This window comes from Rhodoferax sp. LB1P47, from assembly GCF_056521445.1.
In genome coordinates, this window is record NZ_JBWMAU010000013.1 from 1 (window position 1) to 113,392 (window position 113,392).

The 113,392-nt window shown below is 63.3% G+C and carries 106 protein-coding genes (1 of these 106 cut by a window edge); 51 read left to right on the plus strand and 55 right to left on the minus strand.

Features of this window, described 5'->3' with window-relative positions; translation table 11 throughout:
- Positions 1–251: 251 nt before the first annotated feature.
- Positions 252–1,094 carry a PA4780 family RIO1-like protein kinase gene (locus tag AC0969_RS14420; RefSeq protein ID WP_479624841.1) on the minus strand — a complete coding sequence of 281 codons (843 nt, stop codon included), beginning with the start codon at positions 1,092–1,094 and terminating at the stop codon, positions 252–254.
- A gap of 114 nt (positions 1,095–1,208) precedes the next feature.
- Between AC0969_RS14420 and AC0969_RS14425 the strand changes: the two genes are divergently transcribed.
- On the plus strand, positions 1,209–2,273 hold the full coding sequence (locus tag AC0969_RS14425; RefSeq protein WP_479624842.1) for a serine endopeptidase: 1,065 nt from the start codon (positions 1,209–1,211) through the stop codon (positions 2,271–2,273).
- A gap of 123 nt (positions 2,274–2,396) precedes the next feature.
- Entirely contained in the window at positions 2,397–3,617 is a 1,221-nt protein-coding gene (locus AC0969_RS14430; RefSeq protein ID WP_479624843.1) for an MFS transporter, read from the plus strand.
- 86 nt (positions 3,618–3,703) lie between these two features.
- On the opposite strand, the gene tgt is transcribed toward AC0969_RS14430, so the two are convergent.
- Positions 3,704–4,876: a tRNA guanosine(34) transglycosylase Tgt gene (gene tgt / locus AC0969_RS14435; protein WP_479624844.1), complete on the minus strand. Its 1,173-nt coding sequence runs from the start codon at positions 4,874–4,876 to the stop codon at positions 3,704–3,706.
- A complete protein-coding gene (gene queA / locus AC0969_RS14440; protein ID WP_479624845.1) occupies positions 4,863–5,936 on the minus strand; it encodes a tRNA preQ1(34) S-adenosylmethionine ribosyltransferase-isomerase QueA in 1,074 nt (357 codons plus the stop codon). The genes tgt and queA overlap by 14 nt, the downstream gene beginning before the upstream one ends.
- Positions 5,937–6,160: 224 nt before the next feature.
- Here queA and AC0969_RS14445 point away from each other — a divergent pair, with 224 nt between their 5' ends.
- The 6 genes from AC0969_RS14445 to AC0969_RS14470 are packed head-to-tail and all read left to right on the plus strand — an operon-like array spanning position 6,161 to position 13,131.
- Complete coding sequence (locus AC0969_RS14445) at positions 6,161–9,118, plus strand: EAL domain-containing protein (RefSeq protein ID WP_479624846.1); 2,958 nt, start codon at positions 6,161–6,163, stop codon at positions 9,116–9,118.
- Between the two features lie 3 nt (positions 9,119–9,121).
- Positions 9,122–9,445 carry a hypothetical protein gene (locus AC0969_RS14450; protein ID WP_479624847.1) on the plus strand — a complete coding sequence of 108 codons (324 nt, stop codon included), beginning with the start codon at positions 9,122–9,124 and terminating at the stop codon, positions 9,443–9,445.
- The gene (locus AC0969_RS14455) at positions 9,442–10,284 is read left to right on the plus strand and encodes an HDOD domain-containing protein (RefSeq protein WP_479624848.1); all 843 of its coding nucleotides are present in this window, start codon (positions 9,442–9,444) and stop codon (positions 10,282–10,284) included. Before AC0969_RS14450 ends, AC0969_RS14455 begins: the two co-directional genes overlap by 4 nt.
- 10 nt (positions 10,285–10,294) lie before the next feature.
- The gene (locus tag AC0969_RS14460) at positions 10,295–11,224 is read left to right on the plus strand and encodes an ATP-binding protein (protein ID WP_479624849.1); all 930 of its coding nucleotides are present in this window, start codon (positions 10,295–10,297) and stop codon (positions 11,222–11,224) included.
- 3 nt (positions 11,225–11,227) lie between these two features.
- Positions 11,228–12,571 (plus strand): response regulator c-di-GMP phosphodiesterase, NosR family, encoded by a 1,344-nt coding sequence (nosR, locus tag AC0969_RS14465; protein ID WP_479624850.1) that lies wholly within the window; start codon positions 11,228–11,230, stop codon positions 12,569–12,571.
- Positions 12,571–13,131, plus strand: a complete 561-nt coding sequence (locus tag AC0969_RS14470) for a response regulator (protein WP_479624851.1) — start codon at positions 12,571–12,573, stop codon at positions 13,129–13,131. The genes nosR and AC0969_RS14470 overlap by 1 nt, the downstream gene beginning before the upstream one ends.
- A gap of 16 nt (positions 13,132–13,147) precedes the next feature.
- Here the strand turns inward: AC0969_RS14470 and AC0969_RS14475 are convergent, their stop codons facing one another.
- On the minus strand, positions 13,148–14,383 hold the full coding sequence (locus tag AC0969_RS14475) for an HD-GYP domain-containing protein (RefSeq protein WP_479624852.1): 1,236 nt from the start codon (positions 14,381–14,383) through the stop codon (positions 13,148–13,150).
- 151 nt (positions 14,384–14,534) lie between these two features.
- On the opposite strand from AC0969_RS14475, the gene recG reads away from it, so the two are divergent.
- Positions 14,535–16,625, plus strand: coding sequence for an ATP-dependent DNA helicase RecG (recG, locus tag AC0969_RS14480; RefSeq protein WP_479624853.1), 2,091 nt, complete (start codon positions 14,535–14,537; stop codon positions 16,623–16,625).
- A 45-nt stretch (positions 16,626–16,670) separates the two neighbouring features.
- Here the strand turns inward: recG and AC0969_RS14485 are convergent, their stop codons facing one another.
- A complete protein-coding gene (locus AC0969_RS14485) occupies positions 16,671–17,702 on the minus strand; it encodes an alpha/beta hydrolase family protein (RefSeq protein WP_479624854.1) in 1,032 nt (343 codons plus the stop codon).
- 113 nt (positions 17,703–17,815) lie between these two features.
- Between AC0969_RS14485 and AC0969_RS14490 the strand changes: the two genes are divergently transcribed.
- Complete coding sequence (locus AC0969_RS14490; RefSeq protein ID WP_479624855.1) at positions 17,816–18,844, plus strand: helix-turn-helix domain-containing protein; 1,029 nt, start codon at positions 17,816–17,818, stop codon at positions 18,842–18,844.
- Here AC0969_RS14490 and AC0969_RS14495 read toward each other — a convergent pair.
- Positions 18,810–19,412 carry a TetR/AcrR family transcriptional regulator gene (locus tag AC0969_RS14495; protein WP_479624856.1) on the minus strand — a complete coding sequence of 201 codons (603 nt, stop codon included), beginning with the start codon at positions 19,410–19,412 and terminating at the stop codon, positions 18,810–18,812. The two genes, AC0969_RS14490 and AC0969_RS14495, sit on opposite strands and share 35 nt — an antisense overlap.
- A gap of 93 nt (positions 19,413–19,505) precedes the next feature.
- Between AC0969_RS14495 and AC0969_RS14500 the strand changes: the two genes are divergently transcribed.
- Both AC0969_RS14500 and AC0969_RS14505 read left to right on the plus strand, forming a co-directional pair.
- On the plus strand, positions 19,506–20,018 hold the full coding sequence (locus AC0969_RS14500; RefSeq protein WP_479624857.1) for an HPP family protein: 513 nt from the start codon (positions 19,506–19,508) through the stop codon (positions 20,016–20,018).
- Between the two features lie 211 nt (positions 20,019–20,229).
- A complete protein-coding gene (locus AC0969_RS14505) occupies positions 20,230–22,176 on the plus strand; it encodes a phosphatase PAP2 family protein (RefSeq protein ID WP_479624858.1) in 1,947 nt (648 codons plus the stop codon).
- A 20-nt stretch (positions 22,177–22,196) separates the two neighbouring features.
- Here the strand turns inward: AC0969_RS14505 and AC0969_RS14510 are convergent, their stop codons facing one another.
- Positions 22,197–23,420 (minus strand): HD-GYP domain-containing protein, encoded by a 1,224-nt coding sequence (locus AC0969_RS14510; protein ID WP_479624859.1) that lies wholly within the window; start codon positions 23,418–23,420, stop codon positions 22,197–22,199.
- Between the two features lie 210 nt (positions 23,421–23,630).
- Between AC0969_RS14510 and AC0969_RS14515 the strand changes: the two genes are divergently transcribed.
- The 6 genes from AC0969_RS14515 to AC0969_RS14540 all read left to right on the plus strand — a co-directional run bounded on the left by AC0969_RS14515 (position 23,631) and on the right by AC0969_RS14540 (position 28,805).
- Complete coding sequence (locus tag AC0969_RS14515; RefSeq protein WP_479624860.1) at positions 23,631–23,804, plus strand: NF038104 family lipoprotein; 174 nt, start codon at positions 23,631–23,633, stop codon at positions 23,802–23,804.
- 55 nt (positions 23,805–23,859) lie between these two features.
- Positions 23,860–24,813, plus strand: a complete 954-nt coding sequence (locus AC0969_RS14520) for a hydrogen peroxide-inducible genes activator (RefSeq protein ID WP_479624861.1) — start codon at positions 23,860–23,862, stop codon at positions 24,811–24,813.
- 16 nt (positions 24,814–24,829) lie between these two features.
- A complete protein-coding gene (locus AC0969_RS14525; protein ID WP_479624862.1) occupies positions 24,830–25,732 on the plus strand; it encodes a Dyp-type peroxidase in 903 nt (300 codons plus the stop codon).
- 65 nt (positions 25,733–25,797) lie between these two features.
- A complete protein-coding gene (locus AC0969_RS14530) occupies positions 25,798–26,718 on the plus strand; it encodes a 4-hydroxybenzoate octaprenyltransferase (protein ID WP_479624863.1) in 921 nt (306 codons plus the stop codon).
- 37 nt (positions 26,719–26,755) lie between these two features.
- A complete protein-coding gene (locus AC0969_RS14535) occupies positions 26,756–27,853 on the plus strand; it encodes a HindVP family restriction endonuclease (protein WP_479624864.1) in 1,098 nt (365 codons plus the stop codon).
- Positions 27,834–28,805 carry a DNA cytosine methyltransferase gene (locus tag AC0969_RS14540; RefSeq protein WP_479624865.1) on the plus strand — a complete coding sequence of 324 codons (972 nt, stop codon included), beginning with the start codon at positions 27,834–27,836 and terminating at the stop codon, positions 28,803–28,805. The genes AC0969_RS14535 and AC0969_RS14540 overlap by 20 nt, the downstream gene beginning before the upstream one ends.
- A 52-nt stretch (positions 28,806–28,857) precedes the next feature.
- Here the strand turns inward: AC0969_RS14540 and AC0969_RS14545 are convergent, their stop codons facing one another.
- Positions 28,858–29,199, minus strand: coding sequence for a TfoX/Sxy family protein (locus AC0969_RS14545; RefSeq protein WP_479624866.1), 342 nt, complete (start codon positions 29,197–29,199; stop codon positions 28,858–28,860).
- A gap of 161 nt (positions 29,200–29,360) precedes the next feature.
- Here AC0969_RS14545 and AC0969_RS14550 point away from each other — a divergent pair, with 161 nt between their 5' ends.
- Together AC0969_RS14550 and AC0969_RS14555 are read left to right on the plus strand one after the other, a co-directional pair.
- A complete protein-coding gene (locus AC0969_RS14550) occupies positions 29,361–31,562 on the plus strand; it encodes a PhoX family protein (protein ID WP_479624867.1) in 2,202 nt (733 codons plus the stop codon).
- A gap of 118 nt (positions 31,563–31,680) precedes the next feature.
- The gene (locus tag AC0969_RS14555; protein WP_479624868.1) at positions 31,681–32,820 is read left to right on the plus strand and encodes an esterase-like activity of phytase family protein; all 1,140 of its coding nucleotides are present in this window, start codon (positions 31,681–31,683) and stop codon (positions 32,818–32,820) included.
- Between the two features lie 94 nt (positions 32,821–32,914).
- On the opposite strand, the gene AC0969_RS14560 is transcribed toward AC0969_RS14555, so the two are convergent.
- Entirely contained in the window at positions 32,915–33,220 is a 306-nt protein-coding gene (locus AC0969_RS14560) for a BON domain-containing protein (RefSeq protein ID WP_479624869.1), read from the minus strand.
- A 355-nt stretch (positions 33,221–33,575) separates the two neighbouring features.
- On the opposite strand from AC0969_RS14560, the gene fdhA reads away from it, so the two are divergent.
- Positions 33,576–34,769 carry a formaldehyde dehydrogenase, glutathione-independent gene (gene fdhA, locus AC0969_RS14565; protein WP_479624870.1) on the plus strand — a complete coding sequence of 398 codons (1,194 nt, stop codon included), beginning with the start codon at positions 33,576–33,578 and terminating at the stop codon, positions 34,767–34,769.
- Between the two features lie 66 nt (positions 34,770–34,835).
- Here the strand turns inward: fdhA and proC are convergent, their stop codons facing one another.
- Positions 34,836–35,750, minus strand: coding sequence for a pyrroline-5-carboxylate reductase (gene proC / locus AC0969_RS14570; protein ID WP_479624871.1), 915 nt, complete (start codon positions 35,748–35,750; stop codon positions 34,836–34,838).
- A gap of 30 nt (positions 35,751–35,780) precedes the next feature.
- On the minus strand, positions 35,781–36,185 hold the full coding sequence (locus AC0969_RS14575) for an FKBP-type peptidyl-prolyl cis-trans isomerase (protein ID WP_479624958.1): 405 nt from the start codon (positions 36,183–36,185) through the stop codon (positions 35,781–35,783).
- Between the two features lie 198 nt (positions 36,186–36,383).
- Between AC0969_RS14575 and gorA the strand changes: the two genes are divergently transcribed.
- The 3 genes from gorA to AC0969_RS14590 are packed head-to-tail and all read left to right on the plus strand — an operon-like array spanning position 36,384 to position 40,505.
- Positions 36,384–37,778, plus strand: a complete 1,395-nt coding sequence (gorA, locus tag AC0969_RS14580) for a glutathione-disulfide reductase (RefSeq protein WP_479624872.1) — start codon at positions 36,384–36,386, stop codon at positions 37,776–37,778.
- Between the two features lie 4 nt (positions 37,779–37,782).
- Positions 37,783–39,276, plus strand: a complete 1,494-nt coding sequence (locus AC0969_RS14585) for an AMP nucleosidase (RefSeq protein ID WP_479624873.1) — start codon at positions 37,783–37,785, stop codon at positions 39,274–39,276.
- 17 nt (positions 39,277–39,293) lie between these two features.
- On the plus strand, positions 39,294–40,505 hold the full coding sequence (locus AC0969_RS14590) for a GGDEF domain-containing protein (protein ID WP_479624874.1): 1,212 nt from the start codon (positions 39,294–39,296) through the stop codon (positions 40,503–40,505).
- A gap of 5 nt (positions 40,506–40,510) precedes the next feature.
- Here the strand turns inward: AC0969_RS14590 and AC0969_RS14595 are convergent, their stop codons facing one another.
- Positions 40,511–41,269, minus strand: coding sequence for an NBR1-Ig-like domain-containing protein (locus tag AC0969_RS14595; RefSeq protein WP_479624875.1), 759 nt, complete (start codon positions 41,267–41,269; stop codon positions 40,511–40,513).
- 175 nt (positions 41,270–41,444) lie between these two features.
- Between AC0969_RS14595 and AC0969_RS14600 the strand changes: the two genes are divergently transcribed.
- Together AC0969_RS14600 and AC0969_RS14605 are read left to right on the plus strand one after the other, a co-directional pair.
- Entirely contained in the window at positions 41,445–43,757 is a 2,313-nt protein-coding gene (locus tag AC0969_RS14600) for a hypothetical protein (protein WP_479624876.1), read from the plus strand.
- A gap of 58 nt (positions 43,758–43,815) precedes the next feature.
- Positions 43,816–44,964 carry a hypothetical protein gene (locus tag AC0969_RS14605; protein WP_479624877.1) on the plus strand — a complete coding sequence of 383 codons (1,149 nt, stop codon included), beginning with the start codon at positions 43,816–43,818 and terminating at the stop codon, positions 44,962–44,964.
- A gap of 18 nt (positions 44,965–44,982) precedes the next feature.
- On the opposite strand, the gene AC0969_RS14610 is transcribed toward AC0969_RS14605, so the two are convergent.
- From AC0969_RS14610 to purT, 3 genes are all read right to left on the minus strand, one after another.
- Complete coding sequence (locus AC0969_RS14610) at positions 44,983–45,591, minus strand: chalcone isomerase family protein (RefSeq protein WP_479624878.1); 609 nt, start codon at positions 45,589–45,591, stop codon at positions 44,983–44,985.
- Positions 45,592–45,717: 126 nt separating this feature from the next.
- Complete coding sequence (locus AC0969_RS14615; RefSeq protein ID WP_479624879.1) at positions 45,718–46,794, minus strand: mechanosensitive ion channel family protein; 1,077 nt, start codon at positions 46,792–46,794, stop codon at positions 45,718–45,720.
- A 143-nt stretch (positions 46,795–46,937) separates the two neighbouring features.
- Positions 46,938–48,140 carry a formate-dependent phosphoribosylglycinamide formyltransferase gene (gene purT, locus AC0969_RS14620; RefSeq protein ID WP_479624880.1) on the minus strand — a complete coding sequence of 401 codons (1,203 nt, stop codon included), beginning with the start codon at positions 48,138–48,140 and terminating at the stop codon, positions 46,938–46,940.
- Positions 48,141–48,310: 170 nt separating this feature from the next.
- Between purT and AC0969_RS14625 the strand changes: the two genes are divergently transcribed.
- The gene (locus tag AC0969_RS14625; protein ID WP_479624881.1) at positions 48,311–49,417 is read left to right on the plus strand and encodes an ABC transporter substrate-binding protein; all 1,107 of its coding nucleotides are present in this window, start codon (positions 48,311–48,313) and stop codon (positions 49,415–49,417) included.
- Positions 49,418–49,488: 71 nt separating this feature from the next.
- Here AC0969_RS14625 and AC0969_RS14630 read toward each other — a convergent pair whose 3' ends face one another.
- From AC0969_RS14630 to AC0969_RS14640, 3 genes are all read right to left on the minus strand, one after another.
- A complete protein-coding gene (locus AC0969_RS14630; RefSeq protein ID WP_479624882.1) occupies positions 49,489–50,838 on the minus strand; it encodes an MATE family efflux transporter in 1,350 nt (449 codons plus the stop codon).
- A gap of 223 nt (positions 50,839–51,061) precedes the next feature.
- Entirely contained in the window at positions 51,062–51,763 is a 702-nt protein-coding gene (locus AC0969_RS14635) for a PEP-CTERM sorting domain-containing protein (RefSeq protein WP_479624883.1), read from the minus strand.
- Positions 51,764–51,940: 177 nt separating this feature from the next.
- Positions 51,941–53,551 (minus strand): GMC family oxidoreductase, encoded by a 1,611-nt coding sequence (locus AC0969_RS14640; protein ID WP_479624884.1) that lies wholly within the window; start codon positions 53,549–53,551, stop codon positions 51,941–51,943.
- 113 nt (positions 53,552–53,664) lie between these two features.
- On the opposite strand from AC0969_RS14640, the gene AC0969_RS14645 reads away from it, so the two are divergent.
- The 3 genes from AC0969_RS14645 (at position 53,665) to AC0969_RS14655 (ending at position 55,502) form a co-directional block, all read left to right on the plus strand.
- Positions 53,665–54,513, plus strand: coding sequence for a 3-hydroxybutyryl-CoA dehydrogenase (locus AC0969_RS14645; protein ID WP_479624959.1), 849 nt, complete (start codon positions 53,665–53,667; stop codon positions 54,511–54,513).
- 76 nt (positions 54,514–54,589) lie between these two features.
- Positions 54,590–55,045: a MarR family winged helix-turn-helix transcriptional regulator gene (locus AC0969_RS14650; RefSeq protein ID WP_479624885.1), complete on the plus strand. Its 456-nt coding sequence runs from the start codon at positions 54,590–54,592 to the stop codon at positions 55,043–55,045.
- Between the two features lie 28 nt (positions 55,046–55,073).
- On the plus strand, positions 55,074–55,502 hold the full coding sequence (locus AC0969_RS14655) for an organic hydroperoxide resistance protein (protein ID WP_479624886.1): 429 nt from the start codon (positions 55,074–55,076) through the stop codon (positions 55,500–55,502).
- Positions 55,503–55,561: 59 nt separating this feature from the next.
- On the opposite strand, the gene AC0969_RS14660 is transcribed toward AC0969_RS14655, so the two are convergent.
- The 14 genes from AC0969_RS14660 to AC0969_RS14725 all read right to left on the minus strand — a co-directional run bounded on the left by AC0969_RS14660 (position 55,562) and on the right by AC0969_RS14725 (position 68,249).
- On the minus strand, positions 55,562–56,410 hold the full coding sequence (locus tag AC0969_RS14660; protein ID WP_479624887.1) for a transposase domain-containing protein: 849 nt from the start codon (positions 56,408–56,410) through the stop codon (positions 55,562–55,564).
- 95 nt (positions 56,411–56,505) lie between these two features.
- Positions 56,506–57,327: a phosphonate ABC transporter, permease protein PhnE gene (gene phnE, locus AC0969_RS14665; protein ID WP_479624888.1), complete on the minus strand. Its 822-nt coding sequence runs from the start codon at positions 57,325–57,327 to the stop codon at positions 56,506–56,508.
- Positions 57,324–58,151, minus strand: coding sequence for a PhnE/PtxC family ABC transporter permease (locus AC0969_RS14670; protein ID WP_479624889.1), 828 nt, complete (start codon positions 58,149–58,151; stop codon positions 57,324–57,326). Before AC0969_RS14670 ends, phnE begins: the two co-directional genes overlap by 4 nt.
- The gene (locus tag AC0969_RS14675) at positions 58,142–58,969 is read right to left on the minus strand and encodes a phosphonate ABC transporter ATP-binding protein (RefSeq protein ID WP_479624890.1); all 828 of its coding nucleotides are present in this window, start codon (positions 58,967–58,969) and stop codon (positions 58,142–58,144) included. Before AC0969_RS14675 ends, AC0969_RS14670 begins: the two co-directional genes overlap by 10 nt.
- A gap of 62 nt (positions 58,970–59,031) precedes the next feature.
- Positions 59,032–59,886, minus strand: a complete 855-nt coding sequence (locus tag AC0969_RS14680) for a putative selenate ABC transporter substrate-binding protein (RefSeq protein ID WP_479624891.1) — start codon at positions 59,884–59,886, stop codon at positions 59,032–59,034.
- A gap of 63 nt (positions 59,887–59,949) precedes the next feature.
- On the minus strand, positions 59,950–60,315 hold the full coding sequence (locus AC0969_RS14685) for a ribbon-helix-helix domain-containing protein (protein WP_479624892.1): 366 nt from the start codon (positions 60,313–60,315) through the stop codon (positions 59,950–59,952).
- A 63-nt stretch (positions 60,316–60,378) separates the two neighbouring features.
- Entirely contained in the window at positions 60,379–60,960 is a 582-nt protein-coding gene (locus AC0969_RS14690; RefSeq protein WP_479624893.1) for a DJ-1/PfpI family protein, read from the minus strand.
- Positions 60,961–61,015: 55 nt separating this feature from the next.
- Entirely contained in the window at positions 61,016–62,236 is a 1,221-nt protein-coding gene (locus AC0969_RS14695) for a cytochrome P450 (RefSeq protein WP_479624894.1), read from the minus strand.
- The gene (gene bioD / locus AC0969_RS14700) at positions 62,233–62,931 is read right to left on the minus strand and encodes a dethiobiotin synthase (protein ID WP_479624895.1); all 699 of its coding nucleotides are present in this window, start codon (positions 62,929–62,931) and stop codon (positions 62,233–62,235) included. The genes AC0969_RS14695 and bioD overlap by 4 nt, the downstream gene beginning before the upstream one ends.
- Positions 62,918–64,153, minus strand: coding sequence for an 8-amino-7-oxononanoate synthase (gene bioF / locus AC0969_RS14705; RefSeq protein ID WP_479624896.1), 1,236 nt, complete (start codon positions 64,151–64,153; stop codon positions 62,918–62,920). The genes bioD and bioF overlap by 14 nt, the downstream gene beginning before the upstream one ends.
- Entirely contained in the window at positions 64,119–65,483 is a 1,365-nt protein-coding gene (bioA, locus tag AC0969_RS14710; protein ID WP_479624897.1) for an adenosylmethionine--8-amino-7-oxononanoate transaminase, read from the minus strand. The genes bioF and bioA overlap by 35 nt, the downstream gene beginning before the upstream one ends.
- Positions 65,480–66,634, minus strand: coding sequence for a PDDEXK nuclease domain-containing protein (locus tag AC0969_RS14715; RefSeq protein WP_479624898.1), 1,155 nt, complete (start codon positions 66,632–66,634; stop codon positions 65,480–65,482). The genes bioA and AC0969_RS14715 overlap by 4 nt, the downstream gene beginning before the upstream one ends.
- Before the next feature lie 28 nt (positions 66,635–66,662).
- Entirely contained in the window at positions 66,663–67,556 is an 894-nt protein-coding gene (locus AC0969_RS14720) for a phosphoribosylaminoimidazolesuccinocarboxamide synthase (RefSeq protein WP_479624899.1), read from the minus strand.
- Between the two features lie 57 nt (positions 67,557–67,613).
- Entirely contained in the window at positions 67,614–68,249 is a 636-nt protein-coding gene (locus tag AC0969_RS14725; RefSeq protein ID WP_479624900.1) for a LysE family translocator, read from the minus strand.
- 78 nt (positions 68,250–68,327) lie between these two features.
- On the opposite strand from AC0969_RS14725, the gene AC0969_RS14730 reads away from it, so the two are divergent.
- Positions 68,328–69,284 carry a helix-turn-helix transcriptional regulator gene (locus AC0969_RS14730; protein ID WP_479624901.1) on the plus strand — a complete coding sequence of 319 codons (957 nt, stop codon included), beginning with the start codon at positions 68,328–68,330 and terminating at the stop codon, positions 69,282–69,284.
- 115 nt (positions 69,285–69,399) lie between these two features.
- Here AC0969_RS14730 and metW read toward each other — a convergent pair whose 3' ends face one another.
- From metW to AC0969_RS14745, 3 genes are all read right to left on the minus strand, one after another.
- A complete protein-coding gene (gene metW, locus AC0969_RS14735) occupies positions 69,400–69,984 on the minus strand; it encodes a methionine biosynthesis protein MetW (RefSeq protein WP_479624902.1) in 585 nt (194 codons plus the stop codon).
- Entirely contained in the window at positions 69,981–71,102 is a 1,122-nt protein-coding gene (metX, locus tag AC0969_RS14740; RefSeq protein ID WP_479624903.1) for a homoserine O-succinyltransferase MetX, read from the minus strand. The genes metW and metX overlap by 4 nt, the downstream gene beginning before the upstream one ends.
- Before the next feature lie 167 nt (positions 71,103–71,269).
- The gene (locus tag AC0969_RS14745) at positions 71,270–71,884 is read right to left on the minus strand and encodes a glutathione S-transferase N-terminal domain-containing protein (RefSeq protein WP_479624904.1); all 615 of its coding nucleotides are present in this window, start codon (positions 71,882–71,884) and stop codon (positions 71,270–71,272) included.
- Between the two features lie 110 nt (positions 71,885–71,994).
- On the opposite strand from AC0969_RS14745, the gene purB reads away from it, so the two are divergent.
- Positions 71,995–73,398 carry an adenylosuccinate lyase gene (gene purB, locus AC0969_RS14750; protein WP_479624905.1) on the plus strand — a complete coding sequence of 468 codons (1,404 nt, stop codon included), beginning with the start codon at positions 71,995–71,997 and terminating at the stop codon, positions 73,396–73,398.
- Positions 73,399–73,613: 215 nt separating this feature from the next.
- On the plus strand, positions 73,614–74,174 hold the full coding sequence (locus tag AC0969_RS14755) for a YaeQ family protein (protein WP_479624906.1): 561 nt from the start codon (positions 73,614–73,616) through the stop codon (positions 74,172–74,174).
- A gap of 61 nt (positions 74,175–74,235) precedes the next feature.
- On the opposite strand, the gene AC0969_RS14760 is transcribed toward AC0969_RS14755, so the two are convergent.
- Complete coding sequence (locus AC0969_RS14760) at positions 74,236–74,661, minus strand: DUF3717 domain-containing protein (RefSeq protein WP_479624907.1); 426 nt, start codon at positions 74,659–74,661, stop codon at positions 74,236–74,238.
- A gap of 280 nt (positions 74,662–74,941) precedes the next feature.
- Here AC0969_RS14760 and AC0969_RS14765 point away from each other — a divergent pair, with 280 nt between their 5' ends.
- Positions 74,942–75,637 (plus strand): TerC family protein, encoded by a 696-nt coding sequence (locus AC0969_RS14765; protein ID WP_479624908.1) that lies wholly within the window; start codon positions 74,942–74,944, stop codon positions 75,635–75,637.
- Positions 75,638–75,654: 17 nt separating this feature from the next.
- A complete protein-coding gene (locus AC0969_RS14770) occupies positions 75,655–75,987 on the plus strand; it encodes a phage holin family protein (RefSeq protein WP_479624909.1) in 333 nt (110 codons plus the stop codon).
- Here the strand turns inward: AC0969_RS14770 and AC0969_RS14775 are convergent.
- Positions 75,976–77,538, minus strand: a complete 1,563-nt coding sequence (locus AC0969_RS14775; protein WP_479624910.1) for a M48 family metalloprotease — start codon at positions 77,536–77,538, stop codon at positions 75,976–75,978. The two genes, AC0969_RS14770 and AC0969_RS14775, sit on opposite strands and share 12 nt — an antisense overlap.
- Before the next feature lie 67 nt (positions 77,539–77,605).
- On the opposite strand from AC0969_RS14775, the gene moaC reads away from it, so the two are divergent.
- Both moaC and AC0969_RS14785 read left to right on the plus strand, forming a co-directional pair.
- Positions 77,606–78,085, plus strand: a complete 480-nt coding sequence (moaC, locus tag AC0969_RS14780; protein WP_479624960.1) for a cyclic pyranopterin monophosphate synthase MoaC — start codon at positions 77,606–77,608, stop codon at positions 78,083–78,085.
- Between the two features lie 92 nt (positions 78,086–78,177).
- Positions 78,178–79,263, plus strand: a complete 1,086-nt coding sequence (locus AC0969_RS14785) for an adenylate/guanylate cyclase domain-containing protein (RefSeq protein WP_479624911.1) — start codon at positions 78,178–78,180, stop codon at positions 79,261–79,263.
- Positions 79,264–79,283: 20 nt separating this feature from the next.
- Here AC0969_RS14785 and AC0969_RS14790 read toward each other — a convergent pair whose 3' ends face one another.
- The 10 genes from AC0969_RS14790 to sucC all read right to left on the minus strand — a co-directional run bounded on the left by AC0969_RS14790 (position 79,284) and on the right by sucC (position 91,061).
- A complete protein-coding gene (locus tag AC0969_RS14790; RefSeq protein WP_479624912.1) occupies positions 79,284–80,762 on the minus strand; it encodes a PglL family O-oligosaccharyltransferase in 1,479 nt (492 codons plus the stop codon).
- 11 nt (positions 80,763–80,773) lie between these two features.
- On the minus strand, positions 80,774–82,513 hold the full coding sequence (locus AC0969_RS14795; RefSeq protein WP_479624913.1) for a PglL family O-oligosaccharyltransferase: 1,740 nt from the start codon (positions 82,511–82,513) through the stop codon (positions 80,774–80,776).
- Between the two features lie 85 nt (positions 82,514–82,598).
- A complete protein-coding gene (locus tag AC0969_RS14800) occupies positions 82,599–83,027 on the minus strand; it encodes a pilin (RefSeq protein WP_479624914.1) in 429 nt (142 codons plus the stop codon).
- A 194-nt stretch (positions 83,028–83,221) separates the two neighbouring features.
- On the minus strand, positions 83,222–84,013 hold the full coding sequence (locus tag AC0969_RS14805) for a 3',5'-cyclic-nucleotide phosphodiesterase (protein WP_479624915.1): 792 nt from the start codon (positions 84,011–84,013) through the stop codon (positions 83,222–83,224).
- An 11-nt stretch (positions 84,014–84,024) separates the two neighbouring features.
- A complete protein-coding gene (locus tag AC0969_RS14810) occupies positions 84,025–86,265 on the minus strand; it encodes a CHASE2 domain-containing protein (protein WP_479624916.1) in 2,241 nt (746 codons plus the stop codon).
- A 30-nt stretch (positions 86,266–86,295) separates the two neighbouring features.
- Positions 86,296–86,991 carry an FHA domain-containing protein gene (locus tag AC0969_RS14815; protein ID WP_479624917.1) on the minus strand — a complete coding sequence of 232 codons (696 nt, stop codon included), beginning with the start codon at positions 86,989–86,991 and terminating at the stop codon, positions 86,296–86,298.
- 49 nt (positions 86,992–87,040) lie between these two features.
- Positions 87,041–87,826 carry a Stp1/IreP family PP2C-type Ser/Thr phosphatase gene (locus tag AC0969_RS14820; RefSeq protein ID WP_479624961.1) on the minus strand — a complete coding sequence of 262 codons (786 nt, stop codon included), beginning with the start codon at positions 87,824–87,826 and terminating at the stop codon, positions 87,041–87,043.
- A 246-nt stretch (positions 87,827–88,072) separates the two neighbouring features.
- Positions 88,073–88,774: a TerC family protein gene (locus AC0969_RS14825; RefSeq protein ID WP_479624918.1), complete on the minus strand. Its 702-nt coding sequence runs from the start codon at positions 88,772–88,774 to the stop codon at positions 88,073–88,075.
- A gap of 211 nt (positions 88,775–88,985) precedes the next feature.
- Positions 88,986–89,882, minus strand: coding sequence for a succinate--CoA ligase subunit alpha (gene sucD, locus AC0969_RS14830; protein ID WP_315245276.1), 897 nt, complete (start codon positions 89,880–89,882; stop codon positions 88,986–88,988).
- A gap of 3 nt (positions 89,883–89,885) precedes the next feature.
- Positions 89,886–91,061, minus strand: coding sequence for an ADP-forming succinate--CoA ligase subunit beta (gene sucC / locus AC0969_RS14835; protein WP_479624919.1), 1,176 nt, complete (start codon positions 91,059–91,061; stop codon positions 89,886–89,888).
- A 149-nt stretch (positions 91,062–91,210) separates the two neighbouring features.
- Between sucC and argC the strand changes: the two genes are divergently transcribed.
- Entirely contained in the window at positions 91,211–92,122 is a 912-nt protein-coding gene (argC, locus tag AC0969_RS14840; protein ID WP_479624920.1) for an N-acetyl-gamma-glutamyl-phosphate reductase, read from the plus strand.
- Between the two features lie 75 nt (positions 92,123–92,197).
- Here the strand turns inward: argC and AC0969_RS14845 are convergent, their stop codons facing one another.
- Positions 92,198–93,208 (minus strand): LacI family DNA-binding transcriptional regulator, encoded by a 1,011-nt coding sequence (locus AC0969_RS14845; RefSeq protein ID WP_479624921.1) that lies wholly within the window; start codon positions 93,206–93,208, stop codon positions 92,198–92,200.
- 183 nt (positions 93,209–93,391) lie between these two features.
- Between AC0969_RS14845 and AC0969_RS14850 the strand changes: the two genes are divergently transcribed.
- From AC0969_RS14850 to AC0969_RS14870, 5 genes are all read left to right on the plus strand, one after another.
- The gene (locus AC0969_RS14850) at positions 93,392–94,486 is read left to right on the plus strand and encodes an alcohol dehydrogenase catalytic domain-containing protein (RefSeq protein ID WP_479624922.1); all 1,095 of its coding nucleotides are present in this window, start codon (positions 93,392–93,394) and stop codon (positions 94,484–94,486) included.
- A 2-nt stretch (positions 94,487–94,488) separates the two neighbouring features.
- The gene (locus AC0969_RS14855; protein WP_479624923.1) at positions 94,489–96,138 is read left to right on the plus strand and encodes an FGGY-family carbohydrate kinase; all 1,650 of its coding nucleotides are present in this window, start codon (positions 94,489–94,491) and stop codon (positions 96,136–96,138) included.
- Positions 96,139–96,246: 108 nt separating this feature from the next.
- On the plus strand, positions 96,247–97,320 hold the full coding sequence (locus AC0969_RS14860; RefSeq protein ID WP_479624924.1) for an ABC transporter substrate-binding protein: 1,074 nt from the start codon (positions 96,247–96,249) through the stop codon (positions 97,318–97,320).
- A gap of 18 nt (positions 97,321–97,338) precedes the next feature.
- A complete protein-coding gene (locus tag AC0969_RS14865) occupies positions 97,339–98,163 on the plus strand; it encodes an ATP-binding cassette domain-containing protein (RefSeq protein ID WP_479624925.1) in 825 nt (274 codons plus the stop codon).
- Positions 98,164–98,172: 9 nt separating this feature from the next.
- Positions 98,173–99,426, plus strand: a complete 1,254-nt coding sequence (locus tag AC0969_RS14870; RefSeq protein ID WP_479624926.1) for a sugar ABC transporter permease — start codon at positions 98,173–98,175, stop codon at positions 99,424–99,426.
- 3 nt (positions 99,427–99,429) lie between these two features.
- Here AC0969_RS14870 and recX read toward each other — a convergent pair whose 3' ends face one another.
- Together recX and recA are read right to left on the minus strand one after the other, a co-directional pair.
- Positions 99,430–99,906, minus strand: coding sequence for a recombination regulator RecX (gene recX, locus AC0969_RS14875; RefSeq protein WP_479624927.1), 477 nt, complete (start codon positions 99,904–99,906; stop codon positions 99,430–99,432).
- A 54-nt stretch (positions 99,907–99,960) separates the two neighbouring features.
- Positions 99,961–101,076, minus strand: a complete 1,116-nt coding sequence (gene recA, locus AC0969_RS14880) for a recombinase RecA (protein WP_479624928.1) — start codon at positions 101,074–101,076, stop codon at positions 99,961–99,963.
- A 134-nt stretch (positions 101,077–101,210) separates the two neighbouring features.
- Here recA and AC0969_RS14885 point away from each other — a divergent pair, with 134 nt between their 5' ends.
- Together AC0969_RS14885 and AC0969_RS14890 are read left to right on the plus strand one after the other, a co-directional pair.
- A complete protein-coding gene (locus AC0969_RS14885) occupies positions 101,211–101,684 on the plus strand; it encodes a MarR family winged helix-turn-helix transcriptional regulator (RefSeq protein ID WP_479624929.1) in 474 nt (157 codons plus the stop codon).
- 24 nt (positions 101,685–101,708) lie between these two features.
- Entirely contained in the window at positions 101,709–102,383 is a 675-nt protein-coding gene (locus AC0969_RS14890) for a response regulator (RefSeq protein WP_479624930.1), read from the plus strand.
- A gap of 57 nt (positions 102,384–102,440) precedes the next feature.
- Here the strand turns inward: AC0969_RS14890 and AC0969_RS14895 are convergent, their stop codons facing one another.
- Complete coding sequence (locus tag AC0969_RS14895; protein WP_479624931.1) at positions 102,441–103,094, minus strand: pyridoxamine 5'-phosphate oxidase family protein; 654 nt, start codon at positions 103,092–103,094, stop codon at positions 102,441–102,443.
- A 93-nt stretch (positions 103,095–103,187) separates the two neighbouring features.
- On the opposite strand from AC0969_RS14895, the gene pdxR reads away from it, so the two are divergent.
- Positions 103,188–104,660 (plus strand): MocR-like pyridoxine biosynthesis transcription factor PdxR, encoded by a 1,473-nt coding sequence (gene pdxR / locus AC0969_RS14900; protein WP_479624932.1) that lies wholly within the window; start codon positions 103,188–103,190, stop codon positions 104,658–104,660.
- Here pdxR and AC0969_RS14905 read toward each other — a convergent pair.
- Positions 104,657–105,088 carry an RbsD/FucU family protein gene (locus AC0969_RS14905; protein ID WP_479624933.1) on the minus strand — a complete coding sequence of 144 codons (432 nt, stop codon included), beginning with the start codon at positions 105,086–105,088 and terminating at the stop codon, positions 104,657–104,659. The two genes, pdxR and AC0969_RS14905, sit on opposite strands and share 4 nt — an antisense overlap.
- A 204-nt stretch (positions 105,089–105,292) precedes the next feature.
- On the opposite strand from AC0969_RS14905, the gene AC0969_RS14910 reads away from it, so the two are divergent.
- Positions 105,293–106,726, plus strand: a complete 1,434-nt coding sequence (locus AC0969_RS14910) for a methyl-accepting chemotaxis protein (RefSeq protein WP_479624934.1) — start codon at positions 105,293–105,295, stop codon at positions 106,724–106,726.
- Positions 106,727–106,778: 52 nt separating this feature from the next.
- Here the strand turns inward: AC0969_RS14910 and trxA are convergent, their stop codons facing one another.
- Complete coding sequence (gene trxA, locus AC0969_RS14915; protein ID WP_479624935.1) at positions 106,779–107,738, minus strand: thioredoxin; 960 nt, start codon at positions 107,736–107,738, stop codon at positions 106,779–106,781.
- Between the two features lie 57 nt (positions 107,739–107,795).
- Between trxA and purE the strand changes: the two genes are divergently transcribed.
- The 4 genes from purE to AC0969_RS14935 all read left to right on the plus strand — a co-directional run bounded on the left by purE (position 107,796) and on the right by AC0969_RS14935 (position 111,496).
- Positions 107,796–108,293, plus strand: a complete 498-nt coding sequence (gene purE / locus AC0969_RS14920; protein WP_479624936.1) for a 5-(carboxyamino)imidazole ribonucleotide mutase — start codon at positions 107,796–107,798, stop codon at positions 108,291–108,293.
- On the plus strand, positions 108,290–109,447 hold the full coding sequence (locus AC0969_RS14925; RefSeq protein ID WP_479624937.1) for a 5-(carboxyamino)imidazole ribonucleotide synthase: 1,158 nt from the start codon (positions 108,290–108,292) through the stop codon (positions 109,445–109,447). The genes purE and AC0969_RS14925 overlap by 4 nt, the downstream gene beginning before the upstream one ends.
- The gene (locus AC0969_RS14930) at positions 109,447–110,469 is read left to right on the plus strand and encodes an L-threonylcarbamoyladenylate synthase (protein ID WP_479624938.1); all 1,023 of its coding nucleotides are present in this window, start codon (positions 109,447–109,449) and stop codon (positions 110,467–110,469) included. Before AC0969_RS14925 ends, AC0969_RS14930 begins: the two co-directional genes overlap by 1 nt.
- A 76-nt stretch (positions 110,470–110,545) precedes the next feature.
- On the plus strand, positions 110,546–111,496 hold the full coding sequence (locus tag AC0969_RS14935; RefSeq protein ID WP_479624939.1) for an SGNH/GDSL hydrolase family protein: 951 nt from the start codon (positions 110,546–110,548) through the stop codon (positions 111,494–111,496).
- A gap of 72 nt (positions 111,497–111,568) precedes the next feature.
- Here AC0969_RS14935 and AC0969_RS14940 read toward each other — a convergent pair whose 3' ends face one another.
- Both AC0969_RS14940 and AC0969_RS14945 read right to left on the minus strand, forming a co-directional pair.
- Positions 111,569–112,237 carry an OmpW/AlkL family protein gene (locus AC0969_RS14940; protein WP_479624940.1) on the minus strand — a complete coding sequence of 223 codons (669 nt, stop codon included), beginning with the start codon at positions 112,235–112,237 and terminating at the stop codon, positions 111,569–111,571.
- A 35-nt stretch (positions 112,238–112,272) separates the two neighbouring features.
- A protein-coding gene (locus AC0969_RS14945) for an SGNH/GDSL hydrolase family protein (RefSeq protein WP_479624941.1) crosses the window boundary here: on the minus strand, positions 112,273–113,392 show its 3' portion. 74 nt of this gene lie beyond the right edge of the window; 1,120 of the gene's 1,194 nt are visible here — the last part of the coding sequence; its start codon lies off the right edge, out of view; it ends in the stop codon at positions 112,273–112,275.

Here is a 113,392-nt window from a genome sequence, read left to right on the forward strand (position 1 = left end):
CTGACAGTCCCAGTGCTTGGCAAAATAACGCTTCTTGCATTTGTGTTTCTCCTTTGGGATTGGATGTCAACACAATTTTCTAGCCCGTGGTGCGCCACCCGAAACGGAAGAGAGCCAAAAATAATGCCGCCAGCGCACATTTCACCTGCGCTGATAGCTATCAAAACCATAGTAACCACCGCATGGCCCAAACCCCCTCTCCACAAGCCTCCCAGCATGCCCCGCAAGCATGTAGGTGTGGCCATTTTGGGTTAACCAGCCATCCGCAGCCTACGCGCCGCATCTTCCGCCTTCGCATCGTCAATTTCACGCATCACGCTGCCCATGTCCACCGCGCCGTGCTGCGGCTGGTAGTGGCCGGTGAGCACTACGTCGGTAGACAGCAGGCCGCGCACGTACAGCTCCCACATCTCGGGGCCGTAATGGGTTTGCAGCAGCTCGGGGGCGAACTGGCCGAAGAAATCGCGCAGGTTCACCACATCGCGCAGCAGCATGCGTTGGGCGTGGTTGTTGCCCGCAGCGTCTACCGCCTGGGGCAGGTCGATGATGACCGGGCCGTCGGCGGCCAGCAGGATGTTGAACTCCGACAAATCGCCGTGCACCGTGCCCGCGCAGAGCATGCGCACCACCTCGGCCAGCAGCGCGCGATGGTGGGCGCGGGCATCTTCGGGGCTGAAGGCCACGTCGTTCAGGCGCGGGGCGGCGTCGCCGTGGGCATCGGTCACCAGTTCCATCAGCAGCACGCCTTCAAAAAAGTTGAACGGCTTGGGCACGCGCACCCCGGCATCGGCCAGTTTGTACAGCGCATCTACCTCGGCGCTTTGCCAAGCGGCTTCTTGGGATTCACGGCCAAATTTGCTGCCTTTGGCCATCGCGCGGGCCTGGCGGCTGTTTTTGACCTTGCGGTTTTCGGTGTAGTCCACCGCCTGGCGGAAGCTGCGGTTGGTGGCTTCTTTGTAAATTTTGGCGCACAGGGTGTGGTCGCCGCTGCGCACCACGTAGACCATGGCCTCTTTGCCGCTCATGAGCTGGCGGACCACGGTGTCGATCAGGCCTTCTTCGACCAAGGCTTGCAGTCTGGGGGGAGCTTTCATGGGGCTATTTTGCACGGGGGGCTAGGCCTAAACTGGCGGGCTTCTAACTTGCATGGACTTGGGCTGCTCGGCACCCCAGTCCATGCAAGTTGTTTCACGCCAATAAGGACAGTTATGAGCAAAGCATTGCGTTTGTCGGAAAAGTGGTTTCAACGCGGCCTGTGGCTGGTCGCGGTCGTTTTTGCCGGGTTTCTGATCGGCCTGGGCGGCAGCGTGGTGGGCGACTTGCCGCAGGTGGAGCATGCGCTGGATCTGGAGGATTTCATCGACAAACCTGCTGCCGTGCAGGCCCGTGCCACCATCACCCGGGGCCAAAAAACCGAGCAAGCGGCCGATACCGCACTAGAGCAAGCCCAGCTGAAATACCAGACGGCCCGCACCACCAGCCGTGCTGCCAGCGAAACCTTTGACAACTGGCTGGCCACCCGTGGAGCCACGGGCCGCTCTGACCAAGACCCTGAGCTGATCGCCCGCACCCAGGCGCTGGACGCGCTGAAAACCGCTGAGCGCAAAGCCCACAGCGGGATCGAGCAGCAAGAGCAAGTCGCCCTGGATGCCCGCCAGTCGGTGCAGGCTGCGCAATCGCAGCTAAACACATTGGAGCGCGCCGCAGATAACGGTCTACAACAGGCGCTGCGCGCACAAGAACTGCGCGTGTTCGGCTACCGGCTGGCGCTGACCCTGCCGCTATTGGCCATTGCCGGTTGGCTGTTTGCCAAGCAGCGCAAAAGCATTTACTGGCCGTTTGTCTGGGGCTTCATTTACTTTGCACTGTTCGCCTTCTTTGTCGAACTAGTTCCCTATTTGCCGAGTTATGGCGGCTACGTGCGCTATGTGGTGGGTATCGTGCTGACAGTGCTGGTGGGTCGGCAGGCCATTCTGGGCCTTAGCCGCTACCTGGAAAAGCAAAAGCTGGCCGAGTCCTTGCCCGATGCCCAGCGCCGTGAAGAACTCAGCTATGACGTGGCCTTGGCCCGCCTGGCCAAGAGCGTGTGCCCCGGTTGTGAGCGCTCGGTAGATTTGAAAAACGAGCACATCGACTTCTGCCCCCACTGCGGCATTGGCCTGTTCGACCACTGCGTGCCCTGCCATACCCGCAAGAGCGCCTTTGCCAAGTTCTGCCATGCCTGCGGAACATCGGCAACACCGTTGCCACCGGTTAAGGTGGTTTCGCCGTAGTGTTAGGCGCATTTGGGTGAACTTAAGGGGCATTGCGTCACGGATGTACATAGTTTGGCGCATGCATTTAAGATGCGGGAAAACCTGAATTCCCCCGTTTCTGTGCCCAAAATACCACCCACCATGAGCCTGCTCACCCACTTGCGTGCGCGCATTCCCCTGTTTGCCCTGACCGTGGGCGCATTCGGTATCGGCTCCACCGAATTTGTCATCATGGGCCTGCTGCCCGAGGTGGCGGCCGATTTACAGGTATCCATTCCCTCGGCCGGCATGCTGGTCACCGGTTATGCGATGGGCGTGGTGGTGGGTGCGCCGCTGATGGCCGCCGCCCTGTCACGCGCTCCGCGCAAGGGCAGTTTGCTGGGCTTGATGGCCATCTTCATGCTGGGCAATTTGCTGTGCGCTGTGGCCTCCAACTTCGGCTTGATGATGGCGGCCCGCGTATTCACCGCGTTTGCCCACGCCGCCTTCTTCGGCATGGGGGCGGTGGTGGCGGCCGACCTTGTGCCGCGCGACCAGCGGGCCAAAGCGATGGCGCTAATGTTTGCAGGCCTGACGCTGGCCAACGTGCTGGGCGTACCCGGCGGCACGGCCTTGGGGCAGGTGCTGGGTTGGCGCTACACCTTTGCCGTGGTGGCCGCGATTGGCATGGTGGCGCTGGTGGGCATTGCCGCCGTTCTGCCACGCATGCCCGCCTTGCCCAGCCCTGGTCTGGCGCAAGAGTTCCGGGTATTGCGCGACCCGCGTGTGCTGCTGGGCATGGCCATGAGCGCGCTGTCGGCGGCCAGCCTGTTCTCGGTGTTTACCTACATTCGCCCCATCCTGGGTAATGTGACGATGGTGGCAGATGGCGGCGTAAGCGCATTTTTGCTGCTGTTTGGTGTGGGTTTGACAATTGGTAACATCGTCGGCGGCCAGTTGGCCAACCGGCGGCCGTTGCGTCTGATCAGCATTGTTTTCTTCTTGGTGGTGCTGGTGATGGCCGCCTTCACCTTCACCAGCCGCAGCTATTGGCCCGCCATGCTGACTCTGCCAGTGTGGGGTGCGCTGGTGTTTGCGGTAGTGCCGCCTTTGCAGATGCGGGTGATTGACGCGGCGCACAACGCCCCCAATCTGGCCTCCACCCTGAACCAGGGCGGCTTCAATATCGGCTGCGCCAGCGGTGCCTACCTGGGCGGCTTGGCTATCCAGTTGGGCCTGCCGTACAGCCAGCTACCCTGGGTGGGCGCAGCGCTGGCATTGGCCGGGTTTGGCCTGAGCTTTGTAGCCCGTGCCCAAGACCGCAAGCATGGCCGCACGCAGATGGCGCAGGAGAAGCAGGATGCGGCGGTGTTTGCACACTGATTTCCAAACAAAAATGGCACCTAGCGTAGGTGCCGTAAGCGGTAGGCGCTCTCAAAAAGAGAGCGTCTACACGGAAGCCTTCGGTATCAGACCCCGCGCGCCCTGTCTGCCTTGAACTGCACCCGGAACGCGCCAAACGTGCCCGCGTCCAGCGCCGCGCGCACCTCCGACATCAGGTTCAAAAAGTAGTGCAGGTTGTGGATGCTGGCCAGCATGGGGCCGAGCATTTCGGCGCAGCGGTCCAGGTGGTGCAGGTAGGCGCGGCTAAAACCCTCGCGGCCGCCATCGGCGTAGGCTACGCCGCTGGTGCCGGCGCAGGCGTGGCAGGTGCAGGTGACATCCAGTGGTTGTTCGTCGGTTTTATGGCGGGCGTTGCGGATTTTTAGGTCGCCAAAGCGGGTAAATAGCGTGCCGTTGCGTGCATTGCGGGTGGGCATCACGCAGTCGAACATGTCTACGCCTTCAGCCACACCCTGCACCAGGTCTTCCGGCGTGCCCACGCCCATCAGGTAGCGTGGTTTGTGGGCGGGCAGGCGGTGCGGGGTGTGCGCCATGATGCGCAGCATTTCGTCCTTGGGCTCGCCCACGCTGACACCCCCCACGGCGTAGCCGGGAAAGTCCATTTCGACCAGCTGGTCCAGCGACTCTTGGCGCAGGTTCTCGAACATGCCGCCTTGCACGATGCCGAACAGGGCGTTGGGGTTCTCTAGGTTGGTGAATTCAGCTTGGCAGCGTTTGGCCCAGCGCAGGCTGAGCTCCATCGACACACGGGCTTCCCGCTCGGTGGTGATGTGGCCCTTGGTGTCGTAGGGCGTGCATTCGTCAAACTGCATCACGATGTCGCTGTTCAGCACTGTCTGGATTTGCATGCTGATCTCGGGCGTAAGAAACAGTTTGTCGCCGTTGACGGGCGATGAGAACTTCACGCCTTCTTCGCTGATCTTGCGCATCTCGCCCAGGCTCCACACCTGGAAGCCGCCGCTGTCGGTGAGGATGGGCTTGTTCCACTTTTCAAACTGGTGTAGGCCGCCAAACTGCGCCATCACGTCCAGCCCGGGGCGCATCCACAGGTGGAAGGTGTTGCCCAGGATGATTTGCGCGCCCATTTCCTCCAGGCTGCGTGGCATCACGCCCTTGACTGTGCCGTAGGTGCCCACGGGCATGAAGATCGGCGTTTGCACCACGCCGTGGTTCAGCGTGAGCGTGCCTCGGCGGGCGTGGCTGGCGGGGTCGGTGGCTAGAAGGTCAAATTGCAACATGGTCGGGGCTCATTTTTTGGAGCAGCATGGCGTCACCATAGCTGAAAAATCGGTACTGCTGCTTGATAGCGTGCTGGTACAAGGCCATGATTTTCCCGTATCCGGCAAACGCGCTCACCAGCATCATCAGGGTGGACTTGGGCAGGTGGAAGTTGGTCACCAGCATATCGATGTGCTGGAACGCAAAACCTGGCGTGATGAAGATGCGGGTGTCGCCCGTGGCCAGGCCCGATTGGGCCCAGGATTCCAGCGTGCGCACGGTGGTGGTGCCCACCGCCACCACCCGGCCGCCACGCGCCTTGCAAGCCGCAATCGCCTGCTGGGTGGCCAGTGGAACCTCGTACCACTCGCTGTGCATTTGGTGCTCGGCCAGGTTTTCGGTTTTGACGGGCTGGAAGGTGCCCGCCCCCACGTGCAGCGTCACGCTGGCGCGCTGCACGCCCTGTGCTTCCAGTTGGGCCAGCAGGGCTTCGTCAAAGTGCAGGGCGGCGGTGGGCGCGGCGATGGCACCTGGGGCACGGGCGAACACGGTTTGGTAGCGCACCGCGTCTTCTTCCGAATCGGTATGCGTGATGTAGGGCGGCAGCGGGATGTGGCCGTGGCGTTCCATCAGGGTGTAGGGGTCGTCGCCCGCGTCGTTGCTCAGCACGAAGCGGAACAGCGTGCCTTGGGCATCGGGCCAGCGGCCCAGCAGGGTGGCGCAGAAGCCACGTTCTCCGTCTTTGCCCACCAGGTGGATGGTGGTGCCCGGCTCGGGCTTTTTGCTGACCCGCATGTGGGCCACCACCTGGTTGCCGGTGAGCACCCGCTCGACCAGCAGCTCGACCTTGCCACCGCTAGGTTTTTCGCCGAACAGGCGGGCTTTGAGCACCTTGGTGTCGTTAAAAACCAGCAAGTCACCCGCTTTGAGCAGGCTGGGCAGAGTGTAAAAAATGCGGTCTTGGGTTTGGGCCCCGGTGCCGTCTAGCAGGCGTGCGCCGGTGCGCTGGGGGGCGGGGTGCTGGGCAATCAGTTCGGGCGGGAGGACGAAGTCGAAATCGCTGAGTGTGTAGGGACGCATGGAACTTTAGGGCAGTGGAGGCCCAAACCAAAGGTTTCAAAAGGGTGGTGAAATGCTGTTGATTGTCCCATGCTGGGCAAAAAATCTCTGGCCAGTTCAATCCAGAGACCGCATGCACATATGTTTGCAACAACTGCGGTAAATATTAAAAATACTAAATATACTATTTTTAGTGATAATACTGATAAATATGTTTAAAAGTACGTAGTAGGAAACAACTACAAATGGACACTAAATTGCTAGAACCGCACGTACAGCAGGCGAGTGGTGTTGTCGCGTTCGCAACATGGGAGTTAGGCACCTATCAACTTTTGATAGAGCATGTCCAAGCCGCTATTTTTGTCAGACAGAAAGGCCGTTTTGTCTATGTAAATGCCAAGCTCGTACAGCTTTTTGGCTACACGCAAGAAGAGATGCTGGACGGGATGAATCCTCTCGAGCTCGTTGCACCAGAGCGCCGAGCTGAAGTTCATGCATATGGCAATAGCCGATCTAAAGATGGTCTTGGTGAAGTCTGGGATGTTGACTGCATCCGAAAAGACGGCAGCCGTTTTGCGGCACAGGCACGCGGGGTTCGGGTGCAGCTGCCGAATGGACTGGGTAGTTTGGTGTCCGTGCACGATGTGAGCGACATCAAGCGCCACACGCGGATCGCCCAGTCGCGGGCGCAATTGCTCAGCAACGCCGAAGAAATTGCCCGCATTGGTTCGGCCGAAATTGACCTGGCGACCGGTGCCATGACCCTGTCATACGGCATGACCAACATTTTTGGAGAGGCCCCCATCGACAAGGTGGTAACCCGGGAATGGCTGTTGTCGCGCGTCCCCGAGGCGGACCGGCCCTATGTGCAGGCCATCAGCGAGGGGGTTTCCCCCGGCGAAATTTGTGAATTTCAGCACCGCATCGTGCATGCCGATGGCAGTTTGCGCACCGTGCTGCACCGGGGCTTGGCCGAGGCCGATGCCCAGGGGTGCGCAGTGCGGTCGGTAACGATTTTGCAAGACATCACCGTGCAACGCGCTGCCGAGCAACGCCTGGATACGCTGACCAATACCGATGAAATCACGGGCTTGCACAACCGCAATGCGCTGAGTGAACGCGTGGATACGGCCCTGCGTGATGCCTATCGCGCAGCGGCCCAGGTGGCGGTGCTGGGTATCCAGATTGACCAGCTGAATTTGGTCAGCGAGTCATTGGGCAATGTGGGGGGCAATCTGTTGCTGGAGGCGGTCGCCGCGCGCTTGCAAGAATGCGTGGGGGCCAATGACATGCTGGCGCACTTCGGCAATGGTGAGTTCACTGTGCTAATGGAGCGCGAGGGCACGGTGGATGAACTGCTGGCGCAAGGGCTGGCGGGGGTCTTGATGGAGGCGCTGGCCGTACCTTTGATGGTCGGTGACAACGAAATCAAGGTGACCTGCGGTATCGGGATTGCGCTGTTCCCCCAGCATGGCCGGGAGCCTGAAGACCTGCTGAACCATGTCCACGCCGCCACCGGCCACGCGAACGCCTTGGGTAAAAACCAGATTTGCATCTTCAGCGTGGACATGCAATCGAAAGCGGTGGCACGGCTGGCCCTGGAGTCCGACTTGCGCCGTGCGGTGGAGCGCCAGGAGTTTGAGCTGTATTACCAACCCAAACTGGATCTGGTGACGGGTGCGGTGGTGGGGGCCGAGGCTTTGCTGCAATGGCATACCCCCGGCCAACTCCCGGGGGTACGCACGGCATTCCTGGACGTGGCGGAAGAGACGGGTCTGATCGTACCGATTGGTGAATGGGTGTTGCGGACCTTGTGCGAGCAGTCACTGGCCTGGCAGCGCCTGGGGCTGGCACCGGGCCGGGTGGCGATGAACCTCTCCGCCCGGCAACTGCTGCAGCCCGATATCGTCCAGCGTATACAGACCATACTGGCCGAGACGGGCTTGGAGGCGCGTTATCTGGGCTTGGAAATCACCGAGGCGGTGTTGCTGGGGGAGCGCGCGCATGTGACGCGGGTGTTAGGTGCATTGAAGGCGCTGGGGATTGAAATTTCCCTGGAAGACTTCGGCACCGGCTACTCCAATCTGAGTTATCTGCGCACCCTGCCGATTGATGTGGTCAAGGTTGACCGTAGCTTCGTGCACGATGTCACGGCGGCATCCAAAGACGTTTCCATTACCCGGGCGATCATCACGATGGCCCACAGTTTGCAGATGAAGGTGTTGGCCGAAGGCGTGGAAACAGAAGGCCAGTTGGCACTGCTGATCGCCAACCATTGCGACCAGATGCAGGGGCACTACTTCAGCACCTCTATCTCGGCGGATGCCATGACCGACGTGCTGCGGGCGGGGCGGCAATTGCCCGAGCATCTGTTGCTGCGGCGCACGCACCAGCGCACCCTGCTGTTGGTGGACGATGAAGACAACATCGTGGCGTCTCTCAAGCGCTTGTTGCGCCGCGATGGCTACAACGTGGTAACCGCCAACAGCGGTGCCCAGGGCTTGCAACGGCTGGCCGAACATGCGGTGGATGTGATTGTGTCGGACCAGCGCATGCCCGGTATGACCGGCGTGGAGTTTTTGCGCCAGGCCAAAGAGCTCTACCCGGAAACCGTGCGCATGGTGTTGTCGGGATATACCGAGCTGCAGTCCATCACGGATGCCATCAACGAAGGTGCCATCTATAAATTCCTGACCAAACCTTGGGACGATGAGCGCCTGCGAGGGCATATTGCCGAGGCCTTCTCGCACAAGGAAATGGCCGACGAAAACATCCGCCTGGGCAGTGCCGTGATTGTGGCCAACCAGGAGCTGAGTGCGGTCAACGAACGCTTGCAGACGCTGCTGGCCGAGCAGCGGGAACAGATCAACCGGGAGTCCAATAGCCTGGTGGTGGTGCGCGAGGTACTGGACCTGATCCCTACGGCCATCGTCGGTGTGGACCTGGCGGGCATGGTGGCCTTTGTCAATGCCGATGCGGAAGCCTTGTTTGGCAGTGCGGCCATGCTGCTGGGGCGAGATGCCCATGAAGTGCTGCCCCCGGATCTGTTGGCGATATGGCGTTTTGCCGATGGGGTGCATGAGGACCGTGATGTGTGTGGACACACTTACCGCGTGGTCTGCCGCGCCATTGGCGAAGCCCTGCACTCTCGGGGCAAGCTGCTGGTGTTGATACCGATGGATGCCACCCGGCCTCCCGTGTAAGCCATGCAAAAAATCACGATGGCCATTGGCGACGTAACGGCGGCTGCCGTGCTGGCGGAACCGGTGCTGGACTCGCACCACCAGGTGCTGCTTTCTGCCGGGACGCAGCTGACCCCCAGCCGGTTGGACAGTTTGCGCCAAAGGGGTATTGCCAGCGTAGTCATTGTGGACATCCGAGACCCGGACGCACCACAGGCGGACACTGTGGCGCTGAATGCGCGCCGAGATGCGCGCTTGCAATACCTCTTCAGGCAGGCCCGGCGCAGCGGCCAGGACAACCCTTTGTTCCAGTTGGTGGCGCGGTACCGCCAAGGAGAACTTCCGTGAACACCTTGTCTACCCAAGAGATTTTGCGCAGCGCGCAGGATCTTCCGGTCTTGCCGGCCCTTGTGATGGAGCTAATCCAGTGCATGGGGGACCCACACGCCCACATGGAGCAGCTGGCCACCAAGATTGCACACGACCCGGCACTGGCCGCCAAAACACTGCGCTTGGCAAATTCGTCCTTTTACGGCTTGTCGCGCGAGGTCACCTCCATTTTCGAGGCCACCACGATTCTGGGCTTGCGCTCCGTGCGCAGCATTGCGACGGCCGCTGGGCTGGTCGGTGGCTTTGTAGCACCGCAGGATGCCGGCTTCAACTTTGAAGCCTTTTGGCGGCACGCCATTGGCACCGCCTTGTGCGCCCGGTCTTTGGCGCAGGCGGTACAGTTGGATGAAGATACGGCTTTTACCTCGGGGTTGCTGCACGATCTGGGGCGCTTGGTACTGGCCACGCACTACAGCCCGCACTACGCGGCAGCCATGGCCTACCAGCGAGAACATGACTGCCTGAACCTGGAGGCCGAGCAGTTTGTTCTGGGAACCGACCATACAGTGGTGGGTGGGCTGGTTGCCGAGCACTGGAATTTCCCGCCCACCATCGTGGCCGCCATCACCGGCCACCACAGTCCACCCGATACGCCGGAGAAAAGCCTGACCGATGTGGTCCACGTAGCCAACAACATTGTGCATGCCATGGATTTGTCACACCAGCATGGCGACATGGTGCCGCCCCTGTGCATGGCGGCCTGGTCCCGTCTGGGGCTGAGCGAGAGTGTTTACACCCAGGTGTTTCGCGCAACGGAGGCGCAATATGAGTCCGTATGCCACATCCTTTTAACGTAGGAGACACGTCTTGAATACCCCCTCTTTAGCTGCCCCGCTCGATGCGGGCGAGAGTTTCACCGGCGACCAGGTGAAAGAACTGATGCGTGCCAATGAAGAACTGACGCAGCTCAACGCCAAGTTATCCGACGCGCAAGACAAGCTGATGCAGTCGGAAAAATTGGCCTCCATCGGCCAGCTGGCAGCGGGCGTGGCGCATGAAATCAACAACCCCATCGGTTTCATCTTCTCCAACTTCGGTACGCTAGAGCGCTACCTGGACGATCTGTTCCAGATGCTCTCCGCCTACGAAAAGGCCGAACCCGCGCTGGCCGGAACGCCGGTGGGGGCCCAGCTGAAAGCTTTGCGCGAAAAGGTGGAGCTGGATTTCTTGAAAGAAGACATTCCATCGCTGATGACCGAATCCAAGGACGGCATTACCCGGGTGCGCAACATCGTGCAAAACCTGAAGGATTTCTCCCGGGTCGACACCTCGCAGGAATGGATGCTGGCCGACCTGCACCACGGTATTTCGTCCACCTTGAACATCGTCAACAACGAGATCAAATACAAAGCCGATGTGGTCAAGCTGTATGGCGAAATTCCCGACATTGAATGCCTGCCCTCCGAACTCAACCAGGTCTTTATGAACCTGCTGATCAACGCCGCCCATGCGATCCATGCCGAGCGGGGCACGATCACCATCCGCACCGGGGCCGAAGCCGATACGGTTTGGGTGGAGGTGGAGGACAACGGCGGCGGCATCGCCAAAGAGAATCTGGGCCGCATTTTTGACCCGTTTTTCACCACCAAAGCGGTGGGTAAAGGCACTGGCCTGGGCTTGTCCCTGTCGTATGGCATCGTCAAAAAGCATTTTGGACACATTGACGTTTTTAGCGAAGTAGGGGTTGGCACCCGCTTTCGGGTCACCCTGCCGGTACACCACCCCCAAAAGGACTGAACCGTGGCATCTCTGATGGACGTAGACGTAGACGCCGATGCCCTTCCCGCCGGGGCGGCCGCACCTGCGCCGGTGTGGCGGATTCTGTGTGTCGATGACGAACCCAATATCGTGGCGGCTTTACGCCGCTTGTTTCGCGGCACCGGCTACAGCGTCACCACTGCCACCAGCGGGGCCGAGGCGCTAGAGCTGCTGTCGCAAGCCCCCGTAGACCTGGTGTTCTCGGACATGCGCATGCCTGGTATGGATGGCACGCAGTTGCTGGAGCAGATCCGCCTGCGCTGGCCCGATACCGTGCGGGTGCTGCTCACCGGATATGCCGACATCAAATCCACGATTGCGGCCATCAACAGCGGCGAGGTGTACCGCTACATCACCAAACCCTGGGACGACTCTGAGATTCTCGGCACCGCCCGGCAGGTTTTCGAGCGCCAGACGCTGGAGCGCGAGAAGCTCCGGCTGGAAGCCCTGCTCCAGGTCAAAAATACGGAGCTCTCCGAGCTGAATGCCAGCCTGGAGGAAAAGGTGCTGGCACGTACCAGCGAGCTGTCGCTGCTGACGCAAAAGCTGAAGAAGAACTACCTGACCTCCATCAAGGTCTTCTCCCACATGATGGAATGGCGTGGCGGCAACCTGTCTGGCCACGCGCGGCGGGTCACCGATCTCACGCGCCGCACCGGCCGTGCCATGGGTTTGAACGAGACCGACCAGCAAGATCTGTTCATTGCCAGCCTGATGCACGACATGGGCCAGATCAGTTTGCCCGACCACATCCTGGCGCTGCCGGTGGGGCGGCTGACCGACGACCAACTCGCGCTGTACCGCAAGCACCCGGTGCTGGGCGAGCAGGCCTTGATGCCGCTGGACGACATGCACGGTGTCGCCACCCTGGTCCGTGCGCACCACGAGCGCCACGATGGGAATGGCTATCCCGATGGGCTGGTGGGGGATGCCATTCCCGTGGGGGCGCGCATTCTGGCGGTGGTGGACACCTATGACGACTTGCAGCACGGGCATCTGAGTTCGGGCAACCTGGCTGCAGCCGATGCGCGGGCCATGCTGGCGCGCGGTCGTGGCACGCAATTTCACCCCGAGGTGGTGGATGTTTTTTTACAGGTATTGCTGCAAGCCTCTGCCGGTGTGGACGAGCCTCCGGTAATGGTCGTCACCAAAGACCTCCGGCCCGGCATGGTGCTGGGAGGCGATCTGGTCTCCGCCGATGGGGTCGTCCTTCTGGTCGCCGACCATATGCTGTCGTCTGATGTGATCCGGCGGTTACTGCTGCGCGAGGGCCGGGAGGGTGTTGCGATGAAGTTACCGATTAAAAAATCCTCTTGGAGAGCATGATGCAACGGATATTGCTGGTGGATGACGAAGGGCATGTTTTGTCGGCCCTCAAACGCGTGCTGCGGTCCGGCTTCGGCACTACCTTGGCGGTAGAGACCACGGTAGACCCTGAGCTGGCGCTGTCCCGGCTCAAAGAAGTGCCGTTTGACGTGGTGGTGTCCGACTACCGTATGCCCTTGATCTCCGGAACCGAGTTCCTGGGCCTGGTGCGTTACATCCAGCCACAGGCGGTTCGGATGATCCTCAGCGCGAACTCTGATTTCGACACCTTGGTGCGGGCGGTGAATGACGCAGAAGTTTTTCGCTACATTCTCAAACCCTGGACTGAAAAAGACTTTATCGAGCAGATCCGCCAGGCGCTAGACCGTGCAGCCCATATGCGGTACGAGTGCGAACTGGCCGATGTGGGGCGGCACCAGTTTGGCAATTTGAGTGCTGCGGAAGTCGAGCTCCGTCGCCTGGAATCGATCGAACCTGGTATCACCCATGTGGACTGGGGCCCGAACGGTGAAGTGCTGCCGCCGCCAGAGGCTGGCCATCGCTTCCCCACACTGCTATGAAGAGGCCGCAGGCCGATTAGGCGGTCTGCACCATCCCCGACCACAGCTCGTTTAAGTCCTTGAAGCGCCACGCCTCGGGGTCTTCGCGGCCTACGATTTTTTCTTTGCAGTTCTGAGCCGACAGGTCCACCATTTCGGGCGGGATGCGCATGTCTGACTTGGTGGAGAAGAACGCTTTTACGAGGGGTTTAAGCAGCGAACTGGGGCTTTGCTCCATCACCACGCCCAGACGGCCCGAGGCCAGCCGGACCAGCGAGCCCGTGGGGTAGATGCCCAGGCTTTTGACGAAAGCCTGAAAGACTTGCGGGTCCAGATGGCCGTTGGTCCACTCGGCCATTTTTTTGATTGACTCTGCCGGGTCCCAGCCTTTTTTGTAGGGGCGGTTGGAAGTGATGGCATCGTACACATCGCAGACCGCGCCCATTTTGGCAAACAGGCTGATACTGTCGCCTTGCAGGCCGTGGGGATACCCCGATCCATCGGTTTTTTCGTGGTGGTGCAGTACCACGTCAAGGACCACATCGTTCACCGCCTGGCTCTCTACCAGCATGCTGTGGCCCAGAGTGGGGTGGGATTTGATGATGGCGAACTCGGCGTCGGTCAGCTTGCCGGGTTTGTTCAGCACCTCCATCGGCATCATGGCTTTGCCCAGGTCGTGCAGCAGGCCGGCCAGACCCATCGTGCGGGTTTGTGCTTCGTCCAGCTTGAGCTGGCGCGACAGCGCGATCATCAGCGCGCACACTGCCACCGAATGCATATAGGTGTAATCGTCGGCGCTTTTGAGGCGCACCAGGCTGATCAGCGCGCCGGGGTTGCGGATCACCGAGTCGGTGACCTCGTTGACCAGGTTCTGGGCCAGCTCGGCATCGACGGTGTTGCCCATGCGCACCTCTTGGAACATCGCCATCACCGCTTGTTTGGATTTGGCGCATATTTGTGCGGCCCGGGCGTATTCGGCCGCTGTCGAGGTGGGCGTGGTGTCGCGTGTGGGGGCTTCGGCTTGCAAAATCTCTTGCACCACGGTCTGGACGGTCAGTTCCTGCATCACCGTTTCGCTGCCAGAGGGGGTATCCAGCCCTTGGCTGGTGTCAATCCACACCTCCTGGATGGTGCTGGCCAGCACGCGGTCGATGTCTGCGGGGTCGGTCAGTACGAAGCGGTTACGCCAAAAAGGGTGTTCCATCCAGGGCCCGACAAATTTGTCGATGTGCATCCCCAGGGTAAGTTGTTGAACGTGGATTCGTTTGAGCATAGGACGCGGCGAACGGGGAGAAAGGGAGCAATGGCGGGTATCGGGAGAGCCACATAATGATACGTTTACTTTACGCAGGCCCGGCGAGGTTTACCCGGTGCGGGCCTGACCGGCCGGCCCGGCTCGGCCCAACAGGGCAAAATTCGCCCCCATGCCCGCCCCTCTTCCGAAGCTAAACCCCGCGCAAAAAGCCCTGCTCAAAATGGGTCTCCGGCGCGATATCGACCTGGCCCTGCACCTGCCCCTGCGCTACGAGGACGAAACCCGTATCAGCCGCCTGGCCGACGCACGCGAGGGCGACACCGTGCAGATCGAGGCCACCGTCACCCACAGCGAAGTCAGCCTGCAATCGCGCCGCCAGTTGCTGGTGACGGTGGATGACGGCTCAGACACCTGCACCCTGCGCTTCTTCAGCTTCTACCCCTCACACCAAAAAACCCTGGCCGTGGGCGCGCGCTTGCGGGTGCGTGGTGAGGTCAAAGGCGGCTTCCTCGGCAAGCAGATGCTGCACCCGGTGTTTAAGCTGGCCGGGGGCGAGTTGCCCACCGCGCTCACCCCGGTCTACCCCAGCGTGGCGGGTTTGCCACAGGCGTATTTGCGCCGTGCCGTGCTGGGTGGCCTGAAGCGCGCCAATTTGTCCGAAACCCTGCCGCCGGGCTGCCCGGAGTACAACCCTGCATATTTAAGCCAAACAGGCCTCCAGCGCAATTACTACCTGCATGAAGTGCTATCATTTTTGCATCATCCTGCGCCCAACGTGTCGCTGGCCGCGCTGGAAGACCGCAGCCACCCCGCCTGGCAGCGCCTGAAGGCCGAGGAGCTGCTGGCCCAGCAGCTCTCGCAGCTCCAGGCCAAGCGTGCCCGCGACCTGCTGCAAGCCCCACCGCTGGCCGCGCGCAATGGGGGATTGCTGGACGGCCTGCGGGCCGCGCTGCCCTTTGCCCTCACCGCCGCCCAGCAGCGCGTGGGGGTCGAGATTGCCGCCGACCTGGCCCTGCCCATCCCCATGAACCGCCTGCTCCAAGGCGACGTGGGCTCGGGCAAAACCGTGGTCGCCGCGCTGGCCGCCTGCACCGCGATGGACGCAGGCTGGCAGTGCGCACTGATGGCCCCCACCGAAATCCTGGCCGACCAGCATTTCCGCAAGCTCGTCGCCTGGCTGGAGCCGCTGCTCAGCCCCCAGGGCAAATGCGTCGCCTGGCTTACCGGCAGCCAAAAGACCAAGCAGCGCCGTGAGATGCTGGAAAAAATCGCCAGTGGCGAGGCCGCCCTGGTGGTGGGCACCCACGCCGTCATCCAGGACAAAGTGGTCTTCAAAAACCTGGCCCTGGCCCTGATCGACGAGCAGCACCGCTTTGGCGTGGCCCAGCGCCTGGCCCTGCGCAGCAAGCTGGTGGATGGCGCACTGGAGCCGCACCTGCTGATGATGACCGCCACCCCCATCCCGCGCACCCTGGCCATGAGCTACTACGCCGACCTGGACGTATCCACCATCGACGAGCTGCCCCCGGGCCGCACGCCCATCGTCACCAAGGTGATCAACGATGCGCGCCGCGACGAGGTGATAGAGCGCATCCGCGCCCAGATCGCCCAGGGTCGCCAGATCTACTGGGTCTGCCCGCTGATCGAAGAAAGCGAGGCGTTAGACCTGCGCAACGCCACCGAAACCCATGCCGCGCTGAGCGAAGCCCTGTCCGGCGTGCTCATCGGCCTGCTGCACTCCCGCATGCCGGTGGCCGAGAAAAAGGCCGTGATGGCCTTGTTCACCGAAGGCCACATGGGCCTGCTGGTCAGCACCACCGTGATCGAGGTGGGGGTGGACGTACCCAATGCCTCGTTGATGGTCATCGAGCACGCCGAGCGCTTTGGCCTGAGCCAGCTGCACCAGCTGCGCGGCAGGGTAGGGCGGGGCGCGGCGGCCTCGGCCTGCGTGCTGCTGTATTCCACCGGCGAGGCGCCGCGCCTGGGCCAGATCGCCCGCGCCCGGCTCCAGGCGATGGCCGAGACCAACGACGGCTTCGAGATCGCCCGCCGCGACTTGGAAATACGCGGCCCCGGTGAATTTTTAGGTGCCCGCCAGTCGGGTGCGCCACTGTTGCGCTTTGCCGACCTGGAAACCGATGGCGACCTGCTGGAATGGGCCCGCGCCCTGGCCCCGCAGATGCTGGACCAGTACCCCGCGCTGGCCGAGCAGCACGTGCTGCGCTGGCTGGGCGGCAAGGCGGAATACTTGAAAGCTTAATGACAAATAAGCCTCTAGCGCATATTCCACCAGCGCAGACAGCTATTATTTTTGAAGCATCTCAAACCCCGCCCGCACCCTGCGCACCAGCTCCTGGTGGATGTCCATTCGGCTGCGGCCACCGCCGTCATCGCAGACCGGGTCATCGCCTTCGCTGGCAAGCAGAGCTGCGCCTCCCGGCTTGCACACGCCCAGAAAGCTGAAGTGCACGGCACCGGGCACGGTGGCGTAGTGGGCTGCGGGGATGCGTGCGGCCAGCGGCGCGGCGGCCACGGCCAGGGGAATGTGGCCGGGCTGGCCCAGGTTGATGATCTGCACCGCAGCGCGGATACGGCGCAAGCTGTCCGCCGTAAACGCCTGGGCCAGGCCCGGATCGACGGCCACCAAGGCCTGGATGCGCGGGTCGCGGTGGTCTTGGCCGAAGCGCACGGCATTCAGCCGTCGCAAGTCCACCCCGCCACGGGCAAACCAAGGGCACTCGGCCACCACCGTGTGCGGCGGCACGGGGATGTCGCAGTAACGGGCGTAGTCCGCCAGGTTCACCCGGGCCCCTGCCAACGCCAGCGCGGTGTAGCCCCCGAGCGAAAAGCCCAGCACGCCCACCCGGTCTGGCTGGATGTGCGCTTGCCACGCCGGGTGGGCCAGCAGCGCGGTCAGCACCGCCGACACATCCGCAGGCCGCTGCCAAATTTGCACCGCCGCCGCTGCGCTGAGGTCGCCCGCCGTGCTGCCGGGATGGTTGACTGCTGCCACGATAAAGCCGCTCAGGGCCAGTTGCGATGCCATCCAGCCCAGGCCAGCCGCATGGCCACCCATGCCGTGCGACACCAGCACCAGGGGGTAGCGCCCAGCGGCCACGGGCGCATCCTGCCGCGCTGCGCTGCCAAAGAAGAGCCGGTTCTCGGCCACCGACACGACGTTGCCGCCCGCTGGGGCCGGGTACCACAGCAGCACGTCTAGTGCGCGATCGCGGTGCGGCGCAGGCAGGCGGAGTTGCTGGAATCCGGGGCTGGTCTGCGCCAGCGCGGGCAGCAGCAGCAGGGCCAGAAAAAGTGAGAGCAGGGTGCGTAACAACATGGCGGCTCCGTGGGGTGAAAAACACATCACCGAGAATGCGGTTCCGCCTGGGTTTTTGCGTCCCTTTTCCTGATCCAGGCCGTTCTTAAACACGATCCAGCTCCTTCCAAACCATGTTTTTTGTCCCTCTGCCCTTTGTTGTCGGGATTTTGCTGGTGCTGCTGCTGGCACAAATGACCTGGCGCCACGGCACGGTGGTGCTGGCGAACCGGCCTTTTCGCATCCTGCTGGGTGGCTACGCGCTGCTGTCGGTGCTGGTGGGCTTGCGCTGGGGCTACCAGGTCAAGCTGTTGCTGCCGCTACAGGCTAGTCTGGCTGTGGGATTGGCGGCCTGGTCGTGGTGCTGTTTTAGCGCGCTGGCCAGCGATGGTGCCGCCCGGCGCTGGCGCGGATGGCATGCGCTGCCCGGGCTGGCCGTGCTGCTGCTGTTTGCCTTCTGGCCTGACGGGGTGGATGGGGTGGTGGTGGCCAGTTTTCTGGCCTACGGCATGGCCTTGTTGCGGCTGGCGCGGCGCGGGCCGGATGCGCTGGGTTTGGCCCGGCTGGACGAGGCGCTAGCGGCCCACCGTGCGCTGTGGATGACGGCTGTGCTTCTGCTGCTGTCGGTGGTGTTGGAGGTCTTCATTGTGTGGGACATCCACCGCACGGGCGGCAGCTACGCGCCGATGGTGGTGGGCGGCTTCCACCTGGTGATGATGCTGCTGGCGGGCTACGCAGCGGTGATGGCGGGCGACAGCGTGCCCGATGCTGGTTTGCAAACGCCGCCCAGCCCCGAGCCCGCAGCGGAAAAATGCCCCTCCGATCTGGCCGAAGACCAGCGCACCGTGGCGGCGCTGCATGCGCTGGTGCAGGCGCAAAAGCTCTACCTGGAGCCCGACCTGAGCCTGATCCGCCTGGCCCGCAAAAGCGGCATTCCGGCGCGGCACATTTCAGCGGCCATCAACCGGGTAGAGGGCAAAAACGTGTCGCAGTACGTGAACGACTTGCGCATCCAACACGCCTGCGCCTTGCTGCGCCAGACCGACCAGACCGTGACAGAAGCCATGCTGGCCAGCGGCTTCCAGACCAAGTCCAACTTCCAGCGGGAGTTTCGCCGCGTCACCGGCACTACGCCGGTGCTGTGGCGACAGCAGGCGGGCTAAGAGCGTGTTGTAAGCGCGGCTCCAGCAATTCCCGAACAAAGTGCCAGCCGGTCTCCACGCAGCCCGGGTCGCCGAACATGTTGGCGTTGACGATCATGCCCTCCAGCACCAGCAGCAGATGGTCGGCCAGCAAGCTTGCATCTTCAACCCCGCCCGCACCCAATATGTCTGCCAAAACACGGCGCATATTGGCCTTGTGCAGCATCGAAATGCGGCGGATTTCGGTGCCGGGTTCCGGGTATTCCTCGGACGCCTTGATGAACATGCAGCCGTGAAACGCCCCGCCACGAAACCATTCGCCGTGCCAAACAAACACCGCCTGCACCTGGGCCAGGCAGTCCGCCGGGTCCGCATCCGCCACGGCCTGCGCCACAGACGCACAAAACAGCGCGTCACGCTGCTCCAGCACGCTCGCTACCAGCGCGTCTTTGGTGGGGAAGTATTTGTAGAGCGTCATCTTTGACACCCCGGCTTCTTGGGCGATGCGGTCCACCCCCACCGCCTGGTAGCCGTGCGCCGCGAACAAGGCCAGCGCGGTGTCTAAAACGTCCTCTTTCTTCGACTTCATCGCCATTCCTAGGTTGTTGCACACAAGACTATACCGATCTGTACAATTGCCGAGTGTACAGATCGGTACAGTGGCGTTAACGAAAGGAAAATCATGCAGCACATCCTGGACAAAATTCGCGGCGACGCCAAGCCGCCACCCCGCGCCCACCCCATGAAGGTGCTGATTGGCTTTATCGGCGGCACGCTGGGCATCGGCCTGCTGGCACTATTGACGCAGGCGCAGGGCGTGCCGCTGCTGATGGCTCCGTTTGGCGCCACCTGCGTGCTGGTGTTTGCCGCGCCCGACACGCCCCTGGCGCAGCCGCGCAACGTGGTGGGGGGGCACTTTTTGTCCAGCCTGGTCGGCCTGGTATTCCTGAAATACATCGGCTCCGGGCCGCTGGAGATGGGGTTGGCCGTGGGTGTGGCCATTGCACTCATGCAGCTCACGCGCACCCTGCATGCCCCGGCGGGAGCCGACCCGCTGGTGGTGCTGGCGGGCAGCCAGCTGGGCTGGGGGTTCTTGCTGACCCCGGTGCTGGCGGGTTCGGTGCTGCTGGTGCTGATGGCGCTGCTGGTCAACAACCTGGGGCCCCACAAGCGCTGGCCGCGCTACTGGGTGTGAGCACGATGTTTACATGCCAAATAGGCCTTTAGCGCATATTTAATAAGCGCTAGTAGCTATTGTTTTTGAAGTAAAAAAACCCGGCGCGGCAGATTGCCGCTGCGGGCTTGTAACCTGCGCGACAGACTTGGCCGCTGCGTCACATGTCAGTCATACGACAACCCTAACTTCGGGGGCTGGCATGTGGCCGCAACGATTTTCACTCTCATCTATGCAGACTCCCTTCCGCTTTATCCCCCGCAGCCTGTGCCTCGCCATATCGGCCGGATTTTTAATGGCCGGTTGCGGTGATGGCGATACGCCGTGGGTTACCCCGGCTGCGCCCACCGGGCTGGGCAGCGTGGACACAGCCGCAGTGGCGGATGAGGCCACGGTGCTGCCGTTTGTAGATAACGTCGCCACCAACCAGCGTGGCGATGCCCGTTACGCCACCCTGGCCACCAACGCCGGGGTGCGGGTGGCAGGCGGGTTTCTGGATGTTTGGACCCCCAGCAGCCTGATTGTGGATGCCGGTGCGACCGCCGCCGCCAACGGCAGCTTTCCGGCGGTGGTGGCCTCCACCTGGTCTGGCATTCCCGGCGACAGCACCGACGGCACGGTGCGCAACGCCACCGTCCACACCGCCAATATCCAGTACGTGGTGGCGGCCACCACCAACCGCACGGCAGCGCAGGCTGAGCGCGCCTATCTGGACGACCGGCGCGGCAAAGCCTATAGCGTCAGCGACGGCATGGGCCCGCTCACCACCGCCTGGCGCACCGCTGCGCAGCAAACCACCAGCATCAACAGCGTCGCCGCAGACGCGACCACCGTGTTGTACAACGACACGGGCAACAACGTGGGTGTCACCGGCACGGCGAATACGCAAAATTTTGGTGCGGTGGTGGACATCGTCTCCAACATCGGCGAAAACGGCTCTACCGAACCCGCCAAGCGCTTCTACAAATATGCCCGCCCCTGGCGCTGGAGCAGCAGCGTGGTGATAGCCCCCTCGCTGGTGCCCGCCAAAAGCAGCACCCCGGCCACGGACGGCGGCTTCATCAGCGGCCACACTGCGGAAAGTGTGCGCAACTCCATTGCGATGGGCTATGTGGTGCCCGAGCGTTTTCAGGAACTATTGACGCGCGGCGGCGAGCTGGGCGAGAGCCGCATTTTGGCGGGCATGCATTCGCCGATGGATGTGATCGGCGGGCGGGTCCACGGCCAGGCCGTGGCCACTGCCAGTCTGGCCACCGGCATCAACAGCAGCAAGCGGGTGGCTGCGGCCGCCCTGTCGCGCAGCACCTTGATGGCCGCCGTGGGCGCAACCGATGCCGCCGCGCTCTACACTTTTGCCCATTCGCAAACCACCAGCCTGGACCGCTTTGCCGACCACGCCACCAACAAGGCCAACTACCGCCGCACCCTGACCTACGGCTTCACGCAGATCGCCGACACCACCAAGGCCGCCACCGTGCCCAAGGGGGCCGAGGTGCTGCTGGAAACCCGCCTGCCCTACCTCAGCGCCGCGCAGCGCCGCGTGGTGCTCAAGACCACCGCCATCGCCTCCGGCTACCCGGTGCTGGACGATGCCGAAGGCTGGGGCCGTCTGAATTTGTTTGATGCCGCCGACGGCTACGGCCTGTTTGCGGGCGACGTGGTGGTGGTGATGGATGCCAGCCTGGGCGGCTTCAACGCCGCTGACAGCTGGCGCAACGCCATCGGTGGCGCAGGCCTGCTGACCAAGCGCGGCAGCGGCCAGCTCAGCCTGACCGGTAGCAACAGCTACAGCGGCGGCACGCTGCTGGAAGCGGGCACGCTGGTGGGCACCTCGGCCACCGCCTTTGGCAGCGGCGATGTATTCCAAAGCGGCGGTACGCTGCGCATCGACACCCCCAGCAAGCTGAGCCTGGCAGCCCGCTACACCCAAACCGGCGGCACGCTGCAATTGGTGATGGCGGGTGCCAGCCTGGGCCAACTGGCGGTTGCCAGTGATGTGACCCTGGCCGGCGTGCTGAAGGTCAGCCTGCCCAGCAGCTACAAGCCTGCCGTGGGCACGCTGCTCAACGTGCTGACCGCTGGCAACCTGCATGGCCGCTTCACCAGCGTCACGCTAGACGGCTACACCGTCACGCCGATCTACACCAGCACCGGCGTGCAGCTGCGCATCGACGCCTGAAGGGTTGGGGGGCTTGCCCTTCAGCCCGGCAGCCCGGACCACAGCTGGTTCAGGTCGGTAAAGCGCCAATACGCCGGGTCTTCGCGCCCGGCGATTTTGTCGGTGCAGTCTGGTGCCGACAGGTCGATCAGCACCGGCGGAATGCGCAGGTCGGTCTTGGTGGAGAAAAATGCCTTCACCACCGGCTTGAGCAGTGCGCTGCCGTTTTGTTCGACCACCACGGCGATGCGCCCGCTGCCCAGCCGTAGCAGCGAGCCCGTGGGGTAGATACCCAGGCTTTTGACAAAGGCGTGGAACACCTGGGTGTCGAGGTGGCCGTTGGTCCACTCGGCCATTTTTTTCAACGACTCGGCCGGGTCCCAGCCCTTTTTGTAGGGCCGGTCGGAGGTGATGGCGTCGTACACATCGCAGACCGCGCCCATCTTGGCCAGCAGGCTGATGCCGTCGCCAGACTGGCGGTGGGGGTAGCCCGAACCGTCGGATTTCTCGTGGTGGTGCAGCACGATGTCCAGCACCGCCGGGTCGTCTGTCAGGCATTCCACCAGCAGGCGGTGGCCTTGCAGCGGGTGGGCCTGGACAATGGCGAACTCGGCATCGGTGAGCTTGCCGGGCTTGTTTAGCACCTCCACCGGCACCAGCGCCTTGCCCAGATCGTGCAGCAGCCCACCTAGCCCGGCGGAGCGGGTTTGGGCCGCATCCAGCTTGAGCTGCAAGGCCAGGCTCACCATCAGCGCGCACACCGCCACCGAATGCATGTAGGTGTAGTCGTCGGCCGTTTTGATGCGCACCATGCTGACCAGGGCGCTGGGGTTGCGCATCACCGAATCGCTGATTTCCTGCACCAGCTGCTCGGCCAGCTCGGTCTGTACGGCCTGGCCCAGCCGCGCCTCTTGGAACATGCTGGCCACCGCCTGTTTGGCCTTGGTGCAGATCAGGGTGGCGCGGGCGTATTCGGCGGCGGTAGCTGTGGGAGCGGTGTCGCGCACCGGTGTGGGGGCGGCTGCCGGTGTAATGGCGGGTGCGGCTTCGGGGGCCGCCTCGGGGGTGGCGGCTGGCGCGGTGTCCAGCCCCTTGCCGGTGTCGATCCACACCTCTTGCACGCTGCTGGCCCGCACCCGCGCGATGTCTTGCGGGTCGGTCAGCACAAAGTGGTTGCGCCAGAACGGGTGCTCCATCCACGGCGCACAGAACCCGTCGATGTGCATCCCGAGGGTCAGGTGTTCAACGGGAATACGTTTCAGCATGGTGGTGCGGTGGGTATGGCAGAAACCCAGTATCGCGCAGGATGCCGCTGGGTGGGGCGGGCATGTTACACCTTGATATTTAAGGGTAAAAAGTGCTTCTAGCGCTTATTCTTATTGCGCTAATAGCTATTGTTTTTGATTGTTTTGGGGCTGTGGCCGTTACAGATGTGACAAAAGTTAAGATCAGCCGCTTTAACCAGGAGCACAGCGATGCGGAGATTTTTAAACGCAATGGGGCTGCTGGCGGTGGCCGGCATAGCCAGCGGTTGCGCCGTGATTGCGGTGGCCGATGCGGTGGTGACCACGGCCGCCGTGGTGGTGAAAACCGGCGTCAAGGTGACCGGGGCCGTCATTGGCGCGGTGATTCCTGACGGCGACGAGTAGAAAGACTGACCGATAGCGCTTACGCCCCGGTACAGCAGGAGGAGAATACCCATCCATGACCCTCACTGAACTCAAATACATCGTGGCCGTGGCCCGCGAGCGGCATTTTGGCAAGGCCGCTGAAGCCTGTTTTGTGTCGCAGCCCACGCTGTCGGTGGCGATCAAAAAGCTCGAAGAAGAGCTGGACTGCAAGCTCTTCGAGCGCAGCGCCAACGAAGTCTCCATCACCCCCCTGGGCGAAGAAATCGTCCGCCAGGCGCAAAGCGTGCTGGAGCAGGCCGCCAACATCAAAGAAATTGCCCAGCGAGGCAAAGACCCGCTGGGCGGCGCGCTGCGCCTGGGCATCATCTACACCATCGCTCCGTATCTGCTGCCCGACCTGGTGCGCCAGGTGATCCAGCGCACCCCGCAGATGCCGCTGATGCTGCAAGAGAACTTCACCGTCAAGCTGCTGGAAATGCTGCGCATGGGCGAGATCGACTGCGCCATCATGGCCGAACCCTTCCCCGACACCGGGCTGGCCGTGGCCGCCCTGTACGACGAGCCCTTCATGGTCGCCGTGCCCACCAACCACCCGTTGGCGGCGCAGCAAAGCGTCACCTCCGAGCAGCTCAAGGCCGAGACCCTGCTGCTGCTGGGCAATGGCCACTGCTTCCGCGACCACGTGCTGGAGGTCTGCCCCGAATTCGCCCGTTTCTCTAGCGGAGCCGAGGGCATCCGCAAGAGCTTTGAGGGCTCGTCGCTGGAAACCATCAAGCACATGGTGGCCGCCGGCATGGGCATCACCCTGGTGCCGCGCCTGAGCGTGCCCAAATCCGCCCTGGCCGCCAAGCCCAAACGCGCACGCGATGACGACCCGTTTGTGCGCTACCTGCCGTTCGATGGCGAGCCGCCCATGCGCCGCGTGGTGCTGGCCTGGCGGCGCAGTTTTACCCGCTACGAGGCGATAGCCGCCCTGCGCAACGCCATCTACGCCTGCGAACTGCCAGGTGTGAAGCGTCTTTCTTGAACCAGTGGAGTATTTTGTGAAGCTTGCGCAACCCGGTATTTTGGAATCCGTACCCGCCCACGGGCGTTACCTGTTTTTATCGCCTACCGCCGGGGCCACCCCCGCCGCCCTGGGCACGGCCTTGCAGCAACTGGCCGCGTTGGTCGATGGCCAGGAGGTCGTCGTCGGCATCGGCCCCACGCTGGCGCACACCCTGGGGGCCGACGTGCCCGGCCTGCGCCCCATGCCCGACTTCTCTGGCCACGGCGTGCAGGTGCCCAGCACCCCGGTGGCCCTGTGGTGCTGGGTGCGCGGTGCGGCCCAGGGCGAAGTGGTGCTGCACGCCCGCCGGGTTGAGAAAGCCCTGGCCCCGGCCTTCCACCTCGACCGCGTGCTCGACGGCTTTCGCCACGGCGATGCGGAATCCAACGACCGCGACCTGACCGGCTTTGAAGACGGCACCGAAAACCCCGAAGGCGAGGCCGCCGAGGCCGCCGCCCTGGTGCACGACGCGCCGCACGGCATGGCGGGCTCCAGTTTCGTCGCCCTCCAGCAGTGGGTCCACAACCTGGATGCCTTCGACGCGCTGGGCACCGAGGGCCAAGACAACGCGATGGGCCGCCGCATGCGCGACAACCAAGAGCTGGACGACGCCCCCGCCTCCGCCCACGTGAAACGCACCGCCCAAGAAAGCTTCAGCCCCGAAGCCTTTGTGCTGCGCCGCTCCATGCCCTGGGCCGTGGGCCACCAGTGCGGCCTGTTCTTCGTGGCGTTTGGGGCCAGCCTGTACGCCTTTGAAGCCCAGATGCGCCGCATGGCCGGGCAAGAAGACGGCATTGTCGATGCCACGTTTACCTACTCCAAACCCGTGACCGGGGCCTACCTGTGGTGTCCGCCGGTGCGCGGCGGCCAGCTGGACCTGCGCCAGTTGGGCCTGTAAACCATTTGCTATAAAAATAGTAGCTTCTAGCGCTTATGAAATAAGCGCTAGAAGCACATTTGACTATGAAATATCCCCATCTCTACCTGCAACTCATCCGCTGGGACCGCCCCGCCGGTTGGCTGCTCTTGCTCTGGCCCACGCTCAGTGCGCTGTGGATCGCCTCCGGCGGCTTCCCCGGCTGGCACCTGCTGGGGGTGTTCACCCTGGGCACCATCCTGATGCGCAGCGCAGGCTGCTGCCTGAACGACGTGGCCGACCGCGAATTCGACAAACACGTCAAGCGCACGGCCCAGCGCCCGGTGACCAGCGGCGCGTTGTCGGTGGGGGCTGCGCTGCGCTTTGGGGCACTGCTGGCCGTGGCCGCGTTTGCGCTGGTGCTGACCACCAACGCAGTCACCGTGGCATGGTCCTTCGCCGCGCTGGCCGTGGCCGTGCTCTACCCGTACGCCAAGCGCTATGTCGCCATGCCGCAGGCGGTGCTGGGCGTGGCCTTCAGCTTCGGTATCCCGATGGCCTTTGCCGCCGTGCAGGGCGGCCCGCCGTGGCAGCTGTTGTCTGCCGCCGGTTGGGCCGATTTTTCGCTGGCGAAACTGGCGGCCAGCGTGCCCGCCGTGGCCTGGGTGCTGCTGCTGGGCAACCTGTTCTGGGTGCTGGCCTACGACACCGAATACGCCATGGTGGACCGCGACGACGACCTCAAAATCGGCATGAAAACCTCGGCCATCACCCTGGGCCGATGCGATGTGATCGGGGTCATGGCCTTCTATGCCATTTTTATGCTGATTTGGGTTCTGGCGCTTATGCCCTATGCGCTAGGCGCTATTTTTTACATAGCAATCGGCGTGGCCGCCCTGCAAGCCCTGTGGCACTGGACGCTGATCCGCCAGCGGGGCCGCGACGGCTGCTTCAAAGCCTTTCGCTTGAACCACTGGGTGGGATGTGCGGTGTTTGTGGGGGTGGCGGGGAGCTACGCCTTGGGCTGAGCTTTGGGTCTGTGCAAACACTGTATAAAATAGCAGCATGTCCCAGCCCATCAGTCCGTCCCTTTTCGGCATTACCCGTAGCAACCGGAACTTTTCCGACCCGTATTACTGGGGTAAGAACCAATTCAATTCGGCTTTCCCGGTGGCGCTGGCCTGCTACATGCGGTCCCGGCAGCTGCCGCTGGTGTATGTGCAGTTCAAAGACACGGGCAAAACCGAAGTTGGTGAGCTGGATGTGGAAAAGCTGTTTGGCAGCAGCTTGCCGAACGAGCAGCTCCACTTCGCGTTCGAGGCGCGGTTTGACCATTTCCGCTCTTTCGTCCACGACGAGCTGCCCGCGATCGACTTGGTGGTCGGGTCGGGCGACCCGGTGCGTCAGATCCGCCCCATCGAGGTCAAGCTCACTACGCTGCCCGACAACACCACCGAATCTTTGAGCGAAGATAAATACGGTGCCGAGCTGGTGATCCGCTCGGCCACCGTGCGCTACATGGCTTTGTCGATGGCGCTTGCGGTTGACCCGTACCGCAGCCGGGTCCGCGAGATTTTCGAGCCCGTCTTTGCCCGTGTCCGCAACTGGGACTCCAAGGCCGAAATGGTGCAAATCACCGCCCGGGCTGTCGCTGCGCTGGAGCTGTTTTTGACCGAGTTCAAACACCTGCAATCGCCCTTGCTGATGCAGCCGATCTGGAAAACCGTGGGGAAGTCCCCGGTGCTGGCCGAGAACTGCCTGGACATCTTTGTGTGGAGCGATTTTGGGCTCACGCACCTGTTCTTGGATTCGGCCCGCAAGCCGCGCGACACCACGTCAATATCGCGCTACGCCCGTGCGGCTCTGCGCCTGGCGCGCTTTTTGTACGAGCGCTCCAAGTCCGACAAGGTGTACCAGGCCCCGATCTTTGACGGCATGACCTTCGATAACCAGAATGACAAAGAATTCGCTATTTCCGGCACCCGTTCGCGCGAGCTGATGGCCTGCGCCCGGCTGGTCAAACCCGCCATTGCACGCGACGAAATCCAGAACATCATCTTGGGTGGTGGACAAAAATTCTTGAGCCCTGAGCGGCGGTTTGATGCCATCTTGTACTTTTCTACCGACTTGTTTGGAGACCCCCATGAACCTGCGCACGGTTGATTTTTTTGCCGGTGGCGGCGGTCTCAGCTTGGGGCTACAGCAGGCGGGTTTCGACGTGGTGTGCGCGGTAGAAAACTGGCAGCCCGCACTGGCGGTATACCGCGCCAACTTTCCCGACCACGATGCTGTCGAGCTGGACCTGTCCAATGAGCTGGCCACCTTGCAGCTGCTAGACAACTACCGCCCCGAGATCGTGGTGGGTGGCCCGCCGTGCCAGGATTTTTCTAGCGCGGGCAAGCGCGACGAAGGCGGCGGGCGGGCATCGTTGACGATCCACTACGCCAATGTCATTTCTAGCTACCGACCGCAGTTTTTCATCATGGAGAACGTGGCCCGTGCCGCCAGCTCCAAAGCCTTCAAAGTGGCACTGGACGTGTTCAAGCGCGCCGATTATGGCCTGACCATCCAGCTCTTGAACGCCGCCCATTGCGGCGCACCGCAGTCCCGTAAGCGCTTGATCGTGATCGGACAGTTAGGCGGAAAAGATGGCTTTTTGGACGACGCGTTGCAAGCAGGCCTGAGCGAAAAACCGGTCACCATGCGCCAGTATTTTTGCAACCGCTTGCCGTTTGAGCATTACTACCGCCATCCGCGCTCTTACGCACGCCGGGGCGTTTTCAGTATTGACGAGCCCAGCCCCACAATCCGGGGCGTGAACCGTCCCATCCCCAAAGGTTACCCCGGCCATGCTGGCGACCCGGTGCCGGTAACCGACGGACTGCGTTCGTTGACCACGGCAGAGCGGGCGCTGATCCAGACCTTTCCGGCCAGCTTCCAGTTGCCCGGCACCAAGTCGGATGTGGAGCAGGTGATTGGCAATGCCGTGCCGGTCAAGCTCGCCGAATACGTCGGTGTGCGGCTAGCGGCGTATATCCAGGCTTTGCATGAAGAGGGGGCTCTGACTGGCAGTGGGCAGTTATTTGAGCCTCGTAAGTTGCTGCGTGCTGCGTAGGCAGTTTTTGTATCAAATCGGCATCTAGCGCTTATTTAGTAAGTCAAAGTAGCTATCTATTTGATAGTTTTGACTTGGATTTCGGCTTCGGCTCGGGCAGTGCCCCCGCCGTGGCCTGCACCAACTGGCACAACCACACCGCATCTTCCCACTGGTCGGCGGTGATTTGCCAGTGGGGCTGGGCACCGGGGAAGGGCAGGCCCTCCACCGGCTGGGGCAGCAGGGCGCGGCCTGCTTCGGTGGGTTTTAAAAACAAGTGGTTGTCGCACACCAGGCCCACTGGCTTGCCCGCCAGGTAGAGGCAGTATTCGCCAAACATGCGACGCACCGATGCGCGGCCGGTGGCATGTAGCTGGTCGAGCAAAAATTCTGCGGTGCTGGGGTGGGTGGACATGGGGCGATTGTGCCTATGCGCCACAGTTTGGCCCCGTTTTTTGCAGCACATCTGTGCGCTAAAAAGGCCGGCTGTGCCATATGCGTGTCACACAGGCTTTCTAGCATCGGGGGTTTTCCGGTAGACCGATAAACCAACACCCCCCACAGAAAGCTTCCACGATGACCGCCGACAGCCACCACGAAGACAGCAATACCAGCAACAACCCCAGCATCTCCAGCCTGATCGACACCCGCCTGAGCCGCCGAGGCCTGCTGCGCATGGGCGTGGGCACGGCGGGTGCGGCCGTGATGGGCAGCTTTGGCCTGACCGCCTGCGGTGGTGGCGACGACGAGGAAGCCGCCGTCAATTACGCGATGGGCTTCACCGCCGTAGACAAGAGCCTGGCCGACGTGGCCACCGTGCCTGCGGGCTACACCGCCAGCGTGATCTACGCGCTAGGCGACCCGCTCACCGCCACCGGCACCGCCTATAAAAACGACGGCACCGACACCGACTTCGACAACCGCGCCGGTGACCACCACGACGGCATGGAGTTCTTCGGCCTGAACGCTGCCGGTACCGCCCGCGATGCGAATGGCTCCAGCCGTGGCCTGCTGGCCATGAACCACGAGGCACTGTCGCAGCAGTTTCTGCACGCCGCCGGTGCCAGCGCCAACCCGCGCCCGGCCAGCGAGTCGGACAAAGAAATCCCCGCCCACGGCGTGTCTATCGTCGAAGTGGCCAAGAACGCTGCGGGCGCATTTGTGACCAACCAGGCATCCACCTACAACCGCCGCATCACGCCGCTGACCGAAGTCACCCTGTCCGGCCCGGTCAAAGGCAACGCGCTGGTCAAAACCCTGTTCTCGACCACCGGCCTGCTGGCACGCGGCACCATCAACAACTGCGGCACCGGCTACACGCCGTGGGGCAGCTTTTTGACCGGCGAAGAAAACTGGGCTGGTTATTTCACCCGCGTGACCGCTGACGACACCGCCCGGGGCGGCGCTACCGCCAAGAGCGTGGTGTCCCTCAAACGCTATGGTCGCGCCGCCGGTGCCGCCAGCCGCCACGGCTGGGAAACCAGCGGCACGGCCGACAAGTACAAGCGCTGGGATATCAGCCAGACCGTCGCCAGCGACGGCAGCGGCGACTACCGCAACGAGCTGAACACCTTTGGCTACATCGTCGAAATCGATCCCTACCTGAAAACCGCCGCCATCCGCAAGCGCACCGGCCTGGGCCGCTTTGCCCACGAAAGCGCCGCCTTTGGCAAGCGCACCGCTGGCAAGCCGCTGGCCGTCTACATGGGCGACGACTCGCAGGGCGAGTACATGTACAAGTTTGTCTCCACCGCCGTCTGGGCCGAGGCCGATGCCAACCCCACCGACCGTATTGCCACCGGCGATAAATACCTCGACAGCGGCAAGCTGTATGTGGCCAAGTTTGCCGCTGACGGCTCGGGCACCTGGATCGAGCTGGCCATCACCAACTCGGCAATTGCGGGTTACGCCACCTACGCCTTTGCCGACCAGGCCGATGTGCTGGTCAACGCCCGCCTGGCCGCCGACGCGGTGGGTGCCACCAAGATGGACCGCCCCGAGTGGTGCGCCGTGCATCCCGTCACCGGCGAGGTCTACTACACGCTGACCAACAACAGCAACCGCAAACTGGAACCCACCGGCAGCCAGTTTGGCCTGGACGCGGCCAACCCCCGTTCGTACATTGATAGCAAGGCCGGGGTCGCCGGTTCCGCTGGCAACATCAACGGCCACATCATCCGCATGGTCGAAGCCGGTGCCGAGTCCACCGCCACCAGCTTCACCTGGGACGTATATTTGTTCGGTGCCGAAGCCGGTGCCAACACCACGATGGTCAACCTGTCGTCGCTGACCTCCACGCAAGACTTCTCCAGCCCCGACGGCCTGTGGTTCAGCCACAAAACCGGCTTCTGCTACATCCAGACCGACGACGGCAGCTACACCGATGTCACCAACTGCATGATGCTCATCGGCAAGCCCGGCTTCGTCGGTGACGGCACCACCGCCACGCTGAACTACACCAAGGCCGACGGCATCACCCCCGTGGCCATCACCACCCGCGTGGGGGCCAAGCCCACGGTGGACACGCTGCGCCGCTTTTTGGTCGGCCCGGTGGACTGCGAGATCACCGGTTGCAGCGAAACGCCAGACGGCAAAACCCTGTTCGTCAATATCCAGCACCCCGGTGAAACCATCACCAAGGCCAACATCGCCGACCCCACCAAGTACCTGAGCCATTGGCCCGCCAATGCCGGATACGGAGCCGGTGGCGCCAACGCCCGCCCACGCTCGGCCACCATCGTCATCACCAAGAACGACGGCGGCATCGTCGGTACGTAAACCCTTTGGGATCTGAAACCCCTTCACCCACCCCGGTGAAGGGGTTTGGGCAAGCGCACCGTGCAGGCAATGCGCGCGGTGCGGTTGCCCAAACCCTCCACTCTCCAGGCACCCCACCATGCTGTATTACAAGCCCCGTTTCGTGTTGTCTGTGTTATTTGCCGCCGCTGTGGCCACTTTGGCGGGCTGCGGGGATGGCGATGGGGGCGAGCCGTCCGTCGCCTCGGTGCGCCTGATCGGTGAGCAAATCATCTCTAACAGCCTGCAAGTTGGTGGCACCTTGGTGGGTGGCCTGTCCGGTATTGACTTCGATGCCGCCAGCAACACCTGGTATCTGGTCAGCGACGACCGCTCCGACAACAACCCCGCCCGCTACTACACCGCCAGCCTGGCCTACACCCAAACCGGCTTCACCAGCGTGCAGGTGAACACCACCGTCAGCCTGAAGCAGGCCAACGGCAGCACCTATCCCAACCGCACCACCGGCGGCCTGGTGGTAGACCCCGAATCCCTGCGGCTAGACCCGCTGAACAACACCCTGTGGTGGACCAGCGAAGGCGACCGCGCCCTGGGGCTGGACCCGTTTGTGGCCCAGATGGGCCGCGACGGCACGCTGCTGGCCACCCTGCCACTGCCCAGCCTGTTCAAGATGAACGCCACGCAGGAAAAAGGTTCGCGCAACAACGGCACTTTTGAAGGCCTGGGCTTCGCGCCCGACGGCCAGTCACTGTGGACGGCGATGGAAGCCCCGGTGTACGAGGACGGCGCACTGCCTACGCCCACCACCCCGGCGGTCACGCGCTTCACCCGCTTCGACCGCGCGGGCAAGGTGCTGGGCCAGTACGCCTATGCGCTGGATGCCATCCCCGCCGCCCCTGCCACCGGCAAAAACGCCGACAACGGCGTTCCCGAAATCCTGCCCCTCAACAGCCACCAGCTGCTGGTGCTGGAGCGTGCCGGGGTGCAACAGGCCGACAGCACCTACAAAAACTATGTGCGCCTGTACATCGTGGATACCGACGGTGCTAGCAACATCGACGGCGTTGCCGCCCTGGTCGGTGCTACCTACACCCCGCTCAAAAAGCGCCTGGTGCAAGACCTGAACACCCTGGGCCTGAGCAAGGTAGACAACATCGAAGGCATGGCCTGGGGCCCTCTGCTGGCCAACGGCAACCGCAGCCTGGTGCTGGTGTCCGACAACAACTTCAACGCCGCCAGCCAGATCACCCAGTTCGTCGCCCTGGAAGTGCTGCCCTGAAAAAAAAGGCCCCTGGCGCAGCAAGCGGCAGGGGCCTAAAAACCCGGGCCACAGGGGTGGCCGGGACACAGGGAGACGAAATGGGGGGAACCGTTTATTCGCTGTCGGTCGAGAAGGTGCGCACGTCGCTGTAGGCATTGGCTACACCGGGCACGGTGCTGGCTACATAGCGGGCCTTGTCTTCGTCGCGCTGGGCGTGCATCCAGCCGTGCAGGGTGATGGAGCCGTTATGGGCGGTCACCGTCACGTCCTGGACATCGCTGCCGAGTTTGCTGCTCAGCGTGGTTTGCACTGCGCTGGCCAGGTCTGCGTCGCTGGTGGCAGCGTGGGCGGGCAGGAAGGCACCGGCGGTCAGGACGAGCAGGGCGGTGGCGGCAATACGGTTGAAAGAGCGTGTCATGGTGAGATCCTTTGGGTTGTTACACCAACATGGGTGCAAAGTGTTGCGGTGAGGTGATCTTCCCAAGCCGGGCCTGCGCCTGTGTGTCGGCCGCAGGCTGCGCGTGTGACAGATGCAATCCAGGGTGAAACCACTGCTACTTTTTAGATAGCTGCTAACGCAGGTTCTATATGCGCCATAGGGCTAAAAGGCTTGTAAATGCCCGCGCAAACAACCCTCCGTGCTTACCCGCCCCCGGCTTCTAAATACCGAACCGTGTCGCAATTGAGCCAGTGGCGACGGGGCGGCGTTTCAAGATGCAGGGCGGCTGGCCTCGGGTGGGGCTGGCACGTTAACCATCCAGGAGACAAAACCCATGTCAAGCAACCGAGGTGTCGTGTACATCGGCCAAGGCCAGGTCGAGGTGCAGTCCATTCCTTTTCCAAAATTAGTCAACCCGCTGGGCCAAGCGGCGGAGCACGGCGTGATCTTGCGTGTGCTGACCACCAACATCTGCGGCTCCGACCAGCACATGGTGCGCGGCCGCACCACCGCCATGTCGGGCCTGGTGCTGGGCCACGAGATCACCGGCGAGGTGCTGGAGGTGGGCCGCGATGTGGAAACCCTCAAAAAAGGCGACATCGTGTCCGTGCCCTTCAACGTGGCCTGTGGCCGCTGCCGCACCTGCAAAGAGCAGCACACCGGTGTCTGCCTGAGCGTGAACCCGTCGCGGGCGGGCGGTGCTTACGGCTATGTGGACATGGGTGGCTGGATCGGCGGCCAGGCCGAATTCGTGATGGTGCCGTATGCCGACTTCAACCTGCTGAAGTTCCCCGACCGGGATCGGGCGATGGCCAAAATCCGCGACCTGACCTGCCTGTCCGACATCCTGCCCACCGGCTACCACGGCGCAGTCACCGCCGGTGTGGGGCCGGGCAGCACGGTGTACGTGGCCGGTGCCGGGCCGGTCGGCTTGGCAGCGGCGGCATCGGCCCGCCTGCTGGGCGCGGCGGTGGTGATCGTGGGCGACGTGAATCCGGTGCGGCTGGCGCATGCGCGCAAGGTGGGCTTTGAGACGGTGGACCTGTCGCAAGACGTGACGCTGGCCGACCAGATCGCCGCCATTCTGGGTACCCCCGAGGTAGACAGCGCCATCGACGCGGTAGGCTTTGAAGCCCGGGGCCACGGCCACGCGGGTTCCCAAGGCGAAGCCCCCGCCACGGTGCTGAATTCGCTGATGGAAATCACCCGCGCAGCAGGCAAGATCGGCATCCCCGGCCTGTACGTGACGGACGATCCGGGCGGTGTGGACAGTGCCGCCAAGAGCGGCGCGCTCAGCCTGCGCTTCGGCCTGGGCTGGGCCAAGTCGCACAGCTTTCACACCGGCCAGACCCCGGTGATGAAGTACAACCGCGCCCTGATGCAAGCCATTTTGTGGGACCGCATCCACATCGCCGACATCGTGGGCGTGCAAGTTATCAGCCTGGACCAAGCCCCCAGCGGCTACGCCGAGTTCGACGCCGGGGTGCCGAAGAAGTTTGTGATTGACCCGCACGGGCAGTTGGCTTGATCCCTAGCCCCCACCAACGATGTGTATATACGCTAGCCCTGCAAGTCCGCAAGCCTGGGGGTGTTCCTAATCCCCGAACTCGTCGCCCAGCTCGCGGGCGCGGTGCTTGGCGGTGTGGATGGCGCGCATGATGATGTTTTTAATGCCGTCCTGCTCCATCGAGGTGATGGCCGCAAAGGTGGTGCCGCCTTTGGAGGTGACACGCTGGCGCAGGATTTCGGGCGGTTCTTTGGACGCGCGGGCCAGGGCCGATGCGCCGACAAAGGTGCCCACCGCCAGCTTGTGTGATTGCTCGCGGCTCAGGCCCATGTCGGCACCGGCCTGGGTCATGGCTTCGATGAACAAAAACACATAGGCGGGCCCCGAGCCAGACAAGGCGGTGACGGCATCCAGTTGCACTTCTTCGTCCACCCACAGGGTTTCGCCGGTGGCGGCGAGCACTTTTTCGATCAGCTTGCGGTCGGGCTCCGACACGGCGGGCCGGGCGTACAGCGCGGTCATGCCCTTGCCGATCAGCGCGGGGGTGTTGGGCATGGAGCGCACGATGCGCTCGGTGCCCAGCCAGTGGGCCATGCTGTCGCTGCGGATGCCGGCCGCTACGCTCAGGTGCAGGGCGTTTTTGGTGTGGAAGCGGGTTTGCAGGGCCGCGTCTTTGAACATTTGCGGCTTCACGGCCCACACCACGGTGCGCGCATGGTCCAGCGCCGGGCCGGGCATTTCATGGGCGGTAATCGCAAAGTCGGCCAGCAGCTTGGCGCGGGCTTCGGCCCAGGGCTCAATCACCACGATGTGGTTGGCGGGCACGCCTTTTTTGACCAGCCCGCCAATGATGGCGCTGGCCATGTTGCCGCCGCCAATGAAGGCAATGTGGTCGTGCGCGGCGGTGTGGCCCCGGCTGCCAAAGTTGGACAGGCCGCCCGATTGGGAAGAGGGGAAATTGGATGTGCCAAAGTTGGAGGGGGCGGATGGGTTCGGTGCCATGGAAAGTCCAGAAATGCGTGGAGAGGGGGCTTATTTACCGTTGATACCAAGCAACTCAACCTCGAACTGCAAGGTGGCGTTGGCCGGAATCACGCCGCCTGCGCCGCGCTCGCCGTAGGCAATGGCCGGTGGGCAGGTGAGCTTGGCTTTGCCGCCGACCTTCATGCGCTGCACGCCTTCGGTCCAGCACTTGATCACGCCGTTCAGGGGAAATTCGATGGGTTCGCCGCGCTTGTAGGAGCTGTCGAACTCTTTGCCGTCAAGGAAGGTGCCACGGTAGTGCACTTTGACCTTGTCGCTGGCTTTGGGGCTGTCGCCGGTGCCGTCTTTCAGGGACCGGTAGACCAGGCCACTGGACGTAACCACGGCCCCGGCTTCTTTGGCAGCCGCAGCGGCATCGGTGGTTTGGGCAAACGAGGCGGTGCTGGCAAGCAGGCAGAACGCGGCGGTGGTCAGGGCAAATTTCACTAAAAACTTTCGGCGGTTGGGTGGATGCACCCATTATTGCGGTTTCTGAATGGATCTTTTCTGCCGCATCCTCAAAAAGGGGGATGGCGCACGAACCATATGCACTAGAAGCTATTTATTTGATAGCATGCAGGCTGGCCCGATATCGCAATCCCAGGAGTTCCTATGCCCGTTTTCGAGTTCGATCTTTTGGTGGTGGGGGGCGGCAGCGGCGGTGTGCGCGCCGCCCGTATGGCGGCCCAGCGCGGAGCCCGGGTGGCGCTGGCCGAGGTGGGCGCGCTGGGCGGCACCTGCGTGAATGTGGGCTGCATCCCTAAAAAGCTCTACAGCTACGCCGCCGGGTATGCCGAAGCGTTTGCCGAGGCAGCCGGCTATGGCTGGCAGGTGGGGCCGCCCACTTTCGACTGGGCTAAGCTCAAAACCCAGCGCGCCACCGAGATCACCCGCCTCAACGGCATCTACCACCAGCTGCTGGTGGGCGCGGGCGTGCAGTTGATCCCCGGCTGGGCCAGGCTGGTGGATGCGCACACGGTGCAGGTGGGGGCGCAAACCTATACCGCCCAGAACATCTTGCTGGCGACCGGCGGCAGGCCCAGCGTGCCGGGTGTTCCCGGTGCTGAGCACGCCGTGGTGTCGGATGCGATGTTCGACCTGGAGCCGTTCCCGCAGCGCCTGCTGGTGGTGGGCGGCGGCTACATCGCCTGCGAATTTGCCAGCATCTTCCACGGCCTGGGCGCGCAGGTCACGCAGGTGTACCGGGGCGCGCAGGTGCTGCGCGGCTTTGACGACGATGTGCGCCATTTTTTAGCCCAGGAGGTGCGCAAGGCCGGGGTCGATCTGCGGCTACAGGCCGATGTGGCCCGCATCCAGCGCACGCCCGACGGGCTGGCGGTGCAGTTGGTCAGCGGCGACACGCTCACCGTAGACCAGGTGCTGTACGCGATTGGCCGGGTGCCGAACGTGCAGGGCCTGGGCCTGGCGGCGGCGGGTGTGGTGCAGGGCAAAGACGGGGCCATCGAGGTCAATGCGCACTACCAAACCTCGGTACCCAGCATTTACGCGCTGGGCGACGTGACGGCGCGCATCCAGCTCACCCCCGTGGCGCTGGGCGAGGCGATGGTGCTGGTAGACCACCTGCTGGGCCCCAAAACCGGCAGCACCGCGCGGCAGATGGACTACGACCTCATCCCCACGGCCGTGTTCACCCACCCCAATATCGGAACGGTAGGCCTGTCGGAGGCCGCCGCCCGTAAGCAGTTTGGCCAAGTCAGCATTTACCGCAGCGAATTCAAATCGCTGCGCCACACCCTGAGCGGCAGCACCGAGCGCACGCTGATGAAGCTGGTGGTAGACGCCGCCACCGACCGCGTGGTCGGCCTGCACATGGTGGGCGCGGACGCAGGCGAGGTGGTGCAAGGCTTTGCCGTGGCCATGCGGGCGGGGGCCACCAAGGCGGTGTTTGACAGCACCATCGGCATCCACCCCACGGCGGCGGAAGAATTTGTGACCATGCGCGAACCTGTCGCACCGGCTATACCCCCTCAACCCACTGCACAATAGGTCCATGCCCTACCTACCCGACTTCATCGCCCCTGCCCGCTTTACCGACCCGGTTGCCGCTTTAGCCCAGGTGCAGTTGATTTACGACCAGCAGATCGCCCACCTGCGGGTGGCCATGCAGCGGTTTGTGGCCGGGGAAACGCTGCCCGGCCATGTGCGCGCCTGCTACCCGTTTGTGCGCATGCACACCGAAACCGTGGCCCACGCGGCGGACCTGGAGGGCGCGCACCTGAGCTACGGCTTTGTGGCCGGGCCGGGCCGGTTTGAAACCACGCTGACCCGGCCTGACCTGTTCAGCGGCTACCTGCTGGAGCAGTTTCGCCTGCTGCTGCAAAACCACCAGGTGGAGCTGGAAATCGGCACCAGCGCCCTGCCGATTCCGGTGCACTTCTCGTTTGCCGAGCACGACCACGTGGAAGGCCAGATGGATGCCAGCCGCCGTCTGCTGATGCGCGACGTGTTTGACCTGCCCGACCTGGCCGCGATGGACGACGGCATTGCCAACGGCACCTACGAGCCCCGCCCCGGCGACCCGCAGCCGCTGGCCCTGTTTACCGCCCCGCGCATCGACTATTCGCTGCACCGCCTGCGCCACTACAGCGGCACCGGGCCAGAGCATTTTCAGAACTTCGTGCTGTTCACCAACTACCAGTTTTACATCGACGAATTTGTGCGCATGGGCCATGCGGCGATGGCCGACCCGGCCAGCGAGTACATCGCCTTTGTGGAACCCGGCAACGTGGTGACCCGCCGTGTCGGCCTGCCCGCCGAGCCGCGCGATGCGCTGGGAGCCGCCCCGCCGCGCCTGCCGCAAATGCCCGGCTACCACCTGGTGCGGGCCGACAGCGCGGGTATCAGCATGGTCAATATCGGCGTGGGCCCGGCGAATGCCAAGAACATCACCGACCACATCGCCGTGCTGCGCCCGCACGCCTGGATCATGGTGGGCCACTGCGCGGGCCTGCGCAACAGCCAGCAGCTGGGCGACTACGTACTGGCCCACGGCTATGTGCGCGAAGACCACGTGCTGGATGAAGAGCTGCCGCTGTGGGTGCCGATTCCCGCGCTGGCCGAAATCCAGATGGCCCTGGAGCAGGCGGTGGCCGATGTCACCCAAATCCAGGGCGCGGCACTCAAAAGCATCATGCGCACCGGCACCGTGGCCAGCACCGACAACCGCAACTGGGAACTGCTGCCCAACAACCAGCCGCAGCGCCGCTTCAGCCAGAGCCGCGCCGTGGCGCTGGACATGGAGAGCGCCACCATCGCCGCCAACGGCTTCCGCTTCCGGGTGCCCTACGGCACGCTGCTGTGCGTGAGCGACAAACCACTGCACGGCGAAATCAAGCTGCCCGGCATGGCCAACCACTTCTACCGCGAACGGGTAGACCAGCACCTGCGCATCGGCATCCGCGCGATTGAGTTGCTGCGCGCCCAGGGCATGAACCAGCTGCACAGCCGCAAGCTGCGCAGCTTTGCCGAAGTGGCATTCCAATAACCTCCAGGCCCGCCTTGATGTTGCTCGACATACCCACCCTGCTGGTGATTGCCACCGCCAATCTGGCGATGGTGTCGCTGGCTTTGCTGCCCATCGTGGGGGCCGGAGCCAGTGCCGCCACCCGCTGTGTGCAAATGTGTCTGGCGGCCCTATTGCTGGGGGCTTTGGCCAGCATCACGGCCGGATCCTTCTGGGCCCCGCTGCTGGCACCGGTGGCTCTGCTGTTTTTTAGCCTGGGCCTGTGGTTGCTGCACCGGGCCTTGGGCAGTTGGTTGGGCCACCGCACGCGCCCCGCCGCCAAGGAAAAACGCCGTCGCCGCCGGGGTGCGTACGCGGGCTTGGACTACCGCTGGTGCGAGCGTGGTTTGCGCCTGCTGGTGGTGGCCGTGCCGCTGGGGTATGCCCTGGGGCTGGCGAGTCCGACATTCCAGTGGGGATGGGCCCACCTGGGTCTGGCCACCATGCTGGTGTTGACGGGCAGTGCCAGCTTGTTTCCGCTGCGGCCTATGGGCCGCGCCTGGCGTTGGCTGCTGTGTGTCTGCCTGGTGGGCTTGGCGGGCGTGTTGCTGGTGCGCGGGCTGGCGGGTGTGTGGGTGCCGCTGTACCTGTCCGATCTGGCCCTGGCCCTGGCCTTGGGGGTCAATCTGGCCTTGGTCGCGGTGGTCGTGGCGCTGCTGACCGCCTGGCGTGACGAGGCCAAAGCCCGCCTGCACAACCTGGCCATGACCGACGGCCTGACCGGCCTGCTTAACCGCCGGGGCTGGCTGGAACGCGCCGAAGGCATGTTTGCCAACGCCATGCGCTACCAGCAGCCGCTGACCCTGATGATGCTGGACATCGACCACTTCAAGCGCGTCAACGACACCCATGGCCACGAGGTGGGCGACAAAGCTCTCAAACTGTTTGCCCGCCTGCTGCGCGAGAGCCGCCGCACCGGCGACCTGGTGGGCCGCCTGGGCGGCGAGGAGTTCTGCATCGTGCTGGCCAACACCCACCGCTCGGCCAGCATTGGCTTTGACCTGCGCCTGCGCACCGTGCTGCGCCAAACGGCCGAGAAGGAGCTGGGTTTTCCGCTCGACTTCAGCGCCGGAGTGGGCGTGCTCAAAGATGGCGACTCCACCCTGGCCGGCCTGCTCGCCCGCGCCGATGCCGCGCTGTACGAGGCCAAAAATACCGGCCGGGGGCGGTTGGTGCAGTCGGGTGGCGGGGCCGGGCTGACGGTGATTTAAGCTAATTATTTAAAAATAATAGCTGCTTGCGCAGGTGGGGTCTGCGCTATATGCCGATTTGATGCCTGAATAACGGTCTCGTCACCGCCGGCATGTAGCCCTTTGGCATTGAACGTGCTTTGGATAAAATTGTTAACCCGCACTTTGGCCCAGACCCCCACGCTGCCGGGGAAGCACAGCGTTCCATCGGCCAACACCAACTTCCAGTACGACAGCACCGTGCCAGGCGCTTGCGGGGCCGTGAATTCCACGCTCAGTTGCATTGTGCCTCCGGGCTCGGTGGTGGGTACGGCAATGCGGGTGCTGGCAGGCACCAGGTTGGGGGCCAGATGCAGGGTTTCGCCGGTGCGCGTCGCCACCACGATCTCCTCGTCCATGCACTGCAAAAAGCGCCCTTCCCAGGGCATGCTGCCCGCGTTTTGCAGTTCCCAGGTTTTGGTGAAACGCTGGCCCGGCAGCACCAGCGCCCCGTCTGGGGCGGTCACATCCCGCAAAAACATGCTGCGGTCACCCTGCTGCTGGGCCCGCTTCACCGCCGGTTTGATGGGCACAGCTTCAAACACCAAATGCAGTATGCGCAAGGGGTGTACTTGCAACACATCCGCCAGCGCCACCACGGTATGCATGGACGGCAGCTTGTCGGGAATGCGGGCCAGGTCGTACAGCGTTTGCCGCCCAATATCCGCCTGTTTGCACAGCTCACTCAGGTTCAGCCCCAACTCCCGCGCCCGTTGGCGCATCCAACTGTCTAGAGTTTCTTGCATGTCGGTGTGTGTCAAAAGGTAAGGGTATGTACGGAAATCTTTACATTGTCTGCCGAAGCGTACAGCTGGACGGCAAGAATGGCGCGGACACGTTGGTTTTCATCCCCTTTCGTGGGTATGGCAGACCCGACCGCACACAGACATCCGTCACAACCTTTACAAATTGGGTACATAAATGCAACAAAAACGATGGATTTCACACCGCGCGGCTGCGGCTGCAATGGGCGCACTGGGCATGGTCTTGGTGGTGAGCTGTGGCGGTGGTAGTGGTGGGAGCGATGCACCGGTAGCCGCCAACAGCACGGTAGCGGGTGCCGCCATCAAGGGAGCGATGGCCAATGCAGAGATCAGCCTGTACAAAACGACTGCCGCAGGCACCCGAGGCGACAAACTGACCACGGTGCCCGCCAGCATCGCGTCCGATGCCTCCGGCAACTACAGCGCCGTCATCAGCGGCTACACCGGCGTAGTGATGGTCGAGGCCAAGGCGGTCGCGGGCACGACCCTGTACGACGAAGCCACGGGCACCACCATCACTCCCGCACTAGGCTTTAGCCTGCGTGCCGTCACACTCGCCACAGCGGGCCAGAACATTACCGTCCAGCTCAATCCGTTTACCGAACTGGCCACCGTCGCCGCACTGGCCAAAACCGGTGGGCTGACCGGCACCAATGTGGCGCAGGCCAACAAAGACATCACCGAGGCGCTGACCTTCGACCCGCTGACCACCGCCGCCGTATTTGATCCCACCAGCAAAGCGCCTAAAAATGCGCTGGCCGCTGCGCTCACTGCCATTTCGCAAATGGCCCAATCCGGCAACCTAGGCTGTGCGGGCGACCAGGCGGCCAAAGTGGCCTGCGTGACCAGCGCCATTGCCGCCCAAGGCATCAACGCCGCCGCCGTACAAGTCGCCTTGCAAACCCAGCTGGATGCGGTCGTGGCCGCGAATGGCTTAACCACCGTCGCCATCACTGTGCCGTCGGGCACACCGGTCATCGAGAGCGGCATCATCGCAGCCAAATTGCTCATCGGTACCTTGCGCAGCAACATCAAGGCGCTGGATGCCAGCGATATGTCGCTGCACACCGAGTTACAGGCAGTGGCCGATGACCTGAAAAACCGCACCGCACCAGTGGGTCAGTCCACCATGCGGGCTATGCATATTGCGCAAAACGCGGCGCAGTTTTGGTACGACGTGGTGCAAAACACCAATGCCACTTTTGTCGCCAGCCGGACGTTTCATGAAGGAAGCTGTGGCTTCTACAGCGATACCAGTTACAACGTGCTAGCTACCTCCAGGGCCGATGCCTTGTATGTAGCTTGCGGTACCAATGCACAGTTTGTAGACCCCAGCAATGCACAGGGCTACTACCATGCCTGCACGGCAATAGGCGAGGTGTGCAACACCGTATGGACGACCCGCGTGCGCCTTCACCCTAACGCAAACGATGCCACCCAATTTACGGTGTACACCCAGACCCGCAAGGCAGTGCGTGTGGCATCTGCCATCACTGCGGGTGTCGTCAGTAGCACCATCGAAACCAGAACCGCTTTCGGCGCAGACTTCCCGGGCAATGCGGCCACCCTGATCTTGCAGCGCGACAGCACTGGGCAGGTAAATGCGGTCAATCTGGCGGGCGAGCTGGCTCCGGCATTTGACATCAGCGACTGGTCTTACAGCTACAACTCCACCACCAACACGGGATTCTCCATTCCGCCTGTTGCCACGGTGCTGGGCGACAAGCACAACGTCACCCTGGCAGGCACGCTGACCAATGCCAGTGGCCTCTACACCCTGGCCGCTGCGGGCTCCATCGATGTGATCAAGAACGGCGCACTGGAGACCAAGCTAGAACTGTTGGCAGGCTCCTTCCTGACGGCCCGTGAAGGCACCACCACCGCCACTGCACAAGATGGCAGCGAGGCCCTGCGGCTCAAGCTCAAGGCCAGTACCGCCGGTAGTGCGGTGGCAGGCGACTTCACGCTGAGGGCTTTTACTTGGGATGCCGACCAGGCCAAGTACCTGCCCACGGCGCTTGCCTTCACGGGCAGCATCCAGCGCAATGGCGTGAACTTCTTTGAGGGTACGTTCACCGCCTCCAAGCCGGACTACGCCGCATTCCACGCCAACCAGGCCCGCAGCACGACCAACGTAGAAAAGACCGGTGCCAGCTTTACAGGCAAGGTCACCATTGCGAACCGGCCCGTGCTGAATCTACAGTTGTCGGCCACCCACCACGACAAGGGCAGCAGCACCGACACCACTGTCACCGGCCAGTACGCGCAGGGCTCAGTCACGATCAATGTCGAGGGTGCCAGCAACGCTGCGTCCAATATCTTGACCCTGACCAGCACCAACGGTGTCAAGGTGGTGGTGGACAAATCCACAACGCTCTACCCGCTGACCAAGGGCAGCACCGCTGTGGGCCAATTCAACAGCAACAACAGCCGTGTGGATTACGCCGACGGTAGCTTTGAACAGTACTAAGCGCGTCTTAACCCCCTGACCAACGCCCGCGCTCTGCGGGCGTTTTTTCTATTTCAACATGCAATATTTTTCTGCGCGACTGGCAGGGGCCGTCCTGGCTCTGATCGCTCCCTGCACCCACGCCCAAGACCTTGCCGTCTGGCAACCCCAGGATGCCGCGCCCGCATGGAAAGTTGGCACCTCACTGGCCGAAGAATCGGTAGGCCAAGGCCTGCCAGTACTGGCCCTGGCCCGTGACGACTGGCCCCGCTACGGCGTAGACACCACCCAGCCCGGCCACGCCTGGCGCAGCATCCGCGCGGACGTGTACGCCATCCATCCCAACGGCTGGCGCGTGGGGGCATTGCTGCGGGCCGAAGCCTGGGTGCAAGGCAACGCCGATGCCGTGGCCTTGGCCAGCACGATTGCCTTGAAGCAAGACCCCACCAGCACCCGTACTTATGCAGCCGACATCAGAGCGCAGGGCTGGGTGGGCCGGGGCATACAGGTTGGCACACCCTGGTGGAACCTGCCCGCCACGGAAGCCTGGCAGTGGCACGCCGATGCAGAGTTACTGCAACTCACCAAGCTGCGTCGCGATGAAATCAGCGGCATGGCGCAGTACCAAAACGGCGGAAGCTATACCTTTGATGCGCACCGCACGCGGTCCAACTCCGGCGACACGAGCCCATTTTTAGCCGCACCTAGCACGACTGGGCAAGGCGCTACCGTGTCGCTGGCTCTGCGCGGTCAGCCCGCTGCCCACTGGCGCGTGCAACTGCGCGCCGACGACCTAGCGTCGCGCCTGCGCTGGCCTGGCATGCCCACCGAAATCAGCCTCCTGAATTCTCAGGCCACCACCCGCGCACCCGATGGTTCGCTGGACTACGGCCCCGCTGTTCAGGGCCAGGTGGGGCTGCGCCAACTCAACACCAAGATTGGTACGCACTGGCAAGCCCAGGCCGCGTGGATCGCTTTCGCTGACAGCGGCAATCCTGGATCCATCACCCTGCGCGCGGGCCGTAAGGCCGGCATTACCCAGGGTTGGCTGGGCTGGGACAGTGGCGGCACGGGCGGTTGGCGCTGGGCAGTTGCGGCTGATCCGGTACTACGGGCTGCCAGCCTGGAGCTGTGGTGGGGCGGTTTGCACGTGTCTGCGGGCACGGATGCCAAAGGCCTGCGCTCGCATTACCGGCGCTTGCACGCGGGCTACGAGGTCGCGCTGTAGCGCCTGCCGCCCATACTCCTAGTACCGATTGCTCGCCGGCTCCACCCCCAGCAACGCCGCCTTCAAGCCATAGTCTGCCGGGCTGCTGCCGACCCAGATACCCAGCACCATGCTAAAAAACTCGGCATCGCCCACCGGGCTGCCTTGGGGCTGGCCGCCGATGAAAAACTGTGTGCCTTGGCCGGGGATGAACTGCATGGCAAAGGTGTCGCCGGGGATCAGCTTGCTGCGGCCCGAGAAAATTTCGATCAGCCGGTTGGCCGAGACGGTGTGCTTTCGCGCTAGCTCTTTCGGGGAGTTGGCCGACAGCCCTTTCATAAAGGCCAGCCCCAGATCGGTACCGGTGATCTCGCGCAGGGCGGTAAAGCGCAGCAACTTGGGGCCGGGCAGCGCCAGCAGCTCTTCGGGCGTGCTGACCTTGCGCGGCGTGTACAAGGCCATGTCGTAGACCTTGAACACCACCCGAAAGCGGGTGCCTGCGCCGTTCAGCACCAGCGGTGTGCCTTGCACCTGGGCTTCGGCGGCGAAGGGGGTGTTGGGGGTGGCCTGGGCGGGCCCGGTCAGCAGGCTGGCGGCGACCGCGAGGGCTAGAAGGGCGGGGCGCTGGGCGCTAAAGAGGCGGGGCATGGTGGGGGTCTCTGGTGGATGAGGTGGGTGCCACATCCTCCGCGATGCAGTCTATTTTGTCATCCCCATTTTTATGTATGAAATTGGCATTCTGCGCATATCCCACCTGCGCGAGAAGCTATAAATTTAATAGTTTTTAGTGCCCATCGTTTGGAGCGAAGGGTGCAGCTCTGCGCGCATGCGCGGCAGGTGCTGCGGGTACTGGCGCTGTAGGAAGTCCACCATGCCCTCGCGCACATCGCAGCGCACCCGCCACAGCAGGTCGGCGTTGGCGGCGGTGACTTCCAGGCGGATTTGCACGCCGTGGTCGGCGGTGTCGGTCACGTCCAGCTTGCAGTGGCGGCCGTCCCAGGCGGGGGACGCGGCGCAAATGCGCTGTGCCTCGGTGCGCAGTATCTGCATCGGCATGCCGTAGTCCACCCACACAAAGACGGTGCCAATCAGCTCCGGGTTGCGCCGGGACCAGTTTTGGAACGGGTTTTCAATAAACCATTGCAGCGGAATAATCAGGCGCCGCTGGTCCCAGATTTTCAGCACCACGTAGGTGCCGGTGATCTCTTCCACCCGGCCCCATTCGCCCTGCACGATCAGCACGTCATCCATGCGCAGCGGCTGGCCCAGGGCGATTTGCAGGCCCGCCAGCAGGTTGCCCAGCACCGGCCGCGCGGCCATCCCCACAATGATGCCGACCACCCCGGCGGACGCGAGCAGGCTGGCACCAAACTGCCGGGCCTCGGGAAAGGTCATCAGCATGGCGGCCAGCCCGGTGACCAGGATGCCGATGACCAGGGTATTGGCCAGCACCTTGGCCTGGGTGTGGACGCGGCGGGCGTTCAGGTTGTCTTCTACCTGCAAAGGGTACGCGGCCATGAGGCCCTGGGTGGCACCCCGCACCACGCGCAGACCCAGCCAGGTCAGGCAGGCCAGCAGCAACAGCACGTTGGCGTGGCGCACATCGGCAATCAGCGGAAAGTTGCGTGGCGCAATTTGCCAGACGGCTTGCAGCGCAATCAGCGGCAGTACGCAGCGGGTGGGTGCATGGCAGGCGTGGGCAATGCGGGAGGCCAGCGGCAAGCTGCGCGTGATGCGCCGGAGCAAGGCCGCGCCCACGGCATGCAGCACCAGCGCCAACACCACGGCGACACCGGCAGCCAGCAAAATGCGCAGCGCCGAATCGTCGGCCCAAGACGTTAGCTGGTTCACCCCCAGGCTCCACACTTCGTGTTTCCGCCACCCCCCTTGCAGGGGGCGACCCCAGTGGCCCGGCAGAGCCGGTTCCACGGGTTCTTGGACGACGAACCGTTGTGCTCGTTATGGGGTGGTATGCCGTGGCGCTGCATGGGGTTTTATGCGGTGCGGGGCTTGACCAGCGCGGCGGCCTGCTTGGCGTGGGTGCGGGCCACTTCCACATCGGCATCAAAGGCCAGCGCCACGCCCATGCGGCGCTTCACAAAGCTCTCGGGCTTGCCGAACAGGCGGATGTCGGTGTTGGGCACGCGCAGCGCCTCGGCCACACCGTCAAACACAATGCCCTGCGCATCCACGCCGCCATAGATCACCGCGCTGGCACCGGGCGACTTGAGCGCGGTGTTCACCGGCAGGCCCAGGATGGCGCGGGCGTGCAGTTCAAACTCGTTTTGCCACTGGGTACACAGCGTGACCATGCCGGTGTCGTGCGGGCGTGGGCTGACCTCGCTGAACCACACATCGTCGCCTTTCACGAACAGTTCTACGCCGAACAGGCCTTGGCCGCCCAGGTTGTCGGTCACGGCCTTGGCGATGTCGCGCGCGCGTTGCAGTGCGGCCGACGGCATGGGGTGCGGCTGCCAGCTTTCCACATAGTCGCCGCTGACCTGGATGTGGCCGATGGGCTCGCAGAAGTGGGTTTCCACCGCGCCATCCGCGCCCAGGGCGCGCACGGTGAGCAGGGTGATTTCGTAGTCAAAGTCGATAAAGCCTTCCACGATGACGCGGCCGTGGCTGACGCGGCCACCGGCCATCGCATAGTCCCAGGCGGTCTTCACATCGGCCGGGCCGCTGATCTTGCTTTGGCCCTTGCCGGAGCTGCTCATCACCGGTTTGACGATGCAGGGGTAGCCAATTTTGCTGTCCACTGCGGCTTGCAGCTCGGCCAGCGAATCGCAGAACACGTAGGGGCTGGTCGGCAGGCCCAGTGTTTCGGCTGCCAGGCGGCGGATGCCCTCGCGGTCCATGGTCAGGCGGGCGGCGCGGGCAGTAGGGATCACGCGCACCGTGCCCGCCGCCTCCAGCTCTTCCAGCATGGGGGTGGCGATGGCCTCGATCTCGGGCACCACCAGGTGCGGGCGCTCGGCTTCGATCAGGGCCTTGAGCTGGGCCGGGTCGCTCATGGTGATGGTGCGGGCGTGGTGCGCCACCTGCTGGCCGGGGGCGTTGGCGTAGCGGTCTACGGCAATGGTTTCCACGCCCAGGCGTTGCAGGGCGATCAGGACTTCTTTGCCTAACTCGCCGGAGCCGAGCAGCATGACTTTGGTTGCAGAGGGAGACAGGGGGGTGCCGAAAGTGGTCATGGGAGAGGGCGCGCAGAGCGCCAGATAAGTGTGCCGAAGGGTGGGAATTTACCGCATGCTGCGGGCGCACCGGTTTGGGATAAGGCTTGCGTGCAGTCCGGAACTTGTGTCTTCTTGTAACTTTGTGGCCCAATGGCGGGCGGTTTAACCATCCACCCAAAAAATTAAACATGAAGACAACTCACTCAATGGCTATTGCCGTGCTGCTGGCCACAGCTGGTCTGGCAGCCCAGGCGCAGATTTTGATCGGGCAGACCAGCGGATTTACCGGCGCGGTGGCGGCGGGGGTCAAGGAGACGCTGGCGGGGGCCATGCTGCACTTTGACCGCGTCAACGCCAAGGGCGGTGTGGGCGGCCAAAAAATTGAGCTGCTGTCGATGGACGACAAGTTCGACCCCGCGCTGGCCGCTGAAAACGCCCGCGAGCTGATCGAAAAGAAAAACGTTGTGGCCTTATTTCTGACCCGTGGCACACCCCACACCGAGGCCATCCTGCCCTGGCTGGAGAAACACCGCGTGCCCCTGGTCGGGCCCTCGACCGGGGCGATGGTGCTGCACCAACCGCTGAAAAAATATGTTTTCAATGTGCGCGCCCCCTACCAGCGCGAGGCCGAGAAAGCCATTACCCACCAGGCCAGCATCGGGCTGGTGAAGATCGCCGTGATCTACACCGACGACAGCTTTGGCGAAGACGCCCTCATCGGGGCGAAAAAAGGTTTGCAAAAGGCCAAGCTGGAGCCAGTGGGCTTGTACAAGTTTGACCGCAACAAGCCTGATTTTTCGGGCATCGTGCCCGAGGTGGTGAAGGCCGGTGCCCAGTCGGTGCTGCTGGTGGCCTCGGGCACGAATGCGGTGGCGGCCATCCAGGCGCTGCGGGCAGCAGGCAGCGCGGCGCAGTACGTCACCTTGTCCAACAATGCCACGGCGGGCTTTGTGAGCAGCCTGGGAGCCCAGGCCCGGGGGGTGATCGTGAGCCAGGTGTTTCCCCAGTCCCTGTCGTATGGGCTGGTCAAGGAGCTGACCGATGCCGCCCATGCAAAAGGGCTGACCGATATCAGCCCGGCCATGCTGGAAGGTTTTACGGCCGCCAAGGTGTTGGTCGAAGCCCTGCGCCGCACGACCGGCAAACCCACCCGCGCCAGCCTGCAAGCCGCGCTAGAGGGGATGGACAAGTTTGACCTGGGTGGGCTGGAGATTGGCTTTAGCCCCAGCGACCATTCCGGGCTGGACTTTTCCGACCTGTCGATCATCGGGGCCAACGGCAAGTTCCAGCGCTAGCTTTAGATGCTATTAATAGAATAGCTACTAACGCATTTGCTATATGCGCTAATGGCCTATTTCTTATAAATTTATCGCCTACGCACCCGGCGCTGTGCACTGCGCGCATGGGGCAGCCAGCCGTGCCAGTGCCAGCGCGCCCACATCAGCAGGCCGCGCACCCATTCGTCGGCGGCGTAGGCGATGAAGATGCCGGGCAGGCCGAAGCGGTGGCCCAGAAAGTACGAGCCGCAGCCCAGCACCAGCGCGAACGAGCCCAGGCTGGCGGCCACCGGGTAGATCACATCGCCGGTGGCCCGCAGTGCGCCCGTGACGATCAGGTTGAAAGCCCGGCCACTCTCCAGCAGCACGGCAATCCACAGCAGGGTTTGCGCCGCATCAATCACCTGCGGGTCTTTGGTGAATACGCGCATCAGCCACGGAGCTGCCAGCGCCGCCAGTACGGCCATGCTGCCCGAGGCCATCAGCCCATTGCGCAGACCCTTGCGCACCAGCGCATGCGCCTGGCTGAACTGGCCCGCGCCCACCAGCCGCCCAACCATGATTTCGCAGGCCCAACCAATCGCCAGGCTGATCAGCAGCACGTAACGCAGCAGTTGCAAGGTATAGGCATGGGTGGCCAGTGCCACCACGCCCAGCCGTGCAGCCCCGGCCAGCGACACCATGAAGGCGGCGCGGTAGCCCAGCTCGGCACTGGCCCCCGGTACGCCGATGCGCAGCACCGGCCCCAGCACGCGCCATTGCAGCACCCACCAGTGGCGGGCGGTGGGCACCAGGGCCATGCGCTTGCGCCACAGCACCAGGTGCAGCCCCAGGCCCACGGCGCGGCTGACCAGCAGCGCCACCGCAAAACCGTACAGGCCCAGCCCTTCCCACGGGCCCACGCCTAGCATCAGCGGCACGGCCAGCGCCAGGTGGGTGCAGTGCATCACCACCATCACCTTGAGCGAATCGCGCACATGCAGATGCGCCCGCAGGATGGCGGCCATGGTGAGGTTGTAGCCGTCCAGCAGCGCGGCCGGGGCCAGTAGCTGGATGTAGGGTCCGGCCAGCGGCAAGATTTCTGCGGGGGCGTTCAGCACATCCAGAATCCAGTCGTTGCCCAGCACCAGCACAGCCACCACCAGCAGCCCCGCCCAGGTACACGCTCCCAGGCCCGCCAGCGCGGTGCGCCGCACCTGTTCCACCTGCTGGCCGCCCAGTAGTTGGGTAATCACCACGCCCATGCCGATGGCCAGCACCCGGAAGATGACGTACAGCGTTTCCAGCACCTGGTTGGCCAGCCCCAGGCTGCCGGCCGCACCGTCTGACGTGTGCGAGGCCAGCCACAGCCCGGCAATGATGACGGTGTAACCGAGCAAGAATTCGCCAAAGATGGGGCCAGCGATGGCGTTGAGCCGGGGGCGTTCTGGGAGGTGCATGGGGCGTGCAAATAGGGGACACACACCGGGGCGCAACGCGCTGCCCAGACGATGGCGTATAGCCATGATAGAGCAGCCCCCGCTCTGTATAGGCACCTGCTGCAAGAAAAATAGCGTACAAAAAAGGGTGCCCTAAGCACCCTTTTTTTGTTCCCCATTCACGTAAAACAACTTTCAAAGGTCGGGGTGCTCTGCACCCGAGTCCATGCAAGTTGGCAGGCGATCAGGCTTGCTTTTGACGCTTGCGGGCCGCCACCATGCCGACCAGAGCCATACCGACCAACAGCAGCGAGGCGGGCTCGGGCACGTTGTTGGTGCTGGCCAGCAAGCCCACTTGGCGCAGGTTGTTGCCCACATATTGCAGGTAGTCGGTGGTTGCAATATCGGTGATGCCGATGAACAGGGAGTGGCCTGCATTCACCAGGTTGGTGAACTGGAATTCGATGTCGTTGCTGCCTTCGTGCAGGATCATCTGGGCATTGATGCCGCCGCTGCCGTTGCCATATTCGCTGCCGCTCCAGTTCAGGATGAATTCGCGGGAACCAACTGCACCGGAGGTGACTGCCGTTACGCTGGTGATCCAGTCCATCCAACCCAGGGAAATGCTGTTCGACATGCCAGGGGCCGTGCCGTTGCAGCAATAGGCCCCTGCATTGCTGGACGAAAAGCCCACCAAGCCGTTGGTGGACACCCACAGGGAGTTGTAGCTGTTGCCAAAAAAGTTGAAGCTAAACGGCAAGGCCACATTGGACGCTGCGTCGTCGTCACCACTCACGATGTTGGTGGCACCAGCCATGTTGCGCTGGTCGTAGCTAGTGGTGGTACCGGTGTAACCAAAGCTGTCGGTACTGGTCCAGGGCGTAGCGGATGCCGAGAAGGTTGTCAAAGCCAAAGCCAGCATGCCGAAGAGATTGCGAAATTTCATGGGGGTTTTTATATATGTAAATTTGGAACACGGGGAACATGTAACAAATAGCAAACAATGTGCCACAAATGTAAGTTATTGTTTCCAATGGGTATTTAGAAAAATAAGTAACGAAGCAGTAACAAGTTGTAATTAATACCGACACATCGGACGGAAATAAGTCACAGTTTTTGACCTTCACCCCGACCTAGGCAGCGCATCCTCGCGCAACATATCTGCGGCCTTTTCAGCCAGCATGGTGGTGGCCGCCGTGGTGTTGGCGCTGACGATGCGCGGCATGATGGACGCGTCCACCACCCGCAGCCCGGCCATGCCGTGGACCCGCAGGCGGGCATCCACTACATCCTGGTGTTCCCCATTTCCCCCAGGGCCCATGCGGCAACTGCCCACCGGGTGGTACACCGTGTCGGCGGTCTCGCGCAGAAAAAGTTCCAGTGCTACGTCGCTTTGGGCCTGGGCCGAACGCTCGCGCCCGCCCCAGGCTGCCAGTGCGGGCTGGGCGCAGATGCGCCGTACCTGATGGAACCCGCGCCGCAGCCGTTCCATATCTTCCAATGCGCCCAGAAAGTTGGGGTCGATCCGGGGCGGGGCCAACGGGTCTTTGCCGTTCAGGCGCACGCTGCCCCGGCTGGCCGGTTGCAGCACGCAGATGTGCACCGAGTAGCCGTGGCCCCACAGCGTCTTGCGGCCATGGTCGGCCAGTTGGGCGGGTACAAAGTGCAGTTGCAGGTCGGGTTGGGGCTCGTCGGGCTGGCTTTTGAGGAAGCCCCCGGCTTCGGCCAGGTTGCTGGTCAGCAGGCCACTGCGGTCGCGCCGCCAGTCCCGCACGCCCTGGGCGATGCGGGCGATGCCGCCAGGGGATATGCCCCATACATCCTGCGACTGCGCGGTTTTCACCACCTGCACCACGTCCACATGGTCGTGCAGATGCTGGCCCACGCCGGGCAGGTGGTGCACGGTGGCGATGCCATTGGCCAGCAGCTGCGCGTGGTCGCCAATGCCGGACAGCATCAGCAGCTGCGGCGACTGCAAGGCCCCGGCGCACAGCAGCACCTCACCCTGGGTGCGCAGCTGTTTCAACAGTCCGTCCTGCATGAATTCCACGCCCACGGCGCGGCGGTTTTGGGTCAGGATGCGGGTGGTATGGGCCCCGGTAAACACCTGCAAATTAGGCCGCGCCAGGTGGGGCGTGAGGTAGGCCTTGGCTGCGCTACAGCGCTCGCCGTCTTTTTGCATTACCTGGTACAGGCCCACGCCCTCTTGGCCTGCGCCGTTGAAGTCGCTGTTGGCGGCAAACCCGGCCTGCATGGCAGCCTGTACAAAGGCCTGGCTGGCAGGGTTGGGGCTTGGCAGATCGGTGACGTGCAGCGGGCCGTCGGCCCCGTGCCAGGCATCCGCACCCCGGCTATTGCGCTCGGCCTTTTTGAAATACGGCAGCACATCGGCATAACCCCAGCCGGGGTTGCCCTGGGCCGCCCAGAAGTCGAAATCCGCAGGCTGGCCGCGCGTGTAGACCATCGCATTGACGGAGCTGCTGCCGCCCAGCACCCGGCCCCGGGGCTGGTAGCCGCAGCGTCCGTTCAGCCCCGGTTGCGGCACAGTGTGGAAGCGCCAGTGCACTTGGCCGGTGCGCGCCAGCAGCGCGATGCCCGAGGGGCACTGCACCAGGGCGCTGTGGTCGCTGGGGCCGGATTCCAGCAGGGCTACGTGAATGGATGGATCTTCACTGAGCCGCCCGGCCAGCACGCAGCCCGCTGCGCCTGCGCCGATGATGATGTAGTCGAACATAAGGGCTGTAAGGAGAGACGCGGATGACCGCTTTATGATGTTTGTTGCAGAGCGACCTTACCGCACCTCCCACTCATTTTTACCGCCTGGAGTCCCCAATGAGCAGCAGCATTTTGAAAATAGAGACCGTCGGCATCGTCGGCGCAGGCACCATGGGCAACGGCATCGCGCAGACCTGCGCAGCGGCGGGCTTGCAGGTGGTGATGGTGGACATCAGCGACGAGGCGGTGGCCAAGGGCCTGGCCACCATCGCGGGCAGCCTGGACCGGTTGATCAAAAAAGACAAGCTCTCGTTTGAGGATAAGGCCACCATCCTGGGCCGCATTAAAGGCTCCACCCAGTACGACGACTTCACATCCGTCCAGCTGGTCATCGAAGCCGCCACCGAAAACTACGCCCTCAAGGTCAAGATCGTGCAGCAGCTAGACGCGCTGCTGGCCCCCGAAGTGCTGATTGCCTCGAACACCTCGTCGATCTCCATCACCAAGCTGGCGGCCGTCACCAAGCGGCCCGACCGCTGCATCGGCATGCATTTCTTCAACCCCGTGCCGTTGATGGCGCTGGTGGAGATCATCCGGGGCCTGCAAACCAGCGATGCCACGCATGACGCGGTACACGCGATGGCGGCAGTGCTGGGCAAAACCCCCATCACCGTGAAGAACGGCCCCGGCTTCGTGGTCAACCGCATCCTGATGCCGATGGTCAACGAGGCGCTGTTCGTGCTGGCCGAGGGCGTGGCCACGGCGGAAGACATCGACGCGGGCATGAAACTGGGCTGCAACCAGCCCATCGGTCCGCTGGCCCTGGCCGACATGATCGGGCTGGACGTGTGTTTGGCGGTGATGGAGGTGTTCTTGACCGAATTCGGCGACAGCAAATACCGCCCCTGCCCGCTGTTGAAAGAGCTGGTGGCGGCAGGCCGGTTGGGGCGCAAGACGGGGCAGGGCGTGTATACCTACTAAGCCGAACCAACGGCGCACTTCGGTGCGTCAATAAACTAAATTGTACAAAATTTAATTGCGTACTATAATTCAACCCATGCCAACCAAAACCTTCACCGCCGACCAGTCCTTGCAGCTGGACAACCAGCTCTGCTTTGCGCTGTATTCCGCGTCGCTGGCCATGACCAAGCTGTATAAGCCACTGCTCAAAACCCTGGGGCTCACCTACCCGCAGTACCTGGCGATGCTGGTGCTGTGGGAGCGCGACGGGCTGATGGTGTCCGAGCTGGGCGAGCGCCTGTACCTTGACTCCGGCACGTTGACCCCGCTGCTCAAGCGCATGGAAACCGCAGGCTGGATCAGCCGCCAACGCGATGTGCAAGACGAGCGCCGGGTGTTCATCACCCTGACATCGGCGGGCCGCAGCCTCAAGACCGAAGCCACCAAAGTGCCGCCCTGCATCCTTAGCGCCACCCAGTGCACGTTGCCCGAAATTCTTTCTCTCACGCAGCAAGTCCAGGCACTGCGTGAACGTATGACGACGACCGCCTGACATCCTCTTTTCAACCCAAGGAAGCACCATGCCTACCAAACTCGACAAAGTGATCTACACCGCCCACGCCCACACCACCGGCGGCCGCGACGGCCAATCGGCTAGCAACGACGGCCTGCTGGCGGTCAAGCTCTCGCCCCCCAAAGAAATGGGCGGCGCAGGCACCGGCACCAACCCCGAGCAATTGTTTGCCGCAGGCTACTCGGCCTGCTTTATGGGTGCGATGAAGCACGTGGCGGGCATGAAGAAGATTGCTATCCCTGCGGATGCATCCATCGACGCATCGGTAGACATCGGCCCCATCCCCGCAGGCTTCGGCATTGCCGCCAAGCTGGTCATCAACCTGCCCGGCATGGACCGCGCTGTGGCCCAGGATTTGGTCGACACCGCCCACGGCGTGTGCCCCTACTCCAACGCCACCCGTGGCAACATCGAAGTCGAATTGGTTATTGCGTAAGCCTTAATGTGAAAGTTAGCCCCACGTAGAAAAGCCCGCATCGGCGCAATGCCAGTCAGTTAACGCTGACTGGCATTTTTTTCGTTGGGAATTTGGAAGCGCGTTTTTTGACGACACGGGGGAAGCTGCGCTCGGTGCGACGAGGCGGTAGCACGAAGTGTCGGGACTGCGTGTAGGCGATCAACACGCCCCACAGCTCCTGGCGCACCAGCGCGGGCTGCTTGCTGCGCAGCACCGGCTCGCCCGCCTGGCAAGAACGCGGCAGAGAAGTACGCCCGGTCGAACAGGGTGAGCGAATGGTCTTCGCCCCGCAGCTGCGCTGCCAGCGTCAATTCGCCGCAGTCCATGGCGCCGAGCTTGGTGTCGAGCAATTCATGGCTGTGGGTGTCCATCAGGCAGGTGGCGCGGATCTGCGGCCAAGGCGAGGAGCCATGCTGGTTGCTACAGCTGCCCAAATCCGCTCGATTCTGCGGGCTATCCGGAACCGACCAGACCACCCCGTCCACGGCCAGCACGCGCAGGGGTTGCTGTGGATTCACCGCTGCTCGACTCCAGGCCTGGGTGAGCAGGTCGAATAGTTCGGCCAGGGGCTCTTCGCCCAGGCGCTGACGGGCCTGTACGCTGGCACTCGGCGCGGGCAGCGCTTGTCCGTCCAGGCTCAAATCCAGCTGCTGCACCACCTGCCACAGCGGCCGATCTCGAAACAGCGCCAGTCCAATGACCAGCCACACCGCATGCTCGGCAGGCAGCTTGCGCCGCCGGATCAAGGCCTTGCCGCTGGCCGCAAGTGCCTGCGCAATCCAGGCCGGGTCTATCAACGCGCTGAGTTCCTCAAGCCGATCGGGAACTCGCTCAAGGGTCTCGCGCAGGGCGCTTTCAAATAGGCTCAAAGGGAACGTGTTGAACACGTTCCCTTTTTACTGGATCAGATCGCCTCGGGGCTTAACTGACTGGCATTGCTCCAGCCGGAGGGCTTTTCTACGTGGCAGGCGTGTCCAGACGACTAGCGCATCAACACCCAGCGCACGCCGCTGCTTAACCCATCCACCAGCGCCACCAGCACCAGCATGGCGACCAGCACGGTGCTGGTCTGGGGCATCTGGAACAAGCCCATGTGGAAGGCCAGCATCTGGCCCAGGCCGCCTGCGCCCACCACGCCCAGTACGGCGGCGGCGCGGATGTTGTTTTCCCAGCGGTACAGGGTGTAGCTGACCAGCTGCGGCAGCACCTGGGGCAGGCTGGCGTAGAGCAACACCGGCACGGCAGCCACGCCGCGTGCCCGCAGGGTCTGGGCCGGGCCGTCGGGGGCGTTCTCTAAGCTCTCGGCAAACAGGCGGCCCAGCACGCCGGTGGTGTGCAGCGCCAACGCCAGCGTGCCCGCAAACGGCCCCAGCCCGGCGGCGACCAGCAGCAGCGTAGCCCAGACCAGCTCGGGGATGCTGCGCAGCGCGTTCAGCAGCGCCCGCGTGGGGGCGCGCCAGAGGGCGCTGTCATCCGCGTGGGTTTTGCTGGCGGGTAGGGCCAGCGCCAGGCCGCAGACCACCGCTAGCAGCGTGCCCAGGGCCGACATGGCCAGGGTCTCCAGCGTGGCGGTCAGCAGCTTGCGCAAAAAGGCGGGCCGGGTGTCGGGCACCAGCAATTCGCCGATAAAACGGCCCATGCGCTGCAACGCGTCGGTGGAAAGGAATTGGGCCCACTGCAAATCCAGCGTGGCAAAGCTCAGTGCCACTAAGGCCACCACGCCAATGGCGAACCACAGGGCCTTGGAGCGGGCGTGGAACAAGGCGGGCGGCAGCTTGTACGTTTCGTTGGCAGCCTGTTTCATGCCAAGCCTTTGCGCAGCCAAGCACTGGTGTAATCCGCCAGCCACACCAGCCCCATGAACACCAGCAGCATGGTGCTGACCTCGGCACCAACGAACATCTTCATCGACGCGTCCATGTGCTGGCCCAGGCCGCCTGCGCCCACAAAGCCCAGCACGGCAGACGAGCGGATGGCGCATTCCCAGCGGTAGACGGTGTAGCTGGTCAGCTCGCCCGCGTTTTGCGGCAGCAGGCCGTAGAAAAAAGCTTGCAGCCGCCCGGCACCCACGCGCAGCAGGGCTTGCGTAGCGGCGGGTTCACCGGACTCCAGAATCTCGGCGTATACCTTGCCGAGCATGCCTGCGTAGGTCAGCGCAATTGCCAGCACGCCGGAGGTGGGGCCCAGGCCCACCACGCGCACAAACACCAGCGCCCAGACCAGCTCGGGCACGCTGCGCAGCAGCACCAGCAGCCAGCGCACCGCCAGCCGCACGGCGGCGCCCAGCGGGGCCATGCGTCCGGTCAGCGCAGAAATCGACAGCACCCGCACTGACAGCAGCGTCAGCGGCACGGCCAGCAGCAGCGCCAGGGTGATGCCGGCCGTCGCCATCGCCACGGTGCGCCAGGTTTCCACGGCCACGGTCCACAAAAATCCTGGTTCCAGCTTGGGCGGAAAGAAGTCGGCCACAAAGCGCAGCGTGGGCCGCAGGCTGTCGGGCTGCAGCAGCACCCAGGGCTGGAACTCGGTCAGCACCAGCAGCGGCCACAGCAGCACGGCGGCAGCCAGCAGCCAGAACAGGCGGCTGTGCCAGGCCGGGTCTCTGGTGGAATGTGGGGTTATCGGCAATGCATCACCACCGGGGCAGTAAGCAGCGGCGGCGATGGCTCCGGCGCAGGCCCGGTCAGCTCGTCCAGGTGCTGGGCGTACAAGCTGTGCAGACGTTCGCGGGTCACCTGGGCGGCGGGCAGGTCGAACACGATGGCCCCCTCGCGCAGACCCAGGATGCGCGGGAAATGCGCCAGCGCCATGTCCACGTGGTGCAAGCTGGTGATGAGCGTAGCCCCGCGTGCCTGGGCGGCGCTAGTGAGCGCCAACATGGCCTGCGCGGCGCGGGCCGGATCGAGGGCCGACAGCGGTTCGTCCACCAGCCAGAGCCGGGCATCGGCCACCAGCGTCCGGGCCAGGCCGACGCGCTGGCGTTCGCCGCCCGAAAGGCGGTCCACCCGCTCAAATAGCTTATTCGCCAGGTCAAATTGCGCCAGCGCCGCCTCGGCCGCCGGAATGTCCACCGGGTAGAACAGGCTGCGCACGCTGCGCCACAGCCCCATCTTTGGCAACTGCCCGGCCAGCACGGCGGTGACGACGCGCTGGCGCGGCGGCAGCGGCGGGGTTTGCGGGGCGATGAAGAGCTGGCGGCGCAGGCTTTGCAGCGCGCTGCGCGACAGGCCCCACGGGTCGCGCCCGTCCAGCAATACCTGTCCTTGGTTAGGCCGCAGCGCGCAGCCTAGCAGGTGCAGCAGCGTGGTTTTGCCCGCCCCCGACGGCCCGATCACTGCCACCTGCTCCCCGGCGGCCAACATCAAACTGACAGCGCGCAGGGCGGCAGGCGCGTGGGCAGCAGCAGCGGGGTGGCGGGCTGAGGTGGCTACGAGTTGAAGTTGCATATAAAAAGTGCCTCTAGTGCAGGTACTACCTGCGCAAGAAGCTATTTATTTTGTAGTGCGGCTTATTTCAGCAAACCGGCACTGCGGGCCGCCGCTTCGATGCCTTTGTAGTTGGCGGGCTGGGTGGGGATGAAGCGGGTGGCGCGTTGCAGTTCCAGCACTTCTTTGCCTTCGGCGGTGGCGCTGTTCAGGTCCAGCAAGGCCTTGGCCAGCTTCTCGCGCAGGGCCACTGGCATGTCGGCGTGCACGCTCCAGTTGTAGTCGAAGTAGGGCGGGGTGGTGTAGAACACGCGGACCTTGGCGGGATCGACCTTTTTGTCGGCCACAAACTTGTCCCACACCGAGATGTTGAGCGCGCCCGCGTCCACTTTGCCGGCGGCCACGGCGGCGATAGTGGCATCGTGCGCACCCGAGAAGGCCACGCGCTTCAGGTCGGTGTCGGGGTCTACCTTGGCATCCAGCAACACGCTGCGCGGCATCAGGTGGCCGGAGGTGCTGGACGGGCTGCCGAAGCTCAGGGTGTGGCCCTTCAGGTCGGCCAGCGCCTTGATGGCCGGGTCGGCGGTGATGAATACGGAGCGGAATTTGGTGTCCTCCTCGCGCTGCACCAGCGGGATGATCTTGCCGCCCGAGCGCGCATTCGCCTGTACAAAGGTAAAGCCGCCAAACCAGGCCACGTCCACCTGCTTGTTGACCAGCGCCTCGACCGCCGCCGCGTAGTCGCTCACCGGGGTGAATTCGACCTTCATGGCCAGCTTACCTTCCAGGTACTTGACCAGCGGCGCGGCCTTGCGGGCCAGCTCGGTGGGGGCTTCGTCGGGGATGGCGGTGAGGCGCAGCACCTGCTGGGCGCTGGACAGACCGGCAAAACACAGGGCGGCTACAGCCAAGGCGGATTGGAGGAAGAGGCGTTTCATGGGGCAGGTACGAGGTTAGTGAAAACCCCCGTATTAGAACGCAGCGCTCCCGCTGCCCGAACCTCAGGCCGCGTGTGCTAGCAGGCTGCGGTGCCCCTCGGTGGCCAGCACCTGCTGGGCGTTCAGGCTGCGGATGGAGATGCTGGCATCTTGCGGAATGCCGCCCGACAGCTGCAAGGCCAGGTAGCGGCCACAGCAGACGCGCAGAAAGGACGCAAAGTTGTCCACCGCGCCGCGCTGCGCCACCAGCTCGTCGTACAGCTTGGCGCACAGTTGCGGCACGCCCAAGCCGTCGCGCTGGGCGATCTCGGCCAGCACCTGCCAGAACAGGTTTTCCAGCTTGATGCTGGTGGCCACGCCGTGCAACCGCACCGAGCGGGCGCGGCTGTCGTACAAATGGGGGTCGGCGCTAATGAAGACTTGGCACATGGCGAATTCCCGGTGGTATGGCCCCGCATCATCGGGGGCCGCACCGGCAAGGTCAATGGCGGATTACAAGCTGATGCGCGTACCCAGCAAAGCCAGAAACTGCGCAATCCACGCCGGATGGGCGGGCCAGGCGGGGGCGCTGACCAGGTTGCCCTCGGTGATGGCCGCGTCGATGGCGATCTCGGCATAGGTGCCGCCCGCCATTTCCACTTCCACACGGCAGGCCGGGTAAGCCGAGCAGGTGCGGCCCTGGAGCACCCCGGCCCCGGCCAGCAGTTGCGCACCGTGGCAGACAGCGGCCACGGGTTTGTTGGCTTCAAAAAAATGCTTCACCGCCGACACCACCGCCGGGTAGGTGCGCAGGTACTCGGGGCCACGGCCGCCGGGGATCACCAAGGCGTCGTAGCTGGCGATATCCAGGCCCGCGAAGGTGGCGTTCAGGGTGAAGTTGTGGCCGGGCTTTTCGCTGTAGGTCTGCGCGCCTTCAAAGTCGTGGATGGCGGTTTTGATGTGCTCCCCGGCCTTTTTGTCGGGGCAGACGGCGTGCACGGTGTGGCCCACGGCCAGCAGCGCCTGGAACGGCACCATGGTCTCGTAGTCTTCGCAGTAGTCGCCACAGATCATCAAGATTTTCTTTGCTGCCATGGGTGTCTCCGGTAGTTGGGAGTCCATTGTGGGCAGCGCGCAGCGGTGGTAGGTGTTAGCCGGTTACTACATCCAGCGCCAGCAGCCCCCGGTAGGCCGGGTTGTCGGCCCACTGCGGCGGGCCATCGGCCAGGCGCAGCTGCGGCCAGCGTTGCAGCAGCTGGCGGAAGCTGATTTCGGCCTCGATGCGGGTCAGCAGCGCGCCGATGCAGACGTGCGGGCCGCTGCCGAAGGAGATGGACGCACCGTCGCGCCCCGCCACATCCAGCCGGTCCGGCTCGGGGTGGCGGGCCGGGTCGCGGTTGGCGGCGCCGATCAGCGGCACCACCAGATCGCCCCGGCGCAGGGTCTGGCCGTGGAGTTGCAGGTCGGCGGCGACACGGCGGCCGGTGTACTGCACGGGGCTGTCGAAGCGCAGCAGCTCGCGCACGGCGCTGGGGACCAGGCTGGGGTCTTGTTGCAGGCGCTGCCATTGGTCCGGGTGGGCCAGCAGCGCGTGCAGGCCGTTGCCCAGCAGATTTCGGGTGGTCTCGTGGCCTGCAAATAGCAGCATGGCGCACTGGGCCAGCAGCTCGGCGTGGTTAAGCAGCGTGCCATCGGCTTCGGCCTGCAGCAGGCGGCTGACCAGGTCGTCGCCCGGGTTCTGGCGGCGTTCGACGATTAATTTCTCGAAATACCGGCCCATCGCCAGCAGGCTGGCCTGGGCGCGGCGGGCTTGTTGGTGGGTGGCTAGCGGCGCGCCGATGAACACCGCCAGGTCGTCGGACCAGACCGCAAAGTCGGCATTGGCGGCTGCTTCGATGCCCATCATCTTGGCGATGACGCGGGTGGGCAACTGGCGGGCGACGGCCTGCATGAAGTCGAAGCGGGGTGCACCACCCACAGCAATCAGCAGCTCGGCCACGGTCTGTTCGATGAACGGCTCCAGCGCCTGGATTTGTGCGGGTTTGAAGCCTGCGTTCAGCACCTTGCGGATGCGGGTGTGGTCGGGCGCGTCGAGGAACAGCATGGCGCGGGCAAACAGCTGTTGGAAACCGGCCAGCTCACCCTTGGTTTCCTCGCGGTCTGTGACCCATCCGCCCGTGCGCTGGGCCGAGAAGCGCGGGTCGCGCAGCACCTGCTCCACGTCGGCATGGCGGGTCAGCAGCCAGGCACCGCCGAAGAATTCGGTGCTCCAGTGCAGCGGCCCGGCCTCGCGCAGGGCCTGGTAGGCCGGGTAGGGGTTGGCCAGAAAGGCGGCATCAACGAAGGGGGAAATGGCGGGAACGGCGTTCATGCGGAAAATATCTCGTGCAGGGCCACAGAGTCGAGATAGGCCGCAGCGGCTGCCGGGTTGGCATCGGTCAGGCGCGGCACCACGCCCAGGCAGGGTGCGCGGTGGCGGCGCTGGAATTCATGGCGCAGGGTGTCGATATTGGCTTGTAACTGGGCCATCTGCGGGTCGACCGTGTTGGCGATCCAGCCCAGCAGCGGCAGGCCGCGTGCGCGGATGGCCTCTGCCGTGAGCAGGGCGTGGCTGATACAGCCCAGGCGCAGGCCGACCACCAGAATCACCGGATAGCCCAGTGCCACGGCCAGATCGGCGGTATCCGCATCGGGCCCTAGCGGTACGCAGAACCCGCCCACGCCTTCTACCACCAGCACATCGGCGCGGGCGGCCAGGGCCTGGGCTTGTTGTACCAGCAAGGCCATGTCAATGACTTGACCTTCCAGCGCCGCCGCAATATGCGGGGCGCAGGCGGCCTGGAACTGCTGCGGGCCCACTTCTGCGCCAGTCAAAGCTAGTGAACTGGCAGCGAGCAGCATCTGCACGTCTTCGTTCACGCCGTCGGCGTCCAGTCCGGCGGCCACCGGCTTGAAGCCCGCGCTGCGCCAGCCTTGTTGGGCGCACCAGTGCAGCAGGGCCGCGCTGGTGCGGGTTTTGCCGACTTCGGTGTCGGTGCCGGTGACGAAGACGCTATGCATGGTCATCCTTTGCATGCAAGTCCTTCGCAACCACCGCCAGACCATCGACCAGCCGTTGCACATCCTGCGCGCTGTGGGCCGCGCTGAGCGTGATGCGCAGCCGTGCCGTGCCCACGGGCACGGTGGGTGGGCGGATGGCGGGCACCCACAGACCTTGCGCATCCAGCGCGGCGGACACAGCCAGCGCGGCGGCGTTGCTGCCCACGATGAGGGGCTGGATGGCGGTGGCCGAATCGGCCAGGCTCCAACCCAGATGGGCGTGGGAAGCTATCAATTTTGATAGCTCGCCGCGCAACTGGGTGATCAACGCTTGCAGGTGGGCGCGGCGCTGTTCGCCCTCGACCCCGGCGATCAGTTGCAGGCTGGCGCTGAGCGCGTGGGCGATGGCGGGTGGCGCGGCGGTGGTGTAGATGTAGGGCCTGGCGGTTTGCACCAGCCACTCGATGATGGTGGGGTGCGCTGCCACAAAGGCCCCGCCCACGCCTGCGGCCTTGCCCAGCGTGCCCATGTAAATCAAGCGTTCGCTGCGCAGGCCGAAGTGCGCCAGACTGCCCTGGCCCTGGGGGCCGAGCACGCCGAAGCCGTGCGCGTCGTCCACCACCAGCCAGGCATCGAAGCGCACGGCCAGCGCCAGCAGGGCGGGCAGGTCGGCCAGGTCGCCGTCCATGCTGAAGACCGCGTCCGACACGATGAACTTGAGGGGGGCATCGCTTTGCATGAGCTGGCGCTCCAGCACCGCCAGGTTGCGGTGGGCGTAGCGGTGCAGTTTGGCTTTGGACAGCAGCGCGCCATCGACCAGCGAGGCATGGTTCAGCTTGTCTGCAAAAATGATAGCGTCAGGCGTATATAGCGCCTGCGCTATGGCTATGTTTGCCATGTAACCCGTACACAAGTACAGCGCCCGTGCATCCGGGATGCAGGGGGCCATCCAGGCGGCCAACTCTGCTTCCAGCGTGGCGTGGGCCCGCGAGTGGCCGCTGACCAGGTGCGATGCGCCGCTGCCCGCGCCAAAGCGGCGTGCGCCTTCGGCCAACGCCTCCACCAGCACGGGGTGGTGGGCCAGGCCCAGGTAGTCGTTGCTGCAAAACGCCAGCAGGTCGCGGCTGGGCTGGCTGCCTATGGCGACGCGTTGCTGCGGAGCGCAGGGCGACTCCGTGGTGCGGCGCGTGCGCGTCAGGGCCAGGTCGGCGCGTTCACGCAGTTGGCGGTTCAGGTGGTCTATCAGCATCGGGTGGAGTTTGGTTGAGGGTGTCGTCCAGCGTGGCCATGACTTGCCGGGCCAGCCAGGGCGACAGCACATCGTCTAGCAAATACGGCGGCAGCAGGTAGACGGTGCGGCCAATCGGGCGGATCAGCAGCTCGCGCGCCCGGCCTGCGAGGTGGAAGCGCTCGGCAAAGCGCGGCCCGGCGACGGATTCGCGCACGTCAAAGGCCCAAATCATGCCGATGTGGCGGAAGTTCTCCACCCGCGGGTCGGATTGCAAGGGCGCGAGTGCTGCGCTGAGGGTGGCCGCTTGCAGGCGGTTGTGGGCCAGCACGCCGTCCTGGTCAAACCGGTCCAGCACCGCCAGCGCGGCGCGGCAGGCCAGCGCGTTGCCGGTGTACGAGTGCGAATGCAGAAAGCCGCGCGCCACGTTGTCGTCCAGAAAAGCCGCGTACACCGAGTCGCGCGACAGCACCAGCGACAAAGGCAGGTAGCCGCCGCTGATGCCCTTGGACAGGCAGAGCAAATCCGGCCAGATGCCGGCCTGCTCCACCGCGAAAAACGTGCCGGTACGGCCACAGCCCACGGCGATTTCATCCGCAATCAGCAGCACTTGGTACTGGTCGCACAGTGCCCGCACGGCGCGCAAATACACCGGGTCGTGCATGGCCATGCCGCACGCGCCTTGCACCAGCGGCTCCAGGATGATGGCGGCGATCTGGCCGTGGCGGGCCTCCAGCAGGGTTTGCAGCTCGGCGGCGGCGCGTTGGGCGACATCCACCGCCGTTTCGCCCGGCAAAGCCTGCCGCGCGTCAGGCGACATCACCTGGTGCGAGCGCATCAAGAGCGGGTCGTAGGCATCGCGAAAGATCTGCACGTCGGTGACAGCCAGCGCACCCAGGGTTTCGCCGTGGTATCCCTGGCGCAGGCAGACGAACTCGCGTTTGTCGGTGAAGCCGCGATTCCGCCAGTGGTGGAAGGCCATCTTCAGCGCAATCTCCACGGCCGAAGCCCCGTCGCTGGCAAAGAAGCAGTGGCCCAGCACCCCGCCCGTGCGGTTTGACAAGCGCTCGGCCAGCTCCACCGCCGGGGCGTGGGTGCAGCCGGCCAGCATCACGTGCGGCAAGGTGTCGAGTTGGTCCTTGATGGCGGCGTTGATACGTGCATCCGCATGGCCAAACAAATTGACCCACCAGGAGCTGATGGCATCGAAGTAGCGGTGGCCGTCTTCGTCAAACAGCCACACCCCCTGCCCGCGCACGATGGGCAGCGGCGGCACCTCGGCGGCGCGCTGCATTTGGGTGCAGGGGTGCCAGATGTGGGCCAGGCTGCGGGTGACGAGGGAGGAGGTCATGGGGTGGTGGGAGGCGGGTGGCGTGATTCGAGCAGCAGGCGGCTTTTTTCCAGCTCTTGTTGCAGCAGGGCGGCATCGGGCAGCAGCATTTGGTAGTTGGCGGCCATGACTTTGTTGGGCAAACCGTCCAGCGCGTATTTGGCGAGTGCATGGCCTTTGTCGGCACACAGAATCAGGCCTACCGGCGGGTTCTCATCGGGCAGGGTCCAGTGTTCTTTGGCGTAGTTGCAGTACATGTGCATCTGGCCCACATCGGCATGGGTAAGCGCCGTCAGCTTCAGGTCGATGATGACCAGGCAGCGTAAACGCCGGTGGAAAAACAGCAAATCCACCCGGTACCAGGTCTGGTCGATGCGCAGGCGGCGCTGGCGGCCCACAAAGGCGAAGTCGGGGCCCAGCTCCATCAAAAAATCTTCTAGCCGGTGGATCAGCGCGCCTTCCAGCTCGGTTTCAGAATATTCGTCACTGAGGTTCAAGAACTCCAGCACCAGGGGGTCTTTGATGGCCTCGTCGGGGGTGACGGCATCTTCGGGCTGGGGAATGGAGCCCTTGGACAGCATCGCTTCCTTGTTTTTGGCCAGGGTGGTGCGCTCAAAGAACTGGCTGCCGACTTGGCGGTCCAACTGGCGCACGCTCCAGCCGCCACGCAGGGCTTCGGCCTCGTAAAACTGGCGGGCGGGCTCGCTTTTGACGGACAGCAGGCGGACGTAGGCGGACCAGGGGAGGGGGAAGGTGTTGGCGAGTTCGGCCAGAGTCCAGGCTTGGGGGGTAGCTTCCAATTCTCCAGACGGTGTCTGGAGAATCTCCCAAGGACCGGAAAGCACATGGAATTCGCCAGACGGTGTCTGGCGAATTGGCCAAGCCAGGAAAAATGAGCGCATCAACCACAGGTTTTGCTGGCTGAACCCGCGCCCAAACTGGCCCGTCAAGTCCACCGCCAGCCGCTCTACCAACTGCTCGCCATACCCGGCCCGGCGCTGGCCTTTTTGCTCGGCTTCCACGATGCGGTGGCCGATTTCCCAGTAGCTGGCGGTCATCAGCGTATTGACGTTGCGCGCAACGGCTACACGCGCAGCCTGGAGCACCGCAACGATGCCACCGCGCATGTCGGCGTAATCCGCCAACGCAGGCGGTAGGGTGGCTTTAGCCATGGCGTAGCCCGTCGTCCAGCCCGTCGGCTTACGCCGTCAACCGCTCCAGCGCTTCCTGGTATTTGGCGGCGGTCTTGGCGATCACTTCGGCGGGCACACGGGGGGCGGGGGGGGTTTTGTTCCAGGGCTTGCCGTCGATTTGTACGTGCTCCAGCCAGTCGCGCACGAATTGCTTGTCGTAGCTGGGGGGATTCGAGCCCTCGACATAGCCCTCCACCGGCCAGAAGCGCGAAGAATCGGGGGTCAGCACCTCGTCCATCAGCACCAGGGTGCCGTCGGTGTCCAGGCCAAACTCGAACTTGGTGTCGGCAATGATCACGCCCTTGGTCAGGGCAAAGGCGGCGGCTTCGGAGTAGATCTGGAGGCTCAGGTCGCGGATGCGCCCGGCCAGGTCGGCACCGATGGCCTCCACGCTCTGCGCAAAAGTGATGTTTTCGTCGTGGTCGCCCACGGCGGCTTTGGCCGCCGGGGTGTAGATGGGGGCCGCCAGTTTGGACGCGTTGCGCAGGCCCGCCGGCAGCGGCACGCCGCAGACCGATTGGCTGGTCTGGTATTCCTTCCAGCCGCTACCGGCCAGGTAGCCGCGCACCACGGCCTCAATCGGCAGGGGCTTGAGGCGCTTGACCAGCATGGAGCGGCCGGTGACCTGGGGTACTTCTTCGGCGGTAACGGCGCTCTCGGGGGCTTCGCCGGTCAGGTGGTTGGGGCAGATGTGGCCCAGCTTGGCAAACCAGAACAGCGCCATCTGCGTCAGCAAAATGCCTTTGCCGGGGATGGGCTCGCCCAGGATCACGTCGAATGCGCTCAGGCGGTCGCTGGCCACCATCAGGATGCGGTCGGTGCCCACGGCATAGTTGTCGCGAACCTTGCCGCGCGCCAGCAGGGGCAGGCTGTGGATGGAGGAAGTGTGGACTGTGGTCATGGGGGGAACTCTCAAGAGGAAATTAGGCCGAGCAACCCTAGAGTGTAAAACGCCACGTCACACCGTCCCCCATCCCTGCACCGCCGTCCAGACCGCCCCCAGCACCAGCACAACGCCCACGCCACGGGCCATCGCGTTGGCCGCACGGGGGCTGGCCGCCAACCAGGCCCGCGAGCCACCCGCCGCCACGGCCCACAGCCCGTACACCGCAGTCTGCGTCAGCGCGATGATGCCGCCCAGCACGGCAGCCTGCACCCACACCGATCCGTACTCCACGCGCAGAAACTGCGGAAAAATCGCCAGCATGAACAAATACGCCTTGGGGTTCATCAAACAGGTGAGCATGGCCCGGCGAAAAATCACCCAGGGCGGTGGCGTGCCCACGGCGGGCAAGGGCCCAACGGCCGACTGGCTGCGCAGCACCGACACCCCGATCCACGCGATATAGGCCGCCCCGGCCAGCAGCAAGATGTTGAGCAGGCCCGGCACCCAGCGCAGCACCAGCCCCAAGCCCAGCACCCCCGCCACCACATGGCATACCCCGCCCGCCACGATGCCCGCCACGGCAACCAGGCCAGACCGCCGCCCACCCACCAGGGCGTTGGACAGCACAAAAGCCATGTCCATGCCGGGCAAAGCAATGATGCCGAACACCATCAAGAAAAAGAGCCAAAGGTGGGCGTAGTGGGTCATGGTGCAGAGTTTGGGTGGATAAAAAACGCCACTCTAAAACCATATCCGGGCGCTATTGGCCCTGATTAAACTCGGGCCATGTACTCACCCACCACCCGTGTATTGACTGTGCTGGAGCTATTGCAAGCCCACGGTCGCTTGAGCGGCCCTGACCTGGCCCAGCGGCTGGAGGTGGACGGGCGCACGCTGCGGCGCTACATCCGCCGACTGGAGGACCTGGGCATTCCCGTGCTGTCCGAGCGCGGGCGCTACGGCTGCTACAGCCTGATGCCCGGCTTCAAGCTGCCGCCGATGGTGTTTACCGACGACGAAGCACTCGCGATTGCATTGGGGCTGGTGGCGGCGCGTGGGCTGGCCGTGGCGGGCGCGGCGGTGGAAAGCGCCCAGGCCAAGCTGGAGCGGGTGATGCCCACCCCTTTGCGGCAGCGCGTGCGGGCGCTGGCGGCCACCGTGGCACTAGACCAGTCGCCCGCCACCCGCGCACAAGACAGTCACATTTTGATGGCCCTCAGCCTTGCCACCTACCAGCGCCAGCGAGTGCATGTGCGCTATGGCTCGGCGCACAACGAAGTCACCGAGCGCGACTTCGATCCCTACGGCCTGGCCTACCGGGGCCACCAGTGGTACGTCGTGGGCCACTGCCATTTGCGCTGTGGGCTGCGCTCTTTTCGGCTAGACCGGGTGCGGGCCGTAGAGCCGCGTGCGCAGCACTTTGTCGCCCCGGCGGATTTTGATGCGGTGCGCCATCTGGCCCTCGGGGTGGCGCGTATTCCCAGGGCGATTCAGATCGAGGTGCTGCTCCATACCGACATGGAGACGGCGGGCACAGCCTTGTTTGACAGCATCGGCCTGCTGCACCCCGAGTGCGACGGTGTCATGCTGCACAGCCAGGCCGACGATGTGGACTGGTTTGCCCGCGAACTGGCGCGCCTGCCGTTTGCCTTTGAGATTCGCCAGCCACCTGCGTTGCGGGCGGCGCTGCTGGCGCTGGCAACGCGCTTACAGCAACTGGCGGCGGTCATGCCTCAGACGTAATGCTATTATTTTTAATATCAAAATAAATAGCTGCTTGCGCATATAAAACATGCGCTGTAGGGCATTTTCATGGGTTAAAAATGGCATAAAAATCCCATTTTTAACCATCCAGCCCTCAGCCCCGCTGGAACTTGAACACCGCCGTACCCGCCATCGCATTCGGCAAAAAGCGCACTTCGCGCCCTTCTTGCAGGCCGAAGGCATCCAAAATGCGCAGCTGGTTTTTCTGCGCCAGCACCTCAAAGTCTTTGAACGTACCCACGCGGATGTTGGGCGTGTCGTACCACTGGTAGGGCAGGCGTTTGGTGACGGGCATGCGGCCACGCAGGATGCTCAGGCGGTTCGGCCAGTGGGCGAAGTTGGGAAATGCCAGCACGCCCATGCGGCCCACGCGGGCGGTTTCGCGCAGCATCACCTCGGCGTTGCGCAGGTGCGGCAGGGTGTCGATTTGCAGCACCACGTCGAAGGATGCGTCGCCAAATATCGCCAAGCCTTCGTCCAGGTTCAGTTGCACCACGTTCACGCCGCGCTGCACGCATTTCAGCAGGTTGGCATCGTCGATTTCCACGCCGTAGCCGGTGCAGCCACGGGTGGCTTGCAGGTGGGCCAGCAGTGCGCCGTCGCCGCAGCCCAGGTCGAGCACGCGGGAGCCGGGGGGCACCAGGCGGGCGATGGATTCCATCGTGGCTTGTGCGCTCATACGGTCACCTCGTCGCAAATGCGGTCAAAGTAGGCGCGCACGGTGGCCATGTAGCGGGCATCGTCCAGCAAGAACGCGTCGTGGCCGTGGGGCGCGTCGATTTCGGCGTAGCTCACGGTGTGGTGGTGGTCGAGCAAGGCTTTGGCGATTTCGCGGCTGCGCAGGGGCGAAAAGCGCCAGTCGGTGGTAAAGCTGACCAGCAGGAACTTGGCTTTCACGTGGGCAAACGCGGCGGACAAGTTGCCGCCGAAGTGCCGCGCCGGGTCAAAGTAGTCCAGCGCCCGGGTGATCAGCAGGTAGGTGTTGGCATCGAAGTATTCGCTGAACTTGTCGCCCTGGTAGCGCAGGTAGCTTTCGATCTGGAATTCGGCGTCTTGCGTGGTGTAGCGGTAGCCATCAGCGACGAGCTGGCGGCCAAACTTGGTGTTCATCACGTCGTCGCTCAGGTAGGTGATGTGGCCAATCATGCGGGCGATGCGCAGGCCGCGCTGGGGCACCACGCCGTGCTGGTAGAAGTGGCCGCCGTGGAAGTCGGGGTCGGTGACGATGGCGCGGCGGGCCACCTCGTTGAAGGCGATGTTCTCGGCGGTGAGGTTGGGCGCGCTGGCAATCACCACCGCGTGCCGTACCCGCTCGGAGAACTGTAGCGTCCAGCCCAGCGCCTGCATGCCGCCCAGGCTGCCACCCATCACGGCGGCCAGGGTCTGGATGCCCAGGTGGTCAAGCAAACGGGCTTGGGCGTTGACCCAGTCTTCCACGGTGACCACCGGAAAGTCTGCGCCGTAAATGCGGCCCGTGTCCGGGTTGACGTGCATCGGTCCGGTGGAGCCAAAGCAGGAGCCCAGGTTGTTGACACCGATGACGAAAAAGCGATTCGTGTCCAACGGCTTGCCGGGGCCGACCATGTTGTCCCACCAGCCCGCCGACTTGGGTTGGTCGGCATACACGCCCGCCACGTGGTGCGAGGCGTTCAGCGCGTGGCAGACCAGCACGGCATTGGACCGGTCGGCGTTCAGCGTGCCGTAGGTCTCAAACGCCAGGTCGTAGGCGCGGATGGAGCCTCCGCCTTGCAGGGGCAACGGGTCGGCGAAGTGCTGGGACTGGGGTGTAGCAATCAAGTCGCTGTCTCCATGAAGAAAAAATCCAGCGTCGAAACCGAGGCCGGACTAAGGACGGGACGCATCTTTCAGGGATACCGTGGAACCGGCTCCGCCGGGCCACTGGTATCGCCCCCTGCAAGGGGGTTGGCGAAAACACGCAGTGTGTAGCTTGGGGGGGATGCCAATTACACTGGTTTTGTATCGATAAAGCTTTGGCGCTGCACCAGCTTGTCTTGCAGCTTGGCGAGGTTGGGGTAGCTGCTGCGCCAGGCCACCTCGGGGAAGCGGAAGTCCAGCCAACCCAAGGCACAACCCACCGCAATGTCAGACAGGCTGAAGTGGATGCCGCTGCAATGGGGTTTGTCGGCCAGGCCACGGGCCATCGCTTTCAGGCTGGCGTCGATCTTCTCCATATGGCGGGCCACCCAGGCGGGGCAGCGCTGGGCTTCGGGGCGCAGGGCCCACGACACTTCCATGCGCGCGACCATGCCGGCATCGCACACGCCATCGGCCAGGGCTTCCCAGGTTTTGACTTCCACCCGCTCGCGGCTCTGCACGGGGATGAGTTTGCCCACGGGCGAGAGGGTGTCCAGGTACTCCACGATCACCCGCGAGTCAAAAATCGCCTCGCCCGCTTCCATCACCAAACAAGGCACTTTGCCCAGCGGGTTGGATTCGGAAATGTGCGTGTCTTGGGACCACACGTCCTCCAGCACCAGCTGGTAGTCGAGCTTTTTTTCGGCCATCACGACGCGCACTTTACGCACGTAGGGGCTGGTGAGAGATCCGATAAGTTTCATGGGCACAGTGGTTCTGGGGCGGTCAATTGGGGATGAAGGCATTCTAGCGATTCACCTCTGGCGGGGCGCCCCGGTTTGCCAAGGGTGGCGCGCATCCTACAATTCGGGCTATGAATCTCTCTACGATCTCGGCCCTGTCGCCACTAGACGGCCGCTACGCCGCCAAACTCGCCGCCCTCCGCCCCTTGATGAGCGAACTGGGCTATATGCAACGCCGCGTCCAGGTCGAAGTGGCCTGGTTCATCGCCCTGAGCGATGCCGGTTTTGCCGAATTCAAGCCGCTCACGCCCGGCGCACGCACCTATTTGTTGAACCTGGTGACCAAGTTCAGCGAAGCCGATGGCAAAGCCATCAAAGACATTGAAAAAGTCACCAACCACGACGTAAAAGCCGTCGAATACTGGATCAAGTCCAAGTTCGAGGCCCGGCCCGAACTGGAGCACGCCAGTGAATTTGTGCACTTTGCCTGCACCAGCGAAGACATCAACAACACCAGCCACGCGCTGCAGCTCAAGGGCGCACGCAACCAGGTCATCCTGCCCGGGCTGGACGCACTGATTGCCAAGCTGCGCGAAATGGCCCACGCCTTTGCCGACGTGCCCATGCTCAGCCGCACCCACGGCCAGACCGCCAGCCCCACCACCGTGGGCAAGGAAGTTGCCAACGTGCTGGTCCGCGTGGTGGCCGCCCGCGAAAAAATCGCCGCCATCCCGCTGATGGCCAAGATGAACGGGGCCGTGGGCAACTACAACGCCCACCTGTCCGCCTGGCCCGACTTTGACTGGGAGGCCTTCAGCCGCAAGGTCATCGAAACCCCCGAGCACGGCCCGGATACCGGCATCAACCCCTGGGGCCTGGGCCTGAGCTTCCAGCCCTACAGCATCCAGATCGAGCCGCACGACTACATGGCCGAGCTGTTCGATGCGATTGCCCGCACCAACACCATCCTGATCGACTGGTCGCGTGACGTGTGGGGCTACGTGAGCCTGGGCTACTTCAAGCAGCGCCTGAAAGACGGCGAAATCGGCTCCAGCACCATGCCGCACAAGGTCAACCCCATCGACTTTGAAAACGCCGAAGGCAACCTCGGCCTGGCCAATGCCGTGCTGCGCCACCTGAGCGAAAAGCTGCCCATCAGCCGCATGCAGCGCGACCTGACCGACTCCACCGTGCTGCGCAACATGGGCGTAGCCGTGGGCTACGCCGCGCTGGCCTACCAATCGCTGCTGACCGGCTTGAACAAGCTGGAACTCAACGAAGAAGCCCTGGCCGCCGACCTGGACCGTTCGTGGGAAGTGCTGGCCGAGCCGATCCAGACCGTGATGCGCCGCTACGGCGTGCAAGGTGCCTACGAAAAGCTGAAGGAAGTCACCCGGGGCAAAACCGTCACCGCCGAAGCCCTGCACAGCCTGATCAACGGCCTGGAAATCCCCGAAGCCGACAAGCAGCGCCTGCTGGCCATGACCCCCGGCAGCTACACCGGCATCGCCGCTGAACTCGCCCGTCGGGCGTAGGTTGTTGCACACCCCCAGGCTGCACACTGCGTGTTTTCGCCCACCCCCTTGCAGGGGGCAACACCTGCAGCCTGGCGGAGCCAGTTCTGCGGTGTTTCTGGAAGGATTGTTCCCCCACGTGCGTGGAACCTGGGAAGTGATATGGTCTTAATGAAACAGGCTTCTGGCGCATATATCACCTGCGCTAGTAGCTATAAAAAATAGAGCAAGCAGTTATGGCCCTCAAATCCACGATCTTTAAGGCCAACCTGCAAATTGCAGACATTGACCACGGCTACTACGCCGACCACGCCCTGACCTTGGCGCGCCACCCCAGCGAGACCGACGAACGCATGATGGTGCGTCTGGTCGCCCTGGCGTTGAACGCCCACAAACTGCAAAGCGTGCTGGGTGGCGACGGCGTGCTGGCCTTCGGCGCGGGCCTGAGCAACCCCGACGACCCCGACCTCAGCCTGCGCGACTACACCGGCCGCACCCGGCTGTGGGTCGAAGTGGGCCAGCCCGAAGACAAACCGCTGCTCAAAGCCTGCGGCAAAGCCGACCAGGTGCTGCTGTACCCGTTCAGCTCGTCCGCCGACGTGTGGTGGCGCACGATGGAGGCTAAGCTGGCCCGCCCGCAAAACCTGCAAGTCTGGCGCGTGCCCACCGACGCATCGCAAGCCCTGGCCGCTCTGGCCGAACGCAGCATGCAGCTGCAAGCCACGGTGCAAGAGAACAACCTGACCCTGAGCAGCGAAAAAGGCAGCGTAGATGTGGAATGCATCCGCTGGAAGTGACTTCCGATTTTTGAGTGCCTTGTAGGTCTCTAGCGTATATTCGACCTGCGCAAGCAGCTATCTAATCAATAGTGGGTGTGCGCCCCTCGGCGGCGCGCTCGGCGTAGCGGTTGAAGCGCCAGGAATTGCCTTCTAGGGTGATGCGCCGCCAGGTCACGCGCTTCTCCATCGGGCCCATCGCAGGCCAGAGCTGGACCTCTTCAAACGTGCGGCCGCAGCCTTTGCAGATCGCATCGCCCTGGAAGGTGGAGCAGATGGCGATGCACGGCGTGTCCGGCGTGGTGTCATACCAGGCCAGCCACGCCGCATGGGCTTTGGCGGGCATCGACACCGCATCCACCGTGTCTTCGTTGTGGTAGACCATCAGTGCATACACCTCGGCCAAGGCGCGTAACTCAGGGCATAAAGTGAAGCCATCGGGCGACGGTTTTTGGGCGCGCCAGTAGTTGATGGCGGCTTCAATGTCGGTGATGTGGAGTCCGGCCATGGCTGATAGAAATGCTAAAGGAGGCCGATTGTGCTCTAATCTGCGCCCTGAAGGGGAGTAGCTCCCACCTGCCCCTATGGCGGGTATCCACTGGTCGTCAATACGTTGCCCCGCGCGGGCTTCCGGTCAGTGGGGCATTGTCACAATGCCGAGCAAGACCTTCGACGTCCACCTGCAAAGATGGGTTTCGAAGCGTGCTTGCTGGCTCCCATCTGCCATCTTTCACCCGCATCTCGAAGCCCGCCTTTGTCGTTTTTTAACTGCAACGGAGTGTTTTTCTATGGAATTTTTATCGACCCCCTGGTGGTCTGCCCTGCTGGCTATCATTTTGATTGACCTGGTACTGGCAGGCGACAACGCCATCGTTATTGCTTTGGCGGCGCGCAGCCTGCCACCCCATCTGCAAAAGAAAGCCATCATGTGGGGCACCGTGGGTGCCATTGCCGTGCGCTCGGTCATGACCGTCGGCGTGGTCTGGTTGCTGAAGATTCCCGGCCTGATGCTGGTGGGCGGCGTAGGCCTGCTGTGGATCGCCTACAAGCTGCTGGCCGACCAAGGCAACGACGGCGACCACGACGGCCCGGTCGTCACTACCTTCTGGGGTGCGATGAAAACCATTCTGGTGGCCGACGCGCTGATGGGCGTGGACAACGTGTTGGGCGTGGCCGGTGCCGCGCACGGCGCGTTCGACCTGGTCATCATCGGCCTGCTGGTGAGTGTGCCCATCGTGGTGGTGGGTAGCACCGTGGTGCTGAAACTGGTGGAGCGCTTCCCCGCCATCATCCAGATCGGTTCTGCGGTGCTGGCCTTTACGGCAGCCAAGATGATTGTGGGCGAACCTGTGCTGGCCAGCGTGTTTGGCCCGGATGCCCCCTGGAGCACCGCCGCCCACTGGGGTCTGTATGCCGTGTCCGTAGCCGGTGTGTTGGCTATTGGCAGCTGGGCTGCCCGCCGCAAGACGCGGGTGTCGGCTTAAGCGCTATCCTTGGAGGCATGAAACTCCTCCTCAAATGGCTGCTCAGCGCGGCCGCATTGCTTTTAGTGGCGCATTTGTACAGCGGGGTGCAGGTGCAAAGCTTCACCACGGCGCTGGTTGCGGCGCTGGTGATTGGCTTGCTCAACGCCGTGCTGAGGCCGGTGCTGGTGGTGTTGACGCTGCCGGTTACGGTGCTGACGCTGGGGCTGTTTTTGTTTGTGGTGAACGCGCTGGTGTTCTGGTCGGCCTCGGGGCTGCTGGCGGGGTTCTATGTGACCGGGTTTGTGGCGGCCTTGGTGGGTTCGCTGCTGTATTCGGCCCTGGGCATCGCCATCGACTCAGTTGTTTGATTTGTCCAGGGCCTGTTCTTTCAGCAGGGCCTGGATTTGCCGCGTGCGGGTGTCGATGATGGAGGCCTCTATCTCGTCCACGGGGCCATTTTCCCGACTTTCGGGCGGCGGCTTGCGCACAAAGTCTTGTGCAGCGCGGAAGCGGTCCATCGCTCCGGTGTAGTCCAACCGGGCCACTTGCGCCTCGGCCTCGGCTCGGATGGCGCGCAGGGTCTGGCCTTGGGCGGTGTAGGCGGCGGCCAAGAGCTGCCAGGCGGTGCCGTCACGCGGGTGCAGCGCCACCCAGGGCTGTAGGCGGGCTATGGCCGCAGCGGTTTGGCCCATGCGGGTGCGCACTTGCGAGCCCAGCACCAGTTCGGGCCGCCCCGGCGCCTCCATGTCCAGCAGTGCCGCCGTGGCGGGCAGGTTGCCCGCGCCCCATTCGATTTCAGCAGCCAGCAGACGGGCGGTGCGTACCAGGGCGGGGTCGCTGTCGGTCAGTGCTTGCAGCCGGGCTGCCAGGCTGCGGGCCTGGGCAAAGTCGCGCTGGTGCAGGGCCGACAGGGCTCCGGCGTACAACACGGCGATGCTGCGTACGTCGAGGGCCGGGCCGCTGCTGGGGCGGACGGCTTTGGCCTCGGCTACCCAGGCACGCAGCAGGTCGATGCCGGGGTTGCCCAGCACGCGGGCGCGGGCGGCCACCATGGCGTGCAGGGCATTGGGGGCGGCGGGGGCCGGGCGTGTATCCAGGGCCTGGCGCGATTGCATGTCGGCAATCCGCTCGGTGGTCAGCGGGTGGGTGCGCAGGTAGGGCAGGGAGCCGTTGTCGCTGATGCGGGAGGCCTGTTGCAGTTTCTCGAACATGCCGACGAAGCCGATAGGGTCAAAACCTGCCTGGGTCATCACGCCAAAACCGATGCGGTCGGCCTCGCGCTCCATGTCGCGCGAAAAATTGAGCTGGTTTTGCACCGCCGCCGCCTGCCCGCCAACGATGACGGCATTGGCCGCGTCCGGGCTTTTGCTGGCGGCCAGCACGCCCAGAATCATGGCCCCGATCATCCAGGGGGTGGCCTTGCTTTGCGATTCCATTATCCGCGAGATATGCCGCTGGGTGACGTGGCTGAGCTCGTGGCCCAGCACCGAGGCGAGTTCGTCCGGGCTGCTGACCACGCCCACCAGGCCCAGGTGCAGCCCCAGGTAGCCGCCGGGCAGGGCGAAGGCGTTGATGGTGCGGTCGGCGCCCATCAGCACCTCCCAGGCGAAGCGCTGGTCGAGCTCGTCGCTCAGTTCGCCGCGCTGGCGGGCGGCCGCCAGCAGGGGCTGCCAGATACCTTGCACGTATTCGACCAGCACCGGGTCGTCGATGTAGTCGGGGTCGCGGTAGATTTCGCGGGCAATGCGTTCGCCCAGGCGGCGCTCGGCGCTGGTGGTCATGCTGCTGCCGTCACCCAGGTGGGGCAGTTGCGCGGCGGCGGGCGTTTGGGCGCTTGCGTTAAATGCTATTAAAAGTAGAGCTGCTAGCGCAGATGGAATAAGCGCTAGGCTCTGTTTTTTTATAAATTTTGCTGGCATGGTGCGAGAGGGTGGCAGAAAAGGTGTCCGTATGATGCGGCTCTACCGTAAACACTTCGTACAGCGCATGCCCACCTTGACCCATTTTGACGCACACGGCCAAGCCCACATGGTGGATGTGGCCGCCAAGGCCCACACCCACCGCATCGCGGTTGCCACCGGCCGTATCGAAATGCTGCCCAGCACGCTGGCGCTGATTACCAGTGGCACGGCCAAGAAGGGCGATGTGCTGGGCATTGCCCGCATTGCCGGTATCCAGGCGGCCAAAAAGACCAGCGACCTGGTGCCGCTGTGCCACCCGCTGGCGCTGACCCGGGTGGCGCTGGACTTTGCCACCATCGCCGAGCCCGCTGCCGTGGTGTGTACCGCCACTGTCGAAACCGTGGGCCCCACTGGCGTGGAGATGGAGGCCCTGTGCGCGGTGCAAATCGCCTTGTTGACCATTTACGACATGTGCAAGGCGGTGGACCGGGGCATGGTCGTGCAGGGTGTACAGGTGGCGGAAAAGCACGGCGGCAAGTCGGGTAGCTATACGGCCCCGCTCTAAATCGACCGCGAAAGCTTGTTTTTACGGTTTTTCGTATACACAAAATCAGGCAGACTGCTATTCTGTGCAATATCCACCGCTAGAGGCCCCCAGTGAAGCACGTCAATCGGCAAGAACTCATCGCGCATCTGGCCGCTATTTTTGACCCCGGCAACCCTGCCGTGCCGCACAGTAGTGCCGACCGCCTGCAAGCGATTGTCCAGGCCATCGACAACGCCAGCACCGTCCACGCCACCGACAGCGAAACCCGCCGGGTGACGATTCTGCTGTCCGACCTGCGCGGCTTTACCGCGATTGCCGAAAAGTTCTCGGCGATGGACATGGTGGCGGCGCTGAACCGCTACCTTTCGCGTATGACCGAGATCATCCTGCGCCACGGCGGCAGCATCGACAAATTCATGGGCGACGCGATCATGGTGCTGTTTGGCGCGCCCCAGCCCCTGCCCAACGACATCGAAGCCGCACTGGCCTGCGCCATCGAGATGCAGTTAGCGATGGACGAGATCAATACTGAGAACCAGTTGTTTGGCATGGCCGCGCTGTACATGGGGATAGGCATCAACACCGGCGAGGTGGTGGTGGGCCATCTGGGCTCCCGCCTGCACAGCGAATACACCGTGATTGGCGACCAGGTAAACCTGGCCTCACGGGTCGAGGCGCACAGCCTGCGCGGGCAGATTCTGCTCAGCGAAAGCACCTACCAGCAGGCCAAAGACTTCATCGACATCGGCGATATCAACGAGGTGCAGGTCAAGGGCAAAAAGGGCAGTGTGCGCATGGTGGAATTGCTGGCCCTGCGGGGCGAGCACCCTTTGACGGCCCCCAAGCGCGAGGTGCGCAACAGCCCCCGGGTCGAGGTCGATATGCCGCTGGCCTACCAAATCCTGCAAGGTAAATCCGTCTTGCCCGCAGAGCACACTGGCCGCATTGTGGACCTGAGCTACGGCGGCATGTTCGTCATCAGCCCGGTGCGGCTGGAGCCGTTTGATGACATCAAAATTGCTTTGTCACTGTCGCTGATGGGCCGGGAGTTGACCGAAATCTACGCCAAAGTGCTGCGCGTGACCGAGGTGCATGGCGCCTTTAAGTGCCCGGTGGAATTTACCTCCATCGACACCAAGGCGGCGCAGGCGATCAAGGAGTTTGTGGACAGTATTGTGGAGTTCAATAAGCGCTGAGGGCGGCTTTGAACACGTTCTTAGGGCTGGCGGCCGCGGTCTGCCAGCCAGCCCGCATACGCCTCGGGAAACGCCGCCTTGAAACGCTGCATGTGGAACACCGCCACAGCGTCCAGCCCCAGCAGCAGGGCGCTGTCAATCACCCGCTCAATCACCCGGCGTTCGGGCGAAAAATGCAGCAAATTCAGTGCCTGCTGGTACTGCACCAGCGCGTTGGCACGGGTCAGGGGCGTAATACTGAGTTCGGCAAACTGCACCTGGTTTTGGAACAAATAGGTGTTGCCCGCCGCCTCCAGTGGCGACTCCTGGTACACCGGATCCCGCAAAGCCGGCGGCAGATAGATTTGGCTGGCACGGCGGTAGTCCCAAGCGGTGTAGCTGCACAATGCTATTAAAATAATAGCTACATACGCATATACTAATTGCGCTAGAGGGCTATTTCTTGTGTACGTGTTGGCGGGTGTGCGCCACAGCAAAACCACGCACAGACCCACCGCCATCTGGAACGGGCCATACCACAGCGGATATTCCAGCAAACTGTGCAGCCCCACCACGGCCAGTACCGTCCAGGCCATTTGCCGGGTGGCATCGGCCTCAGCCCAGGGCTTGGCACGTACCACCCACGCCACCAGTAAACCGCACAAAGCCAGCGCAGTCGGCACTCCCAGCTCTACCGCCAAGTGCAAGGGTAGGTTGTGGGCGTTGTCCAGAATGTCGCAAAACCGGGGCCCGTCATACAGGTGGATGTAATGCGCGTAGTCCAGCTCGCCCCAGCCCCAGCCCAACCACGGGTGCTGGGCGATCAGCACCAGCACGTTGCGCCACAGCGTCAGGCGGCTGGAGCACAGCGCGTCGCCCGCCTGGAGCCGTGCCCAGGCACCCGTCTCCAGGCCCACCAAGCCCGGCAGCACCGCCAATGCCAGGGCATAAGCCCCTATAAAAACCCACAGCACCCGACGCACCGCAGGCTGGCGCAGCCCCCCCCACACGGCGGCTAGCCCCAATACCAGCCCGGTTTGCAGCAAGCCGGTGCGGGACGACGAAACCGCATTGCCCACGCCCAAAAGTGCCGCTAGCAGCACGGCCAAAACCAGCTTCCACCGGGCCTGTGTGGGCAACGAAGGCCGCACCTGCACCACCCACCACAGCAGAGCCGCCCAGGCGATATGGGTCAGGCTGGCAAACTGGTTGCGCTGGCGTAGATTGGCAAACGCCTCACCCAGCGCCGTGGTGTTGACCCACGGCGCCAGCGGAGCGCTTAGCCCGAAATACTGGACGATGCCGATGGCACTGCTCAACGCCCCCGCCAACAGCCAGCCAAGGGCTGCCGTGCGGGCCCAGTCGGCAGTGGGCCGACAAGCCCGTAGCCCCAACAACCCCGCCGTGCAAGCCAGCGCCACCAGCCAAGGCACCATCGCCGACATCGGGCCATGTGCGAAGGGGTTGAGCCAGGGGAGGGCTAGGAGGAGGGGCGCGGCTGAGGTGGCGGCTGGGCGCATGGCAGCAACGGCTAAGGCTTTGCCCCGCTTGGGGCCGGTGGTACGTCAATATCAGGCCACTTTACAGCAGCCATGGCGGGTTGCGCGGTCGCTTGTGCTTCCCAAATCCTGCGCATGTCCGGGTTGAATTCGGTAGGCTGGACCTTTTGTATCTTGGCAATCCAAGCTGCCGCCTCTTCTGGGCGATGGCGCAATGCCAGTGCCTTGGCATAGTTGAACAAATTGAGGGGACTTGGAAAGCTGGTGGTGAAACCACGCAGCTGCTCCAACTCCGGAGCACTGATCGTAGGCTCGACATCTTGGCGCAAATGAACAATGAGCTCGCGCATATGGTTCAAGACTAAAACATCCGGGGGCAATCCTGGTGGCAAATTGCCGATATGAGCAGCCTCAAGACGAAAGGTTCTGAAGCTTTCGTCAATCCGTAAGTAATCTCTGGCGATAATCCCCAATAAGGCACTGCCGCCCAGCCACATAACGAAAACCACCCAACGGCTGCAGGCCCATACAGACTTGCGATGCTGCCGCTGGTTCAGCATGCCCATGATCAACCCCGTCGGCAGTAAAAAATAAGCGTGGTGCAACGGCAACTCCACCATTGCGTGCAAGCCCACCACGAGCAACACCAACACCAACACCGCATCTTCCGGTGCGTCTACACACCAGATGGCGCGCAGTAACCACCACAAGAAAACGATCGAAACCACGCCCCCCAGCGGCAAGCCACACCACAAAACCAGGTCCAGAAACAAATTATGCGAATGTAAAAAAAACGAAGTCAAAGTGCCGTGGTTCTGGGCTACCGTCAATTGCGCTACGGCCAACTGGTCCCAGCCATACCCTAGCCATGGACGTTGAAGCACTGCATCCAGAAAAAGACGGTATGCCTTGATACGCAACTGGGTCGATCCCCCCCCCAGCGATGCGGAGCGGATTTGCACCTCCAGTCCCAAAAAATCACTTAGCTGCTGGAGGAGTAATGTACAAACCGCAAAGTACACAAAGAGTGAGGCGACTAGCCACGTACTACGTGGCGGTAAAAACCGTCGCCATGCACAGGCCGCCACAGCCAGCAAAAGCACGCCGATGGAAGCGATCCGAGATTGTGTCAAAGCCACCCCGAACAACAGAAACAGCACCGCCAGCACCGCTATGCCAACGCGTATTTGCTTGCGCAATACCCCCCATGCACAAGCCAGCACGCCCCACAGTAACAAAGTCGCCATTTGATTGGGTTGCCCCAAGTTGGCCGACGGTCTGTCGGGCGTGAATTCCGCTGTCCACACCTGCATTTCACTACCATCACCCGCCAAGCCTAGCCATTGACGCAGCTGCATCGCGACCGATACGAGCCCAGCGATGCCAATCGCGAGAAACAGGGCATCTGCCGCACGCCTCGGTGCAGCTTCTTCCCAGTGTGCGCCAATCAGCAAGGCCAGCAGCAGTCCCAGTACATACGCGGTAGACACCCAAGCCTGTCCACTGTAGGGCAGCATGCCCGCGCCAAACTGCAAAAATGGAACAGTTACCAGCACCCCAACCACCACAGTAATTGGGTGCCACGCCACCTTCCTTGGGGAGCGAAAAATCACAGCACCCCCAGCCACGGCCACCATTGCGGATGCCCACGCATCTGAATGGAAGGTGGCCCAAGGAAAATAATGGTTGGGAAGCAGCCAAGCCATGGCCAACAGCAGAGCCCACAAACCAGACCAAACTGGCGGCAACGGATCTCGGAGATTCAACGGCATCAAGTCCCAATCCAATACATAACGTCAATACAATTCGCGCATAAAAAAAGCCCCCCGAGGGAGGCTTTTCGGACAAGCGAGGCTACTAGCCTTGGCAGCTTGCGGGACGGTATTTAGTCAAAATCGTACCCGAGCAGGTCCAAATAATCTGATTATTGGTTCCGCGCACACCTGACAACTGAATATTGGCATTATTGATACGGCTTTCACCCTGGGCGGAAGCCGTGATGATTGCGCTGGAGGCATCCGTATAAGTGTAGAAAACAGAACTGACATACTTGGAGGATTGGGGATCAATCGACACACTGTTCGCCAGTGGCATGACACCAAAAACCTGCGCTCCCTCGGCTACGACCGTCTTGCCGGAAGATGCCGCCAAGATCACTTCCGTCACCTTCGCCCGCACGGTGTAATCCTGGTACGCAGGCAAAGCCACGGCCGCCAAAATACCAATAATCGCTACAACGATCATCAGTTCGATCAGGGTGAAACCCTTTTGCAAAGAACGCTTCATGGATGCTCCTAGAGTAAATGTTAAGACGGGGTAATAACGCAGATACCGTGCCAGTTGCTTATGGGGGGCTCAACGGCCCGCTTTTGACTTTGCCGGTGTTTTTGTGAACATTTTTGTCATTCTGAGCACTTGGACTTCAATGCGCGGGACATTTTTGGCACTGTTGCGGGGCCCAAAAGGCTCTGAATATGTTGTTACACCTCAAATGCTTGCCCCGCTTTCAGCCACCGGATGTCATGCGGCACATGCCGTCCTTCGGGCAGCGCACCGTCGAACTCGGCGATCTCGTCCATGATGAGCTCGGTCTCGAAGGGTTTGGTGTGGGTGATGAAGATGGGGAACTGCTTGAGGGGGTCTATGCCTTCTAGCTCATCGGCCAGCGACGCGGGCGATAAGTGCAGGCTGCGGCGGGCGAGGTCTTTTTCACGGTTGCTGAAGGCGGTTTCGATGACCAGCATGGCCACGTTGAGCTGTTCTAGCCGGTGCCAGAACGCGGGGTTGCGCTCGGTGTCGCCGGTAAACACCCAGCAGGGGCCGCCTGCCGATACGGCGTAACCTACGGCGGGGACGGTGTGTACGGCGGGGAGGGCTTCGATGGCTTTACCGTTGATGTGGGTGGTTTCGCCGACCATGATTTCATGGAAGCTGATAAACGGGGCCTTTGGTGTGGGAATGACGCTGAAGTCGGGCCAGATGATGTTGTTAAAAATATGCGCCTTCAGGGCGGCGATGGTACCGGCCAGCGCATAGATTTTGAGGGCGGTGGTGCGCTGGGAGGCGACGGCATCGACCATCAGCGGCAGTGCGGCTACGTGGTCTAGGTGCGAATGGGTCAGAAAGACGTGGTCGATGGCGCACATCTCGTCCAGTGTGAGGTCGCCAACGCCGGTGCCTGCGTCTATGAGTACATCGTCATCGACTAAGAACGAGGTGGTTCTACAGTCTTTAGCGATGGCCCCAGAGCATCCCAGCACGCGGACTTTCATGATGGCAGCCTTTATTTGGTTTCGAAATTGGTGGTGCCATCCCATGCGGGGTCAAATGGCAGCACGCGCATGGAGGCTACCCGATCGGCATAGAGGCGATACAGGTATTTTGTCGCATCCAGGCGCTGTAATTGGATTATTTGCAGGCCACATGCGGCCCAGTTTTGTGCGCGGTAGGCGGCGAGAAACGCATGCCACTGCTGGAGCTCTTCGCGCAGCAGGGGGTTGTCGGGGTCCTGTGCTGCTAATGGCGTGTAGATGGCCACAGCTTGTTCTTTGCCTTTGACGCGGACTTTATCGAGTTCTTGCCAGAAAAACTGCGGGGCACGTTCCTGGGTGCTGGCACTGGCGACGATTTCCACGCCGTAGATTTTGCTCAAGCCTTCCAGCCGGGCACCCAGGTTGACGGCATCGCCAATCACGGTGTAGCTGCGGCGGATATTGGAGCCCATGTCGCCTACACACATGTTGCCGGTGTTGAGTCCGATGCCGATGCTGATGGCGCGCAGGTTGCGATCGCGGTGGCTGTGGTTTAGCGCTTGTACGGCTTGCACCATGTTGAGGGCGGCCATCACCGACAGATGGGCGTGCTCGGGCGTGGTGACGGGAGCGCCCCAGAAGGCCATGACGCAGTCGCCCATGTACTTGTCGATGGTGCCCCGGTGGAGGCGGATTTGTGCCGTGAGTTGGCTGAAAACTTCGTTTAGTACCGTCTGGAGTTGCAGCGGCTCCATGTGTTCCGACATTTGGGTAAAGCCGCGTATGTCGCAAAACATCACCGTGAGTTCCTGGCTACGGGCCTGCATGGTGTAGCGGTCGGGGTTCTTCAGCATTTCGCCCACCAGCTCGGGTGGGACGTAGGTGCCAAACAGATGGGCCAGTTCGCGTTTGGAGCGGCTCTCCACAAAGTAGCCATAGGCCATGTTGAGCGCCGAGGCACTCACCGCCATCCATAACGCGGCAGCCAGTGGCAGCACCAGCCCACAGCCGAGGTACAGGCCCGCATTCAATCCGATAATCGCCACGACGACGCTGGCACTGAGTGCCACGGCCTGCGTGGCGGTCAAGCGCGGCAATGCCCATGCCAGTGTCAGCCCGGTCAACAGCAACAGCAGCACGTCGTAGCCCACCGCGTAGTCGGGTTTGACGGCAATGTTGCCGTCCATCAGGCCCGACAAGACGTTGGCGTGGATTTCGACTCCAGGGTAGGTTTCGCCCACCGGGGTGACGCGCAAGTCCAGCAGGCCGGGGACGGTCGTGCCGACCAGCACGATCTTGTCGTGCAAGCTGCCATCGGGCAGGCGGCGGGCCAAGATGTCGGCGGCGGAAACATAGCGGTAGGAGCCGCCTTGGGTGCCACCCGGGCCACCAGGGCCTCGAAAAGGCACCAGTACGGCACCACGGGCATCGACGGGAATGCTGCGCAGTTGTTTACCGTGCTCGAGCTGGATGCGGTCGATGTGGTCGCTGCCTAGGCTGTTTGGGGCGACACCGGGCACCACCTGGGGCAAGCCTGTTAACAGACGAAACATGCCCAACGACAAAGAGCTGTAGTACTGCCCTTGGTGCTCCGCCAGCAATGGCAAGCTGCGCACTACGCCATCGGCATCGGTGATGGCGTTAAAGAAGCCGGCGTTCGGTGCGGCCTCTGCGAGGGGGCGGATGTTGGCGTTGTAGCCGTTCCAGGATGTCAGCCCGATGTGCCGACTTTGCTGTGCGGCCATAACCGGGGCCGGCAAGCTGCCGGAGGTGCGGCCATCGCGGTCACTGCTGAAGTAGTAGCCCAGCACCACCGGGCGGTTGCGCAGCGACTGGGCAAGGATGGCATCAAAGTCCAGCGTGCTGCGGAGTTGTTGCACGGCTTCGGCAAAGCCGGGCTGGTCGCGCAGCTGGTGGCGTGCCAAGCGTTGCAGCTGCGCCAGGCCAGAACTTTCGTCTGCCTCGGCAAACACCACATCAAAACCCAGCAGGCGGATTTTTTGGTGGTCAAAAAGGGTATTGACCAAGGCTGCCAGTTTGTTGCGGCTCCAGGGCCAGCCCAGCTCGGCCAGGCTTTTTTCATCCAGATCGACAATGACAATGCGCTCATCCCGGGTGTGCGGCATGGTGGCACGCAGACGCGCGTCGTAGATGATGTCGTCCAGGCGCTGCAACACCCCTAAACGCAGTCCCCCTGTGGCATGCAGCAGCGCAAAAACAACCGGAATCAGGGTCACCAAGACCCGGGGCCAGTGTTGAAGCAGTGCGCGCATCTGGCCGCCTCTCTCAGCCGTACTGCGGTATTACGACTGGATAAATTGCATCTGGGTGCCGGCTAGATGCAGAACATCCCCATGTTTGAGGGCTACGGGGGTTGCTCCGATTGGGGTGGCATTCAGCGTCGGCAGCTCGCTGCCTTCCACATGCCCCACCACGTAGCCGTGGGGGCGGCGGGTGATGGCGGCAACCGCTACACCGGGTTTGCCCAAGGTGGTGACGACTTTGGTGAGTGTGACCTCGCGCCCAGCCGCTGCACCGGTTAAGACTTTGATAGCAGCATGGTTCAGGTTGATGGTTTCGGCATCGGCCAGCGGTATGGGGGCCGAATGGTCGGTAGCCCGCCGGTTCAAGTTGCCAGAGCCGGAGGTTGGCTGCTGGGTGCCCAACATGCCAGGCCTGGCCATAGTGGTTTTCTCAAAGCCGGTTTCGGTCGTTTCGTTGATGAACTTAAGCTTGTACTTGCCCACTTCCACCAGATCGTTATTTTGCAAAATCTGTTTGCGGGCAGCTTTGCCATTGATATAGGTGCCGTTGGTGCTGTTGAGGTCTTCCAGGTGCACCTCGTGGCCCACCATCAAGACCACTGCGTGCTCGCCACTAACCGCTAAATTATCGATAACGATGTCGTTATAAGGCCGCCGACCTAAAGTCGTTCGGTCTTTGGTCAACTGCACTTCTTTGATGACCACGCCGTCGATCGATACGATCAGTTTCGGCATGCTCGGCTCCTGTGGCGGTTCATAGATTTGGCAATCGTAATGAGGGGGGTTAGTTGCCCAACAGCCGGGACATGAGGCCCCGTTTGGGAATTCCTGCTACGGCATAGGCCAGCAACACGGTGATGTTATCCCGTCCACCGTGCGCATTGGCGACGCTGATGAGTTGGCGTGCTTTTTGTTCCAGTGATGCGTCGGATTCCATGATACGTGCGATTGGAGCATCGTCCACCATGTCGGACAGTCCATCCGAACACATTAAATACACATCACCTTCTTCCACCGTGTGTTCATGTATTTCCAGTGCCACATTGTCTTCAATGCCCAAGGCCCGGGTGACCAGATTTTTGTTGGTGGATACGGCTGCCTGCGCTGGGGTAATCAAACCGGCATCCAGCTGCTCTTGTAATAAAGAATGGTCTTTGGTGATTTGCACCAATGCGTTGTCCCGAAATCGGTAGCAGCGCGAATCGCCAATATGCCCTAGCAGCAAGCGGGACTCTTGGAATACGCCGACCACCAGCGTGGTGCCCATACCTGCGTACTCTTTATGGGTGTTGGCCGCCGTAAAAACGGCCAAATTGGCGTTGTAGACGCAAATGTCGATGGCGCGTCGCACCTCTTTGCCATTGGCTTGCAGTCCCGCATCGAGCAGCCAGTGTCCTAATTCTTCCTGGATAAAGGTGGTGGCCATGCTGCTGGCGACTTCACCCGCGTTATAGCCACCCATGCCATCGGCCAAAACGGCTACGCCGCTCGGGGCGTCAAAAGCCACGGCATCTTCATTATTTTCACGCAACAATCCAGCATGGGTTTGCGTGCAGAACTCGTACATCATCTTTTTTGTCAGGCTAACTTCAGGGGTAGTAGAGACCGCATGTGGGGTGTTGACCATCGGCGGCGAGGATAGCAAGGCGAACAGCGCTCGGGTTGGGTTTCCTCGCAGACGCAATTTAGCCCAACAAGTCACCATCGCACACTTTTTGATATATTTTGTTACATACTATCCGTAAAAACAGCCCCGACGGGGCTGTTTTTACGGATTAACGGCCTACCCGTGTTGGGTACAACCGGGTGGCCTGGCTTATTCCGCTTTGGTTAACGCCTTGCGCTGCATCAATTTACCCACGGCTAGCACCAGCAATGCGCCTGCAATACCAAACGCGTAGTGCCAGTTTTTGTCTTGTGGCAGGTATTGCACCAGGGCCGGGTCGGAATGGGCCATAGTGCCCGCAATCCAGCCCAGCAGCATGCCACCGACTGTGATGATGAGCGGGAAGCGGTCCATCAGCTTCAGCACAATCTGGCTACCACCCACAATGATGGGGATGCTCACCAGCAGGCCAAAGATAACCAGCGGCAACTGGTGCGTCTCACCGGCACCTTGTGCGGCACCGGCAATGGCGATGACGTTGTCGATGCTCATCACCAGATCGGCCACGATCACGGTTTTCACGGCAGCCCACAGCTTGTCGCTGGACTTGATGTTGTCATGTCCGCCGTCGTCTTCTGGCACCAAAAGCTTGATACCGATCCACAGCAGCAAAATGGCCCCGACCAGTTTGAGGAAGGGCACTTGTAGCAGCGACAAGGCAAAGGCGATCAGGATCACGCGCAGAACGATTGCACCCACGGTGCCCCACAAAATGCCTTTGGTGCGCTGTGCAGCGGGCAGGCCCCGGCAAGCCAAGGCAATCACCACGGCGTTGTCGCCGCCCAGCAAGATGTCGATCATGATGATTTGGCCGACAGCCAGCCAGAAATGGGCGGTGAGGAATTCTTCCATGGGGGTCCTTAGAGTGGTGCAACTTGCCGCGCCTGGGGTACTCCGCCCAGGCGCATGCCAGTCCGTATGAAAAGGGGCGCAGTACGCCGAGAAACTGAATTTTCCCCCAAAAAAATAGGGCCTGGCACTGTGGATAACCGCAATACCAAGCCTGGGGGGTGTCTGGTCTGGCGCACCTGTTAGTGCCGCCAGACCTGGACGGGCAGAAGCCTTACTTCAGCAAAGCCTTCAGCAGCTTGGCCATTTCGGACGGATTGCGCGTAACGGTAAAGCCACACTCTTCCATCACTGCCAGCTTGGCATCGGCCGTGTCGGCACCGCCGGAGATCAGCGCACCGGCGTGGCCCATGCGCTTGCCGGGGGGCGCGGTCACGCCAGCGATGAAGCCAACAATCGGCTTCTTCATGTTCAGCTTGCACCAGCGGGCGGCTTCGGCTTCGTCTGGACCACCGATTTCGCCGATCATGATGACCGCGTCGGTATCAGGATCGTCGTTGAACGCGCGCATCACGTCGATGTGCTTCAAACCGTTGATCGGGTCGCCACCGATGCCGACGGCGCTGGACTGGCCCAGGCCGATTTCGGTCAATTGCGCCACGGCTTCGTAGGTCAACGTGCCAGAGCGGCTAACCACGCCAATCCGACCCTTGCGGTGGATGTGGCCGGGCATGATGCCGATCTTGATTTCGTCAGGCGTGATCAGGCCGGGGCAGTTAGGGCCCAGCAGCAGGGTCTTCTTGCCGCCAGCGGCTTCCTTGGCCTTCATGCGGTTACGCAGTTCCAGCATGTCCTTGACCGGGATGCCTTCGGTGATGCAGATGGCCAGGTCCAGGTCGGCTTCAACAGCTTCCCAGATGGCGGCAGCGGCACCGGCCGGTGGCACGTAGATCACCGACACGGTAGCGCCGGTATCGACGGCCGCTTCTTTGACCGAAGCAAAAATTGGGATGCCGAAAATCGACTCGCCCGCCTTCTTGGGGTTCACGCCTGCGACGAAGCAGTTTTTACCGTTGGCGTATTCCTGGCACTTTTCGGTGTGGAACTGGCCGGTCTTGCCGGTAATACCTTGGGTGATGACCTTGGTGTCTTTGTTGATGTAGATAGACATTGCTTATTCCTTAGCAGCCGCTTTGACCGCAGCAACCACTTTTTGGGCCGCATCGGCCATGGTGTCTGCACTGATGATGGGCAGGCCGGACTCGGCCAGCATCTTCTTGCCCAAGTCTTCGTTGGTACCCTTCATGCGCACCACCAGTGGCACGGACAGGTTCACGGCCTTGCAGGCAGTGATCACGCCGGTGGCGATGGTGTCGCACTTCATGATGCCGCCGAAGATGTTGACCATGATGGCCTCGACCTTTGGGTTCTTCAGCATGATCTTGAAGGCTTCGGTGACCTTCTCGGGGGTAGCGCCGCCGCCCACGTCCAGGAAGTTGGCAGGCTCAGCGCCGTACAACTTGATGGTGTCCATGGTGGCCATTGCCAAGCCAGCGCCATTCACCAGGCAGCCGATGTTGCCGTCCAGGCTGATGTAGGCCAGGTCGAACTTCGAGGCTTCGACTTCGGCTGCGTCTTCTTCGTCCAGATCGCGGTAGGCCACGATTTCGGGGTGGCGGAACAGCGCGTTCGGGTCAAAGTTGAACTTGGCGTCCAAAGCCTTGATGTTGCCGTTGCCTTCCAGGATCAGTGGGTTGATCTCGACCAGGGACGCATCGGTGTCCATGTAGATCTTGTAGAGCTTTTGCAGCACGTCCACGGCCTGGGCGGTGGAGCCCGCAGGCACGCCAATCGCGTCGGCCAACTTCTTGCCCAGCTCTTCCGTCATGCCCACAGCAGGATCGACGAAATCGGTGGTGATTTTTTCGGGGGTCGAATGGGCCACTTCTTCAATGTCCATGCCGCCTTCGCTGGACACAATGAAGGCCACTTTTTGGGTGGCACGGTCGGTCACGGCCGACACGTAGTATTCCTTCTGGATGTCAGCACCGTCTTCGATCAGCAGGCGACGGACCTTTTGGCCCAGGGGGCCGGTTTGGTGCGTGATCAGCTGCATGCCGAGAATTTCGGTAGCGAGTTGCTTGACTTCTTCGATCGAACGGGCCAGCTTGACGCCGCCGCCCTTGCCGCGTCCACCGGCGTGGATTTGGGCCTTGACCACCCACACAGGGCCGCCGAGTTTTTGGGCGGCTTCCACCGCTTCTTGCACGGTGAATGCCGGAATGCCCTTGGGCACCGGGACACCAAAATTGCGCAAGATTTCCTTGCCTTGGTATTCGTGAATCTTCATGAGGGCTCTCTCAGGAATGGATGGATTTTTGCCCGTCTGTACAGGTAAAACTGCACAAAAGGGCCCCGTTTTGTCAACCCGCGAATGTATCATGTTGCAGCGCACCAATATTGTGCTGTCTGACAACTTGCCGACCAGGACCCCTCCCCATGCCCAAAATTTTTATCGATGGCGAAGCCGGAACCACCGGTTTGCAAATCCGTGAACGCCTACAAACCATGCCGCAGATCGAGGTCGTCAGCATTGCCCCTGCGCTGCGCAAAGACCCCGCCGCCAAACGTGCGCTGATGGCCGAGGTGGATCTGGTGATCTTGTGCCTGCACGACGATGCAGCCCTTGAATCGGTCGCCATGATCGACAGTTTGCCCGGCCGCAAGCCCAAAATCATTGACGCATCTACCGCCCACCGCACCGCACCGGGCTGGGTCTACGGCTTTCCCGAGTTGGTAGCCGGCCAGCAAGAAGCCGTGGCCAAAGCCGACCGGGTGGGCAATCCCGGCTGCTACGCCACCGGCGCGATTGCCCTGATCCGCCCGCTGGTGGATGCCGGTTTTATAAGCCCGGACAGCGCTCTGGCCCTGCCCTCGGTCAGCGGCTATTCGGGGGGGGGGCGCAGCATGATGGAGGCCTACGAGCGCGGTGAAGCCCCACTGTTTGAAACCTACGCGCTGGGCCTGTCGCACAAGCATTTGCCAGAAATCATGCGCTATACCGGTCTGACCCGGCGGCCGATTTTTGTGCCGTCGGTGGGCAATTTTGCGCAAGGCATGCTGGTGCAATTGCCTCTGCACCTCGACCTGCTGCCCGGCCAACCCACTGCGCAAGACCTGCACAATGCCCTGGCTGCGCACTACGCTGGCAGCACCTGGGTTACGGTGGAGGCCCCCGGTGACAGCGGCAAGCTGGATGCCACCGCCCTGGTCAACACCAACAAGATGGAGCTGCGCGTTTTCGGCAACCCCACCCACCACCACGCGGTGCTGATCGCTCGCCTGGACAACCTGGGCAAAGGTGCCAGCGGCGCAGCGGTGCAGAACCTGCAATTGATGCTTGGGCTGTAAGGTTTTGCTATATTTTTAATAGCTTATGGCGCTTGTTCTATATGCGTTATAGCCCTAAAAGGCTTAAGAGTATGGCTACATGCTCAGCAGCGCGGGCTTGATCTCCACCACCTGGCCTTCGGCGTAGCTGCCTGCGTCCAGAATGTCAAACGCTCCGCCCAGCAGGCCCTCGATGTCCTGGCGCACCATCCACAGCGGGAAGCGCAGGTAGGCGGCAAACGGGTCCCAGTCGAAGCAGCCAAAAGTACACAGGGCCAGCTCGGCATCGGGCAGGGTTTTCAGAAAGCGCGTCACGCCCTCCAGCGCAATGGTCGAGTTGACGAACAGCGCACGCGGCAGGCCACCCAGGCGCTGGTACAGGGCCTGCACCGCCGCTTCGGCCAAGTGGGCCTCGTAGCCGCAGGCCACAATTTGCGCCGGGTCGGTGGGGCCAAATTGGGCCGCCAGGGTGTCGGTAAAGCCGTCGATACGGCGGCGGGTGGCGTAGTCGCTGGCCACACCGCCTAAAAAATACAGCTTGTTGCGCCGCGCCGCCCGCTGCGGTTGTGAATGCGCCACTAGGCACTCCGTGAGCTGCTGCGCCCCCCAGTAGTTGTCGCTGATGACCGAGCTGGCCAGCGTGCCGGGCAAGTCGATGTTGACATGCGCCACATGGTGGCTGGCGCACAGGCGGCTCACTGCGTCAGGATCGGTGGCACCCACCACCAGCAGCGACTCGATGCGGTAGGAGATCAGCGCGCCCACCGTCTCCACCTCCAGCGCCGGGTCGCGCAGGGTGCTGACCACGATGGGGTACAGGCCCCGGGCCCGGGCCAGCGTCTCGAAGGTCTGCGCCATGCTGCTGAAAAAACGGTTGTCGTGCAGCGGTATCAGCATGCCGATCAGGCCGGATTTGCTGGTGCGCAGACCGCTGGCCTGGCGGTTCAAGGTGTACTGCTGCTCGGCCGCCAGTTGCTGCACTTTCTCTACCGTTTTGGCGGCGATGCGGCGCTCTTTCCAGGTGCCATTGAGGATGGCACTGACGGTGGAGGCCGACACATCGGCCAGCTTGGCCAGGTCGTAAATGGTGGATTTGCGGGTGACCATGGGGCGGTGCAGAGACTCTAGGTTAGGGCGGGTTCAAGCATAACCGCCCCTCCATCACCGTCGGCCCAAACCCGGTGGGGAAGTATTTATCTCTTGTTAGGGTAAATGCCGGGTGCGCAAATTTTCACAATGCCTAAGATTGCACCATCGATTGTGCAACTCCATCCAATGCAAGGTTCTTCCATGACAACCTCTTCCCCTGCCGACATGCAAGCCGTGGTCTGCCACGGCCCGCTGGACTACCGGCTTGAGACCATCCCCACCCCCGTCGCCGGCCCGCACGAGCTGGTGATCCAGATAGCAGCCTGCGGCATCTGCGCCAGCGACTGCAAATGCCATTCGGGCGCGGCCATGTTCTGGGGCGGCAACGGCCAGCCTTCCTGGGTCAAGCCGCCAGTGGTGGCCGGGCATGAATTTTTTGGCTACGTGGTGGAAGCCGGGCCAGGTGCCGAAGCCCACTTTGGCGTGGCCATCGGCGACCGGGTGATTGCCGAGCAGATCGTGCCCTGCGGCAAGTGCCGCTACTGCACCTCCGGCAAGTACCACATGTGCGAAGTACACAACATCTTTGGCTTCCAGCGCCTCGTGGCCGATGGCGGTATGGCCGACTTCATGCGCCTGCCCGCCACGGCGCGGGTACACAAGATTCCCGACGGCATTTCGCTGAACGACGCAGCCATGATCGAACCCATGGCCTGCGCCATCCACACCGTCAACCGGGGCGACATCCAGCTCGACGACGTGGTGGTCATTGCCGGTGCCGGGCCGCTGGGCCTGGGCATGGTGCAGGTGGCCAAGCTCAAGACCCCCAAGAAGCTGGTGGTGATCGACCTGGTGCCCGAGCGGCTGGCGCTGGCCTTGGCCTTTGGGGCCGACGTGGTGATCAATCCCGCCACCCAGAACGCCAAAGAGATCATCCACGGCCTGACCGAAGGCTACGGCTGCGACGTGTACATCGAAACCACCGGCGTGCCCGCAGGCGTAACCCAGGGGCTGGACGTGATCCGCAAGCTGGGCCGGTTTGTGGAGTTCAGCGTGTTTGGCAAAGAGACCAGCGCCGACTGGTCCATCATCGGCGACCGCAAAGAGCTGGACGTACGCGGTGCCCACCTGGGCCCGTACTGCTACCCCATCGCCATCGACCTGATGGCGCGTGGCCTGCTCACCTCGCGCGGCATCGTCACGCACAGCTTTGCGCTCAGCGACTGGGAGGAGGCGTTCAAGCTGGCCAACTCGCTGGACTCGATCAAAGTGCTGCTGCAACCCGGCAAGGTGTGAGCATGGCGCACGCAGAGCAGAACGTGACAGGACTTACGCAAGCTCCCCCTGTACGCCCACAGGGCGATACAGGGGCGCTGCGTACGTCCTACGTCATTGGTGTCGATGTAGGCACCCAAAGCACCAAGGCCGTGCTGGTGCGCGCCGATGGCCGCATCATCGCCACGCACAGCCAGAGCTACCAGGTCGAAACCCCGGCGCCGCTGTGGGCCCAGCAGTGGCCCAGCGTCTGGATGGACGCGGTAGTTTTATGCATAAAAGGGGTGCTAGCGCAGGTAGCACCTGCGCAGACTGCTATCAAAAGCATATGTATCAGCAGTTTGTACGGCGGCTCGGGCATCCCGGTGGATGCAGACGGCAAAGCCCTCTACCCCTGCCTGATCTGGATGGACCGCCGCGCCCAGGCGCAGGTGGACTGGGTGCGCAGCACCGTAGACATCGAGCGCCTGTTCGACATCACCGGCAACGGCGTGGACAGCTACTACGGCTACACCAAGATGCTCTGGCTGCGCGATAACGAACCCACGGTGTGGGCCCAAACCGCGCAGTTTTTGCCGCCCAACAGCTTCATCAACGCCGCCCTCACCGGGCAGGTGGCGGTGGACCACAGCTCGGCCGGCAACATCGGCGGCGTGTACGACCTGGCACGCCGTTGCTGGTCTGACGAAGCCTTGGCCATGCTGGGCATTCCGCGCCGCATGATGCCGGACCGCTTGGTGGCATCGAGCGATGTGGTCGGCCCGCTGCTACCCCATTGGGCGGAAGAATTGGGCCTGCCCGTGGGCCTGCCGGTGATCGCCGGGGGCGTGGATGCTGCCGTGGCCACCCTGGCCGCCGGAGCCACGCAACCCGGCAACCACGTCGGCATGATCGGCACCAGCATGGCTTGGGGCACCATCCGCCAGCAGGTGGATGCGCGCCACGGCCTGATCAGCATGCCGCATGTGTTCAACGGCATGGAAGACCTGTACGTGTTTGGCGGTGCCATCACCGCCGGGGCCAGCGTGAGCTGGTTCCGCGAGAACTTTTGCCAGGCCGAGATTGCCGCCGGGCGCGCCCAGGGCGTGGACCCGCATGGGCTGCTGGAAGCCGCCGCCAGCGGCCTGCCCAGCGGCTCGGATGCGCTGCTGTTTTTGCCCTACCTGATGGGCGAGCGCAGCCCCTTGTGGGATGCCAAGGCCAGCGGAGCCTTCATCGGCCTGGGCCTGCACCATGGCCGCGCCCACCTGTACCGTGCCGTGCTGGAGGGCATTGCCTACGCGCTGCACCACAACATCGAAACCGGCACGCTAGACGGCCACCCGCTGGACCAGGCCATCACCATCGTTGGCGGGGCTAGCCAGTCCGACCTGTGGATGCAGATCATTGCCGACGTGACCGGCCGCCCGGTGTTCACCATCGCCGAGGAAGTCGAAGCCTCGCTGGGGGCCGCGCAACTGGCGGCTTTTGGTGTGGGCCTGATCGATGCCGCCACGGTACGCAAGGGCTGGGTGCAATTGACCCCCCGCGCCCAGCCGCAGGAGCCTGCCCGCAGCACCTATGCCGCGCTGTTTAAGTTGTATGTGGCGCTGTACCCCACCTTGAAGCCGGTAATGCACCAGCTGCGCCAGATCAGTGTGGACAGCACCGCCAAGCCCGCCATTTTGTCTTGAAGCTCAATCGATTGTGCAACTACCCAACTATGGAAGGAATCTCCCGCCCATGCCCTGAAAACCCCATACTGCTTTCGAGAAAACCAACTACATAAACCGGAGATAGACATGAAAATTCGCACCCTGACCCGCCTTGCATCCCTGACCGCCGTCGTCCTGGGCAGCACTGCTTTGTACGCCCAGACCATCGCCCCCGCCAAGATCGCGTTCCTGATGCCCGACCAGTCGTCCACCCGCTACGAAGAGCACGACAGCCCCGGCTTCAAGGCAGAGATGAAAAAGCTCTGCGCCGCCTGCGAAGTGCTCTACCAAAACGCCGACGGCGACGCATCGCGCCAGCAGCAGCAGTTCAACGCCATGATTTCGCAGGGCGTGAAAGCCATCGTGCTGGACCCGGTGGACTCCACCGCCGCCGCCTCGCTGGTCAAGCAGGCCCAGGCCAAGGGCATCAAAGTGGTGGCCTATGACCGCCCGATTCCCGCCGCCAAGGCCGACTACTACGTGTCGTTCAACAACGAAGGCATAGGCAAAGCCATTGCCGACTCGCTGGTGGCGCGCCTCAAAGCTGCCGGCGTGAAGCCGGGCGAAGGCGGTGTACTGCAGGTCAACGGCTCGCCCACCGATGCGGCGGCGGGCCTGATCAAGAAGGGTATCCACGCCGGGCTGGACAACAGCGGCTACAAAATTTTGGCCGAATACGACACCCCCGACTGGGTGCCCGCCAAGGCCCAGCAGTGGGTAAGCGGCCAGATCGCGCGCTTCGGCAAACAGATCGTGGGCGTGGTGGCGGCCAATGACGGCACCGGCGGCGGCGCGATTGCGGCCTTTAAGGCGGCGGGCGTGAACCCCGTGCCACCGGTGTCCGGCAACGACGCCACCATCGCGGCGCTGCAACTCATCATTGCCGGTGACCAGTACAACACCATCTCCAAACCCAGCGAAATCGTCGCCGCCGCAGCCGCGCAGGTCGTGGTGAAGCTGCTGGCAGGCGAAACGCCCAAGGCCGAGATGATGCTGTACGACACCCCTTCGCAGCTGTTCACCCCCGCCGTGGTGGTGGCTGGCAACCTGAAGGCAGAAATCATCGACAAGATGGTTAGCGGCAAACCGATCCAGACCGCTGCCGTGTTGTGCGTGGACCGTTACGCCGACGGCTGCAAGAAGCTCGGCATCACCAAGTAAACCTGCAGGTACAGCGCCATGACAACCCAACCAATGCAAACTTCCACGCCAGCACGCGAGCTGGTCCTGAGCCTGCGTGGCATCACCAAGCGCTTCGGCGCCGTGGCCGCGCTGACCGATATCGATCTTGACGTGCATGCGGGCGAGGTGGTGGCCTTGGTGGGCGACAACGGTGCCGGCAAATCCACACTGGTCAAGATCTTGTCCGGCGTACACCAGCCGACCTCGGGCAGCATGGCCTTTTGCGGCCAGCCGGTCACGCTGGCCGACCCCGGTGCCTCGCTGGCACTGGGCATTGCCACCGTGTTCCAGGACTTGGCGCTGTGCGAGAACCTGGACGTGGTGGCCAATATCTTCCTGGGCAAAGAGCTCAGCCCCTTCCACCTGAACGAGGTGGACATGGAGGTCAAGGCCTGGCAGCTGCTCAACGAGCTGTCGGCCCGCATCCCCAGCGTGCGCATTCCGGTGGCGGCGCTGTCGGGTGGCCAACGCCAGACGGTGGCCATCGCCCGCTCGCTGCTGCTCTCGCCCAAGCTGATCCTGCTCGACGAGCCCACCGCCGCCCTGGGCGTGGCCCAGACCGCCGAGGTGCTGGACCTAATCGAACGGGTGCGCGACAAGGGCCTGGGCGTGGTCATGATCAGCCACAACATGGAAGACGTGCGCGCTGTGGCCGACCGCATCGTAGTGCTGCGCCTGGGCAAAAACAACGGCGTGTTCCTGCCCGATGCATCCAACCACGAACTGGTGGGTGCCATTACCGGGGCCGCCGACAACTCTGTTTCGCGCCGCACAACACGAAGATCTTCGCGCCGCGAATCCTTACAAACCCACACCGCATAAGGCTCCAGAATGTCTACCCAAACCGTGGCGAAAGCCCCACCGCTGCTGGACCGCAGCGACGAACGCTACCAGGTCGAAACCGGCGTGGGCGGCGCCATCCGTACCTTCATCGACAAGGTCAAGGCCGGGGACCTGGGCTCGCTGCCGGTGATCGTCGGCCTGGCCGTCATCTGGACGGTGTTTCAAAGCATCAACCCGATCTTTCTGTCCAGCACCAACCTGATCAACATGCTGTTCGATGCGTCCACCATCGGGGTGATCTCGCTGGGCATCATCTGCATTTTGATGGTCGGTGAAATCGACCTGTCGGTCGGCTCAGTCAGCGGCTTTGCATCGGCCATCGTCGGCGTGCTGTGGGTCAACCACGGCTGGCCGGTGGGCTGGGCCATTGCCGCCGCCGTAGCCACGGGCGCAGTCATCGGCCTGGTCTATGCGCAGCTGTTCAACCGCTTCGGCATGCCCAGCTTTGTGTCCACGCTGGCCGGTTTGCTGGCCATTCTGGGTGCCCAGTTGTATGTGCTGGGCGGCACCGGCTCCATCAACCTGCCCTACGACTCGCCGCTGGTGAACCTGGGCCAGTCGCTGTTCATGCCCGCCTTTGTGGCCTACGGTCTGGTGGCCATTGCAGGCATCGTGCTGTTTCTGGCGGGGCGGCAAACCGCCGCCCGTCGCCGTGCCGCCGGTTTGTCTGCCGAGTCGATGGGCCGCCTGGTGCTGCGCACCGCCGTGCTCACCATCGTGTTGGAGCTGATCGCGCTGTACTTCTACCAGGACCGGGGCATTCCGTGGATGTTTGGCATCTTTATTGGCCTGGTGGTGGGGCTGGACTATGCCCTCACCCGCACCCAGTGGGGCCGCATGGTCCATGCCGTGGGCGGCAACCGCGAGGCGGCCCGCCGCGCCGGTATCAAGGTGCGCAGCATCTACGCCAGCGTGTTCGTGCTGTGTGCCTCGCTGGCGGCCTTTGGCGGGGTGATGGCCTCGGCCCGCCTGGCATCGGCCAGCCAGCAGGCCGGTACCGGCGACGTAAACCTGAACGCGATTGCCGCAGCGGTGATTGGCGGCACCAGCCTGTTTGGCGGGCGCGGCAGTGCGTATTCGGCGCTGCTGGGGATCATCGTGATCCAGTCGATCTCCAGCGGGCTGACGCTGCTGGACTTGTCGTCGTCGCTGCGTTACATGATCACCGGCGCGGTGCTGGCGATTGCGGTGATCGTGGACTCACTCGCCCGCCAATCCCGCGTGTCCCACGGCAGGGCATAGGCCTCAATAACTCTCGTCCTCGTCCCCGCCCGCCACCACCTTGCGCACCACGTCGCCCGAGAAGCCACGGGCCAGCAAAAACCGCTGCTGCTTGCCCCGGGCGGCGGCGTCCAGCGGCGGGGTGCCGAACTTCTTGCGCCAGACCTCGCGGGCGCGGGCCAGCTCGGTGTCTTGCAGGCTGGCCACCGCGTCCAGCACCATGCCGGGTTCCAGCCCCTTGCTTTGCAACTCTTGGCGAATGCGGGCGGTGCCCAGCTTGGCGGCACGGCGGTACAGCACCGAGTCCACCACCCGCTGCTCGTTGATGAAGTCTTTGGCCTGCAGTGCGTCCAGCGCCTGGGCCAGTTCGCCGGGTACTGCTTCAAACGGTTTCAGCTTGCGCTCCAGCTCGGCCCGCGAATACTCGCGACCACTGAGCAGGCGCAGAGCCCGGCCTTTGAGGCTGATGGGCGCCAAGCCCTTGGACGGTGTAAAAGCCATTTGCTATTATTTATATAGCTACTAGCGCAGGTAATACATGCGCTAGAGCCCTATTTAGGCTTCAGTTTTACCTTCCGCTTTGGCTTTTTTGCTTTCTTTGGCGGGTTCGGCCGGTGCGGCGGCGACGATGATCAGCGGGATGCCCAGCGACTCGCGCACTTTGTTTTCGATCTCGGTGGACAGGCCGGGGTTTTCGCGCAGAAATTCGCGGGCGTTGTCGCGGCCCTGGCCGATTTTTTCGCCGTTGTAGGCGTACCAGGCACCCGACTTTTCGATCACCTTGGCCTCCACACCCATGTCGATGATTTCGCCGTGGCGGCTGATGCCTTCGCCAAACAGAATGTCGAACTCGGCGGTCTTGAACGGGGGCGCCACCTTGTTCTTCACCACTTTGACCTTGGTCTCGTTGCCGATCGCGTCGTCGCCCTTTTTGATGGTGCCGGTGCGGCGGATGTCCAGGCGCACCGAGGCGTAGAACTTCAGCGCGTTGCCGCCGGTGGTGGTTTCGGGCGAGCCGAACATCACGCCGATCTTCATGCGGATCTGGTTGATGAAGATGACCATGCAGTTGGCCTTCTTGATGTGGGCGGTGAGCTTGCGCAGCGCCTGGCTCATCAACCGGGCTTGCAGGCCGGGCAGGCTGTCGCCCATTTCGCCTTCCAGCTCGGCCTTCGGCGTAAGGGCGGCCACCGAGTCAATGACGATCAGATCGACCGCGCCAGAGCGCACCAGCGAATCCACAATTTCCAGCGCCTGCTCACCGGTGTCGGGCTGGCTGATCAGCATTTCTTGCAGATTGACGCCCAGGTTTTGGGCGTACTGGGTGTCGAGCGCGTGCTCGGCATCCACAAAAGCGCAGGTGCCGCCGAGCTTTTGCATTTCAGCAATGACTTGCAGGGTCAGCGTGGTTTTGCCGCTGGATTCGGGGCCGTAGATTTCGATGACGCGGCCACGCGGCAGGCCGCCCACGCCCAGCGCGATGTCCAGACCCAGCGAGCCGGTGGACACCACCTGGATGTCCTCGATCACCTCGCCCTCGCCCAGACGCATGATGGTGCCCTTGCCAAACTGCTTTTCGATCTGCGCCAGCGCGGCTTGCAAGGCTTTGGCTTTTTCGGCCAGGGCTGCGGGGGTGGGGGCTGCGGGCGGGGCTTTGACGGCTGCGTTCATGGTGCGGGTCTTTCGAAAAAATGGGTGGCTGGACAGCCTGCGGTTAACTACAGGCTGGATGCTTGAACAGTAGTTTACGGCGACCCATTGTTTCTGCAATAGATTTTTTAGTCAGTTTGGCTTACCATTAAAAAATGCCAAACATCACTGCTGAACAAGGTTGGCGCGAGACGCATTTAGGCCGCTTGATGGCCGCTGCGCTACAGCGCTTCGATGCCCGCGTGCTGGAGCTAATGGCCCGCAACGTGGACGTGCCGTTGGCGCTGGGCAACCTGGCCGCCCGTGCGCAGGTGGGCGCGGCGCACATCCACATCACTCGGCATTTGCCCCTGCAAGGCGCACGGCTCACCGAATTGGCGGCGCAGGCGGGCATGAGCAAGCAGGCGATGGGTGACCTGGTGGACCAGTGCGCCGCCTGGGGCATGGTGGCCCGCACCCCTGACCCGCTGGACGCGCGGGCGCGCCGGGTGGTGTTTACGGCGACCGGGCTGGCGTGGCTCAAAGCCTTCCAGGATGCGGTAGCGCAAGCCGAGGAAGAATTCCACCAGGCTGTAGGGACCGAAATTGCGACCGTCGTTGCGTTGGGCTTGGAGGCCTACGCTACATAATCGCGCAAAAATGAGGAGACCCGCATGCGTATCTTGATTGCAGAAGACGACCAGGTTTTAGCCGACGGCCTGTTGCGCGGCCTGCGTGCATCGGGCGCTGCGGTGGACCATGTGGCCAGTGGCACCGAGGCCGATGCCGCGCTGCTGACCAACCGCGAATTCGACCTGCTGATCCTCGACCTGGGCCTGCCCAAGATGCATGGCCTGGAGGTGTTGAAGCGCCTGCGCGCCCGGGGCTCGTCGCTGCCGGTGCTGATTTTGACGGCGGCCGACAGCGTGGAAGAGCGCGTCAAGGGCCTGGACTTGGGGGCCGACGACTACATGGCCAAGCCGTTTTCGCTGCAAGAGCTGGAAGCCCGGGTGCGTGCCCTGGCCCGGCGCGGCGCGGGCGTGGCCAGCAGCAGCATCCAGCACGGCCCGCTGCTGTACGACCACGCCGGGCGCATGGCCAGCATCGACGGCAAACCCCTGGAACTGTCGGCCCGCGAACTCGGCCTGCTGGAGGTGTTGTTGCAGCGCGTGGGGCGGCTGGTGAGCAAAGAGCAGCTGATCGAGCGCCTGTGCGAATGGGGCGAAGAGGTCAGCGTCAACGCCATTGAGGTCTACATCTACCGGCTGCGCAAGAAGATCGAGAAAGGCCCGATCCGCATCGCCACGGTGCGCGGGCTGGGGTATTGCCTGGAAAAAATCGCGCCCTGAGATAAATGAGGCATGTTTTAAGCCTCCAGCGCATACGCAATATGCGCATATAGCTACTTAAACAGTAGCAACTTCCGCCCACTCCCGCACATAGCCCGGCACCGCCCCCGGCCCAGCTGCGTCCAGCACCGGCGCAGCGCGGGTCTGCACCAGGGGGAGCACACCGGTCCACACGGGGATGGCCATGTCTTCTGCGTCGTCTACCGGCGGGCCGGTGCGGACTTTGCACACCGCCTCGTCCAGCGCGATGCGCATCACCGTGGTGGCGGCGAATTCTTTGGCGCTGCCCTGGCGGATGTCGGCGTTGCGGCCCGGTGCGATGTGGTCCATGAAGGCATCCATCGCGGCGCGCTTGTCGGCATCGGACGCCACCCGCTCAAACGTGCCGTAGACCACCGCCGAGCGGTAGTTCATCGAATGGTTGAAGGCCGAGCGGGCCAGCACCAGTCCATCCACATGGGTGATGGCCACGCAGGCCGGGGTGCCGCCCGCCAGCAGCTTGAGCAAGCGCCCGCCGTTGGAGCCGTGGATGTACAAGTGCGCGCCGATGCGCCAGCAGGCGGTGGGAATGTTGTGCGTGCCCTGTGCGTCGGCAAAGGCGATGTGGCACACGTAGGCCGCGTCCAGGATGGCGTACAGCGTGCTGCGCTGGTAGTCGGCGTTTTCGGCGATGCGGCGGATGCGGGTGCGGGCGCTGGGGGCTTCGGTCATGGCGGGCTTTCAAAGCGGTGAAAAGTGGGCGCACTATAGGTTTGTATGGCCCCACAGTTAGGGCCATAAACTATTGATTTTTTAGAGCCATCTATGGACTACGCACTGCTGTTTGCCCACCACCTGCACAGCCACCCTGCGGGGCCGCGCCAGCGCCAATTGCACGCCTGCCTGCGCGCTGCCATCCGCAGCGGCACCCTGGGCGCGGGCACGCGGCTGCTGGCCACCCGGCAGCTGGCGGCCGACCTGGGCGTGTCGCGCAACACCGTGCTGTACGCCTACGCGCAACTGGCCACCGAGGGCTATGTGCAGCCCGACCGCCGGGGTACGCGGGTGGCCGAGTTGGCGCTGGCCAAACCGCTGGCGAACACCGCGCAGAGGGCCAGCACAGCCCCCTCGGCGGCGCAGCCCACGCTGTCGCGCCGCGCCCACACCGGCGAACCCCTGCTTGAACCCCTGACCGAGGCGCACTGGATGGGGGCCTTCGTTCCGGGTGTGCCCGCGCTGGCCGACTTTCCGCTGGCGGCTTGGCGGCGGCAGATGGACCGGGCCTGGCGCAGCCTGTCCACGGTGCAGCTGAACTACGGTGGCCCGGCCGGTCAGCCGCTGCTGCGCGAAGCCATTGCCGAGCATCTGCGGGCGGCGCGTGGCGTGGTCTGCGAGGCGCGCCAGGTGTTCATCACCGACGGCACGCAAAGCAGCCTGGACCTGTGCGCCCACGCGCTGGCCGATGTGGGCGACACGGTGTGGCTGGAAAACCCCGGCTACCGGGGCGCGCTGACCGCCTTCCAGGCCGCCGAGCTGCGGGTGCATGGCATTGCGGTGGATGCCGACGGCATCGCCCCCAGTGCCGCCGACTGGCAGCAGCACCCGCCCAAGCTCATCTACACCACGCCGTCGCACCAGTACCCGCTGGGCAGCGTGCTCAGCCTGCCCCGGCGGCTAGCACTGCTGGCCCAGGCCCAGGCCTGCGGCGCACTGGTGATTGAAGACGACTACGACAGCGAATTCCGATACGACGGCCCGCCCCTGGCCGCCATGCAGGGGCTGCGGCCCTTTGCTCCGGTGCTGTACCTGGGCACCTTCAGCAAAACCCTGTTTCCGGCGCTGCGCATCGGCTTCATGGTGGTGCCGCAGCACCTGGTGGCCCCGCTGGAGCGGCGGCTGGCCCGGTCGGCCCCGCGCGGGCGGGCGGCCGACCAGTTGGCGCTGGCAGAATTTTTGCGCAGCGGCCAGTTCGCCACCCACCTGGGCCGCATGCGCCGCCTGTACCGGCAGCGGCGCGATGCCTTGCGCAGCGCGCTGGTGCAGCACTTTGGCCCGGGCGTGGCGGTGGTGGGCGGCTCGGCGGGCATGCACCTGGCGCTGGGGCTGGACGCAGCGGTGTCCGACGTAGCCGTCAGCGCCCAGGCCTTGCAGCACGGCATCGTGGCCCACGCCCTGAGCGCGCATGCGGTACCCGGCAGCGGGCCGGTGTGGAACGGGTTGATGCTGGGCTATGCCCAGGTGCCTGCCGAGCAGATGGAGGCGGCGGTGCGCAAGCTGGCAGCGCTGGTGGCGGGTTAATCTGCCGAGTGGACGACGCCTTTTTTCAGCAAAATATTGCCGTACAGCCGCGTCTCCCCGGTGGCCACCACGGCAAAGGCCTGGGCGGCGCGGGCGTAGAAGGCGAAGCGCTCCAGCGTGGCGGGCGGCTGCTCGCCGTGGCGTACCAGGGTGGCGGCAAAGTCCTGCACCGCAGGCGGCACGGCGCTGGCATCGCCCACCACCTGCATGGTGTGGGCGGCAGCGGGCACAAAGTCGTCTAGCGGCAGCACCGACAGCACGGCATCCAGCACCCGGGTGGCATCCACGCCGGGCAGGTGTACCAGCCGTTTGGCGTGGGTGGCGGCCGGAAAGTTGGCATCCACCAGGGCGATTTCGTCGCCGTGGCCCATAGAGGCCAGCACGTGCAGCAGGTCGGCGCTGAGCAAGGGGGAGAGATTTTTAAGCATGGAATAAACCCGTAAAACTAGCGAAATCAGAGGTGCGCGTGGGCTGCCATATTAGGGCTATTTTTTGCCGGCTGGCCGGTGGATATTGATTCACTTATAGTCAATCGCCCCCATGTAAACCCGAGCTATTTGGAGGCAAAAAAACACGTTTCTGCACACCGTGCAGGTGTATCGTTCCCTATCAAAAACAAAAAGGTGTTGCCCATGACTGCTACGTATTCCAACCCCCACCAGCGGGCACCCCAGGCTTCATCCCAGGCCTTGCTGGGCGATAAAGTCATGTTGGCGGCGATTGCACTCAGTGCCATCGCCGCCATTGTTTTGGGCTTCCAGTTTGTCGATTCCGGCCTGGCATTTGGCGTGTCGCTGTTGCTGCTGGTGGTGGCCGGGCTGGTCTACGCCACCTGCAAGGGCACCATGACGTCCCGCCTGGTGCTGGCGTTTGTGCAGGTGTCGCTGGTGGCCCTGCACATCCAGCTGGCGCGCGGCATGATTGAGCTGCACTTTGGCGTGTTCGTCACGCTGGCGCTGCTGCTGGTGTACCTGGACTGGCGGCCCATCGTCTTTGGGGCCGCGTTGTTTGCGGTGCACCATGTGCTGTTTGACCGGCTACAGGCGGCCGGCCTGGGCTTTTATTGCGCCACCGAGCCCGACTTTTTACGCATCATGTTGCATGCCACCTATGTGGTGATCCAGACGGCGCTGGAAGTGGTGCTGGCCCTGGGCATGGGCCGCACTGCGCTGCAAGGCGAAGAACTGGTTGAGCTGGTGGGCGGCGTAGACCGGGCCGATGGCATTGCCTTGGGCGTGGCCCACGTCAAGGTCACCACCCCGGTGGCACTGGCTTTGCAGGCCGCGCTGGCGCGGATGGATGGCGCGGTGTCGGCGGTGCGCGGCTCTACCAGCAATATCGAAACCGCGTGCAGCGAAATCGCCACCGGTAACCAGGATTTGAGCGTGCGTACCGAGCAAACCGCCAGCAATTTGCAACGCACCGCCAGCAGCATGGAATCGCTGACCAGCACGGTGAAGCAGTCGGCCGATGCCGCCCACCAGGCCAACCAGTTGGCGGCATCCGCAGCCGCCGTAGCGGCCCGTGGTGGCCAGGTGGTCAGCCAGGTGGTCACCACCATGGACGAGATCAACCAAAGCTCCAAAAAGATCTCCGACATTATTGGCGTGATCGACGGCATCGCTTTCCAGACCAATATTCTGGCGTTGAACGCCGCCGTAGAAGCCGCCCGCGCGGGTGAGCAGGGCCGTGGCTTTGCGGTGGTGGCCAGCGAGGTGCGGTCCTTGGCCGGGCGCAGTGCCGAAGCAGCCAAAGAAATCAAGACGCTGATCAGTGCCTCGGTCGAACGGGTGGAGTCCGGCTCGCGGCTGGTGCACAACGCGGGCAGCACCATGACCGAGATCGTCAGTTCGGTGAAGCGGGTGAGCGACATCATTGGCGAGATCACCGCCGCGTCTGCCGAGCAGTCGGACGGCATCACCGAGGTCAACCATGCCATTGCCCAGCTCGACCAGATGACCCAGCAAAACGCGGCCTTGGTAGAGCAATCTGCTGCTGCTGCCGAGAGCCTGCGCGACCAGGCCCGGCGGCTGGTGGATGCGGTGGAAGTGTTCCGCGTTTCGTAAGGGATCGTAAGGGATCGCAAGGGGCCGTTTTTAAACGGCCCGTGCCACCGCCTTAGTTGAGCACCATGCTCAAGCGGCGGCGGTACGTGGCTACCAGCAGCGCCTGCGGGTCTTGCACGGCGACCGACTTGCCGGAGATTTCAATCCCCCCCGCCGTCTTGTTGCCCGCATCCAAGCTGACCTTGGGCTTGGGCGGGGTGAGCAGCTCCAAAATGGCGATGAAGACCTTGCGCGGGGCTTCCTCACTCCACTTTTTGTCGCGCATGATGATTTCTAGCAGCTCGTCCATCGCGGCGGTCCAGTCGCCCTGGGCCATCAGGATGCGGCCTTTGGCGAAGCGCGCATCGAAGTCGCGCTTGTTGGCGGTAATTTTTATGTCTAATTCGGCTATGGCGCTTATATCTTTTGCGCTGGTAGCTGCGAAATTAATAGCGCCAATCCACTGCGACAGGGCTTCAAAACGCAGCTGCGCGGGGATGTACTTCAGCGTGGGTTGCAACGCGGCCTCGGCTTCTTCGAGGTGGCCGGCCTGGGTCAGCAGGCGCACATAGTCAAACCGGGCATCGTCGTTGGCCGGGTCTAGCGCCAAGGCTTGGTGCAGCTTGTAGAGGGCGGCATCGGTGTCACCGGCTTCGGCCAGGGCCAGGGCTTCCTCGGCCTCGGTCGGCTCGGCTTCTAGCGGCGCGCCAGCGGGCACGTGTTTGTCCAGAAATTCTTTCACCTTGCCCTCGGGCAGCGCGCCCTGAAAGCCATCCACCGGCTGGCCGTTGACCACCAAAATGCAGGTGGGAATGCTGCGGATGCCAAAGGCTTCGGCCAGTTGCTGCTCCTGGTCGGAGTCGATCTTGGCCAGCTTGAAGCGGCCCGCGTAATCCGCCTCTACCTTCTCCAGCAGCGGGCCAATAACCTTGCAGGGCTCGCACCACGGGGCCCAAAAATCGACCAGCACCGGGGTGGTCATGGAGGCAGCAATGACCTCGGTTTCAAAGTTGGCAAAGGTGACGTCGATCATTTTTGGGGGGCCTCAAGGGCAAAAAGTAAAATTGAAGGCTAATCAAAAAGTAGCCCTATGACTAAAGATGTAGAAATTGGTGTGGTGATGGGTTCCAGCTCCGACTGGGACACCATGCAGCATGCGGTGCAGATTCTCCAACAGTTTGGCATTGCGCACGAAGCGCGGGTGGTATCGGCCCACCGCATGCCCGACGACATGTTTGCCTACGCCGAAGCCGCCGCCGGGCGTGGCCTCAAGGCCATCATTGCGGGCGCGGGCGGTGCCGCCCACCTGCCGGGCATGCTGGCCGCCAAAACCCCCGTGCCGGTGCTGGGCGTGCCGGTGGGCACCAAGCATTTGAGCGGCGTGGATTCGCTGCACAGCATTGTGCAAATGCCCAAGGGCATTCCGGTGGCTACCTTCGCCATTGGCAACGCGGGTGCGGCCAACGCGGCCCTGTTTGCCGTGGCCCTGCTGGCGAACGAGAACCCGGCTTTGCGTGCCCAGCTGGAAGCCTTCCGCGCCGCGCAGACCGAGGTGGCCCGCAGCATGGTTGTGCCGCCCGTACTATGAAGCCCATCCTCCCCGGAACCACGCTGGGCGTGATGGGCGGCGGCCAACTGGGCCGGATGTTCATCCACGCGGCCCAGCGCATGGGCTATTTCACGGCGGTGCTGGACCCGGATGCGGCCAGTCCGGCCGGGCGCGTTAGCCACCACCACATCGCCACCGACTACCTGGACCCGCAGGGCCTGGCGCAGTTGGCCGTGCTGTGTGATGCCATCACGACCGAGTTTGAAAACGTGCCCGCGCCCGCCCTGGCCACGCTGGCGCAGAGCAAAACGGTGGCACCCGCCGCGTCGGCCGTGGCCATCGCCCAAGACCGCGCTGCCGAAAAGGCCCACTTCGTGCGCTGTGGCGTGCCGTGTGCGCCGTATGCCGTGATCGACACGCCAGAGCAACTGGCCGCGATCGACGAAGCCCTGCTGCCGGGCATCCTCAAAACCACCCGCATGGGCTACGACGGCAAGGGCCAGGCCCGCGTCGCCACCCGCGCCGCACTGGCAGCGGCCTGGGCGGATATGCGCAACGTGCCCTGCGTGCTGGAGAAAATGCTGCCCCTGGTGGCCGAATGCTCGGTGATCGTGGCCCGTGGCACCGACGGCCAGATGGTGCACCTGCCACCGCAGCGCAATCTGCACCGCGACGGCATTCTGGCGGTGACCGAGGTTTATGAGGAAAATATGCCTCTGGCGCTTATAGAGCAAGCGGTAGTTGCTACGAAATCTATAGCGAGTGGTTTGCCCTACGTGGGCGTGCTCTGCGTGGAATTTTTCGTGCTGCAAGACGGCAGCCTGGTGGTCAACGAAATCGCCCCGCGCCCGCACAACAGCGGCCACGCCAGCATGGACTGCTGCGACGTGTCCCAGTTCGAGCTGCAAGTGCGCACCCTCACCGGCCTGCCGCTGGTGCAGCCGCGCCAGCACAGCCCGGCGGTGATGTTGAATTTGCTGGGCGACCTGTGGTTTGTGCAGTCTGAACTTGCCACCACGCCACCCTGGGCCGAAGTCTTGGCCCTGCCCGGCGCGCACCTGCATCTGTACGGCAAAGCCCGCGCCAGCCGGGGCCGCAAGATGGGCCACCTGACGCTGACCGGCCCCACGGTAGCCGCCGTGCGCGCCACCGCCCTGCAAGCCGCCGCGTTGCTCGGCATCGAGGCGTTCTGATGCTGCTAGACGGCCAAGACCCCGCAGCCATCCAGCAAGCCGCCCAGGCATTGGCGGCGGGTGAGTTGCTGGGCCTGCCCACCGAAACCGTCTACGGGCTGGCGGCAGATGCCTCCAGCGACACGGCGGTGGCCAAGATATTTACCGCCAAAGGCCGCCCCAGCGACCACCCGCTGATCGTCCACATCGCGCCCGGCCCGGCGGGCGTAGTGCACTTAGCCGCAGGCGTGTCACATTTCGCAGCCAATGTGCCGGCCTTTGCCCAGGCGCTGATGGATGCCTTCTGGCCCGGCCCGCTGACGCTGATCCTGCCGCGCCGCCCCGGCGTAGGCGCTACAGCGGCAGGCGGGCAAGACAGCATCGGCCTGCGTTGCCCAGCGCACCCGGTTGCACTGGCAGTCCTGCAAGCCTGCGCCGCCTTGGGCGTGGCTGGGTTGGCCGCACCCAGTGCCAACCAGTTTGGCCGCGTCAGCCCCACCACGGCGGCGCATGTGCAGTCGGAATTTGGTGCGGACCTGCTGGTATTAGACGGTGGCCCGTGCAGCATGGGCATCGAGTCCACCATCGTCGATTGCACCCGTGGCGAACCCGTGCTGCTGCGCCCTGGCAGCATTGGCCGCGACCAGATCGAACACGCCTGCGGCCAGCCGCTGCGCGACAAGGACACGCTGGCCAACGCGCCACGCGCATCGGGCACGCTGGAGGCGCATTACGCCCCCACGGCCAAGGTCCGGCTGATGACCGCTGCGGCGCTGCAAACCGCGCTGGATTTGCTCGGCACGGGGCTGGATGGCCAGGCCGTGACCATCGCCGTGTACGCCCGCCAGCCCCTGCGCAGCCGCTCGGCCCAGGTGGTGTGCCACGCCATGCCCCCAGATGCCGCCGCCGCCGCGCAAGCCCTGTTTGCCGCGCTGCGCGACTTCGATGCCCAGGGCGTGCGCCTGATCTGGGTGGAAACCCCGCCCGACACGCCCGCGTGGGAAGGCGTGCGCGACCGTTTGCAACGGGCTTCGGTCGCATGAAGGGGGCTTGAAGGTTCTTTACCCAAATTGGCTTTATTGCATCGTTAAACTCATCTATCGTTTTTTGGAGTTACCTATGACCGTTTTTAGCTTGCGCCGTGCCGTTTTGGGCCTGGCCTGCGCCTCGGCTGCCTTGTTGGCCGCTTGTGGTGCCAGTTCTGTGGAGTCGCAGTTGAATCCGACCCGGATCATCGGCTTCGGCGATGCGTTTAGCGTGGTCACCCCCGGGGCCAGCTATACCGTGAACAACAGCACCAGCGGTGTCATCACCACCTGGATCGGTCAGCTGGCCAGCAGCTACGGCGTGGTGCTGAACACCTCGCTGGTGTATGCCAAGGGCAATGCCCGCATCAACAGCACCACCGATGCCGCCGGTGGCAGCAACACCCCGATCAAGGTGCAGATCGACAACTTTCTGGCCAGCAATACGCTGGGGGCCAGCGACCTGGTGGTCATCAACGGCGGCATCAGCGACATCGTGGCCGACATGGCGGCCAGCGGCAACACCGCCAACGCCACCCAGTACGGCAAAGACCTGGGTGCGCAAGTGCGCCGCCTGGTGACCGCTGGCGGCAAATACGTGGCGGTGGTGGGGGTGTACAACCTGGGCCGCAGCCCTTGGGCTACCGTGCTGGGCAAAACCTCCGAACTGGAACTGGCCAGCCGCGCCTTCAACGTGGCCTTGAAGGTGTCGATTGAAGACCTGGGCGCCAACGTGCGCTATGTCGAAGCCGAGGCCTACTTCAATAATTTGTCGGGCTCCGAATACACGAACTATGGCTTTACTAACAAATCGGATTTGGCCTGCACTTCGGTGGACTCGGCTGCGGGCATCGGCACCGGTACCGGGCAAGTCAATTCGTCACTGTGCACGCCCTCGACCCTGAACCCGGCCATCGTGGCCAATTCCGCCGGTGTTACCTACGACCAGTACCTGTTTGCCGACCGGCTGTACTTCACCCCCCTTGCGCAGCGTCTGTTTGGCGTGCAGGTTTACAGCTTTTTGCACGGCTCCAGCGGCTTCTAAACGGCCACCGATCCCCAACAAAAAACCGACCCAAGGGTCGGTTTTTTGTTGGGAAAAATGGACCGGGCTGGTTTAAAACGCGTAACCCAGGCCCACACACAGCGTCAGCGGGTTGAGCGTCACATCGATGCTTTGCCCCGTGGACAGCGTGCCCCGGGTTTTGACGAAGGTTTTAATCACCGCCCCCTCGACGAACCAGCGCGGGTTCAGGTTCACCCGCGCCCCCACCTGCATCGACACCCCCAGGCGGGACTCCATCGCCAGCGTAGTGGGGTTGCTGGACGTGCCGCCGGTAATGGCCGTCAACGTGGCGTTGCCACGCTCTTTGTACAAATGGGCATAGGTCAAGCCAGCCCCCACAAACGGCCGAAACACCGCCGCAGGCTCGCCAAAGCGGTACTGGGCCAGCAGCGAGAAGGGCAACGACCGGGTTTCACCAATTTTGCCGGCGCCGCTGATGGCACCGGCACCCGTCAGGTCGTGGGTGAATGGCATGGCCAAGGGCAGGTCTAGGGCCCAGTGGTCGGTCAGCATGTATGTGATGCCGCCCGACAAACGGGTATCGCCTTCTGCGTCGATCTGCGTGCCCGGCAGGCTGGAGGCCGACAGGTTGCCGCTGTCTACCTGGGGGGTGATGCGGGTCAGGCCGCCACGCACCGTCCAGGTGCCGGCGGTCTGGGCCTGGGCCGCCCCCGCAGCCAGCAAAAGGGCGCAGGCCAGGCCAATGGTGTTGGATTTCATACGGGTGTGTCCTTGGGAAAGTTGTCCTGAGGGGCTTACAACCAGCCAGCCTGGGCCATTTTCAGGGCCACAAAGCGGTTCAGTAGCTGGTAACCAAACGGGGTGGGGTGTACACCATCGGCATACAGGTAGTGGCTGACATCCACCCCGGCCAAGGTGTTCAGTGGGGTGCAGGCCAGCGACGACCCTCCCAAGATGTTGCCTGTGGGGTTGGTGGTGGGGTGGTAGGCGGTGCTGCTGCAGGCCGGGGTGCTGATGTTGTTCAGGCCGTACTGGGTTGGATTGGTGGTCTGGGCCACGCTTTCGGCATAGGCATCGACATACAGAATGCCGGCCCGACCCGCCAGCGCATTTTGCAGCGTGGTGTTGTAGGTGCTGACCATCGCTTTGAGCAGGGCGGTAGCACCCGAACTTTGGCCGAACGGTGTGTGTTCGATGCTGGGGGTGTTGACCACCACCACATACTTGGCACCTTTGCCAATGACGGAAGCCACGATGTAGCTGGCCAGCTCCTGGGCATCCTGGGCGGAATGGGCCACGGCGGCCGTGGCCGCCGCGTTCACGGCCGCCGCTCCCCCGGCGGCTACGGCGGCCTGCTCGGCGCTGGTCCAGCCCGCCACGGCGGCGGCCCCGGCTGCGGCAGCCCCGCCCGTGGCCGCAGACGACACGGCGTTGATATGCATAAAAGTGTCATTTGCCCCGGCCATCACGGTCACCAGCTCGGTGCCGGTGTAGTTGCCGTGGGCCGCAAGGTGGTTGGCAAACTGGGTCACCAAAGGCACGGCCATCAGACCGATGTTGGTAGCGCCTGCGGCCACTTGCAGTGCATAGCTATTGGGGCCAGCGGGCGAGGTCACCCGCGAACTACCTTGGGCATAGTTGGTACATGTGGGGTGGCTGGCCAGTGCTACGGCCGCAATACCCGGCTGGTTCGACAGCAGGCCCGTCTGGGCGGAGCAGGGTGCCGGCAGCGTGAGCTGGGCGGCTAGCAGTTCGGTCCAGTTTTCCAGGCCCGTGCCGCTGTTGACGCTGAACTTGCCGCCGCCCGCTGCTGCAATCGTGCCGACTTTGTAGGTGCCGACATCGCTCAGGCTGTCGCCAAACGACACCAGCGTGGTGAATGAAACTTTGGTGGCGGTATCGCTGCCGCCCCCG

Bases quoted from the DNA above. Each gene is read 5' to 3' on its own strand.
- AC0969_RS14420 (WP_479624841.1), bottom strand. From the start codon at position 1,094: ATGAAAGCTCCCCCCAGACTGCAAGCCTTGGTCGAAGAAGGCCTGATC.
- AC0969_RS14425 (WP_479624842.1), top strand. From the start codon at position 1,209: ATGAGCAAAGCATTGCGTTTGTCGGAAAAGTGGTTTCAACGCGGCCTG.
- AC0969_RS14430 (WP_479624843.1), top strand. From the start codon at position 2,397: ATGAGCCTGCTCACCCACTTGCGTGCGCGCATTCCCCTGTTTGCCCTG.
- tgt (WP_479624844.1), bottom strand. From the start codon at position 4,876: ATGTTGCAATTTGACCTTCTAGCCACCGACCCCGCCAGCCACGCCCGC.
- queA (WP_479624845.1), bottom strand. From the start codon at position 5,936: ATGCGTCCCTACACACTCAGCGATTTCGACTTCGTCCTCCCGCCCGAA.
- AC0969_RS14445 (WP_479624846.1), top strand. From the start codon at position 6,161: ATGGACACTAAATTGCTAGAACCGCACGTACAGCAGGCGAGTGGTGTT.
- AC0969_RS14450 (WP_479624847.1), top strand. From the start codon at position 9,122: ATGCAAAAAATCACGATGGCCATTGGCGACGTAACGGCGGCTGCCGTG.
- AC0969_RS14470 (WP_479624851.1), top strand. From the start codon at position 12,571: ATGCAACGGATATTGCTGGTGGATGACGAAGGGCATGTTTTGTCGGCC.
- AC0969_RS14475 (WP_479624852.1), bottom strand. From the start codon at position 14,383: ATGCTCAAACGAATCCACGTTCAACAACTTACCCTGGGGATGCACATC.
- recG (WP_479624853.1), top strand. From the start codon at position 14,535: ATGCCCGCCCCTCTTCCGAAGCTAAACCCCGCGCAAAAAGCCCTGCTC.
- AC0969_RS14485 (WP_479624854.1), bottom strand. From the start codon at position 17,702: ATGTTGTTACGCACCCTGCTCTCACTTTTTCTGGCCCTGCTGCTGCTG.
- AC0969_RS14490 (WP_479624855.1), top strand. From the start codon at position 17,816: ATGTTTTTTGTCCCTCTGCCCTTTGTTGTCGGGATTTTGCTGGTGCTG.
- AC0969_RS14495 (WP_479624856.1), bottom strand. From the start codon at position 19,412: ATGAAGTCGAAGAAAGAGGACGTTTTAGACACCGCGCTGGCCTTGTTC.
- AC0969_RS14500 (WP_479624857.1), top strand. From the start codon at position 19,506: ATGCAGCACATCCTGGACAAAATTCGCGGCGACGCCAAGCCGCCACCC.
- AC0969_RS14505 (WP_479624858.1), top strand. From the start codon at position 20,230: ATGCAGACTCCCTTCCGCTTTATCCCCCGCAGCCTGTGCCTCGCCATA.
- AC0969_RS14510 (WP_479624859.1), bottom strand. From the start codon at position 23,420: ATGCTGAAACGTATTCCCGTTGAACACCTGACCCTCGGGATGCACATC.
- AC0969_RS14515 (WP_479624860.1), top strand. From the start codon at position 23,631: ATGCGGAGATTTTTAAACGCAATGGGGCTGCTGGCGGTGGCCGGCATA.
- AC0969_RS14520 (WP_479624861.1), top strand. From the start codon at position 23,860: ATGACCCTCACTGAACTCAAATACATCGTGGCCGTGGCCCGCGAGCGG.
- AC0969_RS14530 (WP_479624863.1), top strand. From the start codon at position 25,798: ATGAAATATCCCCATCTCTACCTGCAACTCATCCGCTGGGACCGCCCC.
- AC0969_RS14535 (WP_479624864.1), top strand. From the start codon at position 26,756: ATGTCCCAGCCCATCAGTCCGTCCCTTTTCGGCATTACCCGTAGCAAC.
- AC0969_RS14540 (WP_479624865.1), top strand. From the start codon at position 27,834: ATGAACCTGCGCACGGTTGATTTTTTTGCCGGTGGCGGCGGTCTCAGC.
- AC0969_RS14545 (WP_479624866.1), bottom strand. From the start codon at position 29,199: ATGTCCACCCACCCCAGCACCGCAGAATTTTTGCTCGACCAGCTACAT.
- AC0969_RS14550 (WP_479624867.1), top strand. From the start codon at position 29,361: ATGACCGCCGACAGCCACCACGAAGACAGCAATACCAGCAACAACCCC.
- AC0969_RS14555 (WP_479624868.1), top strand. From the start codon at position 31,681: ATGCTGTATTACAAGCCCCGTTTCGTGTTGTCTGTGTTATTTGCCGCC.
- AC0969_RS14560 (WP_479624869.1), bottom strand. From the start codon at position 33,220: ATGACACGCTCTTTCAACCGTATTGCCGCCACCGCCCTGCTCGTCCTG.
- fdhA (WP_479624870.1), top strand. From the start codon at position 33,576: ATGTCAAGCAACCGAGGTGTCGTGTACATCGGCCAAGGCCAGGTCGAG.
- proC (WP_479624871.1), bottom strand. From the start codon at position 35,750: ATGGCACCGAACCCATCCGCCCCCTCCAACTTTGGCACATCCAATTTC.
- gorA (WP_479624872.1), top strand. From the start codon at position 36,384: ATGCCCGTTTTCGAGTTCGATCTTTTGGTGGTGGGGGGCGGCAGCGGC.
- AC0969_RS14585 (WP_479624873.1), top strand. From the start codon at position 37,783: ATGCCCTACCTACCCGACTTCATCGCCCCTGCCCGCTTTACCGACCCG.
- AC0969_RS14590 (WP_479624874.1), top strand. From the start codon at position 39,294: ATGTTGCTCGACATACCCACCCTGCTGGTGATTGCCACCGCCAATCTG.
- AC0969_RS14595 (WP_479624875.1), bottom strand. From the start codon at position 41,269: ATGCAAGAAACTCTAGACAGTTGGATGCGCCAACGGGCGCGGGAGTTG.
- AC0969_RS14600 (WP_479624876.1), top strand. From the start codon at position 41,445: ATGCAACAAAAACGATGGATTTCACACCGCGCGGCTGCGGCTGCAATG.
- AC0969_RS14605 (WP_479624877.1), top strand. From the start codon at position 43,816: ATGCAATATTTTTCTGCGCGACTGGCAGGGGCCGTCCTGGCTCTGATC.
- AC0969_RS14610 (WP_479624878.1), bottom strand. From the start codon at position 45,591: ATGCCCCGCCTCTTTAGCGCCCAGCGCCCCGCCCTTCTAGCCCTCGCG.
- purT (WP_479624880.1), bottom strand. From the start codon at position 48,140: ATGACCACTTTCGGCACCCCCCTGTCTCCCTCTGCAACCAAAGTCATG.
- AC0969_RS14625 (WP_479624881.1), top strand. From the start codon at position 48,311: ATGAAGACAACTCACTCAATGGCTATTGCCGTGCTGCTGGCCACAGCT.
- AC0969_RS14630 (WP_479624882.1), bottom strand. From the start codon at position 50,838: ATGCACCTCCCAGAACGCCCCCGGCTCAACGCCATCGCTGGCCCCATC.
- AC0969_RS14635 (WP_479624883.1), bottom strand. From the start codon at position 51,763: ATGAAATTTCGCAATCTCTTCGGCATGCTGGCTTTGGCTTTGACAACC.
- AC0969_RS14640 (WP_479624884.1), bottom strand. From the start codon at position 53,551: ATGTTCGACTACATCATCATCGGCGCAGGCGCAGCGGGCTGCGTGCTG.
- AC0969_RS14650 (WP_479624885.1), top strand. From the start codon at position 54,590: ATGCCAACCAAAACCTTCACCGCCGACCAGTCCTTGCAGCTGGACAAC.
- AC0969_RS14655 (WP_479624886.1), top strand. From the start codon at position 55,074: ATGCCTACCAAACTCGACAAAGTGATCTACACCGCCCACGCCCACACC.
- phnE (WP_479624888.1), bottom strand. From the start codon at position 57,327: ATGAAACAGGCTGCCAACGAAACGTACAAGCTGCCGCCCGCCTTGTTC.
- AC0969_RS14675 (WP_479624890.1), bottom strand. From the start codon at position 58,969: ATGCAACTTCAACTCGTAGCCACCTCAGCCCGCCACCCCGCTGCTGCT.
- AC0969_RS14680 (WP_479624891.1), bottom strand. From the start codon at position 59,886: ATGAAACGCCTCTTCCTCCAATCCGCCTTGGCTGTAGCCGCCCTGTGT.
- AC0969_RS14685 (WP_479624892.1), bottom strand. From the start codon at position 60,315: ATGTGCCAAGTCTTCATTAGCGCCGACCCCCATTTGTACGACAGCCGC.
- AC0969_RS14690 (WP_479624893.1), bottom strand. From the start codon at position 60,960: ATGGCAGCAAAGAAAATCTTGATGATCTGTGGCGACTACTGCGAAGAC.
- AC0969_RS14695 (WP_479624894.1), bottom strand. From the start codon at position 62,236: ATGAACGCCGTTCCCGCCATTTCCCCCTTCGTTGATGCCGCCTTTCTG.
- bioD (WP_479624895.1), bottom strand. From the start codon at position 62,931: ATGACCATGCATAGCGTCTTCGTCACCGGCACCGACACCGAAGTCGGC.
- bioF (WP_479624896.1), bottom strand. From the start codon at position 64,153: ATGCTGATAGACCACCTGAACCGCCAACTGCGTGAACGCGCCGACCTG.
- bioA (WP_479624897.1), bottom strand. From the start codon at position 65,483: ATGACCTCCTCCCTCGTCACCCGCAGCCTGGCCCACATCTGGCACCCC.
- AC0969_RS14715 (WP_479624898.1), bottom strand. From the start codon at position 66,634: ATGGCTAAAGCCACCCTACCGCCTGCGTTGGCGGATTACGCCGACATG.
- AC0969_RS14720 (WP_479624899.1), bottom strand. From the start codon at position 67,556: ATGACCACAGTCCACACTTCCTCCATCCACAGCCTGCCCCTGCTGGCG.
- AC0969_RS14725 (WP_479624900.1), bottom strand. From the start codon at position 68,249: ATGACCCACTACGCCCACCTTTGGCTCTTTTTCTTGATGGTGTTCGGC.
- AC0969_RS14730 (WP_479624901.1), top strand. From the start codon at position 68,328: ATGTACTCACCCACCACCCGTGTATTGACTGTGCTGGAGCTATTGCAA.
- metW (WP_479624902.1), bottom strand. From the start codon at position 69,984: ATGAGCGCACAAGCCACGATGGAATCCATCGCCCGCCTGGTGCCCCCC.
- AC0969_RS14745 (WP_479624904.1), bottom strand. From the start codon at position 71,884: ATGAAACTTATCGGATCTCTCACCAGCCCCTACGTGCGTAAAGTGCGC.
- purB (WP_479624905.1), top strand. From the start codon at position 71,995: ATGAATCTCTCTACGATCTCGGCCCTGTCGCCACTAGACGGCCGCTAC.
- AC0969_RS14755 (WP_479624906.1), top strand. From the start codon at position 73,614: ATGGCCCTCAAATCCACGATCTTTAAGGCCAACCTGCAAATTGCAGAC.
- AC0969_RS14760 (WP_479624907.1), bottom strand. From the start codon at position 74,661: ATGGCCGGACTCCACATCACCGACATTGAAGCCGCCATCAACTACTGG.
- AC0969_RS14765 (WP_479624908.1), top strand. From the start codon at position 74,942: ATGGAATTTTTATCGACCCCCTGGTGGTCTGCCCTGCTGGCTATCATT.
- AC0969_RS14770 (WP_479624909.1), top strand. From the start codon at position 75,655: ATGAAACTCCTCCTCAAATGGCTGCTCAGCGCGGCCGCATTGCTTTTA.
- AC0969_RS14775 (WP_479624910.1), bottom strand. From the start codon at position 77,538: ATGCCAGCAAAATTTATAAAAAAACAGAGCCTAGCGCTTATTCCATCT.
- moaC (WP_479624960.1), top strand. From the start codon at position 77,606: ATGCCCACCTTGACCCATTTTGACGCACACGGCCAAGCCCACATGGTG.
- AC0969_RS14790 (WP_479624912.1), bottom strand. From the start codon at position 80,762: ATGCGCCCAGCCGCCACCTCAGCCGCGCCCCTCCTCCTAGCCCTCCCC.
- AC0969_RS14795 (WP_479624913.1), bottom strand. From the start codon at position 82,513: ATGCCGTTGAATCTCCGAGATCCGTTGCCGCCAGTTTGGTCTGGTTTG.
- AC0969_RS14800 (WP_479624914.1), bottom strand. From the start codon at position 83,027: ATGAAGCGTTCTTTGCAAAAGGGTTTCACCCTGATCGAACTGATGATC.
- AC0969_RS14805 (WP_479624915.1), bottom strand. From the start codon at position 84,013: ATGAAAGTCCGCGTGCTGGGATGCTCTGGGGCCATCGCTAAAGACTGT.
- AC0969_RS14810 (WP_479624916.1), bottom strand. From the start codon at position 86,265: ATGCGCGCACTGCTTCAACACTGGCCCCGGGTCTTGGTGACCCTGATT.
- AC0969_RS14815 (WP_479624917.1), bottom strand. From the start codon at position 86,991: ATGCCGAAACTGATCGTATCGATCGACGGCGTGGTCATCAAAGAAGTG.
- AC0969_RS14820 (WP_479624961.1), bottom strand. From the start codon at position 87,826: ATGATGTACGAGTTCTGCACGCAAACCCATGCTGGATTGTTGCGTGAA.
- AC0969_RS14825 (WP_479624918.1), bottom strand. From the start codon at position 88,774: ATGGAAGAATTCCTCACCGCCCATTTCTGGCTGGCTGTCGGCCAAATC.
- sucD (WP_315245276.1), bottom strand. From the start codon at position 89,882: ATGTCTATCTACATCAACAAAGACACCAAGGTCATCACCCAAGGTATT.
- sucC (WP_479624919.1), bottom strand. From the start codon at position 91,061: ATGAAGATTCACGAATACCAAGGCAAGGAAATCTTGCGCAATTTTGGT.
- argC (WP_479624920.1), top strand. From the start codon at position 91,211: ATGCCCAAAATTTTTATCGATGGCGAAGCCGGAACCACCGGTTTGCAA.
- AC0969_RS14845 (WP_479624921.1), bottom strand. From the start codon at position 93,208: ATGGTCACCCGCAAATCCACCATTTACGACCTGGCCAAGCTGGCCGAT.
- AC0969_RS14850 (WP_479624922.1), top strand. From the start codon at position 93,392: ATGACAACCTCTTCCCCTGCCGACATGCAAGCCGTGGTCTGCCACGGC.
- AC0969_RS14855 (WP_479624923.1), top strand. From the start codon at position 94,489: ATGGCGCACGCAGAGCAGAACGTGACAGGACTTACGCAAGCTCCCCCT.
- AC0969_RS14860 (WP_479624924.1), top strand. From the start codon at position 96,247: ATGAAAATTCGCACCCTGACCCGCCTTGCATCCCTGACCGCCGTCGTC.
- AC0969_RS14865 (WP_479624925.1), top strand. From the start codon at position 97,339: ATGACAACCCAACCAATGCAAACTTCCACGCCAGCACGCGAGCTGGTC.
- AC0969_RS14870 (WP_479624926.1), top strand. From the start codon at position 98,173: ATGTCTACCCAAACCGTGGCGAAAGCCCCACCGCTGCTGGACCGCAGC.
- recX (WP_479624927.1), bottom strand. From the start codon at position 99,906: ATGGCTTTTACACCGTCCAAGGGCTTGGCGCCCATCAGCCTCAAAGGC.
- recA (WP_479624928.1), bottom strand. From the start codon at position 101,076: ATGAACGCAGCCGTCAAAGCCCCGCCCGCAGCCCCCACCCCCGCAGCC.
- AC0969_RS14885 (WP_479624929.1), top strand. From the start codon at position 101,211: ATGCCAAACATCACTGCTGAACAAGGTTGGCGCGAGACGCATTTAGGC.
- AC0969_RS14890 (WP_479624930.1), top strand. From the start codon at position 101,709: ATGCGTATCTTGATTGCAGAAGACGACCAGGTTTTAGCCGACGGCCTG.
- AC0969_RS14895 (WP_479624931.1), bottom strand. From the start codon at position 103,094: ATGACCGAAGCCCCCAGCGCCCGCACCCGCATCCGCCGCATCGCCGAA.
- pdxR (WP_479624932.1), top strand. From the start codon at position 103,188: ATGGACTACGCACTGCTGTTTGCCCACCACCTGCACAGCCACCCTGCG.
- AC0969_RS14905 (WP_479624933.1), bottom strand. From the start codon at position 105,088: ATGCTTAAAAATCTCTCCCCCTTGCTCAGCGCCGACCTGCTGCACGTG.
- AC0969_RS14910 (WP_479624934.1), top strand. From the start codon at position 105,293: ATGACTGCTACGTATTCCAACCCCCACCAGCGGGCACCCCAGGCTTCA.
- trxA (WP_479624935.1), bottom strand. From the start codon at position 107,738: ATGATCGACGTCACCTTTGCCAACTTTGAAACCGAGGTCATTGCTGCC.
- purE (WP_479624936.1), top strand. From the start codon at position 107,796: ATGACTAAAGATGTAGAAATTGGTGTGGTGATGGGTTCCAGCTCCGAC.
- AC0969_RS14925 (WP_479624937.1), top strand. From the start codon at position 108,290: ATGAAGCCCATCCTCCCCGGAACCACGCTGGGCGTGATGGGCGGCGGC.
- AC0969_RS14930 (WP_479624938.1), top strand. From the start codon at position 109,447: ATGCTGCTAGACGGCCAAGACCCCGCAGCCATCCAGCAAGCCGCCCAG.
- AC0969_RS14935 (WP_479624939.1), top strand. From the start codon at position 110,546: ATGACCGTTTTTAGCTTGCGCCGTGCCGTTTTGGGCCTGGCCTGCGCC.
- AC0969_RS14940 (WP_479624940.1), bottom strand. From the start codon at position 112,237: ATGAAATCCAACACCATTGGCCTGGCCTGCGCCCTTTTGCTGGCTGCG.